86 protein-coding genes, 2 tRNA genes and 4 pseudogenes are annotated in these 95758 nt (G+C 42.4%); 76 read left to right on the plus strand and 16 right to left on the minus strand.

Annotated features, from left to right (window positions below; all coding sequences use genetic code 11):
- Window positions 1–434: 434 nt before the first annotated feature.
- Window positions 435–2156, minus strand: a complete 1722-nt coding sequence (gene pabB, locus SSIN_RS03795; protein ID WP_037616007.1) for an aminodeoxychorismate synthase component I — start codon at window positions 2154–2156, stop codon at window positions 435–437.
- A 131-nt stretch (window positions 2157–2287) separates the two neighbouring features.
- Between pabB and SSIN_RS03800 the strand changes: the two genes are divergently transcribed.
- The 16 genes and pseudogenes from SSIN_RS03800 to SSIN_RS03875 all read left to right on the plus strand — a co-directional run bounded on the left by SSIN_RS03800 (window position 2288) and on the right by SSIN_RS03875 (window position 21570).
- Window positions 2288–2629 (plus strand): hypothetical protein, encoded by a 342-nt coding sequence (locus SSIN_RS03800; protein WP_037616166.1) that lies wholly within the window; start codon window positions 2288–2290, stop codon window positions 2627–2629.
- A gap of 107 nt (window positions 2630–2736) precedes the next feature.
- Window positions 2737–3831 carry an AI-2E family transporter gene (locus SSIN_RS03805; protein WP_037616009.1) on the plus strand — a complete coding sequence of 365 codons (1095 nt, stop codon included), beginning with the start codon at window positions 2737–2739 and terminating at the stop codon, window positions 3829–3831.
- A gap of 79 nt (window positions 3832–3910) precedes the next feature.
- Window positions 3911–4150: pseudogene (locus SSIN_RS03810) on the plus strand (DUF6261 family protein); the annotation flags it as partial.
- Window positions 4151–4322: 172 nt separating this feature from the next.
- On the plus strand, window positions 4323–4997 hold the full coding sequence (locus SSIN_RS03815) for a DNA methyltransferase family protein (protein ID WP_037616013.1): 675 nt from the start codon (window positions 4323–4325) through the stop codon (window positions 4995–4997).
- A 6-nt stretch (window positions 4998–5003) separates the two neighbouring features.
- Window positions 5004–9392 (plus strand): Eco57I restriction-modification methylase domain-containing protein, encoded by a 4389-nt coding sequence (locus SSIN_RS03820; protein WP_037616015.1) that lies wholly within the window; start codon window positions 5004–5006, stop codon window positions 9390–9392.
- Window positions 9393–9458: 66 nt separating this feature from the next.
- Entirely contained in the window at window positions 9459–10511 is a 1053-nt protein-coding gene (locus tag SSIN_RS03825; RefSeq protein WP_052076757.1) for a hypothetical protein, read from the plus strand.
- Entirely contained in the window at window positions 10492–12012 is a 1521-nt protein-coding gene (locus SSIN_RS03830; RefSeq protein ID WP_037616018.1) for a hypothetical protein, read from the plus strand. The genes SSIN_RS03825 and SSIN_RS03830 overlap by 20 nt, the downstream gene beginning before the upstream one ends.
- Window positions 12013–12031: 19 nt before the next feature.
- Window positions 12032–13453, plus strand: a complete 1422-nt coding sequence (locus SSIN_RS10905; protein WP_037616020.1) for a DivIVA domain-containing protein — start codon at window positions 12032–12034, stop codon at window positions 13451–13453.
- Window positions 13454–13635: 182 nt separating this feature from the next.
- A pseudogene (locus SSIN_RS03840) lies at window positions 13636–14040 on the plus strand (DUF1722 domain-containing protein).
- Window positions 14024–14383 (plus strand): annotated as a pseudogene (locus tag SSIN_RS03845) (TIGR02328 family protein). Before SSIN_RS03840 ends, SSIN_RS03845 begins: the two co-directional pseudogenes overlap by 17 nt.
- A 243-nt stretch (window positions 14384–14626) precedes the next feature.
- Window positions 14627–16879 carry a 5-methyltetrahydropteroyltriglutamate--homocysteine S-methyltransferase gene (gene metE / locus SSIN_RS03850; protein ID WP_037616022.1) on the plus strand — a complete coding sequence of 751 codons (2253 nt, stop codon included), beginning with the start codon at window positions 14627–14629 and terminating at the stop codon, window positions 16877–16879.
- A gap of 139 nt (window positions 16880–17018) precedes the next feature.
- Entirely contained in the window at window positions 17019–17897 is an 879-nt protein-coding gene (gene metF, locus SSIN_RS03855) for a methylenetetrahydrofolate reductase [NAD(P)H] (RefSeq protein ID WP_037616024.1), read from the plus strand.
- A 141-nt stretch (window positions 17898–18038) separates the two neighbouring features.
- A complete protein-coding gene (locus tag SSIN_RS03860; RefSeq protein WP_037616171.1) occupies window positions 18039–19505 on the plus strand; it encodes a glycoside hydrolase family 1 protein in 1467 nt (488 codons plus the stop codon).
- 15 nt (window positions 19506–19520) lie between these two features.
- Window positions 19521–20363: an HAD family hydrolase gene (locus SSIN_RS03865; RefSeq protein WP_037616026.1), complete on the plus strand. Its 843-nt coding sequence runs from the start codon at window positions 19521–19523 to the stop codon at window positions 20361–20363.
- Between the two features lie 11 nt (window positions 20364–20374).
- On the plus strand, window positions 20375–20971 hold the full coding sequence (locus tag SSIN_RS03870; RefSeq protein ID WP_084578617.1) for a histidine phosphatase family protein: 597 nt from the start codon (window positions 20375–20377) through the stop codon (window positions 20969–20971).
- Window positions 20968–21570: a histidine phosphatase family protein gene (locus tag SSIN_RS03875; RefSeq protein WP_037616028.1), complete on the plus strand. Its 603-nt coding sequence runs from the start codon at window positions 20968–20970 to the stop codon at window positions 21568–21570. The genes SSIN_RS03870 and SSIN_RS03875 overlap by 4 nt, the downstream gene beginning before the upstream one ends.
- Before the next feature lie 90 nt (window positions 21571–21660).
- On the opposite strand, the gene SSIN_RS03880 is transcribed toward SSIN_RS03875, so the two are convergent.
- The 3 genes from SSIN_RS03880 to SSIN_RS03890 are packed head-to-tail and all read right to left on the minus strand — an operon-like array spanning window position 21661 to window position 24072.
- Window positions 21661–22134 carry a hypothetical protein gene (locus SSIN_RS03880; protein WP_037616030.1) on the minus strand — a complete coding sequence of 158 codons (474 nt, stop codon included), beginning with the start codon at window positions 22132–22134 and terminating at the stop codon, window positions 21661–21663.
- Complete coding sequence (locus SSIN_RS03885) at window positions 22115–23026, minus strand: phosphodiester glycosidase family protein (protein WP_037616032.1); 912 nt, start codon at window positions 23024–23026, stop codon at window positions 22115–22117. Before SSIN_RS03885 ends, SSIN_RS03880 begins: the two co-directional genes overlap by 20 nt.
- Entirely contained in the window at window positions 23023–24072 is a 1050-nt protein-coding gene (locus SSIN_RS03890) for a bifunctional glycosyltransferase family 2/GtrA family protein (protein WP_037616034.1), read from the minus strand. Before SSIN_RS03890 ends, SSIN_RS03885 begins: the two co-directional genes overlap by 4 nt.
- 726 nt (window positions 24073–24798) lie before the next feature.
- Here SSIN_RS03890 and SSIN_RS03895 point away from each other — a divergent pair.
- Window positions 24799–27852, plus strand: coding sequence for an ATP-binding protein (locus SSIN_RS03895; RefSeq protein WP_037616037.1), 3054 nt, complete (start codon window positions 24799–24801; stop codon window positions 27850–27852).
- Window positions 27853–27936: 84 nt separating this feature from the next.
- Here the strand turns inward: SSIN_RS03895 and hutG are convergent, their stop codons facing one another.
- The 8 genes from hutG to SSIN_RS03935 form a co-directional block, all read right to left on the minus strand.
- Complete coding sequence (gene hutG / locus SSIN_RS03900; RefSeq protein ID WP_156956284.1) at window positions 27937–28926, minus strand: formimidoylglutamase; 990 nt, start codon at window positions 28924–28926, stop codon at window positions 27937–27939.
- A gap of 142 nt (window positions 28927–29068) precedes the next feature.
- The gene (gene hutH, locus SSIN_RS03905; protein ID WP_037616042.1) at window positions 29069–30610 is read right to left on the minus strand and encodes a histidine ammonia-lyase; all 1542 of its coding nucleotides are present in this window, start codon (window positions 30608–30610) and stop codon (window positions 29069–29071) included.
- 35 nt (window positions 30611–30645) lie between these two features.
- On the minus strand, window positions 30646–31980 hold the full coding sequence (locus tag SSIN_RS03910; protein WP_037616044.1) for an APC family permease: 1335 nt from the start codon (window positions 31978–31980) through the stop codon (window positions 30646–30648).
- Window positions 31981–32068: 88 nt separating this feature from the next.
- The gene (locus SSIN_RS03915; RefSeq protein ID WP_037616046.1) at window positions 32069–32668 is read right to left on the minus strand and encodes a HutD/Ves family protein; all 600 of its coding nucleotides are present in this window, start codon (window positions 32666–32668) and stop codon (window positions 32069–32071) included.
- 12 nt (window positions 32669–32680) lie between these two features.
- Entirely contained in the window at window positions 32681–34354 is a 1674-nt protein-coding gene (locus SSIN_RS03920) for a formate--tetrahydrofolate ligase (protein ID WP_037616048.1), read from the minus strand.
- Window positions 34355–34420: 66 nt separating this feature from the next.
- Window positions 34421–35047, minus strand: a complete 627-nt coding sequence (locus SSIN_RS03925) for a cyclodeaminase/cyclohydrolase family protein (protein ID WP_037616051.1) — start codon at window positions 35045–35047, stop codon at window positions 34421–34423.
- 14 nt (window positions 35048–35061) lie between these two features.
- Complete coding sequence (ftcD, locus tag SSIN_RS03930) at window positions 35062–35961, minus strand: glutamate formimidoyltransferase (protein WP_037616053.1); 900 nt, start codon at window positions 35959–35961, stop codon at window positions 35062–35064.
- A 122-nt stretch (window positions 35962–36083) separates the two neighbouring features.
- Window positions 36084–38114: a urocanate hydratase gene (locus SSIN_RS03935; protein ID WP_037616054.1), complete on the minus strand. Its 2031-nt coding sequence runs from the start codon at window positions 38112–38114 to the stop codon at window positions 36084–36086.
- Between the two features lie 201 nt (window positions 38115–38315).
- Here SSIN_RS03935 and hutI point away from each other — a divergent pair, with 201 nt between their 5' ends.
- The 6 genes from hutI (at window position 38316) to SSIN_RS03965 (ending at window position 42976) form a co-directional block, all read left to right on the plus strand.
- Window positions 38316–39581 carry an imidazolonepropionase gene (gene hutI, locus SSIN_RS03940; protein ID WP_037616057.1) on the plus strand — a complete coding sequence of 422 codons (1266 nt, stop codon included), beginning with the start codon at window positions 38316–38318 and terminating at the stop codon, window positions 39579–39581.
- A gap of 178 nt (window positions 39582–39759) precedes the next feature.
- Window positions 39760–40050 (plus strand): 30S ribosomal protein S6, encoded by a 291-nt coding sequence (rpsF, locus tag SSIN_RS03945; protein ID WP_037616059.1) that lies wholly within the window; start codon window positions 39760–39762, stop codon window positions 40048–40050.
- Window positions 40051–40062: 12 nt separating this feature from the next.
- Window positions 40063–40560 (plus strand): single-stranded DNA-binding protein, encoded by a 498-nt coding sequence (locus SSIN_RS03950; RefSeq protein WP_037616061.1) that lies wholly within the window; start codon window positions 40063–40065, stop codon window positions 40558–40560.
- A gap of 32 nt (window positions 40561–40592) precedes the next feature.
- Window positions 40593–40832 (plus strand): 30S ribosomal protein S18, encoded by a 240-nt coding sequence (gene rpsR, locus SSIN_RS03955; protein WP_000068664.1) that lies wholly within the window; start codon window positions 40593–40595, stop codon window positions 40830–40832.
- Between the two features lie 305 nt (window positions 40833–41137).
- Window positions 41138–41977 carry a class I SAM-dependent methyltransferase gene (locus SSIN_RS03960; RefSeq protein ID WP_037616062.1) on the plus strand — a complete coding sequence of 280 codons (840 nt, stop codon included), beginning with the start codon at window positions 41138–41140 and terminating at the stop codon, window positions 41975–41977.
- A gap of 87 nt (window positions 41978–42064) precedes the next feature.
- Window positions 42065–42976 (plus strand): DMT family transporter, encoded by a 912-nt coding sequence (locus SSIN_RS03965; protein ID WP_037616066.1) that lies wholly within the window; start codon window positions 42065–42067, stop codon window positions 42974–42976.
- A gap of 112 nt (window positions 42977–43088) precedes the next feature.
- On the opposite strand, the gene SSIN_RS03970 is transcribed toward SSIN_RS03965, so the two are convergent.
- Window positions 43089–43715 (minus strand): TVP38/TMEM64 family protein, encoded by a 627-nt coding sequence (locus SSIN_RS03970; RefSeq protein ID WP_037616068.1) that lies wholly within the window; start codon window positions 43713–43715, stop codon window positions 43089–43091.
- 414 nt (window positions 43716–44129) lie between these two features.
- On the opposite strand from SSIN_RS03970, the gene SSIN_RS03975 reads away from it, so the two are divergent.
- The 35 genes from SSIN_RS03975 (at window position 44130) to SSIN_RS04145 (ending at window position 70704) form a co-directional block, all read left to right on the plus strand.
- Window positions 44130–45260, plus strand: a complete 1131-nt coding sequence (locus tag SSIN_RS03975; protein ID WP_037616069.1) for an ABC transporter ATP-binding protein — start codon at window positions 44130–44132, stop codon at window positions 45258–45260.
- Window positions 45261–45415: 155 nt separating this feature from the next.
- On the plus strand, window positions 45416–45943 hold the full coding sequence (locus SSIN_RS03980; RefSeq protein ID WP_037616070.1) for a YqeG family HAD IIIA-type phosphatase: 528 nt from the start codon (window positions 45416–45418) through the stop codon (window positions 45941–45943).
- A gap of 6 nt (window positions 45944–45949) precedes the next feature.
- Entirely contained in the window at window positions 45950–47056 is a 1107-nt protein-coding gene (gene yqeH, locus SSIN_RS03985) for a ribosome biogenesis GTPase YqeH (protein ID WP_037616071.1), read from the plus strand.
- Between the two features lie 107 nt (window positions 47057–47163).
- Window positions 47164–47475 (plus strand): ribosome assembly RNA-binding protein YhbY, encoded by a 312-nt coding sequence (gene yhbY, locus SSIN_RS03990; RefSeq protein WP_002896287.1) that lies wholly within the window; start codon window positions 47164–47166, stop codon window positions 47473–47475.
- Between the two features lie 28 nt (window positions 47476–47503).
- Window positions 47504–48136 carry a nicotinate-nucleotide adenylyltransferase gene (locus SSIN_RS03995; protein ID WP_037616072.1) on the plus strand — a complete coding sequence of 211 codons (633 nt, stop codon included), beginning with the start codon at window positions 47504–47506 and terminating at the stop codon, window positions 48134–48136.
- Complete coding sequence (gene yqeK / locus SSIN_RS04000) at window positions 48133–48735, plus strand: bis(5'-nucleosyl)-tetraphosphatase (symmetrical) YqeK (RefSeq protein WP_037616074.1); 603 nt, start codon at window positions 48133–48135, stop codon at window positions 48733–48735. Before SSIN_RS03995 ends, yqeK begins: the two co-directional genes overlap by 4 nt.
- A 9-nt stretch (window positions 48736–48744) precedes the next feature.
- A complete protein-coding gene (rsfS, locus tag SSIN_RS04005; RefSeq protein WP_002915774.1) occupies window positions 48745–49110 on the plus strand; it encodes a ribosome silencing factor in 366 nt (121 codons plus the stop codon).
- Window positions 49111–49182: 72 nt separating this feature from the next.
- A complete protein-coding gene (locus SSIN_RS04010) occupies window positions 49183–49917 on the plus strand; it encodes a class I SAM-dependent DNA methyltransferase (RefSeq protein ID WP_037616077.1) in 735 nt (244 codons plus the stop codon).
- Between the two features lie 15 nt (window positions 49918–49932).
- Window positions 49933–50196 (plus strand): hypothetical protein, encoded by a 264-nt coding sequence (locus SSIN_RS10675; protein WP_037616080.1) that lies wholly within the window; start codon window positions 49933–49935, stop codon window positions 50194–50196.
- A gap of 7 nt (window positions 50197–50203) precedes the next feature.
- Window positions 50204–50707 carry a hypothetical protein gene (locus SSIN_RS04020; protein ID WP_037616082.1) on the plus strand — a complete coding sequence of 168 codons (504 nt, stop codon included), beginning with the start codon at window positions 50204–50206 and terminating at the stop codon, window positions 50705–50707.
- On the plus strand, window positions 50704–51795 hold the full coding sequence (locus SSIN_RS04025) for a nucleotidyltransferase (RefSeq protein ID WP_037616084.1): 1092 nt from the start codon (window positions 50704–50706) through the stop codon (window positions 51793–51795). The genes SSIN_RS04020 and SSIN_RS04025 overlap by 4 nt, the downstream gene beginning before the upstream one ends.
- A 138-nt stretch (window positions 51796–51933) precedes the next feature.
- Window positions 51934–52815: a class II fructose-bisphosphate aldolase gene (locus tag SSIN_RS04030; RefSeq protein ID WP_037616086.1), complete on the plus strand. Its 882-nt coding sequence runs from the start codon at window positions 51934–51936 to the stop codon at window positions 52813–52815.
- A 201-nt stretch (window positions 52816–53016) separates the two neighbouring features.
- Window positions 53017–54009: an ABC transporter ATP-binding protein gene (locus tag SSIN_RS04035; protein WP_037616087.1), complete on the plus strand. Its 993-nt coding sequence runs from the start codon at window positions 53017–53019 to the stop codon at window positions 54007–54009.
- A 1-nt stretch (window position 54010) separates the two neighbouring features.
- Window positions 54011–54829 (plus strand): ABC transporter permease, encoded by an 819-nt coding sequence (locus SSIN_RS04040; RefSeq protein ID WP_037616089.1) that lies wholly within the window; start codon window positions 54011–54013, stop codon window positions 54827–54829.
- Window position 54830: 1 nt separating this feature from the next.
- Window positions 54831–55616 carry an ABC transporter permease gene (locus tag SSIN_RS04045; protein WP_037616091.1) on the plus strand — a complete coding sequence of 262 codons (786 nt, stop codon included), beginning with the start codon at window positions 54831–54833 and terminating at the stop codon, window positions 55614–55616.
- 50 nt (window positions 55617–55666) lie between these two features.
- The gene (locus SSIN_RS04050; RefSeq protein WP_037616093.1) at window positions 55667–56125 is read left to right on the plus strand and encodes a GNAT family N-acetyltransferase; all 459 of its coding nucleotides are present in this window, start codon (window positions 55667–55669) and stop codon (window positions 56123–56125) included.
- Between the two features lie 50 nt (window positions 56126–56175).
- Window positions 56176–56248 (plus strand) — tRNA-Thr (locus tag SSIN_RS04055).
- A gap of 177 nt (window positions 56249–56425) precedes the next feature.
- Window positions 56426–56872 (plus strand): LytTR family DNA-binding domain-containing protein, encoded by a 447-nt coding sequence (locus SSIN_RS04060; protein WP_037616095.1) that lies wholly within the window; start codon window positions 56426–56428, stop codon window positions 56870–56872.
- A 5-nt stretch (window positions 56873–56877) separates the two neighbouring features.
- The gene (locus SSIN_RS04065) at window positions 56878–57543 is read left to right on the plus strand and encodes a LiaF transmembrane domain-containing protein (protein WP_037616096.1); all 666 of its coding nucleotides are present in this window, start codon (window positions 56878–56880) and stop codon (window positions 57541–57543) included.
- Between the two features lie 132 nt (window positions 57544–57675).
- The gene (rpmB, locus tag SSIN_RS04070) at window positions 57676–57864 is read left to right on the plus strand and encodes a 50S ribosomal protein L28 (RefSeq protein WP_001140948.1); all 189 of its coding nucleotides are present in this window, start codon (window positions 57676–57678) and stop codon (window positions 57862–57864) included.
- A gap of 147 nt (window positions 57865–58011) precedes the next feature.
- The gene (locus tag SSIN_RS04075) at window positions 58012–58377 is read left to right on the plus strand and encodes an Asp23/Gls24 family envelope stress response protein (protein ID WP_037616174.1); all 366 of its coding nucleotides are present in this window, start codon (window positions 58012–58014) and stop codon (window positions 58375–58377) included.
- 2 nt (window positions 58378–58379) lie between these two features.
- Entirely contained in the window at window positions 58380–60044 is a 1665-nt protein-coding gene (locus tag SSIN_RS04080) for a DAK2 domain-containing protein (protein ID WP_037616099.1), read from the plus strand.
- Window positions 60045–60148: 104 nt separating this feature from the next.
- The gene (locus SSIN_RS04085; protein WP_037616101.1) at window positions 60149–60700 is read left to right on the plus strand and encodes an SP0191 family lipoprotein; all 552 of its coding nucleotides are present in this window, start codon (window positions 60149–60151) and stop codon (window positions 60698–60700) included.
- 148 nt (window positions 60701–60848) lie between these two features.
- Complete coding sequence (locus tag SSIN_RS04090; protein ID WP_037616103.1) at window positions 60849–61031, plus strand: hypothetical protein; 183 nt, start codon at window positions 60849–60851, stop codon at window positions 61029–61031.
- The gene (locus SSIN_RS04095) at window positions 61028–61222 is read left to right on the plus strand and encodes a hypothetical protein (RefSeq protein ID WP_037616105.1); all 195 of its coding nucleotides are present in this window, start codon (window positions 61028–61030) and stop codon (window positions 61220–61222) included. Before SSIN_RS04090 ends, SSIN_RS04095 begins: the two co-directional genes overlap by 4 nt.
- Window positions 61209–62084 carry an ABC transporter ATP-binding protein gene (locus SSIN_RS04100; RefSeq protein WP_037616107.1) on the plus strand — a complete coding sequence of 292 codons (876 nt, stop codon included), beginning with the start codon at window positions 61209–61211 and terminating at the stop codon, window positions 62082–62084. Before SSIN_RS04095 ends, SSIN_RS04100 begins: the two co-directional genes overlap by 14 nt.
- A gap of 12 nt (window positions 62085–62096) precedes the next feature.
- Entirely contained in the window at window positions 62097–62831 is a 735-nt protein-coding gene (locus SSIN_RS04105; RefSeq protein ID WP_037616110.1) for an ABC transporter permease, read from the plus strand.
- Window positions 62832–62835: 4 nt separating this feature from the next.
- Window positions 62836–63942: a sensor histidine kinase gene (locus tag SSIN_RS04110; RefSeq protein WP_037616112.1), complete on the plus strand. Its 1107-nt coding sequence runs from the start codon at window positions 62836–62838 to the stop codon at window positions 63940–63942.
- The gene (locus tag SSIN_RS04115) at window positions 63939–64538 is read left to right on the plus strand and encodes a response regulator transcription factor (RefSeq protein ID WP_037616114.1); all 600 of its coding nucleotides are present in this window, start codon (window positions 63939–63941) and stop codon (window positions 64536–64538) included. The genes SSIN_RS04110 and SSIN_RS04115 overlap by 4 nt, the downstream gene beginning before the upstream one ends.
- Before the next feature lie 277 nt (window positions 64539–64815).
- Window positions 64816–66516 carry an acetolactate synthase large subunit gene (locus SSIN_RS04120; protein ID WP_037616117.1) on the plus strand — a complete coding sequence of 567 codons (1701 nt, stop codon included), beginning with the start codon at window positions 64816–64818 and terminating at the stop codon, window positions 66514–66516.
- Complete coding sequence (ilvN, locus tag SSIN_RS04125) at window positions 66509–66985, plus strand: acetolactate synthase small subunit (protein ID WP_037616118.1); 477 nt, start codon at window positions 66509–66511, stop codon at window positions 66983–66985. The genes SSIN_RS04120 and ilvN overlap by 8 nt, the downstream gene beginning before the upstream one ends.
- Window positions 66986–67050: 65 nt before the next feature.
- Window positions 67051–68073 carry a ketol-acid reductoisomerase gene (gene ilvC / locus SSIN_RS04130; RefSeq protein ID WP_037616121.1) on the plus strand — a complete coding sequence of 341 codons (1023 nt, stop codon included), beginning with the start codon at window positions 67051–67053 and terminating at the stop codon, window positions 68071–68073.
- Between the two features lie 66 nt (window positions 68074–68139).
- On the plus strand, window positions 68140–69390 hold the full coding sequence (gene ilvA, locus SSIN_RS04135; RefSeq protein ID WP_037616123.1) for a threonine ammonia-lyase IlvA: 1251 nt from the start codon (window positions 68140–68142) through the stop codon (window positions 69388–69390).
- A 93-nt stretch (window positions 69391–69483) separates the two neighbouring features.
- Window positions 69484–70383 (plus strand): SPFH domain-containing protein, encoded by a 900-nt coding sequence (locus tag SSIN_RS04140; protein ID WP_037616125.1) that lies wholly within the window; start codon window positions 69484–69486, stop codon window positions 70381–70383.
- Between the two features lie 105 nt (window positions 70384–70488).
- A complete protein-coding gene (locus tag SSIN_RS04145) occupies window positions 70489–70704 on the plus strand; it encodes a capsule biosynthesis transcriptional regulator (RefSeq protein WP_001130035.1) in 216 nt (71 codons plus the stop codon).
- 92 nt (window positions 70705–70796) lie between these two features.
- Here SSIN_RS04145 and SSIN_RS04150 read toward each other — a convergent pair whose 3' ends face one another.
- Window positions 70797–71537: an amino acid ABC transporter ATP-binding protein gene (locus tag SSIN_RS04150; protein ID WP_037616127.1), complete on the minus strand. Its 741-nt coding sequence runs from the start codon at window positions 71535–71537 to the stop codon at window positions 70797–70799.
- The gene (locus SSIN_RS04155) at window positions 71534–73099 is read right to left on the minus strand and encodes an ABC transporter substrate-binding protein/permease (RefSeq protein ID WP_037616129.1); all 1566 of its coding nucleotides are present in this window, start codon (window positions 73097–73099) and stop codon (window positions 71534–71536) included. Before SSIN_RS04155 ends, SSIN_RS04150 begins: the two co-directional genes overlap by 4 nt.
- A gap of 127 nt (window positions 73100–73226) precedes the next feature.
- Here SSIN_RS04155 and SSIN_RS04160 point away from each other — a divergent pair, with 127 nt between their 5' ends.
- The 9 genes from SSIN_RS04160 (at window position 73227) to sufB (ending at window position 83498) form a co-directional block, all read left to right on the plus strand.
- The gene (locus SSIN_RS04160) at window positions 73227–75122 is read left to right on the plus strand and encodes a DUF2207 domain-containing protein (protein WP_037616131.1); all 1896 of its coding nucleotides are present in this window, start codon (window positions 73227–73229) and stop codon (window positions 75120–75122) included.
- Window positions 75123–75210: 88 nt separating this feature from the next.
- A complete protein-coding gene (locus SSIN_RS04165) occupies window positions 75211–76053 on the plus strand; it encodes an undecaprenyl-diphosphate phosphatase (RefSeq protein WP_037616134.1) in 843 nt (280 codons plus the stop codon).
- A gap of 113 nt (window positions 76054–76166) precedes the next feature.
- Window positions 76167–76916 (plus strand): adaptor protein MecA, encoded by a 750-nt coding sequence (gene mecA / locus SSIN_RS04170; RefSeq protein ID WP_037616136.1) that lies wholly within the window; start codon window positions 76167–76169, stop codon window positions 76914–76916.
- Entirely contained in the window at window positions 76907–78073 is a 1167-nt protein-coding gene (locus tag SSIN_RS04175) for a glycosyltransferase family 4 protein (protein ID WP_037616137.1), read from the plus strand. The genes mecA and SSIN_RS04175 overlap by 10 nt, the downstream gene beginning before the upstream one ends.
- Before the next feature lie 223 nt (window positions 78074–78296).
- A complete protein-coding gene (sufC, locus tag SSIN_RS04180; protein WP_037616139.1) occupies window positions 78297–79067 on the plus strand; it encodes a Fe-S cluster assembly ATPase SufC in 771 nt (256 codons plus the stop codon).
- A gap of 41 nt (window positions 79068–79108) precedes the next feature.
- Window positions 79109–80371 (plus strand): Fe-S cluster assembly protein SufD, encoded by a 1263-nt coding sequence (sufD, locus tag SSIN_RS04185; RefSeq protein ID WP_037616141.1) that lies wholly within the window; start codon window positions 79109–79111, stop codon window positions 80369–80371.
- 40 nt (window positions 80372–80411) lie between these two features.
- The gene (locus tag SSIN_RS04190; protein ID WP_037616143.1) at window positions 80412–81644 is read left to right on the plus strand and encodes a cysteine desulfurase; all 1233 of its coding nucleotides are present in this window, start codon (window positions 80412–80414) and stop codon (window positions 81642–81644) included.
- Window positions 81631–82068, plus strand: a complete 438-nt coding sequence (sufU, locus tag SSIN_RS04195) for a Fe-S cluster assembly sulfur transfer protein SufU (RefSeq protein ID WP_037616145.1) — start codon at window positions 81631–81633, stop codon at window positions 82066–82068. The genes SSIN_RS04190 and sufU overlap by 14 nt, the downstream gene beginning before the upstream one ends.
- A 17-nt stretch (window positions 82069–82085) precedes the next feature.
- Window positions 82086–83498, plus strand: a complete 1413-nt coding sequence (gene sufB / locus SSIN_RS04200; protein ID WP_037616147.1) for a Fe-S cluster assembly protein SufB — start codon at window positions 82086–82088, stop codon at window positions 83496–83498.
- Between the two features lie 135 nt (window positions 83499–83633).
- Here sufB and SSIN_RS04205 read toward each other — a convergent pair.
- Window positions 83634–84896: pseudogene (locus tag SSIN_RS04205) on the minus strand (D-alanyl-D-alanine carboxypeptidase).
- 279 nt (window positions 84897–85175) lie between these two features.
- On the opposite strand from SSIN_RS04205, the gene SSIN_RS04210 reads away from it, so the two are divergent.
- The 9 genes from SSIN_RS04210 to SSIN_RS04250 all read left to right on the plus strand — a co-directional run bounded on the left by SSIN_RS04210 (window position 85176) and on the right by SSIN_RS04250 (window position 95630).
- Window positions 85176–87134 (plus strand): peptide ABC transporter substrate-binding protein, encoded by a 1959-nt coding sequence (locus SSIN_RS04210; RefSeq protein WP_037616149.1) that lies wholly within the window; start codon window positions 85176–85178, stop codon window positions 87132–87134.
- A gap of 173 nt (window positions 87135–87307) precedes the next feature.
- The gene (locus SSIN_RS04215) at window positions 87308–89284 is read left to right on the plus strand and encodes a peptide ABC transporter substrate-binding protein (protein WP_037616151.1); all 1977 of its coding nucleotides are present in this window, start codon (window positions 87308–87310) and stop codon (window positions 89282–89284) included.
- Window positions 89285–89349: 65 nt separating this feature from the next.
- Window positions 89350–90846 (plus strand): ABC transporter permease, encoded by a 1497-nt coding sequence (locus SSIN_RS04220; protein WP_037616153.1) that lies wholly within the window; start codon window positions 89350–89352, stop codon window positions 90844–90846.
- Entirely contained in the window at window positions 90846–91772 is a 927-nt protein-coding gene (oppC, locus tag SSIN_RS04225) for an oligopeptide ABC transporter permease OppC (protein ID WP_037616155.1), read from the plus strand. The genes SSIN_RS04220 and oppC overlap by 1 nt, the downstream gene beginning before the upstream one ends.
- A gap of 8 nt (window positions 91773–91780) precedes the next feature.
- A complete protein-coding gene (locus SSIN_RS04230) occupies window positions 91781–92848 on the plus strand; it encodes an ABC transporter ATP-binding protein (RefSeq protein WP_037616157.1) in 1068 nt (355 codons plus the stop codon).
- A gap of 10 nt (window positions 92849–92858) precedes the next feature.
- Window positions 92859–93785 carry an ATP-binding cassette domain-containing protein gene (locus SSIN_RS04235; RefSeq protein ID WP_037616160.1) on the plus strand — a complete coding sequence of 309 codons (927 nt, stop codon included), beginning with the start codon at window positions 92859–92861 and terminating at the stop codon, window positions 93783–93785.
- 240 nt (window positions 93786–94025) lie between these two features.
- Window positions 94026–94511 carry a hypothetical protein gene (locus tag SSIN_RS04240; RefSeq protein WP_037616162.1) on the plus strand — a complete coding sequence of 162 codons (486 nt, stop codon included), beginning with the start codon at window positions 94026–94028 and terminating at the stop codon, window positions 94509–94511.
- A 145-nt stretch (window positions 94512–94656) separates the two neighbouring features.
- Window positions 94657–94742 (plus strand) — tRNA-Leu (locus tag SSIN_RS04245).
- A gap of 171 nt (window positions 94743–94913) precedes the next feature.
- Window positions 94914–95630, plus strand: a complete 717-nt coding sequence (locus SSIN_RS04250; RefSeq protein WP_037616164.1) for a YebC/PmpR family DNA-binding transcriptional regulator — start codon at window positions 94914–94916, stop codon at window positions 95628–95630.
- Window positions 95631–95758 lie beyond the last annotated feature (128 nt).

A 95758-nucleotide genomic window follows, 5' to 3' on the forward strand; every position in this document is an offset into this window, starting at 1 on the left:
TATTTTCGTGTTTCTGTGGGTGACGGCTATGTCGTCATGGCTGTCTGTCCCACTCTCTTTCTTTTGTATCGTTTATATTTGATTGACTTGCTGGCTGAACTTTTTACTGACCTCTTTTTTAGTTTATCGTTGGAAATACTTTCCTCACTATCTAGTATATCGGACACTTATTAAGTATTCATCAAGCATTTCTAAAATATTTCTAAAATCTTGAAATAGAAATGATAATTCTTGTTTAAGAGGACTGAGGCCTATAGAAAAGAGAGTGGGACAGAAATCGGTAATTCGTTAGAATTCGATTTCGTCGTCCCGCCTCCGCACAGTTGAGTAGGGCTGTAAAAGCTGATGAAATCAGCGTAGTAGAGCCCACTCAACCACTGCGTCTTGCTCGACAATCCAAAGACAATTGAGAGGCTAGGACTTTTGTCCCAGCCTCAATCATCTATTTCCAATTCATAAAGGCCTCGTAGCGCGTTGCAGGCGTAGATTTTTTCTGCTGATTTTAAGTCGTCTAGGTTGAGAATTTTTTCTGTGGCCTGACCTGTTGCCGAGAGATGCTGGCGGTAGATACCGTCCAAAAGCCCTAGCTCGACGGGTGGCGTGTAGAGGTGACCATCCAATTGGAGGACTAGGTTACCGATGGAGCTTTCTAGTAGCTGGCCTTGGGCATTGTAGTAAATCTGCTCCTGCTGGCCTAAGGATAAATGCGGCCGATAGCTGGTTTTAAAGTAGGTAAAAGGCCGTTGCAGGTTGGTGTTTTGTGGGACTAGGATTGCCTTGCAGAAAGCTTCTGGGAGTGCTTGTAGCTTTTCTAGATGGCAGGTCACTTTTCCAGATTTGGCGATGGAAATCCGCAGGCGGTAGTCCGTTCGTGGATCTAGTTCTGCTAGGGTTTGGTTCAACTCTACCTTCAGTTTTTCCTCATCAAATGGATAAGCAAAGTAACGAGCGGCTTCCCGTAGACGCTTCAGATGTTGGTCTTGAAAGGTCAGGCTGCCTTTCTCAATCTTTCCTGTCGTAACTAGGTCAAACTGCGGATTTTTCCGATAGAGGACGGCAGATTTTTGCTGGGTTTCGATGTACTCGGATTCCCATGTGCTATCCCAAGTGATGCCGCCGCCGACACCATAGATAGCCTTGCCATCTTCTAGCTGAATGGTGCGGATGGCCACGTTGAAAATCCGTCTCTGGTTTGGCAGGCAGATACCAACAGTGCCGCAGTAGACACCGCGAGCTGCTTTTTCGGTCGCCTTGATGATAGCCATGGTCGAAATCTTTGGAGCGCCTGTGATAGAGCCGCACGGAAAGAGCGCATCAAAAATTTCTCCTAGGCCAATCTCAGGTCGCAGCTGGCTCTTGATGGTGGAGGTCATTTGCCAGACAGTGGAATACTGCTCTACGCTGCAGAGATGCTCGACTCGCTCGCTGCCAATTTCTGAGATGCGGTTCATGTCGTTGCGCAGCAAGTCAACGATCATCATATTTTCCGCTCGATTTTTAGGATCCTGACGCAGCCATGCAGCCTGTTCTAAGTCTACAATGACCGTCAGACCGCGATTGGTAGTGCCCTTCATAGGCCGTGTTGTTAGCTCGCCTCGGTGCTCCTCGAAAAAGAGCTCAGGACTGATGGACAAGATTGCCTGTTCGTCATGCTCTACGTAGGCATTGTAAGCGGCATTTTGCTCGACGACCAGACGGTTGTAAATAGCCCAGCTGTCCTGTAGATTAAGCTCTGCGCTCAGCTGCACCGTGTAGTTGACCTGATAAGTATCGCCTTGACGGATATGGTGGTGAATGGTTCCGATTGCCTTTTCGTACTCTTGCTCAGTCGTCAGGCTCTGCCATTGCGCCGGCATCTCCACCTCGTCGTAAGCCAAAGGGAATGGGGCTTCCTCAGCCCTGTCATGAATGGTAAAGTAAATCAAGTATTCGCCTAGTAGAGGGGCTTCGTGAACTTGCAGTTTTTCCTCAAAAGCGGGGGCAGCTTCGTAGCTGACATAGCCCACTACATAAAATCCCTTTTTCTGCCAGTCCTCTATCTCGTGCAGAATCGCTCTGACCTCAGTCAGCTTGCGCGTTTTGAGTTCTTTAATGGGCTGGCTGAAAATCAAACGCCGACCCAGTTCTTTAAAATCAATAACTGTTTTCTTGTGCATGAGTTTATTGTATCATAAGATAATTTGAATGAAAACGGATTTATCGGATGAGACACTCATTCTTTTGTAATAGTTGACAGATTAGAGAGTGGCTCGGTATACTATTTTAAAAAAGAAAGAGTGAGATGCTTATGAAATCAAATAAATTGCTATGGATAAATGGAATGGCTGCTATTGTAGGGGGTCTGATAATCTTTTACGCTTCTTTAAATAGATGGCACTGGGAAATTATTTATTCGGTTCCCACACTGGTTGAAAACCCTGGCTGGGGCGATAGGGTTATATTGACCAGCTGGCTGTTTTTGGGACTTTCTATAGTCGGAATGTATCATTATAGCAACGACCCAAGAGTCAATAAGACGAGTCATGAGCTTCTATTCTGCGCCTCTATCATGGGCTTTATTCCTTTTCTAGCTATATTTGCAGGCCTTCTATCCATAGGAGCTGGGGTTCTCTATCTTCAAGATTTTTAAAAATTTAAGAGTGATGGCAAAGTTGACTGACCCATGTTTCCTCCTACTCGAAAGGCCTTGAAATTTATGATAAAATAAGGAAATGACAAAACTGTAAAGGAAGCCTTATGAAAAAAATCAATGAATCCTATAAACTCATCGTTTTTGCGGCGCTTGCTCTGGCTCTGGTTCTCTATATAGGAAATATCTGGTCTGGCCTGCAAAGTCTGACGTCGGTATTTTCACCCATTATACTGGGTGGAGTCCTGGCCTTTATCTTTAACGTTCCGATGAAGAAGCTGGAAGACCTCCTAGACAAATGCCGAGTACCCCAGAAGCTACAGCGCAGTTTGGCCTTGGTTTTGGAGGTGCTGATTTTAGCTCTCATCATGACGGAGATTGTCTCTATCGTCGTACCGACCCTGACCACAGCTGTCAATCAGCTGAGCGCGACCATCGGAAAGGTAGCACCTCAGTTAGCCAAGTGGCTGCAGCAGTCTGGCTTGCTTTCCTCTAGCCAGCTGCAAGATTTGACCAAGCAACTGCAAAACAGCGGCATTGTCAACAGAGCCATCTCTCTTCTAGGCAGTCTGACAGGCAATATCTCTGCTATCTTTGGTAATTTCTTCTCTGTCATCATGTCTATCTTTCTTATGTTTGCCTTCTTGAGCAGCAAGGAGCATTTGCAGACGATTACGAGCCGTCTTTTGCAGGTTTTACTTCCTGAGAAGGCTGTGAAGCGCCTATCCTATGTGGGCTCTGTCATTGTTGAGACCTATGATAAGTTTCTGATGGGGCAGATGATAGAGGCAGTCATTGTCGGTGTTTTGGTCTTTATCGCCTACTCTCTGACAGGCCTGCCTTATGCTGCCCTGACAGGTGTTTTGGCTGGAGTGCTCTCTTTCATTCCCTATATTGGGCCATTCTCGGCTTGTGCTCTGGGTGCCATCTTTATCTTTACCGATAGCCCTTGGAAAGCCCTTCTTTCTATCGCAGTCTTTCAGCTGGTGCAGCTGATTGAGGGCAATATCATCTATCCGTGCGTGGTCGGTCAGTCCGTCGGTCTCCCAACTCTCTTTACCCTAGCTGCAGCCCTAATTGGGGGTAATCTCTTTGGCTTGGTCGGCATGATCTTCTTCACGCCTATATTCGCAGTTATCTACCGCTTGGTCAGAGAGTTTGTTGCGGAGAAGGAGGAAGCCGAAGAGGACACAAGTAGGTGAAAAAATGAAGTTTAGTGGCTTCATTCTGACGGCTGTTCTGATCCTGCCAAAAGCTCCTCTCAAAGGAAGTGCATAGAAAACGGTAGTAGTAAATGCTCAAGTGGAAAGTCAGGCGCATGCTTATAAGTCTGCCAAGGAAGTCCGCACTGAACTCGCCAGCATCTACTACCTCTTTATTCGCTATACCTCAGCCAGTGCAGAAGCTTATCCTGAAAAAGAACACCTAACCAAACTCCTCAAAGACCTAAAGACAATCCGAGATAGCAAGAGACGATTGAGTGGTTCAAGTAAGAAAGATAAAAAAGTAAAAATAGAATAAGCAACACAAGTAGCAGTATAGAAATAAACGCCTTTGGATATATTATTATCTAAAGGTGTTTTTAGTGGTTTCGTGGTATAATATTAGAAAATAGTAGATGAGATGTAATTCACTTTATATGTGAAAACTCAAATGTATTTAACAACTAGTTGATTAAAGATTGGGGATACTTATGGAAGAAAATATTATCAAATCTAAGGATAGAGTACAGAAACACGGAGAGGTTTTTACGCCATCATGGATGGTCCAAAAAATGCTGTATACCCCAGGAATAAGAGAAGCGACAGAAGATGTTTATACTACTTTTCTAGAGCCATCAGCAGGTGATGGTAATTTTTTAGAGGCAATACTTGAAAGGAAACTCTCAGCTTTAACTCAAAAGTATGACAAGAAAAACTGGAAGACTAAATCTTTGTTTGCTTTATCGTCAATTTATGGAATTGAATATCTTGAAGATAATCTTGAAGTTGCTAGAGCAAGAATGTTTTTACATTATCTTGATTGGATTGAGGAAACATTTGGAGAAAGATTGAGTAGCAGAAGTGATTTATATAAATCAGCCCGTTACTTAATTACTAAAAATATTGTAAGAGGGAATACATTGACAAAGAGACATCCTGATACAGACGAACCTATCAGATTTAATGAGTGGAAACGTATAAAGGGTTATCCTAGTTTGGTTGAAAAAGTTCCTTTTACATTTGCTGAATTATTTGATGAAGATATAGCTGATAACGGAAAAGTAGATGAAGAACAACTAAGCTTATTTGAAATCACCGAAGAAAACATGCAAACTAAAGAAATCCGTCAAGTAAGGATTAAAAAAGTTTATACCTTGGGAGAATAGAATTTTATGATGTCAAATTTTAATTTTTTAAAAGTAGATTTAGATACAGCGGAACTTTTTTCAACTATCAATATGGCGGAACGAAATTATACTCAAGGAGACTATGAAGGTGTACTAACTAAAGTCCGCAAAGTTGCTGAGAATACAGCAACTCTGTATGCTGACCGAGTATATATTGAGTTACCTAAACATTCAACATTTCATGAGAAATTACAAATTATAAAACAACATATTGAGAAGAAGATAATTGTTGATGCTTTTTTTGAGATTAAAGGTCACGGTAATAATTCTGCTCACAAATTAAATCCGAAAGATGCTACCAAAAAAAATGCATTAAAATCATTAGAGCTAGTTTATATGATTTTAGTGTGGTTTGTAACAGAACATGTTGATAATGAGATTAAAGTCTCACTGTATGATAAGTTTTTAGAGCCAAAAGCTCAAGAAAGATACAAGACTGCGGAGCGTAAATTCATTTACGTACAAACTGTAGATAATAAATCTGGGTTATTTCCAGCTTATGAAGGTGCTCAAAAAGTTGGCGAGGGAACAGTGTCATCCGATGATGTTGAAGCAGACTGGACTCCAAATAGCGAATTTTTACGTGCGACTGCACCCAAACGAATCAGACAATATATGACAACTTCTGGTCTTCCTTTTGAGCTTGGCTGGGTTGAACTAGCTTATAAAAAATCAACAAAATCATGGTTTCATGATCACGAAGTTCACGAAGTGCTGAGACGTTCTGGTATTGCTCATCCAAAGGGCTTAGAAGGAAATGAGTGGTTTGAAACTGATTTAGATACAGCTAAAAAAGCTATCAAGGCAGTCAAGGACGGGCGGTCGTTTATTAGTGATACTCAAGCTGAATATAAAGCTGAAAAAATTAAAATTACACTTCGTCCCGAACAGGATGCAGCCGTTAAGCAAACACAAAAAACTTATAAGAAAAAAGACCGTATGCTTTGGAATGCCAAAATGCGTTTTGGTAAAACCTTAACCTCTTTGGAGCTTATTAAACAAGAAGGATTTCAACGTGTCCTAATCATAACTCATAGACCAGTCGTTAATAAATCGTGGTTCGATGATTTTAAAAAGATGGGGTTAGCTGAAGATGGTTATTTGTACGGTTCGGTTGATAGGGGAGAAAAACTTTCAACTCTAAAAAAAGGAGACAATCCATTTATCTATTTCGCCTCTATTCAGCTCCTTCGTTACAATGGAACTCAAGTAAATCTTCCAGAGTTCGCTGATATAGACTGGGATTTTATCATAATAGATGAAGCACACGAAGGAACACAGACTGAACTTAGCAATATTGTTATGAAAGCTTTGGTAAAAGAAGAACATACCAAAGTTTTAGAACTATCTGGAACTCCTTTTAATATTCTAGATCAGTTTGATCCTGAACAAGTCTATACATGGGACTATGTCATGGAACAACAAGCTAAACTTAAATGGGACTTAGAAAAACCGGATCAACCCAATCCATATGAACAACTTCCAGAGGTACTTATGTATACCTTTGATATGAAACAAAAAGAAAAATTCATAGATGAAAATAAAGCTTTTAATTTCCGAGAATTTTTTAGAGTTGATGATAAGGGAGAATTAGTTTATAAAGCAGATATCCGACGATTTTTGGATAATATTACTAACCCAAAAAGTGACACTAATTACCCATTTTCGACAAAAGAGTATCGTGAAGAACTGCGTCATACCCTCTGGCTCATGCCAGGTGTTAAAGAAGCTAACGCATTTGAAAATCTTTTAAAGGAACATCCAGTATTTGGAATGGACTATGAGATCGTAAATATAGTCAGAAATGATAAAAGTGATAATATTTTAGATAGTTCAGATGATGATCTTGAAAAAGTTTATAACGCAATAACAGATGATCCATCTAAGACAAAGACGATTACTCTAACAGTCCGTAAATTAACAACAGGTGTCAATGTTCCAGAATGGACAGCTGTCATGTTTCTTTCCAATACAAGTAGCTCTATGAATTATTTGCAGGCTGCTTTTCGTGCGCAGACGCCCTTCTCACATGAAAAATTAGGGATGAAGAAGCGTTGTTACATCTTTGATTTTGCTCCAGACCGTGCTTTGACAGTAATGGCTGAAAGTGCTCAGATAAATTCTGGTGTAGGGAAGAAAAATACTCAGCAACAGAAACAAGCAATGTCAAATTTGCTGAACTTTTTACCAATATTGGGTAAAGGCGATAATGGCATGCAACCCTTTGATGTTGATCGTATGCTAACGCAGATAAAGAAAGTCTATGCCGAAAAAGCTGTTCGCTCAGGCTTTGAAGATGACAGTCTCTATAATGACCATCTCTTAACACTAACTTCTGATGATGCTGAACGTTTTAATAAATTAAGTGTTATCGTTGGTAAAACTCAAAAACAAAAAACACCAATCAAGGTAACGATAAACGATAATGGTTTGACTGATGAAGAGTATGATAAGGCTGAACGTGCAAAGAAAAAGCGTCCTCGTGAGCGTAGTCAAGAGGAAAAAGCCGCAATGGAGAAACTAAAAGAGGCTCGTAAACAACAAAAGGCTATGATTTCTATCTTACGTGGTGTTTCTATCCGTATTCCTATGATGATTTATGGAATGGATGTTAATTTAAGTAAAGATATCACTATCGAAGACTTTATCAAAGAAGTCGATGACGAATCTTGGAAAGAGTTTATGCCTTCAGGTTTTACTAAAGGAATGTTTAAAGAAATTACTAAGTACTACGATGCAGAGGTCTTTATTGAGGCTGGACGAATTATTCGTCAACGAGCTAAATCGTTTGATAATCTCGATTTTATTGAACGTGCCGAAGAAATTGCAACTTTATTTGGTAGTTTTAAGAATCCAGATAAAGAGACTGTTTTGACTCCTTGGCGTGTTGTAAATATGCAAATTGCTAAAGGATTAGGTGGCTTGAATTTCTATGATGATACCTTTGAATCGATGACCGATGGAGCTACACCAAATCTTCATTGGGTAGATACAGATATTACGGATAGTGTTTATCATCCAGAAACTAAAATCATCGATATCAACGCTAAGACCGGACTTTACCCTTTACATGCCGCTATGAGTCTTTATTATCAATATGTGCAGAATAATGATGATAATCGCTTTGATGCTGATAGTGTTTATCGTGGAATCTTAGAAAATAATATCTATGCCATTGCAAAAACACCAATGGCTAAGACTATCACAGAACGAACTTTGACGGGTTATAAGAAATATAAAACTAATGTAGCCTATATTGAAAACTTTTCAAATACTTTGAAATCAAGTATTGATGAAGGTAAAAAACAGGTAGAGGAGGCTTTTGAAAAAGTGAAATTTGATGTAGTGATTGGGAATCCTCCTTATCAGGAATCAGATAATAAATCTGGTAATGGAAGTGCCACGCCGTTGTACGATAAATTTATAGAACTTTCTGTTAGTATTAAACCTAAGTATATTTCGTTAATTACGCCTAGTGTTTGGTTCTTGGGAGGGAAGGGTTTAGATAATTTTAGAAGGAAAATGCTGGAAGATATTCATATTAAATCTTTTCATAATTATGTCACACCAAATGATGTTTTTCAAAATGTAAGTTTAAGAGGAGGAGTTAATTTCTTTGTTTGGGATGCTAATTTTAATAATACGAAATGCTTCATACATACGGAGACTATAAAAAACTCTAAGATAGTAGATAATTCGGATAGACCTTATCGCTTACTAGATTTAGATTTATTTATTTCTGATAGTAGAGCATATACACTTCTCCGGAACATGTTGGAAAGAAACTATATTAGTTTGGATTTTGAAGATAAGAAATTAATGTTATATGGATTTGTTTCAGAGAGAAATCCTTTTGGTATTGCTACAACTATGAAGGATTTTGGAGAAGAAAATGATGATAATGATGTAAAAATCTTTGCAAGTAAAGGGCGTGTAGGATTTTTACCTAGGTCCACAATTAAACGAAATCTGGAATTAGTTGATTCTTATAAAGTTTTAACTGCATTTGCAAATAATATTGGGACAGATTTGCCAGATGATAATTTGAATACTATTGTTTCGGAACCCAAAAGTGCTTGTACAGAAACGTATCTGGTTATTGGTGGGAATCTTAAGTTGACCAGAGATACTGCTAATAATTTATCAAAATATCTAAAAACAAAATTTGTTCGCATGTTGATTATGTTAGCAAAGGCAAATCAAAATGGTACAAGAAAAACCTATAGATTTGTACCTCTTCAAAATTTTTCAAAGAACCCAGATATTGATTGGTCACAATCAATTGCAGAAATTGATCAGCAATTGTATCGAAAATATGAGCTAAGTGCAGAAGAAATTATATTCATTGAAGAAAATGTAAAAGCAATGGGGTAAGATTATTGATTATGTCAGTAATTAGATAGTTGGTTTGTTAACCCCAAAAAAATATTAGGAGTAGTGATGGAACTTATTTTATGTGATATTCAGGTGATTAATCGAGATAAAAAGCTTACTCAATCAAAAGAAATTCCAGCTGAATTTGAGGATTATTTGCAGCAAATTTTTAATACAATAACTGGTAATAAAGTAGTAAAAGAGTATGAACCACGAAGTGAGAATTCATTCGTTTTAAAAAAGATAAAGCAGATTCTTTCTAGTCAAGTTGTTGAAGAAAAAACAAAAAAATATTTTACGGATATTGCTCAAAGGCTACTAAGCAAGGAGATAGAAGCGCAACAAAAAGTCAATAAATTGAATATTGAAGTGCAAGTAGGTTCATTAATTCAGGCTATTTTTTATGATGATGAATTAGAGCAATATTTATATCTACTAGCAAAAGTTGAGCATACTAGTTTTGTGAACGATGAAGATTATTCTTTTCAAACTGGTTTTCAAAAAGAACTAAAGAAAGTTTTTAAGTCATGTATCTACCTAATTGATGGCTCAACATATGATGTTGAGGGTGTGAAAATTTATCTTGATAATGTAGCCAAATATTGGTTTGATGATTTTTTAGAACTTCAAGAAAAAACATCTGATGAAATAAATACAGGTCGAGCTTTTAAATCGATTGATTCATACTTAAATAGAACAATGAAAAAAAAGCACCCTGAAGATAGAAGTATTATCCGCAATGCATTTATTAGTTATTTTAGGACTAACAAATTAATCAATTTTGAAGAGATGATTTCTACAATCTTTGATGATTATAAATCAGTTTCTCTTAAGAATGATGAACAAGAACGAATTCGCAAATATCTATTAACCTTGCCCTCTCAAAAAGGTTTTGACAGTTTGTTTACGGTGTCTTTATCTGCTTTGAAAGCTAGAATTAGATCAACCTACGATCTTTATCCTGGAATAAAATTAAGAGTAGAAGATAACATAGAAAAGATTAAGGCATTTGAAAACGAAGAAGGTATACATTATATTATGGTAGAGACTACCAATAATGATGTATACGATTCTTTTGATAAATATAAAGGACGGATAGATGAATCCAGAATTACTTAGCATTTTTAATTGTAGGGATCATAGGAGTAGATTTGAGGCAAGTATAACCTTATCTGATAAGAAGGAATTCAAAAAATTTCCATTTTTTTCTCAAATTTTGGATAATATATCTCCCCGAGATGAAGGAAAATTTACTTTTGAAAATGAGAATGATGATATTTTTGTTTTTAAAAAAGAGACCAAGGAATATGAGTTTGATGAGTATATTAATTCATCTGAAACTCTTAATATCTCTCTTATAATTGATAAAAAAATTATTGATAGTAAACAATCTATTTATTACTGGGATTCTTTTCTAGAACATTTAATAGAAAAACCATTAGCGGAAACGCTTTCTTATTTCCATAAATTATTTTCAAGTGGTGATAAAATAATTCAATTTGAAATCTTAGATCCCAATATAAAAGAATTTTATTTACATACAAAATCTATTTACTTTCGATCTTTTTATAATGAATCTTTCGAAATTTTTAATAGAGCGGATCGACTATTTAAAGTAAAGAACACGACTTCATTTTATAATCAAGATAAATTTGAACTTTTACCAGATGATTTTCATGTTATTGAAACAAATTTAGCTGAAGAGAGTATTGGCCGTCTGAAAGAATATTTTAGTAGGATAGAGATGATTTTAGGAGCAATTTATATTGCGGCTTCGTCAGAAATAAAAAAAGATATCCTATGTTACCAATTAAATGATATTGGTCAAACACTAAAAGTGAATTTAAATGATAAGCTAGAATACAACCCTACAATTTTCGAGATTTATAATTGGATTTATAATGTTGATAACTATATTGATAAATCATCTATTGCTCGTTCTGTTTTTGAATATTTATGTATGGATATTTTTGATTCTAATAACAATAATAATAAAAATGTGATTCGAGATCTTCAAAAATCTTATAATATCTATATTAAAGAAAAAGTGAATATTTATTTGGATGCTAAGAAAGACTTGTCAGAGTATATTATTGAATCTATTTCTAAATTAAAAAGTTATACAAATACCATATTGGAAACTTTTCTTAAAAATCTGTATGCAATAATAGGTTTCTTTTTTTCAGTTATTTTGGCAAATGCAATATCAGATAGAGAATTAGATAAAATTTTTACAAAAGATATCCTAATAATAATTGTTATTGCTTTGATTGGTTCAATTATTTTTTGCCTTATATCAAATTTGAGATTTAGAAACGATTTGAAAAATTTTAAAGAACTATTTGATATTTTGAAAGAAAATTATGAGGATGTCTTGATTGAGAGAGAAATAGAAAATATCTTTAATAGTATTCAACTTGATTATGAAATTGAGAAAGTTAAAAAGTTTAAAAAAATAATAAATTGGATATGGGGAGTTCTGTTGGGAGTTTCTCTATTAATTACTACTATTGCATTATTAAATAGTTTTGTTCCTGATAGCAAGTTTATAGACTTTTATCAGATTGCTAAACAACAATCCTGGAAAATTCTTATTCATTCATTTACGTTTTTTATATAGTCCATAGAAAGGAATAGAAATGTTACTTTTTTCTACAATTTTAAATATTGATGATTCGTTGACTAAAGATGTTTTTTTAAGTCTAGTGATTGAATGGAATCAAGGAAGTCCACATGAAGATAACGTTATACGTAATTTGAAGTGGGATGGATCCTACAACCAAAAATTTGGTGATGAAACAATTTCTCTTGAATTTAAAGAATACAGAAATGAAGAAATCGTAGCTGTAAGATATGTAAAAAAATTAGATGATGGTATCATTTGGAAAACAGATTATATCATGAACTTTAAAGACTATAAAATGTCAATCATGTTAGATCGTAGTTTTACCGAAGATGCTATTGGTGTTGATCCTTCATTCACAACTCCGCTATTTATTAAATTATTGATTGAAAAAGGTTATGTTGTAAATGACAATGACCTTCCTGTACTAATGACTCCCCATCGTATTGACCGTGAAAATGTCAGTATTTTGGCTACTGTCATAAATGGTATAAAGACCTATAATTTACCTGTAGTTTATGTATCAAAAACATTTTCAAACAATATCCCTATTGAGGTCGATAAATTAGCTTATGCTCTTAAAGGAGTAGCACATATTTTTGTACAAGGTGATCTTAGAACAAATATTTTAATTCGGGAGCAATGTGAGGGTGCTAACGAGTACAATGGAGCAATTGGGATCTATTATCAATCAGATGTAGTGAAACATAAGAGACTTTTAAATTATGAATATTTTGATCCCACTATAACTAGACAAAACATTGTAAAAGACATTATTAATTTTACAAATCAACAAAGCATTGATCCTTTATACACGTGGGATGGAGTGACAACCTTCCTACTAAATGATAGGTTTGAAAGTCAAAAGGAAAAAAGAACAAAAGCAGAAAGAACTAAGGAGGAAACGGACGAACTCCTTGATAGTTTTAGTAGTGATTTCGATGACCTTACGGAAGAGAATAGTCGTCTAAGAAGTAGTATTTCGGAATTGGAAGCTGAATTAGCCTATTATAAAAGTGTTTTTTATAGTGGACAGAATAATGGAAATAGCTTCCTATCTAGTGGAAGTGAGAAAGAATTTTTCAAAGGGGAGAAGAAAGAATTTATTTTATCTGTATTATCTGATAGTTTAGCAAGTATTAAAGATGATACTCGTAGAAAACATATTGTTCAAGATATCATCCAGCAAAATGCTATTGAAGACGTTCTGAGTAAGAAGAGAGAAGAAATTAAACGTCTCATAACAGACTATAGTGGCTTAAATGGAAAGTTAAAGCAAGATTTGAAACAATTGGGTTTTTCTGTTTCAGATGAGGGAAAACATTATAAACTAACTTATTTTGATGATAACCGTTATACTATTACCATGGCAAAAACACCAAGTGATGGACGAGCTGGGAAAAATAATGTTTCAAATATAAATAACAAAGTCTTTTAGATTTTTTGAAGATTGAGATAGTTTAACATTATCGAACCACACCAGAAGCCGATACTGAACTCCCATAGTTCTTGAAGGATTTTAAAGGGTAAGATGTGGTTGATTTATTCGTTCATTTTTGAAAGTGAGATGGGATAAAGCTTTGTTTTCGTATTTCTCGGAAATGATAAAAAAGGAGAAAAATGGAAACTAGCAACCAACGCGCTCAATGTCAGCAACTTTGGGCTCAAAACAAATACTTGGTCTTGAGCCGTTCCAGCAACATTTACCAAGAGATTCGTCAGTATCTCAAGAATGAAGAGGTGGAGCTGAGTCATGTTCAAGAACTGATCGACCGTGCTTGCTAAATCTCTGAGCATAGAGGTCAAGTCCACTATGCCTTTCAACATATTTTGGGCTATTTCAAAAAGAAAGCGACAGATGCTGAGTGCAAGGACTATATGTTCTTGCTGGATCGCTACCGCTTTGGTCAGGATTCTAAGGAAGACTTAATCGCTGAGACTAGAGATTTGCTTGATCAATATCCAAATGATTACTTGCAAAATTCAATCCTGCTGAAAGGAGATGATCCTGATACTTTGGCATGAGGACTTGTCTCTCAACTTCCACGACCGCAGCTCTTGGGGAACACCGTGAATGTTGTGCCCTGCGTGGCAATAGTTGGGGAAAAAGCATATGACCGTGAACTATGTCTTAATCCACTCGCCTGATCATCTCTCTGCCTACCATCAGTTGATTATGGAGGAGATGAGTTGCCGTGGCTATAAAGTTAGTCCAGAATGGTTGGATAAAAACTATCGTGGTAAGACTTGTCCTGCTTATGAGGATTTGACTGAGGAGACCTTGACTAGTCCTATTTACAAAGAGCACGATGTAACCTACTACGAGGAGTATCTGGCCAATCTTCGAGAGAAAGGGATAGAGCTATAGTCTTTTCTAATAACAATCCATAGTTGCTTATAAAAATAGGTAACGACCTGTTTGAAGCTGCAAATTAGTATGTGACTGAAAAACAAGCAACACAAGGGATTTGGGATACTGGTCTCAAATCTTTTTCTTTTGTCCATAATAGAGATATAGTTTAAAACTATACCAAAGCTTAATTTTTTACAATTATACAGGCGCTTTCTTTTCTGTTAAGATAGTTTCAACAATAAATTTTGGAGGACGTTTATGTCAACGACTATCATTGGTTTCCCACGTTTGGGTGAATTCCGCGAATTAAAATTTACAACTGAAAAATACTTTAGAAATGAAATCTCAGCAGAAGAACTTTTGGCAGCAGCGAAAGAATTGCGTGCGAAACACTGGAACATTGTCAAAGAAAAAGGGATCACTGAAATTCCATCAAATGACTTTTCTCATTATGACAATGTGCTAGATGCGGCCTTTCTCTTTAACGTGGTGCCTGCCTCTGTTCAAAACTTGGACTTGACTGATCTTGAGCGCTACTTTGCCTTGGCGCGTGGTTACCAAGGAGAAAAAGGGGATGTGCGTGCCCTTCCGATGAAGAAGTGGTTCAACACTAACTATCACTACATCGTTCCTAAATTTGAAAAAGACACTCAAGTCAAGCTGGCTGGGCACAAGATTTTTGATGAATTTGCTGAAGCGAAAGAGTTGGGACTAGTAACCCGTCCAGTCCTTGTAGGACCATTCACTTTCCTTCAATTGTCAGACTTCGAAGAAGGTGTCAAAGCAGAAGATTTCGTAGACAGCTTTGTGGCTGCTTACCAAGAAGTTTTTGCAAAATTGGCAGCCCTTGGTGCGACTCGTATCCAATTGGATGAAGCTGCTCTTGTAAAAGATTTGACAGCAGAAGAAAAAGCTCTCTTCTTGGACCTTTATAAGAAGCTTTTGGCAGACAAGAAAGGCTTGGAAGTCTTGGTTCAAACCTACTTTGGCGATGTTCGTGACATCTATGCAGACCTTGTAGAGTTGCCAGTAGATGCGATTGGTCTGGACTTTGTAGAAGGCAAGAAAACTCTTGAATTGGTTAAAGGTGGTTTCCCAGCTGACAAAACTCTCTATGCAGGTATTGTCAATGGTAAGAACATTTGGCGCAACAACTACGAAAAGAGCTTGGCTATTCTTGAGCAAATCCCAGCTGAAAACATTGTCTTGACAAGCTCATGCTCACTTCTTCATGTGCCATTTACAACTGCTAATGAAGAATTTGAACCAGCTATCTTGAACCACTTTGCTTTTGCAGTTGAAAAATTGGATGAACTTCGTGACTTGGATGCTATCCGCAAGGGTCAAGGTGAAGAAGTTCTTGCAGCCAACAAAGAACTCTTTGCGACGGAGCGTGTTGGGCAAAATGCAGAGCTGGCTACTCGGATTGCTGGCTTGACAGACGCAGACTACACTCGTTTGCCACTCTTTGCAGAACGTGAAGCGATCCAAGAAGAAGCCTTCAAACTTCCAGCTCTTCCAACAACAACCATCGGTTCCTTCCCTCAAACCAAGGAAGTTCGTGCCAAACGTTTGGCCTTCCGTAAGGGTGAATTGTCACAAGAAGAATACGATGCCTTTCTTGCTGAAACCATCGACGAATGGATTAAATGGCAAGAAGAAGTTGGATTTGACGTGCTGGTGCATGGTGAGTTCGAGCGTAATGACATGGTGGAGTACTTCGGTCAAAACCTGTCCGGCTACCTCTTCTCTAAAAACGGTTGGGTACAGTCTTACGGTATGCGTGGGGTTAAACCACCAATCATTTGGGGTGATGTCACTCGTCTCAACCCAATCACTGTCAAATGGTCTAGCTACGCACAAAGCCGTACTGACAAACCTGTTAAAGGCATGTTGACTGGACCGGTTACCATCCTTAACTGGTCATTCCCACGTGAAGACATTTCGATCAAGGATTCAACTCTTCAAATCGCTCTTGCTATCAAGGATGAAGTTCTTGACCTTGAAGCTGCAGGCGTGAAGATTATCCAAATCGACGAGGCTGCTCTTCGTGAGAAATTGCCGCTCCGTCGCAGCGACTGGTATGAAGACTATCTGGACTGGGCTATTCCTGCTTTCCGTCTGGTACACTCTACTGTCGCGCCAGATACGCAAATCCACACTCACATGTGTTACTCAGAATTTACAGATATCATTCCTGCTATCGACAATATGGATGCGGACGTGATTTCCTTTGAAGCGAGTCGTTCTAACTTGGAAATCCTAGACGAGCTCAAAGCTAAGAACTTCCAGACAGAAGTAGGGCCTGGAGTTTACGATATCCACTCACCGCGCGTGCCTAACGAAGGCGAAATTGACCATACGATCGAAGCTATCTTGGCTAAGGTGCCAAGTAGCAAGGTCTGGATCAATCCTGACTGTGGTCTTAAAACTCGTGGTATCCCAGAAACCAAGGCTAGCTTGGTGCGCTTAGTAGAAGCAGCCAAGGCAGCTAGACAACACTTGAAATAATCCTCTTCGAACATCAAATGGCGATTTTCATAGAGGATAACTGAAACAGTTGAATCGATACTGGCAATCCTGCCAAAACGAATCTTGTAGGATTGTCTCCAGTTTATCGCTAGCATCATTGAAAGGAATTTTTAGTTTTATGGTTCGTCATCATACACCCAGTCTCTCATTTGAAGTATTTCCTCCTAATCCAGCAGTAGGCAATGAAAAAATTATACAGGCTCTTCGGGAAATGCAGGATATTGCGCCCCACTTTATCAGTGTGACCGCTAGTAATAATAAGTTTAATATTGAGGAGACGACGGTTCGGTTGGCTGACTTCATCTATAACGACTTGAAGATTCCGACCATTGCCCACCTGCCTGCGGTCTATCTGACCAAGGAAATGGTGTCAGATACGCTCCAGGCTCTGGATAAGGTTGGTGTACACAATATATTGGCTCTGCGGGGGGATATTTTCCCAGATGTAGCGCCTAAGAATGATTTTACCTACGCGACTGATTTGATTGAATACATCAAGGCAGAAGCGCCGCACTTTGACATCATCGGAGCCTGCTATCCAGAGGGCCATCCAGATTCGCCTAATCAGATTTCGGATATTCAACACCTGAAAAGGAAGGTAGATGCTGGCTGTTCTAGTCTGGTGACCCAGCTTTTCTTTGACAATGAGCGCTTTTATGATTTTCAGGACAAGTGTATTTTAGCGGGTATTGAAGTGCCCATCCACGCTGGGATTATGCCCATTCTCAACCGAAATCAGGCTCTGCGCCTGCTTAAGACATGTGAGAATATCAAGCTACCAAGGAAATTTAAGGCTATTTTGGATAAGTATGAACATGATCCAGAATCGTTGCGGGCAGCAGGCCTAGCCTATGCAGTGGATCAAATTGTGGATCTGGTCACTCAGGATGTAGCTGGTGTCCATCTTTATACGATGAATAACGCAGAAACTGCCAAATATATCCATCAAGCGACCCATGCCCTTTTTAATCACCAGCCTTCTATCGAGCTGGCTTAATCCAATCGTAGAACCACCAATCAGCAGTCAGCTGGTTGGTGGTTTTTGTAGTAGAATAGTATCAGTATTTCCGATAATCCTATAAGAAAAGGCTTCCAAATAGTAATATAATAGAACAAAAAGAAGATAGAGGTAATCATGATGACAGAAAAACAGTTTCCAGAAGGATTTCTCTGGGGCGGCGCTACAGCGGCTAATCAGTATGAAGGTGGCTGGAATCTAGGAGGCCGTGGACCTGCAACATCTGATACGGCCAAGGCAGTTCGGCCTGAGGAGCGTCAGAGTTTTGAAGATTTTGCGTCTCCGATGACTAAGGCCAAGGTAATGGCGGCTTTGGCAGACAAGGAAGGCCTTTATCCTAAGCGCTGGGGTTCTGATTTTTACCACCGTTACAAGGAAGACATTGCTCTCTTTGCAGAAATGGGCTTCAAAACTTTCCGCCTGTCTATTGCTTGGAGCCGGATTTTTCCCAAGGGGGATGAAACCCAGCCCAATGAAGAAGGTTTGGCTTTCTATGACGCAGTTTTTGATGAACTCAATAAATATGGCATTGAACCTTTGGTGACCCTTTCCCACTATGAAACGCCCCTTCATCTAGCTTTGGAATACGGCGGCTGGAAGGACCGCCGAGTGATTGCCTTCTTTGAGCGTTATGTGCGGACCGTTTTTGAACGTTATAAAGACAAGGTTAAATACTGGCTGACTTTTAATGAAATCAATATCATGGGCTTGTCTGGCTATGTCGGAGGTGGTCTTCTCTTTGAAAATGGACAGCAAAATGCCCAAGACCTTTATCAGGCGGCTCACCATCAGTTTGTAGCCTCCAGTCTGGCTGTCAAGGCTGCGCGGGAAATCAACTCTGACTTCCAAGTCGGCATGATGCTGGCTCAAATGCAGGCCTATGCAGCGACTTGCAATCCGCTGGATGTCATGGAAGAAATCCGAAAAGACCATGAAAATCTTTTCTTCTCTGATGTTCAGGTTCGTGGCAAGTACCCAAGCTATGCCAAACGGTTCTTTAAAGAAAATGGCATTACATTAGAGATAGCGGATGGGGATTTGGAGCTCTTAGCCCGCTACCCAGTAGACTTCATGTCCTTTAGCTATTACATGTCTTCAGTAGCACGGGCGACAGAAGGAGAAGGGGAAAAGACCGCTGGGAATTTCTCACTGGGTGAAAAGAATCCTTACCTAGAAGCTTCTGATTGGGGCTGGCAGATTGATCCAGTTGGCTTGCGCATTACCTTAAATAAACTATATAACCGCTATCAAGTGCCTCTCTTCATCGTAGAAAATGGCTTGGGAGCGCTGGATCAGGTAGAAGCAGATGGCTCTATTCATGACAGTTACCGGATTGATTACCTGAAGGCTCATATTGAGCAAATGTATGAAGCGATTGAGGACGGAGTGGAGCTCATGGGTTACACGCCTTGGGGCTGTATTGATCTGGTATCCGCTTCTACTTCAGAAATGAGCAAACGCTATGGCTTTATCTATGTTGATGCAGACGATGAGGGGAATGGGAGCTATGATCGCTCCCGCAAGGACTCTTTCTTCTGGTATCAGAAAGTCATTGAGACCAATGGCGCGTCTATCTTGAATGATTAGGAAGCAGAGGGCTTTATGACGAGAAAAATCATCTTTCTGGATGTGGATGGGACCCTCATCGACTACGATAATCATATACCGGATTCAGCTGTGCTTGCCATTCGGAAGGCACGGGAAAAGGGCCATCTGGTTTATGTCTGCACAGGTCGCAGCAAGGCTGAGATGTCGCCGGAAATTTGGGATATTGGCTTTGATGGCATGATTGGTGGCAACGGCTCTTATGTGGAGCATGAGGGGCAGGTTATCCTACACCAGCTGATTCCGCGAGATGTCGCGAAAAGGCTAGTCGACTGGCTTCAGGAGCGGGGGCTAGAGTTTTACCTAGAGAGTAATAACGGTCTATTTGCAAGCAGGGGCTTCCGCGAAGCAGCGCGACCGGTGCTTCGAACCTACGTTCTTGGAAAAGGTGCCAAGCCAGAAGAAGTTGTAAATATGGAGGCAGAAGAAGCTCTTCACGGTCTGGTTTATGGTGGGGAGCTCTACCGGGACGACCTGAACAAAGTCAGCTTTATCCTAAAGAGCTACCAAGACCATCTGGACTCTAAGGTAGCTTTTCCTGAGCTCAAGGCAGGTACTTGGGGAGGCAAGGAGGAGCATGCTCTATTTGGTGATTTGGGTGTCAAAGACATTACCAAGGCGCATGCTATTGAGGTTCTGCTGAAGCATCTGGATGCTGACAGGGCGGATACTCTGGCTTTTGGCGATGCTAAGGTTGATATTCCTATGCTGGACTATTGTCAGGTCGGGGTCGCTATGGGAAATGGCGGAGCGGAAATCAAGGCCATGGCCGATCTGGTGACAGACTCGGTCAGCCAAGACGGTCTCTACAAGGCCTTTGAAAAGTTAGAACTCATCTAAAGGAGAGATGAATGATGGCAAAAATTCTTTATCTGATGCGGCATGGCCAGACTCTTTTTAACCTACGCCATAAGGTACAAGGCTGGTGTGATGCTCCTCTGACTGATTTTGGTATTTATCAGGCCAAGGTGGCAGGGCAATATTTTAAGGATGCCGGAATTACTTTTGACGATGCTTATAGCTCTACACAAGAGCGGGCCTGTGATACCTTAGAGCTTGTGACAGAGGGCAGGGTCCCCTATCAACGTGTCAAAGGCCTTAAGGAGTGGAACTTCGGTACCTTTGAAGGGGAAAGCGAAGACCTCAATCCACCCCTGCCTTATAAAGATTTCTTTGTGACCTATGGCGGTGAATCGCAGGAACAGGTACAAGCGCGTATGGCATCGACCATTCTTCATCTCATGCAAGAGACAGACGGTCAGTCTGTGCTCATGGTCTCCCATGGCGGGGCCATGGCCAATTTTGCTAGAGTTTGGCGGAAAAACTGGCGTCTGGATGACCTAGGTCACATGACCAACTGCGGGATTTTGAAGTTTACCTTTGAGAATGATCAATTCTACCTTGAAGAAGTGATTGGTCACGATTTTAGCGATTGGGAGGGAAAATGAAAGATTTATATTTGATGCGGCACGGCCAGACTTTTTTCAATCAAGAAGGCTTGGTGCAGGGAGCTTGCGACTCTCCTTTGACAGAACTGGGGCAGGAACAGGCCCGGCAGGCAGGAGCTTATTTGAAAGAGCGGGGCATTCGTTTTGGTCCTCTCTACTCGTCCACCCAGGAGAGAGCTTCCGATACCTTAGAACTCGTCTCCGGCCGAACCGACTATACTCGCCTTAAGGGTATTAAAGAATGGAACTTTGGTCTTTTTGAGGCCCAGCCTGAACGTTTGCAGCCGAAATTTCGACCAGGAGCTACGTCATTTGAAGATCTTTTCGTTCCTTATGGCGGAGAAGGTGTGAACCAAGTCGGTAAGCGCGTGCTGGTCACTCTGACTGAGGTCATGGAGCAGGCAGGAGCAGAGCCAGTCTTGGCTGTTAGCCACGGCGGTGCCATGTGGGCCTTCTATCTCAAGATTGCAGCCCAAGCTCTGGATCCCAAGGTGCGCTTTGGCAACTGCACTATCTGCCATTACCATTATGAGCAGGGACATTTTAAGCTGGCAGAAGTCATTGACCCACTGACGGGTGATGTGTATGAGTGTGAATGAAGAAGCAAATTTTTTTAACGGTTCATAGTAATGAAGAATCAGAAAGATTATCACTAGAATAAAAACCTCATTTTTCTGAGGTTTTTTGGTTTATACTTGGCTGTAGGTTTCACAACGACTTAGTTTTAGGTCTTCCTGGTCACTGGGCATTGGCTGTACTTCCCCTTCTTCCTCCCACACACTTCGAGTAAAGACCATGGAGAGTAGTGCCAGAGCTGCAAAGGCTACTCCTACGTACCAGTAGGGCATATCCAGTGTCGTGGAGCGGCCAGACAGATTGACGATGCCACGAAAGAGCATGCCTGCTGCTATGATGGCTACAGCTGAGTTCCAGAGGTTGAGGCTGAGCCGAGAGAGATTAGGGATGACCTTCATGAAGAGCAGAAGGAGGATGCCGCCTGCTAGAGGAATGGCAAAGAGATAGTGCATGTGGCTAGATGTTTCGCCGAAACTGAAGGATTCATAGATTCTGCTAAATGCAAAGAAGAAAATAGTTAACAGTGTGTAGATAAGGGCTGTTTTTCTAAAACGTTTTTTGATGGGATTAGTAACCGATGTAGACAATATCACTCACCGACCTTTCTGAGATAGTATTTCCGTTGGTTGTAGGTTTGTTAATGACCTGACCGTTAAAGTAAAGTGTAGAGGAGCCGCCGCCATCAAGGTTGTAGGCGGTCTTGACACCGTAAGATTTCATGATTTCTGCCATCTGGTAGAGGGAAAGTCCCTCGCTTTCTGAGGTGCGTCCGTCTGAAACGATGATGATATAGTGGTTTTCATCAATGATACCGATGGCTGTCCGTGGATTTGAAGACATGGACTGGCCGACTTCGGACTTGGTATTAACGACAATCTCACCATTTTCTACAAGAGCTGGGCCGAAGGCCAAGAGATTGACCACACCGTCTTTGACCAGTTGATCGGCAGAGACTTGGTCTTCATAGACAATCTTAAAGGAGCCGTCTTTGTAAATAGCCAAATCCCCATTGCTGGAGTCTTCTCGGACGGTATCGCGGTAGACAACGCCATTGCGGATGACATAGCCAGTTGTGTTGGCTCCGTAGTAGTCGCCGTTAACCGCTAGGATAGCATTGTTGTTGGCAGCCGTTTCCGAGGTTTTTGCTGTGACATTGTTTCCGTAAGTGTTTTGGGCAAAGGCCGTTTTCAGGTATTCTGATGAGCTGATAGTCACGTCAGCGATGTAGACTTGGGTGTTGCTGACGGTCTTTTCAGTCAATGTGACCGAGATGTTGTCGTCTGAATAGCTGGTATCCGTCACAGTCGCTGTTTCCGCAGCCTTGCTGGCAGCCTCGGCATTGGACGACGAACTTGCGCTTGAAACCGTGGAAATGGTCTCTGCGATGACGAAAGTTTTCAGCATGGAGTAGCTGAAGGAAGCTGTCAGAAGCAGCCCGAAAATGGAGGCGTAGGCATAGCCTTTCTTTAAAAATTTCATGATGCGGTGTGTGTCCTTTCCTTAAAAATAAATCTCTTTTGCACCATCCAGGAGACGGTGAAGAGCAGCAGTCCGACGATGATTTTGACAATCAGAAGATTGAGACCAAAGACAGCGTAGAAGAGGCGAATCAGCAGTGTATCTAGGATAAAGAGCACTACAGCTAGGCTGAAATAGCCGGTTCCTGTCTTGAGTATACTGTCGTCGTTCTTAAAGACCAGCTTTTTATTGGTCGAATAGTTAAAGATTGAGCTGGTCACGCGGGCAATCCCATTTGCGAGAAGAATTCTCAGGCTGGTCGGCGCAGCAGTTAAAAACAAGAGAGCCAGTGCGTAGACGATGTAGTCCACGATGAAGCTGCTGAGAGAGGTTAGGGCAAACTTAAAAATATTTTTATAAATCATGAGCCCATCTCTAACAGGTCGGAAGTGCGAGCCTTGATTGTCATTGATATAGACCGTCTCAATGGGAACTTCCAAAATGGGATATTCCTTGCTGGCTGCTAAGAGCATGTTCATTTCATACTCATAGCGCTGACCCTCTACCTTTAGCATAAATGGAATCATGTTGGTCGTAAAGGCTCGCAAGCCTGTCTGAGTATCGGAAACATCCACGCCAGTTTGGGCTTTGAAGAGAGCTCGAGTTAGGCTGTTGCCGAAGCGGCTGCGCAGAGGGACTTTGCCAGTAAAGGCACGTGCGCCCAGAATCAGCTGATTGGGATTTTCGGCAGCCTTGGTTGCCACGCGGAAAATATCCCAGACCTTGTGCTGGCCATCCGCATCTGCTGTGATAACCGTTCCGTATTGACCCATAGACTGGATATAGGTGAAGGCAGTTTTTAGTGCTTGTCCCTTGCCTTGATTGTTCTCGTGATGGAGGACAGTTGCATATTGTTCAGCCTGTTCAAAGACTATCTGGCATTTAGATGAGCTACCGTCATCGATCACAATGATATGAAAATCACTCTTATGGTGAATTTTTTTTATCAGCTTAATAAGATTATAATCAGGCTCATAGGCCGGAATCACTAGATAATCCATATCCATACCTCTTTCTTAGATGATTTGTAGAAAGTATACAGACTGCGGCTTAAAGCTAGCTGATATCAGTTAGCTTTAAGAAAAAGTTAAATTTTTTTTAAGGAAAGAACGTGGAATGGATAAGATCGAAATACTTTTGAAAAGGAAATATAGAGACGATTTTGAGGAATGAGGCATAAATTAGAGTAGAGATTACCTAACTGGAAAATTCCTTATGAAGTATTTTATGGTAAAATTGTGCACTTAATTTGACAATTCAAACCTAAGAAAAGAGCCTCCTTATAAGAACAGTATATAACTTTTTTACACTATCCGTTATAAGTAGCTCTGTTCATCCCAGTCGTTTTTTTATACGTTCTACTTTTTCTATTCGAGTAGATAAGTTTTTGACTGGGGCTAGGTATACAGCAAAACCGATTGTCAACAGTTATCAAACTAACGATGAAGTGGCTGCTTAACAAGGCCGATAGGCCAACAATATAGGTAGCTTCCTACATACTACCTTGGGTCTAGGATTGCGTTTCATATTCCCAACCAATCATGCTTAGAAGAAAAGGAGGCCCCCTTTCTTTATAAGTTACTTTCTAAAATTATATTTTCATCTTATTAAGGGCAGCCACCTAACGATAAGTAATTTAAAAACTGCAAATTAGGGTTTGGTATAATAATTTACTTGCTAAACTGTCTTTTTTTGTTTATATTAGTTTTATAAGCTTTTTTGGAGGCGTTTTCATGGACAAAGCTCTTTTAAGGTTGAAATTACTAGGAAATCCGAGTGTCTTTCTTAATCAAGAGGAAGTCTTTTTCCCTTTTGCAAAAATCAACGCCCTGCTTTACTATCTTCATATCAATGGAACAGTCAATCGGGAGGAGATTGCAGGAATTCTCTGGGAAAATAAGAACAATCAGACTGCCAAAAAAAATCTGCGCAATACCATCTATCAAGCCAATAAACTGCTGGGCGGGGACTGGATTATCGCTCCCAACCGGACGGTTCTGTCGCTCAATCCTAAGTGTAGAATTGAAAGTGATGTGGAGCTCTTTTCAGACAATCCTGCGGAGCATCTGTCGCTCTATCAGGGGGCTTTTCTGCAGGGCTTTTATCTCAAGGATAGTGAGGCCTTTGATTATTGGGTTTCCAAGATGCGAACCCGATATGAGCAACTGTATATCCAAGCCTGCTACCAACAGCTCGAAAAGGGAAACAACCAGCTGGATTTGGAAGAAACAGAGCAAAATTTACACCGTTTGATTAGTATTGATGAGTTTGATGAAAAGAACTATCACCTGCTGATGAAGTTCTATCAGGAGAATGAACGGCCCGGCAAGGTAATTGAGACCTATTATAAATTGGTGAACCTTTTGGACAAGGAGCTGGGCATCAGTCCTAATGAGGCTATCCAGCAACTTTACCACGAAGTGCTTGCCAAGGATCGTAGCGAGCGCAAGACCAAGCAGTTTCTGCGCAATACGGACCACTTTTTCGGTCGGGTAGATGAAATCAAGCGCTTGGAGTCTTACTTTTCTAAGATTTTAGAGGACCAAGAGGCGCGTGCTTTGGTCCTAGTCGGAGGGACTGGTATTGGTAAGCGGACGGTGACTCGCCAAGTGCTGGCCAATCAGACCAAGGATTTCCAGATTGTCATGGCTGAGTGCTTCAAGGATGAGATAAAGATAGCTCTGCAGCCTTGGCGTGACTTGCTAGATGGTCTGGGTGACTTAGTCATTCAGCACCAGATCCTCTCTCTTAGCCAGTGGCAGGTCATTTTAGAAAGTTATTTCCCGATTTTGATAGGGGGTGCCTCTGGTGTTCAGCTAGATGCGGATAAGCTGGCTCAGTTTGTAGTGGATATCTTGCAGAAGATTTCCAAGAAAAAGGCCTTGGTCATTTTGATAGAGGACTGCCATTGGATGGATGCGGCTAGTGCTGCGGTCCTGGAGCAGGTCATGAATCATCTGAGTGACTATCCTGTGGCCTTTGTTTTGACCAAGCATCTGAGTACGCCACCTTATCTAGAACATTTTTTCAATCACTTGCTGGTTCGTAATAAGTTAGATTTTATTCAACTGCAGCCGCTGAAGTTTCAGGATAGTGTGGCTTATTTACGGGCCCAGACAGGTCAGGTGGCTATGTCTGAGCAGCAGCTTGAGGATATTTATCGGGTTAGTCAGGGCATTCCCTTCTTTCTGACGGAGTATGCTAAGCAGTTCTTGCGAGGAGAAAAGTTTCATCCGCTGACTCCTGCTATCAAGGCTAAGCTGTCTTTGAAGCTGGACTACTTGAGCAGCGGGGAGGAGGAACTGGTAGACTATCTTGCTTGCTTCAGCATTTCTGCTTCGCTTTCGCTCTTGGGTAAGCTGCTGGCTTTACCTATGGAAGAGGTGGTTGAAATCACTGAGGAGCTGAGACAGAAGCAGCTGTTGATAGAGGAGGAGCAAGAAGAGAAGTTGATGCTGCGGTTCAGTCAGGAGCTTCTGCAGATCTATGCCTATGAACGCTTGTCACTTGCCAAGAAGCGAATGCTGCATCACCAGATTGCCCAAGGTATGGAAGACCAGCTGGGAGACTCTCTCTATCATGCCCAGCTGCTCAATGAAATCGCCTATCACTACAAGATGTCCAAGCAGCCGATTAAGTCTCTAGAGTACGAGCTGCATTATCTTGAGGCTACTCTGCAGTTTCATCACGAGCTCTTTCCGATTTATTCACGGGAGTTTGGCTTTATCGAAAAGACGGACGATGCCAATCAATCGGCGGTTCTGGACCAGTTTGACCGCATCCGTCGGCAAATACAAGAGTTGGAAAGAAAACATCAGAATCACAAGGATTTCCAACTGCTAGTTCTCCGCTTTCTCTATCTGGAAGGACGCTATGCCATCCGGACAGGAAATTATCAGCAGGGGATGGACAATATTCAGCAGGTGCTTGCCTCGGCCAAAGAGCTGCAGCAGATGGACTTTCTTCTAGAAGGTTATCGGCAGATGATCTACTACTGTATCCAGACAGAAAATATCCCAGAGATGCGCTATTATACAGATTTGGCTCTAGATGCTTCGGTGCAGGCCAATAATCACGAGGCCATCGCTATCAACCTCCGGCTTAAGGGGCTTTACCATCTCATAATTGGAGACGAGGAGCAGTCACTTCATCACCTTTACCGGTCTATCGACTGTTTCAGTCTGACGGCCTCGCTTCGCTCCAAGTATTCGATTCAGATTGCAGCAGCCTTGGATTATCTAGCGGAAATTGAGCAGATCCGTGGGAATTTCACGACAGCATTGGTCCATCAAAAGGAGGCGATTGAGCTAACAGAAAATAAAACATCAGAGCCTTCGATTTTTGCCTTTTACATTAGCTTGGGTATGACCTATTACTGGTTGGGGGATCATGAGCAGGCGGAGAAGATTTTTCTTAAGGCTAAAAAAGCGCTGGAAACCCTCAGCTTTCCATGGAAAGAGGCTCAGCTGGAAGTCTATCTGGCTCTGATTGGCTGTGAGAAGGGAGATTACCAGCCGGTGCTTGATCTTCTGCGGAAAAAGGATAGCCTCATCAGTCGCTATGGCAATCCGCGGGACAAGGGGCTGATCTACTATCTGATGGCTGTGATTAAGTATCGCCTGCTGACTGGGAGTTTGCAGGAAGCAGGCTTTGAAGATTTGCTAGTTCAGGACTTTGAAACCTATTATGAAACGGCTAAAAGCCAGCTCAATCCTTATCGTGATCGGCACCAACTCAAGGAATTAGAAAACTTACGCCTGAGATTGTCTCAGGAAGCAAATAGATAGTAAAAGAGGATGAAACTATTTTCATCCTCTTTTATGTTTCTAAAATATAATAGCAAAATTGTTAAAAGTCCCATCGAAAGACGATCAGTCATGTACCTGAGCCCAAACCTGGGTCAGGTAAAAGACGAAGCTAGCGGCTAGGTTAGCCGTGTGATTGTCAATATCGTGAGGTGGAGAGACCTCCACGATGTCAAAGCCAATTAGCTTGCCTGAAGCAGCGATGTGCTGGAAGACTAAAACTGCGAGATTGGGGTCGACCCCCAGCGACTGGATAGCACTGACACCGGGAGCAGCACCGGCAGCAAAGCAGTCAATATCAATGGTCAGATAGACGTGCTCCTTGTCGGCCAGATAGGCATCAACAATCTTGCAGACCTCCTTGTACCCCATCTTGTAGATATCCAGCCCAGTCAGAAACTGGATGGCTTTGGATCTGGCTACAAAGTCAAAGAGAAAGAGATTGTTATTGTGCTCCTGAATCCCTAAGATGAGGTAGTTAAAGACTTGCTTCTGAGCCAGGGTTTCATCAAACATCTGGCGAAAACCAGTACCGGAATTAGGACCAGTCTGGTCATAGGGGCGCAAGTCAAAATGGGCATCCATATTGATGACGGCCAAGTCTTGGTCAGGAGCTAGCGAAGACTTGAGGCCTAGATAGTGACCATAGGCTGTTTCGTGGCCACCGCCTAGAACGATAGGCCGAAGATTGAGCTCCCGCAGTCGTTTAACTGCCCGAGCCAGACTCTGCTGTAATTGCTCCAGAGAGCGGTTAGGACCATCAATATCGCCAACATCAAAGACTCGGACATTTCTGCCTAGGTGCCAAGGGAGTTTGGCCAGCTGGGTTCGGACAGCCTGAGGGCCTTCGACTGCTCCCACTCGGCCGTGGTTGATATAGACTCCTTTGTCACTCTTGAAGCCAATCAGGGCAAAGTTGATGCCGTCAAAAGGTGTCAACTTCGGGTCGTTCAAGTCCAAAAATTCAATAACCATCCCCCATTTGGCAGCATATAAATTATCCTCTAGTCCCCGATGATAGTAGCTGTTATCTAGCTGATAGTAATCTTCTAACATGATTTTATCCTTTTCCATAACGATACTTGCGATTTTATTATAAGAGTTTCCACCAAGCCTGTCAATGACTTTTGGCAGAAAAAGGAAGCCCAGCTGAACGGGAGCGGGCTTCTTAGGTTAGCTTTTTTCAGAGGCATCAGCTTTAGAACTGAATGCTCAAGTCCACAGCTTCTTCAACTGCTGCTAGGAATTCTTCGTTTTCAATCAGCTCAGAAGCTTTGTTGAGTTCTTCGTAGATTTCGATATCCTTGTCAAACTCGATAAAGCGGACATGCTGACGGAAAAGGTCATAGGCCGGCTTAGTTCCCTTGCCCAGTTCATGATTTTCAGGTTTCAGATCCAGAGCTTGGCAGGCTGCCATGATTTCTGTTGCCACGATGCGGCGAGAATTCTTGAGAATCTCAGCTGCCTTGCGTGCTGCAGTAGTTCCCATGCTGACAAAGTCTTCTTGATTTTCACAAGATGGGATAGAGTCTACGCTGGCTGGATGAGACAGAACCTTGTTCTCAGAAGCGAGTGAAGCACAAGCATACTGGGTAATCATAAAGCCAGAGTTGAGGCCTGGGTGTTTCACCAAGAAGGATGGGAGCTTGCTCAGTTGGCTGTTGACCAGGCGTTCCACGCGACGCTCAGATACATTACCGATTTCAGAAATGGCAATGCCGAGGAAGTCGAATGGCTGAGCCATTGGTTCTCCGTGGAAATTACCGCCTGAGATAACATGGCCTTCCTTGGTGATGATAGGATTGTCTGTAACGGAGTTGATTTCAATCTCAACCTTGGTCTTGACATAAGCGATAGAGTCCTTGCTGGCACCATGAATCTGTGGAATACAACGCAGGGTGTAAGGGTCTTGGACCCGTTGTTGGGTAGCCACGGTCGTATTTCCACTGCCTTCCAGAAGGTTGCGGATATTGCGGGCTGTAGCTAGCTGACCGCTCTGAGGTCGAATGGTATGCAGGTCTTCTTCGAAAGGACTGGTAATCCCATTGTGAACTTCCATGGAAAGAGCGCTAGCGACATCTGACAGCTTAAGCAGCTGGATGGCATCGTAGGTAGCCAGAGCTCCGATACCTGTCAGGACAGTCGTACCGTTAATCAGCGCCAGCCCTTCCTTGGCTGCTAGAGCAATTTTCTCGATACCGGCCTTGTCCAAAGCTTCTTGTCCAGAGAGTAATTCACCTTGGTAGTAAGCGCGACCTAGTCCTAGCATAGGCAGAACCATGTGAGCTAGTGGTGCTAAGTCACCGGAAGCTCCCAGAGAGCCTTTTTCTGGAATGTAAGGTGTGACGCCTTTATTGAGCAATTCCAGAAGTTTTTCGACAGTAGAGAGACGGATACCAGAATAGCCCTTGACCAGAGAATTAATCCGAATTAACATAATCGCACGGACGGCATCTTCAGGTAGGGGATCACCAAAGCCTGAAGAGTGCGAACGAATTAGGTTTTCCTGCAGCTGGATCGTATCTTCTGGTGAGATGCTGACATTGCAGAGAGAGCCAAATCCAGTCGTGACACCGTAGACTACCCGTTTTTCGCGAACGATGTCATCCACGATTTTGCGGGAAGCTTCTACAGCTTTTTTAGCATCTTGGTTGATTTCGCAGGTGGCTCCATGTCGGGCTACTGCGATAACATCTTCAAGTGTTAGACTATTTCCGTCTAAATGAATCAATTTTGACATGTAGAATCCTCCATTATGGGATATAATGCTTAGAGTTAGTCAGGGTTAGTAGGAACCTGTTTTCGACCGTGCATGAAGTAGTAGACTAAGCTAGCAACGGCAGCTCCAATGACACCGTAAACCACGTTCATTGGATTGTCAGCCACAATCATAATGAGGCTGACAACAACAGCTAAGACAGGGATGACAGGGCCGAATGGTACACGGAAGACAACCTTCTTTTCTGGATACATTTTTCTGAGTTTCAAGACCGCCAAAGCAGTTGGAATGTATTGGAAGAAACGGAAGACCACGCTGAGGGTTGCTAATTCTTCAAATTTACCAGAGAAGAGTAGGGCGATGGCACATGCTCCAGAAATGATAATTGCAACAACAGGAGCGTTTTTAGAGTTGGTTTCTGAAATTTTCTTAGGGAGCAAGCCTTCATCTGCGATGGCTGCACCATAACGCGGTACCATGATGGATTCCCCGATATTAAGACCGGCGATTGAGATAAGGGCACCAATAGAGACAATCCAAGCTCCAGCAGGGCCAATCATTGCTACGAAAGCATCTTGTACAGAAGCATTTGTTTGCAGGATCTGGTTACCCAGCATAGCAATGGTTCCAGCGATGATGAGCATGTAGAGGACAGAAACAATGCTGATAGAGCCCAAGATAGCCCGAGGTACATTCTTTTCTGGGTTGCGCATCTCACCGGCAACGATAGACATGGTTTCAAAGCCAATGAAGCCATAGAAGATATAGACGGCTGTGTTGGCAATAGCAGTCATGACATTGGTTCCAGGTTCAAGCTGTAGGAAAGGAGTGAAGTTTCCTTTGTCTATTCCACCTTTGATAAAGAAGATGGCACATGCTGCAAAGGCAATGATTGGAATCAACTTAGCTACAGTTGCAGCCAGTGTGAAAAATTTAGAGGTCTTCAAACCAGCAATATTCATCAAGCTAAGCAAGACAATCAAAGTGATACTAAGGACCAATTCGTAAGGAGTAAAAGCCGGGAAGGTAATGACGAAGAGTCGGGCAAAGCCAGCAGCCATAGCAGCCCAAGCGATGATGGTTACGACCCAGCCCAGAAAACCAACGTTAAATCCAATAAAATCTCCAAAGGCAGCTTTGGAATATTGAAAGGCTCCGCCGTTTTTATTAAAATAACCTGCAGTTTCTGCTAAACAGACTGCTAGCAGAATAACGAGGAGGGCTGTTCCAAGCATGACAGCTAGAGAGGCAGGACCAAGTCCTTTATAAATCTTTTGCGGTAGGAGGAAAATCCCTGAACCGATAACGGCGTTGATACCGTAGAGAGTTGCACCGGAAAAACTGAATTTCGCTTTTTCCTGTTCCTGTGCATTGAGTTTATGTGCATTCATAATAATGTTTCTCCTTTAGAGATATGGGATAGCCCTTCCAAGTAAAGATAGGGCGGTGACAAGCCAAGCTTACATCATCGCTGTATCTTTACTTAGCGGGGATGTGTTTTAAACCAGCCCAAATAGCAAGAGGAACACCTTTTGGTTGGTTGCTTGAAAACATTATTTGCAGCTCAGTTGCCTGAGTCTCTTGTTCCACTATCAGAAGCTGCTCTGCCTCTAGATTAAGTGCTGGCAGGTCGGTTCCTGTCACTGTTAAATCACCCAAGGCATAGATAAATTGAATCTCTTCATCTCGGCTAAGCTCTTGCCCATCGGAGATGGCGATCATCTGTCCCTGATAATGGTCGCTGTAGATTAAGTTAAAGTCGGTACAAGTCCCCCGACTTGTGATAGAATCACTCCCTTCAAAGATATAGGGAGTAAAGGGAGCTAGAACCGTTTTCTCCTGCCGGCTGGCATTGTGGAGATAAAGTGTGTGGTCCAGGCTCATGAGAATGCGGTGAAAGCCGCTGAGGTCAGAAAACTGACTTTCAGTCAACTCCACAGTTGCTGTTGAGAGCCGATAGTCAAAGTCCCGCTTACCATAGTGGCCAGTTGGCGGGGAAAGATAAAGCTGTTTTGTCTTTCCCCCCGACCAATCGGAAACTTGAAAATCCTTTGCTCTTAGAAGGGTTACATTTGTCATTTTTGGTATTTATTAGAACAAACCGCTGATATTGCCGTCTTTGTCAACATCAATCTTTTCGCTGGCTGGCACTTTAGGCAGTCCTGGCATGGTCATGATCGCACCAGTCAGAGCAACGATGAAGCCTGCACCAGCAGAAACTTTGAGCTGGCTGATAGTCACAACAAAGTCTTTAGGTGCGCCCAGTTTCTTAGCATCGTCTGAGAAAGAGTACTGAGTCTTGGCCATACAGATAGGATAGTTGGAGAAGCCCAGTTCTTCCAGTTGTTTGAGCTCACGTTTAGCGGCAGGAGTCAGGCGAACGCCTTTGCCTCCATAGACCTTAGTAACAATTTTGTTGAGCTTGGTCTCAATGGAGTCCTCTTCATTATATACAAATTGGAAGTGATTGTCTCCTTCGGCCAATTCAACAACTTTTTCAGCTAATTCTTTACCGCCGGCTCCGCCATTTGCCCAAACGTCAGAAATAACGACATCAACTCCGCGTTTTTGACAAGCATCATAAACTGCTTGCAATTCTGCTTCGGTATCCAGCGGGAATTTATTGATAGCAACGACAGCTGGCAATCCATAAACATCTTGAATGTTTTCCAGATGTTTTTCTAAGTTTGGCAGTCCGTCTACAACAGCTTGGACATTTTCTTCAGCCAAATCACTCTTAGCCACACCACCGTGCATCTTGAGAGCGCGGATAGTAGCAACCAGAACGACAGCCGATGGACGAAGACCAGATATACGACACTTGATGTCAATGAATTTTTCAGCACCGAGGTCAGCACCGAAACCAGCTTCTGTAACTGTATAGTCGGCATATTTGAGAGCCAGCTTGGTAGCTAGGACACTATTACAGCCATGAGCAATGTTGGCGAATGGTCCGCCGTGAATCAAGGCTGGTGTGTGTTCCAGAGTTTGAACCAAGTTTGGATGGATGGCGTCTTTGAGCACAGCAGCCATAGCGCCACCAGCTTTTAGATCCTTGGCAGTTACTGGCTTACCGTCAAAGCTGTAGCCAATGATAATCTTTTCCAAACGGTTCTTGAGGTCAGTGATATTTTCTGACAGACAGAGAATAGCCATAACCTCAGAAGCAACTGTAATGTCGAAACCATCTTCACGTGGAACACCGTTGACCTTGCCTTGTAAGCCATTTACAATGTGGCGCAGCTGCCGGTCATTCATATCCACTGCCCGCTTCCAAGTGATGCGGCGTGAATCAATGCCTAAGGCATTGCCATGGTGGATGTGGTTATCGATGAGGGCTGCCAGCAGATTGTTGGCAACACCGATGGCATGAAAGTCACCAGTGAAGTGGAGGTTGATGTCCTCCATGGGTACAACTTGAGCGTGACCACCGCCAGCAGCTCCGCCCTTGATACCAAAGACAGGTCCGAGTGAAGGCTCCCGCAGAGCGATAACGGCTTTTTTACCGATAGCAGCCAGAGCATCGACCAGTCCGACAGAAGTCGTGGTCTTACCTTCTCCAGCTGGTGTCGGAGAAATAGCTGTCACGAGAATCAGTTTGCCGTCTGGCTTGTCTTTTAAGGCTTCCAGTTGGCCGGCGCTGATTTTTGCCTTGTAATTTCCATAAAGAGACAGGGCATCTTCAGCAATTCCTAGCTTTTCTGCTACCTCTTTGATGGGCTTCATTTGAACCGAATTCGCAATTTCAATATCTGATAAAACCATATTGTTACCTCTTGAGAAAAGGAAGTCCATTCATGGAAAAAAATGGACTTCTCTTCCGTTTATCTATTAGACAACTTTCAAAATTTCTTGATAAATTTCATCTGCTAGAGTGCAGCCTTTTTGTAGGAGCTCTTCACCCTTGCTGCGGTAGTCTGCGACGAATGCTTCATCCTTGACACCTGATAGGTTGATGAGGACATTGAGCCAAGCCCCTTGCAGGCCAGCCTTAAGGTTGAGAGCTGCTACTCCCAGGTCGCTGGCAGCATTGGTATTGGACTTGCCGACAGCCTTTTGAGTTGTTTGCAGGGCAGCCAGGATATCTTCCATCATACCATAAGGTGACTTAGTCGCTTCCTTGAGGGCTTGTTGCATAGCTTCTCGACGGGCAGCCTTATCTTCCTCTGTTTCCTTAGGCATATCAAAGACGGCGGAGACCAGATTGAAGGCTTCGGTGTCCTTATCAATAGCTGCGAGCAAGCTTTCTTGCAGGCGGGCACTTTCTGCGTGCACTTGAGCAATTTCTGCTTCAAATTCTGCGTATTTTTTCTTGCCAAGGGTTAATTCGCAAACCATCTTAGTCAGGGAAATACCGTTCGCTGCTGAAAGAGCAGCGGCAGAGCCGCCTCCTGGTGCAGGAGCATCTGAGCCGAGTACTTGGGCAAATTCTGTCAAGCTTAAATCTACTAATTTCATAGGTTTCTGTCCTCCTAGCCCAGCAAATGGTTTTCCAGAACTTGCTTGCCGTAGTCAAAGTCTTCGATTTGCAGATAGTATTCTGCTGCGTCAATCAAAGCCTTAGCTGGTGCCAAACCGATGACTTCTGAGCCGAGGATGCCAACTCCGTAACGCTTAGCTTCAAAGCGAACAGTTTCAAAGACACGATAGAGTGGGAATTTTTCCAGATTGACCATGTTGATGGAGACTTGAGCAATGTTGCGGTCTTCCAGCATAACACCGATAGCTTTACAGTACTTGTAGCCACCGCTTGATCCACGGATGATTTTGGCAATATTATTGGCAATTTCCAAATCGTCTGTATCCAAATTGATGTTGTAGGCAACGAGTGGCATTCTAGCACCAACAGCAGTGACACCAGCAGTTGGGTGAATCTTTCTTTCGCCGTAGTCAGGAGCCCAGTCAGCTTCCAAGAGTTTTTCTGGCATGCCTTCAAACTGCCCTTTACGAACCTTAGCCAAGTTCTTACGTTCTGGACGAGTCGCTGCATCTTCATAGAGGAAGATAGGAATACCGAGCTCGCGGTTGATGCGCTCAGACACTGTCTTCGCAATTTCTACGCATTCCTCACTTGTGATGTCCTTAATCGGTACAAAAGGCAGGACATCAGTTGCGCCCATACGAGGGTGTTCGCCCTGGTGCTTGGTTAAGTCAATGTTTTCAGAAGCATATTTGACCAGACGGAAGGCAACTTCCTGAATGTTTTGATCGTCACCGACCAAGGTAAAGACGCTGCGGTTGTGGCTGGCATCAGAAGAGTGGTCCAAAAGTGTTACGCCTGGCACGCTCTTAGCTGTTTCCACTAAACCGTCAATGACCGCTTGGTTGCGGCCTTCAGAAAAGTTAGGAATACATTCAACAATTTTTGCCATAAGATATTACCTCGTGATATCAATAATTTTAATTTATAATATGAACTTAATGAAGCAGAACCTCCTCCTGAGCCAGATTTGATATCCAGCTCAGGTCGAAAGTAGGAGGAAAGGATATCCGTCTATTTAAACAATTTCTTAACAGATTCTTTGACCAAATCTTCGTCAGTCAAGTATGGAATCGTGATGTGGTCTGTTCCTTGGTTGAGACGGTTGTACTCGATAGCTGTTTCGATAGCATGTTCATTACGAGCCCAGTTACGACGTGCAACTCCACCGATGGTATCCCAAGCGATAGCAGACTTGATGATTTCATCGATGCGTTCGCTGCCGTCCAGAACCAAGCCAAAGCCGCCGTTGATAGACTTACCGATACCAGTTCCACCACCGTTGTGAAGAGCCACCAAGCTCATACCGCGGGCTGCGTTACCAGCGTAACATTGAACCGCCATGTCGCAAGTAACATTAGAACCGTCCTTAATATTTGAAGTTTCACGGAATGGAGAGTCCGTACCAGATACGTCGTGGTGGTCACGGCCGATCATGACAGGCCCAATCTTGCCTTCACGGACTAATTCATTGAACTTGAGGGCGATATTGACACGGCCCATACAGTCTTGGTAGAGAATCCGAGCCTGAGTTCCAACAACCAGCTGGTTCTTTTCTGCATCGCGAATCCAGTTGTAGTTGTCGCGGTCTTGGTAGCGGCGATTAGGGTCAATGACTTCCATAGCTGCATGGTCAGTAGCGACTAGGTCTTCGTGCTTACCGCTCAGACATACCCAACGGAAAGGACCATAACCATAGTCAAAGAGCATTGGGCCCATGATATCTTCTACATAAGATGGCCAGATAAAGCCGTCTTTGTCATCAAAACCATTCTTAGAAATTTCTTTGATACCAGAGTCATAGACTGCCTTCATAAAGGCATTACCATAGTCAAAGAAGTAAGTTCCGTTATTCGTCAAGGTCTTGATAGCCTTGAAGTGGCGAGCCAACGTCTTATCAACTAGCTTAGCAAAGGTTTCCTTGTCCTCAGCCAAGAGGCGAGTCCGTTCTTCAAAGCTGATGCCAGCTGGACAGTAGCCACCGTCATAGACGTTGTGGCAAGAAGTTTGGTCAGACAGCAAATCAACATGAATCTTATGTTCATTGACATATTCTAAGAGGTCTACGATGTTACCATGATAGGCAATGGAAGTTGATTCGCCAGCTTCCAGAGCTTTCTGAGCTAAGTCGATTGCTTCTTTTGGACTTTCGGCTAATTGGCTAATCCAGCCTTGTGAGTGGCGGGTTTCAATCCGAGAATAGTCTACTTCAGCCACGATTGCTACAGCTTTAGCAATTTCTGCGGCTTTACCTTGAGCTCCACTCATACCACCCAGACCAGAGGAAATGAAGAGCTTGCTGGTCAGATCCCCATCATCAGGCACGCCCAGTTTCAAGCGTCCGGCATTGAGGAGAGTGTTGAAAGTACCATGGACAATACCTTGAGGGCCGATGTACATCCAGCCGCCGGCAGTCATTTGGCCGTAGTTGGTCACACCCATTTCCTCAGCAATTTCCCAGTCCTTCATATTGTCGTATTCACCGACCAGAAGGCCATTGGTGATGATGACGCGTGGAGCTTCTGGTTTGGATTTGAAGAGTCCGACTGGGTGGCCGGATTCCACAACCAAGGTTTGGTGGTCGGTCATGACTTCTAAGTATTTCATGATTAGATTGTACTGCATCCAGTTGGCGCAGACAGAACCAGTTTCTCCATAAGTGACTAATTCATAAGGATAAAGAGCGATTTCAAAGCTCAGGTTATTGTCAATCATGACTTGCATAGCTTTGGCTGCGGTACAGTTCCCTTTGTACTCGTCAATCGGTTTACCGTAGATGCGTTCTTTTGGACGCCAGCGGTAGCCGTAAATCCGTCCGCGAGTCTTCAATTCTTCCAAAAATTCTGGAATCACTTCCTCGTGGAATTTTTTAGGAATATAGCGAAGGGCATTTTTAAGAGCAATTTCGGTTTGAGCTTGGGTCAAACGGAAGCCCCGGTCTGGTGCTCGACGGATACCTTCTTGGAAAACCGTTTTTTCAGGTAGAACATCGTCTAATTTGACGGTCATAGCTGCTGCAATTTCATTTTCACTAAAGTATGACATGAAAAAATCCTCCTTTAAATTTCGGTATAAAACATGTTTCGAGCTTATTATACAAGAGGCTCGTCCATAAAGAGTCAAGAAAATGATAAAATCAGTAAAAAAATATAGTCTACCGCCTTTTAGAAACTTTTGACTATAATTTGACGATAGTGTATTATGATGAAAAGCAAGTATGTTGGAAAATGAAACGGAGGAACAAGCATGACTGCTGATTTACTATTAACTCACTTTAATCAAGTCTTCTGTCCCAAGGATCTCGGACATCCCCTTTTTGGTGCAGAGATGAAAGAAGCTCAGGTCTTAGAAGACGGCTATATTGCAGTCAAAGACGGCAAAATCCTAGCCGTCGGCAGCGGTGAGCCGGATGCCAGCTTGGTTGGACCAGAGACTAAGATTCAGTCTTATGAGGGCAAGATTGCTACGCCTGGCTTGATCGACTGCCATACTCACTTGGTCTACGGCGGCAGCCGGGAGCACGAGTTTGCTAAGAAGCTAGCTGGTGTTTCTTATTTGGATATTCTTGCCCAAGGTGGCGGTATCCTCAGTACAGTCCGGGCGACTAGAGAAGCTTCTTTTGACGATCTTTATGATAAATCTAAGAAGCTATTGGACTATATGCTTTTGCATGGGGTGACAACCGTTGAGGCTAAGAGTGGCTATGGTCTGGACTGGGAAACAGAGAAGCGTCAGCTGGATGTTGTTGGGGCTCTAGACCGCGACCATGATATTGATTTAGTTTCGACCTTTATGGCTGCCCACGCCGTTCCACCAGAATATAAAGGTCGCTCTCAAGAATATCTGGAGCTAATTGTCGAAGAAATGCTGCCACGGGTAAAAGAAGAAAATCTAGCTGAGTTCTGCGATATTTTTTGTGAAAAAGGTGTCTTTACAGCTGATGAGTCACGTTACCTGCTTTCGAAAGCTAAGGAAATGGGCTTCAAGCTCCGCATCCATGCTGATGAAATCGAGTCTATCGGAGGAGTGGATGTAGCAGCTGAACTGGGGGCAACTAGTGCAGAGCATCTGATGATGGCGACTGATGATGGCATTCGCAAGATGGCAGAAGCCAAGGTTATCGGGAATCTTCTGCCAGCAACGACCTTCAGTCTGATGGAAGATACTTATGCGCCAGCTCGCAAGATGCTGGAGGCTGGCATGGCTATTACCTTGACCACCGACAGTAATCCGGGCTCCTGCCCAACGGCTAACCTGCAGTTTGTGATGCAGCTAGGGTGCTTTATGATGCGCCTGACACCGGTGGAAGTTCTAAATGCTGTAACCATCAATGCTGCATACTCAGTCAACCGCCAAGATAAGATTGGTAGCTTTGACACTGGCAAGCAGGCCGACATCACTATCTTGGATGCAAAGAATATCGACTACCCACTCTACTTCTTTGCTACCAACCTGACCCATCAGGTCTACAAGGCTGGAAAACTAGTCGTTGACCAAGGTCGGATTGTCTAATCACTATACAATCGAATCGTATTTTTCGGACTCTCTCTGGTGACAGGGAGAGTTTTATCAATCTCAAAAATTTCTCTTGCTATTCCTCTGAAAGTCTGTTATAATTATTATTTGTGAGCAAACCTCACTTACCCCTTGCAAAGTCTTGGGGTCATTAGACCAAAAGGAGGAAAAATCAATGGCTAAATACGAAATTCTTTATATTATTCGTCCAAACATTGAAGAAGAAGCTAAAAACGCTTTGGTAGCACGCTTTGACTCTATCTTGACTGACAACGGTGCAACTGTTGTTGAATCAAAAGACTGGGAAAAACGTCGTCTTGCATACGAAATCCAAGATTTCCGTGAAGGACTTTACCACATCGTAAACGTTGAAACAAACGAAGACCTAGCTCTTAAAGAGTTTGACCGTCTTTCAAAAATCAACACTGACATTCTTCGTCACATGATCGTCAAACTTGACGCTTAAGAAGGTAGACTCATGATTAATAACGTTGTACTTGTGGGTCGGATGACCCGAGATGCCGAGCTTCGCTATACTCCGCAAAATCAAGCGGTCGCAACCTTTACTCTGGCTGTCAATCGCAACTTTAAGAACCAAAGTGGTGAGCGCGAAGCGGATTTTATCAATGTTGTCATCTGGCGTCAGCAGGCAGAAAATCTTGCAAATTGGGCTAAAAAAGGCGCCCTGATTGGAATTACAGGTCGCATTCAGACCCGTAATTACGAAAATCAGCAAGGTCAGCGTGTTTATGTTACAGAAGTCGTAGCGGACAATTTCCAGCTTCTGGAAAGCCGAGCTAGCCGCGAAGGTCAGTCTTCAGGTGGGTATGGCAGCAATAGCTTCGGTGGGAATTCTGCACCAAACTATGGTAACGCTGGTTCGTTGTCTAACCAAGTACCAAACTTTTCTCGTGATGAGAGTCCTTTTGGTAACTCAAATCCAATGGACATCTCAGATGATGATCTGCCTTTCTAAGGGAAAAACTAGAATAATAAAGGAGAAAGAATATGGCTCAACAACGTCGTGGCGGATTCAAACGCCGTAAAAAAGTTGATTACATCGCAGCAAATAAGATTGAATATGTTGATTACAAAGATACTGAGCTTCTTAGCCGTTTCGTTTCAGAACGTGGGAAAATCCTTCCTCGTCGTGTAACTGGAACTTCAGCTAAAAACCAACGTAAAGTAACAACAGCGATCAAACGCGCTCGCGTAATGGCTTTGATGCCTTTCGTAAATGAAGATTAATTATATTGTGAAGTCGCAAGAATTTATCTTGCGGCTTTTTTGCTACAAAGAAATGAGTATAAGAGTATAAATTGAGGCTTGTGATCCTCGGAGTATCATGGAAAGTAGAAAAGGCTGCTTAGAAGTGGTATAATAATTTCCGACGAATCCTACTTATATAAGGGAGAGAGAAGGGAAATGTGGAAACTTTGAAGCCAATGTCTTGTCATGAAGCTTCTGAGGATAGCATGAACCTCTGCCATCACTTTCGAACAATAACTAAATGTAGAGTAGCATTAGTCTAAATAAGTGCGATTGGTATTTATATGACAGTAGAAAAGATAGTTATCGAGAAAAATACAGTTCAAGAAACGTTGATTATTCCTTTGTATGGAAGAAAAATGTGTTCTGAAAAATTTCCTGCCCTTTATAGAGATGAATTTGCGCAGACATTATGCCAGAGATTAGACTATGATTTTTCTCAACTGGAGAAAAAAAGAAATTCCTTCTTTTATGAATTTGGTGCTCTAGAAGCTGCTATGCGGCAATTAGACATGATGTGGGAGATTCAGCATTACTTGGAAAAGCATCCAGAAGCGACGGTAGTAAACCTTGGTTGTGGTCTGGATGATACGGGCAAAGCATGTGATAATGGCTTGTGCCACATCGTAAATATTGATCTTCCAGATGTTATATCTGTTCGCAAGGAGCTAATGAAAGAGCATGAGCGCGAAACGACGATTTCTTGTGACTTAAAAGATTATTCCTGGATGGATAGGATTGATGCTTCTAAAGGAATTATTTTGCTGGCTGCTGGCGTTTTTCACTATTTTACCAAAAATGAAGTCAAGCAGCTGGCTATTGAACTTTCCGAAAGGTATTCGGGTGGCTGTTTAGTGTTTGATAGTGTAGGGAAGCTAGGCTTAAAGTTAATGATGTCAAAAATATTAAAAAATATGGCTATGCCGCATGTCAGTGGGCTTTTCTATGTCAACAATCCGCAGAAAGAGTTGAACTGGTCGGACAGAATAAAAGTGACTTCAAAAGCGTATATGCTGGGATATTACAATATGAAAACTCCAGGTATTCATTTTTTGTATCGCTTACTGGCAAAGCTGGTTGATCAAGGACTGCAATTGTCTATTAATCGCATGGATTTCGACTAGAGAAATAGCTCCTCAAAATATAGTCAATTCGGTCGTTTGGGCCGAATTTTTGTGTTATAATTTTAGGATGAAGAGGAGATGTTTGGGATGTCAAATACAACAAAAGGAACGATTTTGACCTTGATTGCCGGAATTGCTTGGGGGCTGTCGGGAACCAGCGGTCAATATTTAATGGAACAGGGATTTCCAGTCTTAGTCCTGACTAATATTCGTCTCTTGCTAGTTGGAGGGCTTTTATTGGGGTATTTGCTTTTGACAGACAGGAAGAAGCTAAAGGCCATGCTGAGGGACAGACAGACGCTGGGCTCCATTCTGCTTTTTGCCTTGTTCGGCCTTCTGCTGAATCAGTTTTCTTATTTAAAGTCTATTTACGAAAGCAATGCTGGAACGGCTACAGTTTTGCAGTATGTCTGTCCAGTAGGGATTTTGGCTTATACTTGTATCAAAGACCGAGTGGCTCCAACTCTGACAGAACTTTTATCCATCATTTTAGCAATCGGCGGAACATTCTTGATAGCGACACATGGCCAGTTAAATCAGCTGACAGTTACGCCGGCAGGCCTTTTCTGGGGGCTTTTTGCAGCTTTTACCTATGCTTTGTATATTCTAATTCCAATTCAGCTAATCAAGTCTTGGGGCAGCATTCCAGTCATCGGAATTGGGATGATGATGGCAGGAAGTGCGCTGACACCCTTTAGCGGTTTGCTGCATTTTCATTGGAAATTATCAATGGAAGTCTATCTATCTTTAGCGGGGATTATCTTGATTGGTACGATTCTTGCTTATACTTTATTTCTTAAAGGGGCTAGTTTGGTTGGTCCGGTAAAATCCAGTCTGCTGGCAGCTGTTGAGCCGATATCAGCGGTTTTCTTTGCTTTTGCGATTATGCATGAGCGTTTTTATCTGATTGATTTTGCAGGTATGGCCATGATATTAATTGCTGTTCTATTGATTTCTCTTAAAGATCTGGTTTTAGAAAAGAAAAAAGGTCTCTTATAAAGCAAATAACGAACAAATTCGAATGGGTTTTCATCCCCAAACAGAATTTGCTCGTTTTTTAGTGCTCTTTGAAAAGTTTTCCTAAATTATTCTAGAAATTCTTTGGCTGGGTTTATTTTGATAGCAACTGCCAAAAAAAGTCAATGATATAGGTCAGCCCGTAGGTATAAATGACAAGGGTGAAGGGCTTGCAGATGAGAATAATAGTTATATAGCGCTTGAAACTCATCTTGGTCAGAGCCGCCAGCATACAGAGGAAATCTGCGGGACTGATGGGCCAAATCATCATGAAAATAAAGAAGCGGTCAAAGCGATTGCCCTTATCTAGCCAGCCAATGTATTTGTCGTAGGTGCGCTTGCTGACGACAGATTGGACAAAGGCGGGGCCATAGGTGCGGGCTAGATAGAAGATAATTGCGCAGCCGATGACAATGCCAACATAATTATAAATGGTTCCTACGATATGACCGTAGATAAAGACACCGGCAACTGAGGTCAGCGCTCCGGGAATAACAGGCACAACTGTCTGCAGAATCTGCAAGAAAATAAAGAGGGGCGGCCCCCAGACTCCAGCCTGCTGGATAAAGGCAGACAGGGTTTCTTTGGATTCCAGAATACCAGCAAAATATGCCCAAATGCAGAAAACAAGGGTGCCAGCAGCACCGATAATAGATGACCAGTTGATGATTTTTTGCAAACAAGGAGAGACCGTCGCCATCCTTTTGTTCTTCCCTGACATAAATTCCTCCGGGACTGTTTTTAAAGTAGGTTATCCAGTATTTATCATGAAATAAATATAATTTACTTTCTAATCATATTTTATCATATTTTAAAAGAATGTAAATTTCAGAAATTCTTAAAAAGAGTTGTAAAGATACTTTTTTAAACTAGATTTAAATGCTACAAAGTTATTTTCGCTTTGTTAGCTGAAGGTGCATATATTTTTATGTCGAAAGTGGGTTGGATGAGGAGTAGGCAGGCATTTTTTTCTTCCTTTAAGCTGGCTTTAAAAATTATTTTAAAAAATTGTGCAAACGTTTGAATAAATACTTGAAATAATCTTTAAAAAAGGATATAATGTCATTATGAAAGCGCTTTGAAACGCTTGGATGTTTCAGAGGCAATTATTTTTATATAAAATAAAGGGGAACTTATGGTTGAATTAAATCTGAAAAACATTTATAAGAAGTATCCAAACAGTGAGCACTATTCTGTTGAAGACTTTAATTTGGACATCAAGGACAAGGAATTTATAGTCTTTGTCGGTCCGTCAGGATGCGGGAAATCCACAACGTTGCGCATGATTGCAGGTCTTGAGGACATCACAGAAGGAACAGCTTCGATTGATGGCAAGGTTGTCAACGATGTCGCACCGAAAGACCGCGATATTGCTATGGTCTTCCAGAACTACGCCCTCTATCCGCACATGACGGTGTATGACAATATGGCTTTCGGACTGAAACTGCGCAAGTACAGCAAAGAAGATATTGATAGACGTGTGCAAGAAGCGGCTGAAATCCTTGGTTTGAAGGAATTCTTGGAGCGTAAACCAGCAGACCTTTCTGGTGGTCAACGTCAGCGTGTTGCCATGGGTCGTGCCATCGTGCGTGATGCAAAGGTTTTCCTAATGGACGAGCCTTTGTCAAACTTGGATGCTAAATTGCGGGTATCTATGCGAGCTGAGATTGCCAAGATTCACCGCCGTATCGGAGCAACCACCATCTACGTTACCCACGACCAAACAGAAGCTATGACGCTTGCGGATCGCATTGTTATCATGTCTGCAACCAAGAACCCTGCTGGAACTGGAACGATTGGTCGAGTGGAGCAAATCGGTAGCCCACAGGAAGTTTACAACAATCCAGTCAACAAGTTTGTGGCCGGTTTCATCGGTAGCCCAGCTATGAACTTCATCACGGTTACACTCAATGGCGATGAAATTACTGCTGATGGTTTGTGCTTGAAAGTGCCAGAAGGAACTCTGAAAGTTCTGCGTGAGAAGGGCTATGACGGCAAGAAATTAATCTTCGGTATTCGTCCAGAAGACATCAATACCGAACCTGCCTTCTTAGAGACTTTCCCAGACTCTGTCGTACATGCGACAATTTCTGTTTCTGAGCTCTTAGGTTCTGAGTCTCACCTTTACTGCCAAGTTGGCGACAGCGAGTTTATCGCGCGTGTAGATGCTCGTGATTACCTGCAGACAGGTGCGGGTATTGACCTTGGCTTTGACCTGAACAAGGCGCATTTCTTCGATTTCGAAACAGAGAAGACAGTTTATTAAAACACGCTAAAACAGCTACTGGAAAGTGGCTGTTTTTTTGGATTGGTAGAGCAAAGTAAGGCAAATGCTGATTTTTCATAAATGGATAAACTCAGTGGTGCAAAAAACAGTTATTTTTGCTATAATAATGAGAATACGAATTTTTGGAGAGAGATGTGGCGATTGAAGATTATATGCCAGACTTTGCGGTCGAGGCAGTTTACGATTTGACAGTAGAGAGTTTGAAAAGACAGGGTATCAAAGCGGTTTTGGTGGATTTGGATAACACCTTGATTGCTTGGAATAATCCTGACGGGACCCCAGAGATGAAGAAGTGGCTCCATGATCTGCGGGATGCAGGTATTCGTATTATCGTAGTGTCCAATAATAACCAAAAACGGGTTAAGCGGGCTGTCGAAAAGTTTGATATTGATTATATCTACTGGGCCATGAAGCCTTTCACTTGGGGCATTGACCGAGCGCTCAAGCTTTTTCATTTTGAAAAAAATGAAGTGGTCATGGTGGGTGATCAGCTCATGACAGATATCCGGGCGGCTCATCGGGCTGGGATTCGCTCGATTTTGGTCAAGCCACTGGTCAAGCATGACTCCATCAAGACCCAGATCAATCGGGCGCGTGAACGCCGTGTGCTCAAGAAAATTACTGAAAAATACGGCCCAATTCAATACAAAAAAGGAATTTAAGAAAGAATGGAAGAACTTCTCTGTATCGGCTGTGGAGCCACTATTCAGACAGAAGACAAGAGCAAGCTAGGCTACACGCCCCAGTCGGCTCTAGAAAAAGGCTTGGAGACAGGCGAACTCTATTGCCAGCGCTGTTTCCGCCTGCGCCATTATAATGAAATCAGCGATGTCCAGCTGACGGATGATGACTTTCTACGGCTTCTCCACGACGTTGGAGATAGCGATGCTTTGGTCGTCAATGTTGTCGATATTTTTGACTTTAATGGCTCGGTCATTCCTGGACTGCCTCGTTTTGTCGCAGGAAATGATGTGCTCTTGGTCGGGAATAAAAAGGACATTTTACCTAAGTCAGTCAAGGATAGCAAGGTGACCCAATGGCTGACGGAGCGAGCTCACGAAGAAGGTCTGCGTCCAGTTGATGTCATTCTGACCTCTGCTCAAAACAAGCAGGCCATTAAGGACTTGATTGACAAAATCGAGCATTGTCGCAAGGGACGTGATGTGTATGTGGTCGGCGTGACCAATGTGGGCAAGTCCACTTTGATTAACGCCATTATTCAAGAAATCACGGGCGATAAGGATGTCATTACGACTTCGCGCTTCCCAGGCACGACTCTGGATAAAATCGAGATTCCTTTGGCGGATGGCAGTCATATCTATGATACACCGGGTATTATCCATCGTCACCAGATGGCTCACTATCTTTCTGCTAAGAATCTCAAATATGTCAGCCCCAAAAAGGAAATCAAACCCAAAACCTATCAGCTTAATCCAAATCAAACCCTCTTTTTGGGTGGTTTAGGCCGTTTTGACTTTGTGGCAGGTGACAAGCAAGGCTTCACGGCTTATTTTGACAATGAGCTCAAGCTCCACCGGACTAAGTTGGAAGGTGCTAGCGATTTTTATGACAAGCATGTCGGCAGTCTTTTAGTGCCGCCAGTTGGCAAGGAAAGGGAAGAATTTCCAGCCTTGGTCAAGCATGAATTTACCATCAAGGACAAGACAGATATCGTCTTCTCTGGTCTGGGGTGGATTCGCGTCAGCGGTCCTGCCCGAGTAGCTGGCTGGGCGCCAGAGGGTGTGGCGGTTGTCACTCGGAAAGCTATTATATAATACTCAAGAAACCAAGGGGAACAAATCCCCTTAAAATAAGGAAGGAAGAGGCCATGAATGGTTGGGACTAAAGTGAATCCTGACTGTATCAAGCCTTATAGAAGAACATGACACTAACATCAAAACAACGGGCCTTTCTCAACAGTCAGGCGCATAGTCTCAAACCTATCATTCAGATAGGGAAAAATGGACTCAACGACCAAATCAAAACCAGCGTCCGTCAGGCACTGGATGCGCGAGAACTGATCAAGGTTACGCTCTTACAGAATACAGATGAGAATATCCATGAGGTTGCGGAGATTTTGGAAGAAGAAATCGGAGTGGATACGGTGCAGAAAATCGGCCGTATCTTGATTCTCTACAAGCAGTCCAGCAAGAAAGAAAATCGCAAACTCTCTGTTAAAGTCAAGCAAATTTAAGGAAAAATTTCTGTGGAGATATCAGCCTATGGCTATTGAATTACTGACCCCCTTTACCAAGGTGGAATTAGAACCAGAAGTTAAAGATAAAAAACGCAAGCAGATTGGCATTTTAGGTGGGAATTTCAACCCTGTCCACCATGCTCATTTGGTTGTGGCGGATCAGGTCCGGCAACAGTTAGGCTTGGATCAGGTCCTGCTCATGCCAGAGTACGAGCCGCCTCATGTGGATAAGAAAGAGACCATTGAGGAAAAGCATCGGCTGAAGATGCTGGAGCTGGCTATCGAGGGTATTGAAGGCCTAGGGATTGAAACCATTGAGCTGGAGCGCAAGGGAATTTCCTACACCTACGACACTATGAAGCTACTGACAGAGCAACATCCAGATACGGACTATTACTTTATCATCGGTGCGGATATGGTAGACTATCTGCCTAAGTGGTACCGCATTGATGAGCTGGTTGAGCTGGTTCAGTTTGTCGGTGTTCAGCGGCCGCGCTACAAGGCGGGGACTTCTTACCCTGTCATCTGGGTGGATGTCCCCCTTATGGATATTTCCTCCAGTATGGTACGGGATTTTCTGGCTCAGGGACGAACTCCTAATTTTCTGCTACCTCAGCCAGTTTTAGACTATATCGAGAAAGAAGGGCTTTACCTATGACCTATGAAAGCTATATCAGTATGAGCCGTGAGGCCTTGCTGGCTAAGATGGAAACAGTCATGCCCGAGAAACGCCTGCGGCATTGTCTGGGTGTGGAAAAAGCTGCCCGTGAATTAGCGGAGCGCTTCGGTCTTGACGTCGAAAAAGCGGGTCTGGCAGGACTCCTGCACGACTATGCGAAAAAGGTCTCGGATGAGGAATTTCTGGCCTTGATTGACAAATACCAGCTGGATCCTGACCTGAAAAATTGGGGTAATAATGTCTGGCATGGCATGGTGGGTATTTACAAGATTCAGGAAGACCTAGGGATGAAAGATGCAGAGATTCTGCGAGCTATCGAGATTCATACAGTGGGCAGTGGCACCATGTCTGAGCTGGACAAGGTCGTCTATGTCGCCGACTACATTGAGTACAACCGAGATTTTCCGGGAGTAGACAAGGCCAGAGAGTTAGCCCAGCAGTCGCTCAATCAAGCTGTGGCCTACGAAACAGCTCGGACCGTGGAGCATTTGGCTCACAAAGGAATCCCTATCTACCCGCAGACCCTGGAGACCTACAATGCTTTTGTAGGATATTTGAAGGAAATAAAAGAAAATTAAAGAGGAACTATGAAAGAACAAGAATTATTGGAACTGGTCGTGAAGGCCGCCGATGAAAAGCGTGCAGAAGATATTGTGGCTTTGGACTTGCAAGGTCTGACTACTGTGACAGATTACTTTGTCATCGTCAGCTCGATGAATAGTCGTCAGCTGGATGCGGTCGCTGAAAATATCCGCGAGAAAGCTGCTGCGGCTGGAGTTTCTGCTGGCCATGTTGAGGGTGACGCAGCTGGTGGCTGGGTGCTCTTAGATTTGGGTGGCATCGTTGTCCATGTCTTTTCTGAGGAAATGCGGGCGCACTACAACCTAGAAAAACTCTGGCACGAAGCAACTGGTGTGGATGTTGCAGCCTTATTGGAAGAAAAAAACAAGTGATTTTGCCCTTAGGCAGAAAGCAGAATTTAGCTCAGTCAGCCTGCTGGCTGGGCTATTTTTGAAAGGAAAAGTATGGCAACTTATGAAACCTTCGCGTCGGTTTACGATGCGATTATGGATGATTCTTTGTATGAGAAGTGGACGGATTTCAGCCTGCGTCATTTTCCCAAAGATAAGAAAAAGCTGCTGGAGCTGGCCTGTGGTACGGGCATTCAGTCTATCTATTTTAAGCAGGCTGGTTTTGAGGTGACGGGGCTGGATCTGAGTCAGGAAATGCTGGATTTGGCAGAGAAGCGCAGCAGAGAGGCTGGGTTGGACATTCCCTTTATCCAGGGCAATATGCTGGATTTGAGTGACATTGGTCAGTTTGATTTGGTGACTTGCTATTCAGACTCGATTTGCTATATGGAGGATGAAGTGGATGTCGGTCAGGTCTTCGCAGAAGTTTACCAGCATCTAAATGAGGGCGGTCGCTTTATCTTTGACGTGCACTCGATTTACCAGATTGATGAGGTTTTTCCCGGCTATTCCTATCATGAAAATGCTGAAAATTTTGCCATGGTGTGGGATTCCTATGTGGACGAACCGCCTCATTCCATCGTGCATGAGCTGACCTTCTTTGTCCAAGATGAGGATGGGCGATTCACGCGCCATGATGAAGTACACGAGGAGCGGACCTATGAGATTCTGACCTATGATATTTTGTTGGAGCAGGCTGGCTTTAAGAATGTCAAGGTGTACGCGGACTTTGAGGACAAGGAGCCAACCGACAAGAGCGCTCGCTGGTTCTTTGTCGTGGAGAAATAGAAGGAGCTTTTTATTATGGCAAATAATGATAGGATTTTATTTTGCCTAGTCATTTTGTATTTTCTGTTCTATTTAGTGAGATTTTATGTTAAAAACTGGAACAGAAAAAAAATAGAGAATTTTTTAAATTCACTGATAGATAAGTTGAAAGAAATATATTCAAGTGACTGGGATCTTATCAAGAATAAATTACTTTCTGCAAAAGTAGTAAAAAAAAATTTTAGGGGTTATGCTGGGAGTAAGTATTCTAATAGCATTACTCTGTTTATATTTAGTTAGGTTGATATTGAAATATCCAATTTCATTTTTTAATAAGATATTAGACGTAGAGAAAGAAAATGGCTTTGAGTTGTTAAAATATATAATATTCCCTATTTTTTCAGCTTTTTGTTTTGTTAAATACTTAAAATCAGTAAAAATTCATAGCAAAGTGTTGGAATTAATTATAAAATTTTATGATGAAATTTTGATACAATTGTCAAATAATATGTTATTGATATTCCTTATTATCGTTCTATTTTTAATACCTCATCTACTTAAGTTCTTCGTAAGAAAGGAATCACCGATAATAAAAGAGATTGCTATTTATTTTTCTAAATGGATTCAAATTGTTACAATTATACTATTATTTATTTTAATTGTCGGGACTTATGTTCTTTTATTGGATGATTTAAATAATAATCAGGTTGATTCGTATACAATTATCCCTTTGTTTATTGCGGGTTGTATGATTTGTTCAAATATTATTATTAAATTATTAGCTACTATACATGATGGTGAGACAGAATGACAGTGACTGGTATTATCGCAGAGTTTAATCCTTTCCATAAGGGACACAAATATCTGCTGGATCAAGCTTCTGGTCTGAAAATCATCGCCATGAGTGGTAATTTCGTCCAGCGAGGCGAGCCGGCTATCGTGGACAAGTGGACTCGGGCCCAGATGGCTTTAGAAGCCGGAGCGGATCTGGTCGTTGAGTTGCCTTTCTTGGTCAGCGTTCAGGCGGCGGATTTTTTCGCTAAGGGAGCGGTAGACATCTTAGAGAGGCTGGGCATTGATTATCTGACTTTTGGGACTGAGGAAGTGCTGGACTACGAGAGTATTTCTAGGGTCTATGGTGAAAAGGCAGAGCAGATGGAGGCTTATCTGGCTGGCTTGCCTGATTCTCTATCCTATCCTCAAAAGACTCAGGCCATGTGGCAGGAGTTTGCAGGGCTCAATTTCTCAGGCTCTACTCCCAATCATATCTTGGGCTTGGCCTATGCCAAAGCTGTGGCGGGAAAGGCTATAAAACTGTGTCCGATTCAACGTCAGGGGGCTGGCTATCATTCCTTGTCAGCTAAGCAGGAATTTGCGTCCGCAACTGCCCTTCGCCAGAATCTGGATCAGCCAGCCTTTCTCAAAAAATTCACTCCAAGCTATAAGCTGCTTGAGACGGCACCCAAGGTGACCTGGTCGGACCTCTTTCCTTATCTCCGTTACCAGATAGTGACCTGTCCAGATTTGACAGACTTTTATCAGGTCAATCAGGAATTGGCTGTTCGGATTAGGGAGGTCTTGAAAAGCAGTGAGACTATAGAAGAGCTAGTTGATCAAGTGGCGACCAAGCGCTATACCAAGGCTCGGGTTCGGCGTCTGCTGACCTATATCCTAGTCGGAGCTAGACAAGAAGAGCTTCCACCAGGCATTCATATTTTAGGCTTTTCCGAGCAGGGACGCCAGCATTTGTCCCAGCTTAAAGGAAAGGTTGAATTCGTCAGCCGTATCGGCAAGGAGCCATGGGACAGTCTGACCCAGCAGGCAGACAAGGTCTATCAGCTGGGCAATCCCGCATTTATGGAACAGAATTTTGGGCGAATTCCAATACAGGTTGATTGATAAAATGTTTATATGAAATGGCGTCCCTTTTATATTTACTTAAAATTTCAGGAAAAACTAGCATTTTCCTTGAAAAAGTGATAAAATAAACAATGTAAGTGGTTTAATCCACAAAAAATAAGAGGAGGCCTGATAACAATGGCAATCGTTTCAGCAGAAAAATTTGTCCAAGCAGCTCGTGACAATGGTTACGCAGTTGGTGGATTCAACACAAACAACCTTGAGTGGACTCAAGCTATCCTGCGTGCGGCAGAAGCTAAAAAAGCTCCAGTTTTGATCCAAACTTCTATGGGTGCTGCTAAGTACATGGGTGGATACAAGGTATGTAAATCTCTCATTGAAAACCTTGTAGAATCAATGGGTATTACTGTACCAGTAGCTATCCACCTTGACCACGGTCACTACGAAGATGCACTTGAGTGTATTCGAGTTGGTTATACTTCAGTTATGTTTGACGGTTCACACCTTCCAGTTGAAGAAAACCTTGAAAAAGCTCGTAAAGTTGTAGAATTTGCTCATGCAAACGGCGTGTCAGTAGAAGCTGAAGTTGGTACTATCGGTGGTGAAGAAGACGGAATCATTGGTGATGGCGAATTGGCTCCAATTGAAGATGCTAAAGCAATGGTTGCAACTGGTATTGACTTCTTGGCAGCTGGTATCGGTAACATCCACGGTCCTTACCCAGCAAACTGGAAAGGTCTTCACCTTGATCACTTGCAAAAATTGACAGAAGCAGTTCCAGGATTCCCAATCGTATTGCATGGTGGTTCAGGTATTCCTGATGACCAAATCCAAGCAGCTATCAAACTTGGTGTTGCGAAAGTTAACGTTAACACTGAATGCCAAATCGCATTCGCTAACGCAACTCGCAAATTTGCTCGTGACTACGAAGCAAATGAAGCAGAATACGACAAGAAGAAACTCTTCGACCCACGTAAATTCTTGGCTGAAGGTGTCAAAGCTATCCAAGCATCTGTTGAAGAACGTATCGACGTCTTCGGTTCAGAAGGTAAAGCTTAATTAGGCTATATACAAAACGGAAACCTGCCCGTAAGGGTAGGTTTTTTGGTGTGTGATAAAATATAATAATTATTTTTAAATTACCTATGTTCGTTTGGAAGTAAAAGTGGTAGCATAGTGAGGAGATAAGATTCTATTTTTCTGAGTTAGATAGGAAAAAGGTCTGTAACATGAATTGAATGATAGGATATTGAGAAACGTATGGCAATGATAGAAGTGGAACATCTTCAGAAAAATTTTGTGAAGACAGTTAAGGAACCAGGGTTAAAGGGGGCTTTACGCTCCTTTATTCATCCTGAAAAGCAGACCTTTGAAGCGGTTAGGGATTTGACTTTTGAGGTGCCTAAGGGGCAGATTTTAGGCTTTATCGGGGCAAATGGTGCTGGGAAGTCGACAACCATCAAAATGTTGACAGGGATTTTAAAGCCGACATCGGGCTATTGTCGGATCAATGGCAAGATTCCTCAGGATAATCGCCAAGATTATGTCAAGGATATTGGAGTTGTTTTTGGACAACGCACCCAGCTATGGTGGGATTTGGCTTTGCAAGAGACCTACACGGTCTTGAAAGAGATTTACGATGTGCCAGACTCGCTCTTCCATAAGCGAATGGATTTTTTGAATGAAGTCTTGGATTTGAAGGAATTTATCAAAGACCCCGTGCGAACTCTTTCACTGGGACAACGGATGCGGGCTGATATCGCAGCTTCCTTGCTTCACAATCCCAAGGTTCTCTTTTTAGATGAGCCGACCATTGGTTTGGACGTTTCGGTCAAGGACAACATTCGTCGGGCTATCACCCAGATAAATCAAGAGGAAGAAACAACCATTCTCTTGACCACTCACGACCTGAGTGATATTGAGCAACTTTGTGATCGGATTTTTATGATTGACAAGGGGCAGGAGATTTTTGATGGAACGGTGAGCCAGCTCAAGGCCACTTTTGGCAAGATGAAGACTCTCTCCTTTGAACTGGTGCCAGGTCAAAATCATCTCGTCTCTCACTATGAAGGCTTACCTGATATGACCATTGATAGACAAGGAAACAGCCTCAATATTGAATTTGATAGTTCATGCTATCAGTCTGCTGATATTATCAAACAAACCCTGTCTGATTTTGAAATCCGCGATTTGAAGATGATGGATACGGATATTGAGGATATTATCCGTCGCTTCTATCGAAAGGAGCTCTAAGATGGTCAAATTGTGGAGACGTTATAAACCCTTTATCAATGCAGGGATTCAGGAGTTGATTACCTATCGAGTCAACTTTATTCTCTATCGGATTGGCGATGTCATGGGGGCTTTTGTGGCTTTTTATCTCTGGAAGGCTGTCTTTGATTCCTCGCAGGAATCCTTGATTCAGGGTTTCAGCATGGCAGATATCACCCTCTACATCATCATGAGTTTTGTGACCAATCTTTTGACCAGGTCGGATAGCTCTTTTATGATTGGTGAGGAGGTCAAGGATGGTTCTATTATCATGCGCTTGTTGCGACCGGTGCATTTTGCGGCCTCTTATCTCTTCACCGAACTTGGTTCCAAGTGGTTGATTTTTATCAGTGTAGGGCTGCCATTTTTAACTGTCATTGTTTTGATGAAAATCTTATCTGGGCAAGGGATTTTGGAAGTGCTGGGATTAACTGTCCTTTATCTCTTTAGCTTAACGCTAGCCTACCTGATTAACTTTTTCTTTAATATCTGCTTTGGATTTTCAGCCTTTGTGTTTAAAAATCTATGGGGTTCCAATTTACTCAAGACTTCAATAGTGGCCTTTATGTCTGGAAGTTTGATTCCCTTGGCTTTCTTTCCTAAAATCGTTTCAGATATTCTGTCCTTTTTGCCTTTTTCATCCTTGATTTACACTCCGGTTATGATTATCGTTGGGAAATACGATACTAGTCAGATTCTTCAAGCACTTTTGCTCCAGTTCTTCTGGCTCTTAGTGATGGCGGGCTTGTCTCAGTTGATTTGGAAACGAGTCCAGTCATTTATCACCATTCAAGGAGGTTAGTATGAAAAAATATCAACGCATGCATCTGATTTTTATCAGACAATACATCAAGCAAATCATGGAATACAAGGTTGATTTTGTGGTTGGTGTTTTAGGTGTCTTCTTGACCCAAGGCTTGAACCTCTTATTTCTCAACGTGCTCTTCCAACACATCCCTTCCTTGGAAGGCTGGACATTCCAAGAGATTGCCTTTATCTATGGCTTTTCCTTGATTCCCAAGGGACTGGACCATCTCTTTTTTGACAATCTCTGGGCACTAGGCCAACGCCTAGTCCGAAAAGGGGAGTTTGACAAGTATCTGACGCGTCCTATCAATCCTCTCTTCCACATCCTAGTTGAGACCTTTCAGATTGATGCCTTGGGCGAACTTTTGGTCGGTGGCATTCTGCTAGCGACAACGGTGACCAGTATTGCCTGGACTCTTCCCAAATTCTTGCTTTTCCTAGTTTGTATTCCTTTTGCGACCTTGATTTATACTTCCTTAAAAATAGCGACTGCTAGTATCGCTTTTTGGACCAAGCAGTCAGGTGCCATGATTTACATTTTCTATATGTTTAATGACTTTGCCAAGTATCCGATTTCCATTTACAATTCGCTCCTTCGTTGGTTGATCAGCTTTATCGTGCCTTTCGCCTTTACAGCCTACTATCCTGCCAGCTATTTCTTGCAGGATAAGGATGGACTCTTTAATATCGGTGGTTTGATTCTGATTTCTCTTATCTTCTTTGTCATTTCCTTGAAACTATGGGACAGGGGCTTAGACGCCTACGAAAGTGCAGGATCGTAAGATAGAAAATATGATTAGCCCTAAAGCTTAAATCAAGAAAGGATTTTAAGATGATAGTAATTGAAGAAGTGAAGGAAGAAAAACAAAAGATGCTAGTGGTTAGCGAAGTTTTGAAGGATCTGCCAGAGTGGTTTGGAATACCTGAAAGCACACAAGCTTACATTGAAGGAGCCGCGGATTTGCAAGTTTGGGCTGCCTATCAGGAGAGTGATTTGGCTGGCTTTATCAGCTTATCTTACTCTAGCGAAGATTGTGCTGAGATTGACTGCTTGGCTGTTAAGAAATGCTATCATAGAGCGGGAATTGGCAGTCAACTTCTAGGAGCTTTGGAAAGTACTGCTCGTCAAAAAGCATCCTACCTGCAAGTCAAAACGGTAGCACCAGGTCATTATTCTACTTACGACAAGACGAACGCTTTCTATCAGGCTCAGGGCTTTAAAAAGTTAGAAATCTTTCCTGAACTTTGGGATAAGAGCAACCCTTGTTTGATTTGGGTTAAAAAGTTGTGAAATTTCCCTTGACAAAAAAACTCAAGATGCTAAAATAAAAGGGAAAAGGCGCCGATTTAGCTCAGTTGGTAGAGCAACGCACTCGTAACGCGTAGGTCACAGGTTCGATCCCTGCAATCGGCATGTTTATAAAGGGAAATCTTGTTAAACCAAGGTTTCTTTTTTTTTACTTGTGAAGAAACGGAATGTTCACCTAGTCGATTTAACCACTTACCAGTCGATATTGACCACTTACTGAAAATCCCTTGTTTCTTTTCAAGGAATTGTTATAATAAAAATAGGAAGAGGGGAGAAGTGCATATGAAAGTTCGGATTGAGCTAGATGACAGTTTAGCTGATACAGAATTAGTGATTCGAGTATCTCGGATTGATGAACGAATTCAAAAAATTCAAGATGTCCTAGAAGAATCTGCTGCTCCCACCATCCTCTTTTATAAGGAAAGTAGTGAGTATTTTGTGGAGTTAGCGGAGATTCTCTTTTTTGAGACCGATGGAGCTAAAATATTTGCCCATGCTTGCAACGATGCTTATGAAGTCAAGTTGAAACTCTACGAATTGGAGGAATTACTTCCCCGCTATTTTTGCAGGATTTCCAAATCAACCATTGTGAATGCTAAGGCAATCTATTCTTTAGAAAAGTCTTTCTCAGGCACCAGTTCTGTACAGTTTTCTAAAACGCATAAGAAAGTGCATGTTTCAAGGCACTATTATCAGTTGTTAAAAGAAAAGTTAAGTGAAGTGAGGTAATCATCATGAAAAAAACAATTTTGGGAATCGGTTTTTTGGTCCTGGCGGGCTGGGTTCTGCTACAGGGAAATTTTGGCATTCCTATATTCAATTTTAATATCTGGCCCCTGCTTTTGGTCGGCATGTTTGCGTATTTTGCTTTGGAAAATTTCTTGGAGCGAGATTTTGGCACTGGTCTCGTCATGTCGATGATTGCCCTGATTATTGCCAATTCTGTCTACCACTTTTTGGCCATTTCTACAGGAACCTTGGTTTTGGGCGGTATTCTGGCTTGCATTGGTTTAAATATGATTTTTAAGCCTCGAAAGATTTGGTGCTATCGTCATTTTTCTAGAAAAGGCCTATCCACGACTGAGGGGGAAATTTCCTTTGGTAGCGGCACTCGCTATATCAACTCAGCTAACTTCACCTACGAGAAGTTAGACTGTACTTTTGGCAGTGCATCAGTTTACTTTGATAATGCAACCATCGTAGAGGAGTCAGCAACTTTTGAAGTAGATCTGTCTTTCGGTAGTGCGACGCTATACATTCCGAGCAACTGGCGAGTAGAGCTAAATGTGGATAATGCTTTCGGTACAGTCGTTAATCCGCATAATGTCAATGAAAAGGATAAAACCTTGTATATACGCGGCGATATTGCCTTTGGAACTTTGAAGATTGTTTATATTTGAAAACGGATTATTGTCACATTTTACAAAGTTTGGGAAAATTTACTTGCCAAATAGTGAGTTTTTTGGTAATATAGTACGGTATGTGGTGCTAGCACATCCGTAATATTAGATCTAATAGGAGGAAACACGATAATGGCTAAAGTATGTTACTTTACAGGTCGTAAGACTGTATCTGGAAACAACCGCTCTCACGCGATGAACCAAACAAAACGCGCTGTTAAACCAAATCTTCAAAAAGTTACTGTTTTGATTGACGGAAAACCTAAAAAAGTTTGGGCTTCAGCTCGCGCGCTTAAGTCAGGTAAAGTTGAACGCGTTTAATGTATAAAAGGGATTGGAAAGATTTCTTTCTTTCCTTTTTTTGTTGGTTAAATTTTCAGGCTAGACAGTTTATTTCTATCCTTCCTCTTTTACACCCTGTCTAAAATATGGTAAAATAAACTATAAAATACTTTTGAGGTACAAATGATGACTGTAAAGATCAATACAAAAGATGGTCAAATCGAACTGACTGATGATGTGATTGCGACAATCGTTGGCGGTGCAGCGACTGAAATTTTTGGTGTGGTTGGTATGGCCAGCAAGAAGGCAATTAAAGACAACTTTCAAGCACTTTTGGGTAAAGAAAACTATGCCAAGGGTGTGGTAGTGAAAACGACTGAAGATGGTGGCATTGCAGTTGATGTTTATACCGTTTTGAGTTACGGCGTTAAAATCAGTGAAGTTTCCAAAAACATCCAAGAACGGGTCAAGTTTAGTTTGGAAAATCAACTCGGAATCACTGCCCACACAGTGAATGTTTATATCCAAAATATTAAAGTTGTAGGAGAATAATCGTGTCAAATATTACTACTAGTTTATTTCAAGAAATGGTGCAGGCAGCATCAACTCGTTTAAATAAACAGGCTGAATATGTCAATTCGTTAAATGTTTTTCCAGTTCCAGATGGGGACACAGGTACCAATATGGGCATGACCATTGAAAATGGTGCTAAAGAAGTAGCGGACAAGTCAACTTCTACGGTCGGTGAAGTGGCTGCTATCTTTGCCAAGGGACTCTTGATGGGTGCGCGTGGAAATTCTGGAGTTATCACTTCTCAACTCTTCCGTGGTTTTTCGCAAAGTGTGAAAGGGAAAGATGAGTTAGATGGGAAAGAGTTGGCTCGTGCCTTCCAATCAGGTGTAGAAGTGGCCTATAAGGCTGTTATGAAGCCAGTTGAGGGAACGATTTTGACCGTTTCCCGCGGTGCGGCTATCGGTGCCAAGAAGAAAGCTGAAGCGACAAATGATGCTGTTGAAGTCATGAAAGCTGCCCTAGAGGGAGCAAAGACTGCCCTTGCTAAAACGCCGGATATGCTGCCAGTTCTTAAGGAAGTCGGCGTTGTGGACTCTGGTGGTCAAGGTCTGGTCTTTATCTATGAAGGCTTCCTGTCTGCCTTGACTGGCGAGTATATTGCATCAGAAGATTTCCAAGCGACTCCAGCTACGATGAGCCAGATGATCAATGCTGAACACCACAAGTCTGTAGCAGGGCATGTGGCGACAGAAGACATCACTTTTGGTTATTGTACAGAAATCATGGTGGCTTTGAAGCAAGGTCCAACCTATGTCAAGGACTTTGACTATGATGAATTCCGCAATTATTTAAATGATTTAGGGGATTCTCTCTTGGTGGTCAATGACGATGAGATTGTTAAGGTCCATGTCCATACAGAAGATCCAGGTCTTGTCATGCAAGAAGGACTTAAGTACGGTAGTCTGGTCAAGGTAAAAGTGGACAACATGCGTAACCAGCACGAAGCCCAGCTTGAAAAGGAAGAAAAAACTGCCAAACCAGCTGAAGAAAAAGAATATGCCATTATTGCAGTAGTAGCTGGTGAAGGTCTTGCTGAAATCTTCAAAGCTCAGGGAGTGGACTATGTCATTTCTGGCGGTCAGACCATGAACCCTTCTACGGAGGACTTTATCAAGGCTGTTGAGCAGGTCAATGCGCGCAATATCATCATCCTACCAAACAATAAAAACATCTTTATGGCGGCACAGTCTGCTGCAGAGGTGCTTGAGCAACCAACGACAGTGATTGAGACGCGTACGCTTCCTCAAGGTTTGACGAGTCTCTTGGCCTTTGATGGTGGAAAAACAATCGAAGAGAACCATGAGCGGATGACGGCTGCGTTGAGTGATGTGGTCAGCGGTAGCATTACGACTGCAGTTCGCGATACGACGATTGATGGCTTGGAAATCCATGAAAATGATAACTTGGGTATGGTCGATGGCAAAATCGTTGTGTCAAATCCAGATATGCTGGCAACTTTGAAAGCAACCTTTGCTAAGATGTTGGATGAAGACAGTGAAATTGTTTCCATTTATATCGGAGAAGACGGCAATGAGGAATTGGCGAACGGTCTGGCTCAAGATCTGATGGAAGAGTATGAAGATGTAGAAGTCGAAATCCACCAAGGAAATCAGCCGGTCTATCCATACATTTTTAGTGTAGAATAATTTATGTAGGCAATCGTTGGATTGCCTTTTTGCTTTGCGGCAGAAAATACTTAGACAGGAAAAGGATATTATGTTATACTAAAAATAAAAAGGAGTAATGAAATATGAAAAGATTAGCCTTTCTTTTGGCTGTAGTTTCAGTTTTATTGTCGGGCTGTGCTTTATTGAATAGGCATTCAAATCGACCGAATCAAACATCAAGCAGCACCTCCTCTGTAGAATCACCCACTAATCAGAAAATCATCAGCAAGGTTCTTGTTGGGAAGATTGATGGCATAGAACACCGAGATACAATTACCTACCAAGGGAAAAAGTTGCTGCGTCTCCGCATGGAATTGATTAGCGAGCTTCCTCAGGAAATAACAGATGTCGCTGCTACGATGAGCCCAAATGAACTGACCAAACTGATTCGCGAAGCCATGCAGGAAGACCCGGATTTTGTAGAAGCTCAACGGTTAGATGGTTTTTCCGCTGATTATTCGGTAACGGCTGATAAAAAATTGCAGGTTGTGATTGATCTGGATTTACAAAAAATTAATGTGGATAAGGTAGAAGACTTATCTTACTTCGAAGACTTTGGCATAAGTGATATAAAAGATGCGACTCCGGAAATGTTTATTTTAGGGATGAAATTGGGCGGCTTGAAAGAAGAATAAGAATATTTAAAAGGCGAGTCATCTCGTCTTTTTTTGCTGTCTAGAAACCATGACATTTGTCATATCAGGCAGTGACAAAATCATCTAGTCGGAAGAGGGGGGAAGTTCTATAATACAAGTAAGAAATGAAGAAATTAGGAGTGGTTACATGAAAATGTGGTTGATAAAAGTAACAGTCTTGAGTCTTGTTGGGATGATGTTTTACCAGTTGGCAAGAATGAGCGGAGCAGGTCTTTACCGCTTTCCTTGGGAGATTTTTGCTGGCTTGGGAATGGCTAGCTACGTCCTAAAGGAAGTGACCAAGTTAGGCAAGAGGGGAGAGAAGAAATGAAAAAATGCTTATCTATCTTATTCATTGGTTTTTCAATTGCTTTATGGTATTTTCAGATGACGACAGGTCTCTTATTGGAATTTCTACCCCGGCAGTTCTATCTAGGTATCTGGGGGCTGATTCTAGCTATCTTTGTCATCTGGCCGTTCATCGATGATTTTATTAAGGAGGCAAATCATGAAATTGATTGAAGTGAAAAAGCTATCTAAAAGCATTCGTGGGAAGGAGATTTTGCGTCACATTTCCTTTGATATTGAGGAAGGGGATTGTGTGGCTCTGATTGGCCCCAACGGAGCTGGTAAAACAACCCTGATGGACTGTCTCCTAGGCGACAAGTTTCTAACTTCTGGTCAAGCGCTGGTTAATGGGCTAAAGCCGACGGATAATCGTTTGAAAGAGATGGTTGCCATTTTGCCTCAGGAAAATACAGTGGTGGGGGATTTGAAAGTCAAGGAACTCCTCGCTTTCTTTAGGTCAGTCTATCCTAATAGCTTATCCGAAGAAGAAATCGATACCTTGTTGGGCTTTTCTGACAAGCAAAAGAACCAGCTGGCTTCCAAGCTCTCTGGTGGTCAAAAACGTCTCTTCTCCTTTATCTTAGCCTTGATTGGTCGTCCAAAGATTCTTTTCTTGGATGAACCGACTTCGGCCATGGACACCTCGACCCGCCAGCATTTCTGGGAAATAGTGGACCAGCTCAAGAAGCAAGGCGTAACCATTGTTTATTCTTCTCACTATATTGAAGAAGTGGAGCATACGGCTGACAGGATTTTGGTGCTTCATAAGGGAGAACTCATCCGCGACACCACGCCTTATGCCATGCGCAAGGAAGAGCAGGAAAAACACTTCACCCTGCCACTTTCCTATAAAGAAATCGTGGAAAAGATAGCTGGTGTGGCAGAGATTGAAATCAAGCAAAAGGCTCTATCTTTTGCGACCAAGGATGCCAGTCAAGTCTGGCAAATTCTGCAGGAGCATGGCTGTACGATTGAAGAAATCGAAGTCCGCAATCGCACCCTGCTGGATAGTATTTTTGAGACGACACAAGAGTAAAGGAGCAGCATCATGAAAAATATGGTAAGTTTAATGAAAATGGAGCTGATTTTGATGAAGCGGCAGGCGGCCTACTACCTGCTCTCTATCGGGCTGCCCAGCGTTTTCTATCTGATCTTTTCAGGAATAATGTCAGGTTCTGATGTACCGGTGCTTGTGCTCCAAACCTATCTCTTTTCTATGACACTTTTTAGTATCATGTCTAGTGCCTTTTTCAGCATTCCCAGCACCTTGCAGTCGGACAAGACCAATAACTGGCAAAAATTGATTCAGCATTCGCCCGTTTCTATGGTAGAATATTATGTATCAAAGCTTTTTAGTACTTTACTGACCTTTCTGCTTTCCATCATCGTGGTCTTCTCTGTCGGCCATTTCGTTCGTGGAGTCAATGTGCCCATGATGGACTGGCTAATGATTGCACTGATTCTTTTGATCGGTAGTCTGGTCTTTATCGCAATGGGCGTCTTGGTCAGTCTCCTGCCCAGTGCCCAGCTCATGTCGGTCGTAGGCAATATCGTTTATATGGCTTTAGCGGTCTTGGGTGGCCTTTGGTTTCCTCTGACTATGTTTCCAGACTGGCTACGATCCATCGGCAAGCTAACACCAAGTTATCAGCTCATGCAGGTGGTCTCTTCCTATTTGGAACACCATAACTGGAATGTGTCTGCTATGCTAATCGTTCTAGCCTATACCATTTTCTTTAGTATTTTAGTCCTTCAGCTCAAAAAACGGATTGAGGTTAAATAATTATATGTGGGAAAAGTTCAAAAACATACATCATATGTTTCATATTTCTCTGGTCTTTATCATCTTTCCAATAGCGGGTGTCATCAGTGGTGAGTACCCGCTTTTGACTTTGCTTTGGACAGCATTGTTTATAGGGGCCTATTACACCATCCTCACGGAGAAAAAGCCTTTCTACCAGGCTCTGTCCTGGTGGGGCATGCTTGCTTACATTTTTTATACTTCCATTTGGCTGAATGGGGGCTTTGTGTGGTATATTTTTTATTTATCAAATCTTCTAATTTATCATTATAAGGAAATTTCCTTTACATCTTGGCGCTTCTGGAGTTTCTTAGCTATCCAACCGGCTATTTTGTTTGGGGTTTATATTCAAAATCAAATAAGTATAGGTGATTTGATTCTTTTCTCAACGACCTTTCTCTTTTCGGATTTCTTGACCCTAGGTCTGCATCGGATCCAAGTCGCTGAACAGCTCAAGGAAGAAAAAAGCAAGCAGAATGCTCAGCTCAATCTTTTCTTAGCGGAAAATGAGCGCAATCGAATCGGACGGGATTTACATGATAGTTTAGGACATACCTTTGCTATGCTCAGTGTCAAGACGGAGCTGGCCCAGCAATTCCTACAAATGAAGGCTTATGAGCAGGCGGAGAAAGAGATGGAGGAAGTGCGACGGATTAGTAAGCAGGCCATGGCTGATGTACGACGGATTGTAGACAATCTCAAGACGCGGACGCTAGATGAAGAATTAAATACAATCCGAACCATGCTGGAGATGAGCGATATTGACCTAGAGCTTCATAATCAGCTTAATGTTGCTAGTATTCCTACGGAAATCCAGTTTACCATTAGTATGATTTTGTTGGAATTAGCAACCAATATTATCAAGCATGCAGAGGCCAAGAAGTCCAAGATTGATTTGCATAGTCAGGATCAAGATTTGATCTTAGATGTTGAAGATGATGGCCGAGGCTTTAAGCGAGTCACTGGCCAAGAGTTGCATTCGGTTCGAGAGCGCTTGGAGGGGATTGACGGTAGGGTGGAGGTCATCAACAGCCAGAAGCCGACCATTATTCGCGTGTGCTTGCCGTATCGGATTAAAGGAGATGAGCGATGAAGTTATTATTAGCAGAAGACCAGAGTATGCTGCGGGATGCACTCTGCCAGCTCTTGCAGTTGCAGCCGGATGTTGAAGTAGTTTATCAGGCGGCTAATGGACGTGAGGCGGTGGCATTGCTCAGCACTGAGCAGGTAGATGTGACCATCTTGGATGTGGAAATGCCCTATCAGACGGGACTAGATGTTCTAGAATGGATTAAGGAGTATCAGCCAGCTGTCAAGGTCATCATTGTGACGACTTTTAAGCGGCCAGGCTATTTTGAGCGGGCGGTCAAGGCGGATGTTGATGCCTACGTACTCAAGGAGCGTAGTATTGCTGACCTGATGAAGACCATCCACACTGTCTTGGCTGGGCAAAAAGAATACTCGCCTGAACTTATGGAAGTGCTGATGACCCATAAAAATCCCCTCTCCCATCAAGAGCTTCTAGTCCTAGAGGCAGCAGCAACTGGGCTTTCTAATAAAGAAATTGCTGAAAAGCTCTATTTATCAAATGGGACCATTCGCAACTATATGTCGGCCATCCTGACCAAGCTGGCAGCCGACAATCGCACAGAAGCGGTTCGGATTGCACAAGATCAAGGATGGATATAAAGAACTTATCTCGCTAAATTCGGATTTAGCGAGATTTTGTTGCATATTTTGTTCAAAATTTAAAAAATTTCACGCAATACTTGCAATTTTTTTCAAAAATGTTATCATAGTAGAAAGCTTTTTGAATTTTTAGAAAATTGTAAATTAATAATTGAGATTAGACTGATTGTCCAAAATCAATCGGCAGCATTTCATTTTCAGGAATAGGGCTTTGCTGGCTGATGATATAAAAGTAGACACTTAGTTTTGAACATTCTCGATTTTAGAAAGGGGAATTATGGAGAAAATCAAACTGGAAACTCCGAAGACAGGTTCGGAACTTCTTTTAGAAACCTTAGAAAACTTAGGTGTTGATACCATTTTTGGTTATCCAGGCGGAGCGGTCCTGCCCCTTTATGACGCTATCTATAGTTTTAAAGGCATTCGTCATATTCTAGGTCGGCATGAGCAAGGTTGTGTCCATGAAGCTGAAGGTTACGCTAAGTCAACGGGTAAAATCGGTGTTGCTGTTGTGACTAGTGGACCGGGAGCGACCAACGCTATTACTGGCATCGCAGATGCTATGAGTGACAGTGTTCCCCTTTTGGTTTTCACTGGTCAGGTTGCCAAATCTGGAATTGGGAAAGATGCCTTCCAAGAAGCAGATATTGTTGGCATTACAACTCCTATCACTAAATATAATTATCAGGTTCGTGAAACTGCGGATATTCCGCGGATTATCACAGAGGCAATTCATATTGCGACGACAGGCCGTCCAGGTCCGGTTGTCATTGATCTTCCAAAAGATGTCTCTGCTTTGGAAACTGATTTTATTTATGATCCGGCTGTTCATTTGCCAAGTTACCAACCAACAATTGTTCCAAACGAATTGCAAATCAAGAAGATTTTGAAGCAATTGTCCAAAGCTAAGAAACCTGTTCTTGTATCAGGAGGTGGAGTTAGCTATGCGGAAGCAGCGACAGAATTAGTAGCTTTTGCGGAGCGTTATCAAATTCCGGTTGTGACGAGTCTGTTAGGACAGGGAACGATTGCGACAGATCATCCGCTTTTTCTAGGAATGGGCGGCATGCATGGTTCATTTGCTGCAAACATTGCTATGACAGAAGCTGATTTTATGATTAGCATAGGCTGCCGTTTTGATGACCGTTTAACGGGTAATCCCAAGACCTTTGCTAAGAATGCAAAGGTTGTGCATATTGATATTGATCCGGCAGAAATTGGAAAGATTATCAATGTCGACATTCCGGTTGTTGGAGATGCCAAGAAAGCTTTGACGATGCTTTTGGCAGAAGAGCCCGTTCACAATAATACAGAAAAGTGGATTGACAAAGTAACCGAAGATAAAAATAGGGTCCGTTCTTATGATAAAAAAGAACGTGTAGTGCAGCCGCAGGCTGTCATTGAGTGTGTGGGCGAGCTAACCAAAGGAGAGGCTATTGTCGTTACAGATGTTGGGCAACATCAGATGTGGACAGCTCAGTATTATCCCTATAAAAATGAACGTCAACTAGTCACTTCTGGTGGACTTGGAACCATGGGCTTCGGTGTCCCAGCTGCAATCGGTGCTAAAATTGCTAATCCAGATAAAGAAGTTGTTCTTTTTGTCGGGGATGGTGGCTATCAGATGACCAATCAGGAAATGGCCATCCTAAACATTTATAAAGTACCGATTAAGGTAATTATGCTGAACAATCATTCGTTAGGAATGGTTAGGCAATGGCAGGAAGCCTTTTATGAAGGCAGAACGTCGGAATCAGTTTTTGACAGCCTTCCAGACTTTCAATTAATGGCTCAGGCTTATGGTGTTAAATCTTATAAGTTTAACAATCCAGAAACCATTACTCAAGATTTGGAAGTCATCCGAGAAGATGTGCCGATGTTTATCGAAGTAGATATTTCCCGCAAAGAGCACGTGCTTCCAATGGTGCCGGCTGGCAAGAGCAATCATGAAATGTTGGGGGTGAAGTTTAATGCGTAGAATGTTAACAGCTAAACTCCAAAACCGTTCAGGCGTTTTGAATCGATTCACAGGTGTCCTTTCTCGGCGTCAGGTTAATATTGAAAGTATCTCAGTCGGTCCGACAGAGACTCCAGATGTTTCTCGGATTACCATCATAATTGATGTGGCTTCTCTGGCTGAGGTGGAGCAGATTATCAAGCAGCTTAACCGTCAAATTGATGTGATTCGTGTTCGAGACATCACCGACCATCCACATTTAGAGCGCGAAGTGATTCTCGTTAAGGTCTCGGCTCCTGCAGATAAACGGGCAGAGCTGTTAGCGATTATTCAGCCTTTCCGTGCAACAGTCGTGGATGTCGCACCGAGTTCCATCACTATTCAAATGACAGGGGATGCTGAAAAAAGCGAGGCCTTGCTTCGTGTTATTCGTCCTTATGGTATCCGCAACATTGCTCGGACTGGAGCAATCGGTTTTACGAGAGACTAACCCTACTAATGACTCCGTTATAACAGCCTAAAAAGGCAAATAAAAGATAGAAAAGAGTGTAAAAGATGGCAGTAACAATGGAATATGAAAAAGATGTAAAAGTAGCAGCACTTGACGGTAAGAAAATTGCCGTGATTGGCTATGGTTCACAAGGTCATGCCCATGCGCAAAACTTGCGTGATACTGGCCATGATGTGATTATCGGTGTGCGTCCAGGTAAGTCATTTGACAAGGCTAAAGAAGATGGCTTTGAGACTTATACAGTAGCAGAAGCGGCTAAATTGGCTGATGTCATCATGATCTTGGCGCCAGACGAAATCCAACAAGAACTTTATGAAGCGGAAATCGCTCCAAACTTGGAAGCTGGTAATGCTGTTGGTTTTGCACATGGCTTCAATATCCATTTTGAATTTATCAAGGTTCCTGCTGATGTAGATGTCTTCATGTGTGCTCCTAAGGGACCTGGCCACCTGGTGCGCCGTACCTTTGAAGAGGGCTTTGGTGTGCCAGCTCTCTATGCAGTTTACCAAGATGCGACTGGAAATGCTAAAGACATCGCCATGGATTGGTGTAAGGGTGTTGGTTGTGCCCGTGTTGGACTTCTTGAAACAACTTATAAAGAAGAAACAGAAGAAGATCTCTTTGGTGAACAAGCCGTTCTCTGCGGTGGTTTAACTGCCCTGATTGAAGCTGGATTTGAAGTCTTGACCGAAGCTGGCTATGCACCAGAATTGGCTTACTTTGAAGTTCTTCACGAAATGAAACTCATCGTTGACTTGATCTACGAAGGTGGTTTCAAGAAGATGCGCCAATCCATCTCAAACACAGCTGAATATGGTGATTATGTATCTGGTCCGCGCGTGATTACAGAGCAAGTTAAAGAAAACATGAAGGCTGTTCTTGCTGACATCCAAAATGGTAAATTCGCAAACGACTTTGTAAACGACTACAAGGCAGGTCGTCCGAAATTGACTGCTTATCGCGAACAAGCGGCTAACCTTGAAATTGAAAAAGTCGGTGCTGAATTGCGTAAAGCGATGCCATTCGTTGGTAAAAACGATGACGATGCTTTCAAAATCTACAACTAAGATCGTGTGGGAAACTCAGCTGGCAAGCCAGCTGAGTTTGTTTAACCTATTTGGAAAGGAAAAGGAATGTTAACAGCAAAAGATATCATCCGTGCCCATAAGGTACTAAAAGATGTCGTTGTCAATACGCCGCTTGATTATGACCATTATTTGTCGGAGAAGTATGGAGCCAAGATTTATCTAAAAAAAGAAAATTCTCAACGTGTGCGCTCCTTCAAAATCCGTGGAGCCTATTATGCCATTTCTCAGTTGAGCAAGGAGGAACGCGAACGTGGAGTTGTTTGTGCTTCTGCGGGTAATCATGCTCAGGGAGTAGCTTATACTTGTAATGAAATGAAAATTCCAGCGACAATTTTTATGCCCATTACGACTCCCCAGCAGAAAATCAGTCAGGTTCGCTTTTTTGGTGGAGACTTTGTGACTATCAAGCTAGTAGGTGATACTTTTGACGCTTCTGCTCGTGCAGCCATGGAATTTACCCGAATAGAGAATCGAACCTTTATCGATCCTTTTGATAATGTTCATGTTCAGGCTGGTCAGGGAACGGTTGGCTATGAAATCTTAGATGATGCGGCTCGAGAATCTATTGATTTAGACTTGGTCTTGGTGCCAGTAGGTGGTGGCGGTCTCATCGCGGGGGTATCCACTTATATTAAGGAGACCCAGCCACAGATTGAGATTATTGGAGTAGAGGCCAATGGAGCCCGTAGCATGAAGGCTGCTTTCGATGCAGGCGGTCCAGTCAAACTTAAAGAAATTGATAAATTTGCGGATGGCATTGCGGTGCAGAAAGTCGGCTCTTTGACTTACGAAGTAACGCAAAGAAATGTCGAAACCCTTATCGGCGTCGATGAAGGTCTGATTTCAGAAACGCTGATCGACCTTTATTCGAAGCAGGGAATTGTAGCAGAGCCTGCAGGGGCAGCAAGTGTAGCAGCCTTGGAAGTGTTGAGAGAATATATCAAAGGAAAAACGATTTGCTGTATCATTTCGGGCGGTAATAATGACATTAACCGTATGCCGGAGATGGAAGAGCGGGCCCTTATTTATGATGGGATCAAACATTATTTTGTGGTAAACTTCCCGCAGCGACCAGGTGCCTTACGTGAATTTGTAAATGATATTTTAGGGCCAAATGATGATATTACTCGGTTTGAATATATCAAGCGGGCTAGCAAAGGAACTGGTCCAGTCTTGATTGGAATTGCACTGGCAAACAAGTATGACTATGCTGCACTGATTAATCGGATTGAGCAGTTTGACCCATCCTTCATCAATCTGAACGGAAATGAAACTCTTTATAATATGTTGGTCTGAACCTAAAGATATTTTAGCAAAACTCTGCTTTTTAATTGCAAGCGATTGAGGAGTGTGCTAGAATATACTATATTAAATTAAGGAGATGTGATTATGTTTTTAAGTCTATTCTTTTTCTTCTTTCTCATTCTCTTGGTTCTCTTTGGAATACTAGTCCTCAGCTCGCTCTACGTTGTGCGTCAGCAGTCTGTTGCCATCATTGAGCGTTTTGGACGTTACCACAAGACCAGCACAAGTGGGATGAATATCCGTTTGCCTTTGGGAATTGACAAAATTGCCGCTCGTGTCCAGTTGCGTTTGTTGCAGAGTGATATCATTGTTGAGACCAAGACTCAGGACAATGTCTTTGTGACCATGAATGTTGCGACCCAGTATCGGGTAAATGAACACAATGTCACAGATGCTTACTATAAACTCATGCGGCCAGAAGCGCAGATTAAGTCTTACATCGAAGATGCCCTGCGTTCCTCTGTTCCTAAACTGACCTTGGACGAGCTCTTTGAAAAGAAAGACGAGATTGCCTTAGAAGTTCAAAAGCAGGTGGCTGAAGAAATGTCCACTTATGGCTATATCATTGTCAAAACCTTGATTACTAAGGTTGAGCCAGATGCGGAAGTCAAGCAGTCCATGAATGAAATTAACGCGGCGCAGCGCAAGCGTGTTGCTGCTCAGGAATTGGCGGAAGCAGATAAGATCAAAATCGTCACTGCGGCTGAGGCTGAGGCTGAGAAAGACCGTCTGCACGGGGTTGGTATTGCAGAGCAGCGGAAGGCTATTGTGGATGGCTTAGCAGATTCTATTAAAGAGTTGAAAGGCGCAAATATTGAGTTGACAGAAGAGCAGATCATGTCCATTTTGTTGACCAATCAATATCTTGATACACTGAATAATTTTGCAGATAAACCTGGCAATAATACGCTTTTCCTTCCAGCGAATCCAGAAGGGGTAGAAAGTATTAGAACACAGATACTTTCAGCTCTCAAAGCAAAATAAAGAATTTTCAGAAATATTTAATTTGTTAGAATATGGTTTTTTATGTTGACAAACTGTATAAAAACAATTATAGTAGTTATCGAAATAAATAGAGAGGAGTAAGAAATGGCTAAATCGAATTTTGAAAAAGTAGAATCAGTTGTTGGTTGGGTTCGTGACAAAAAAATTACAGGTTACCGTATTAGTAAAGAAACAAACGCGCGTGAAATGTCAATTATTGCTCTTGCTCAAGGACGGGCAAAAGTAAAGAATATTTCTTTTGAAACAGCTCTTGGCTTGATTGATTTCTACGACAAAAATCATGAAAAGTTTGAAGACTAATCTTCAAAAAGTGGGGAAACCCGCTTTTTTTTTGTTTTTGTAAATAAAAACACAAGACGGTTGAGTTTTGACCGTCTTGTGTTGTAAATTGTTTATTTCAAAAAGCGCTGTAGGAATTCTTTTGTCCGTTCTTCTTTAGGATTGGTAAAGAATTCTTGCGGAGTGCCTTCCTCTGCAATGACTCCTTTATCCATGAAAATAACACGGTTGGAAACATCACGGGCGAACTCCATTTCGTGGGTCACGACAATCATGGTCAGGCCTTCCTTAGCCAATTCTTTCATGATTTTCAGGACTTCTCCGACCATTTCTGGATCCAGAGCTGAAGTTGGCTCATCGAAAAGGATAGCATCAGGATTCATGGAAAGCGCACGCGCAATGGCAACCCGCTGTTTTTGTCCGCCGGAGAGCTGTTTAGGCTTGGCTTGCCAGTAGAGCTCTCCCATGCCCACCTTTTCCAGATTTTCTTTGGCAATCTTTTCTGCCTTAGCACGCTCTCTTTTGAGTACGGTTGTCTGAGCTACGATGGTATTTTCCAGCACATTGAGATTTTCAAAAAGATTGAAACTTTGGAACACCATACCTAATTTTTCGCGGTAATGAGTCAGATCATAGTTTTCATCCAAGACGTTTTTGCCACGATAGAGAATTTCGCCAGCAGTAGGTGTTTCGAGGAGGTTGATGGAGCGGAGAAAAGTTGATTTTCCGCTACCAGAACTTCCGATAATGGAGATAACTTCGCCCTTGCGGACAGTCAGAGAAATGTCTTTCAAGACTTCATTCTCTCCATAGTATTTTTTGAGATGTTTGATTTCTAAAATTGTTTCGGTCATTGTTTCAATTCTCCCGTCTGCATTTGATTGGCACCTGTTGTGTAATGATCTGTGTCAAATTTCTGCTCGATGAAACGTAAGATTCGAGTGACGGTAAAGGTCAAGACAAAGTAAATGACTGCGATAATGGTGAAGGTTTGGAAATACTGATAAGTCTGAGTTGCAATCGTATTTCCTGAGAAGTAGAGCTCCACCACGGAGATGACATTCAGGACGGATGTATCCTTGATATTGATGACAAATTCATTACCCGTTGCAGGCAAAATGTTGCGGACCACCTGTGGCAGGACAACCTTACGCATGGTTTGGCCGTGGGTCATTCCTAGCGCAGTAGCTGCTTCAAATTGTCCCTTGTCAACGGCAAAGATACCACCGCGGACAATCTCACTCATATAGGCACCGGTATTGATAGAAACGATAAAGATAGCGGCAGCTGTCCGGTCAATCGAAATGCCAAAAGCCTGGGCTGTTCCATAGTAGATGACCATAGACTGTACAATCATTGGTGTACCGCGGAAAACTTCGATATAGATATTCAAGAACCAACCGAATAGTTTTTGTAGGGAAGCTAAAACTTTATTTTTGGAAACTGGTGCTGTCCGGTAAACTCCAATCAGCAAGCCGATCAGGAGACCAGCAACTGTCCCTGTGATGGAAATGAGCAAGGTCAAGCCAGCTCCGCGTACAAACTGTGGCCAGTTCTCTTTCCAAATCTTCAGTACTTGATTGAAGAAGGTATCATCAGCATCGTCCGTATCGGTGTCCACAGGCTGAGTTTTGATCATCTGATCCATCAGCTTCACTTGGTCATCCATTGAGATTTTAGCGATGGCAGCATTGGCTTGGTCAATTCGACTGTCACCTTTACGCATACCGATGGCAATTGAGGCGTCTTCTTCGCTAACATCAAAACCTTGCTTGAATTGGATCATTTTGAACTTAGAATTAGCAGCTTCGGCTGTCAGGGCTTCAGGGCGCTCGGAGATATAGCCGTCAATGACGCCAGATTCCAAAGCTTGGCGCATTTGCGCGAAGTCACCCATAGCTGTTTCTTGCTTGGCTCCAGGCAGCTGGGAAATCAGATTGTAAAGATAAACTCCTTGTTGGGAAGTGATTTTGGCATCTTTGAAGTCTTCGAGAGTCTTGGCTTTGGCGTAGTCACCGTCTTTTCGGACCAGCACAACAGGCTCACTGGTGTAGTAGCTGTCGGAAAAAGCGATTTCTTTTTTACGTTCAGCCGTTGGGCTCATACCGGCGATAATCATATCGATTTTACCAGATGTCAAGGCTGGAATCAGTCCATTCCAAGAAGTCTTTACAACCAGCGGTTCCTTGCCCATTTCCTGAGCAATTTTCTTAGCAATTTGGACATCATAGCCATTGGCATATTGATTTGTTCCTTCGATTTTGACAGCTCCGTTTGAATCATCATCCTGTGTCCAGTTGAAAGGAGCATAGGCCGCTTCCATCCCAATTCGGAGATAGTCATCTGCCTGAGCCACAGTGAGGGTTCCCAGACAGACGAGGAGGGCTGTAAATAAGGTTAAAATGAACTTTTTCATATTCTCTCCTAGTCCTTCTAAAATTGTTTTCTCTATTCTACCGAAAAATACGGCGCTTTTCAATCCCAGTAAGCCCTTACTTAAGAAAAATGCTATAATAGGATAAGTATAAAAAGGATATTGAGTTATGAAAAAGTATTTGTCTGGAATTTTTGTCCTTCTTTTAAGTTTTTTCTTTGTTGGGACGGTGTCGGCTTTGGACTATCAAATCCAGTCCTATCAAGGGGATTTGGAAATCCAAGCTAATAATACAGCAACCTACATAGAGCAGGTGACTTATCATTTTGATGATGATTACAATGGCCAGATTGTTTCGCTGGGCTCTGCTGGTAAAATGCCAGAAGGATTTTCTATCGCTTCGGATCCGACTGTTTCCGTAAAAACCAATGGAATCACAAAGTCTAACTTTGAGCCACAAATCACAGATTTAGGAGATGGTTATGAGGTCAAGATTTACAATGCGGGCCAAGAAGGGGATACGGTCACTGTAACAGTCACCTGGAAGTTGAGTAATCTTCTTTTTCTTCATAAGGATATTGCTGAGCTAAAGTGGACTCCTATCAGTGATTGGGAAGAGAAGATTAAAAGTGTTAGGATTAAGGTTTGGGGCCTAGGAAGCTGGTCTACAACAGAGATGTATGCTCATACAGGCTATTTTGGGCAGCCGACTGTTGTAGAGAGGAATGGCGCCGACTATTGGATTCAGCTCTCTCATTTACCTAGTGGTAAGAAAGTCGAATTGCATGGATACTGGGATCGGCAGGCCCTACATCAGGTTGCCCAGAATCCGACGGAAACAGACTATCTGAAAAAATTTCAAGAAATTGAAGAGAAGATTGCGGCTCAGACCAAGTTTTATCATCGCTCGGGAGAAGTTTATCTGCCTCTCTTTGCCTTGTTTTTGCTGATAGCTTCGGGGATATGTTATCTGATTTTTCGTTCTAAGATTCGACCTAGAAAGAATTTCCCCAAAAACGCTCGACTTTATGAAGCTCCGCAAAATCTCGCCCCGCTGGTCCTAGCGGCTAATATCTTTGCCGTGGATATGGAGGAAGTCGATCCGACAAATGGCGGACGAGCTTGTTTAAAATTTGAAAATCTGGTACAGGCTAGCCTGCTGGATCTGATGGATCGAGGCCATATCCAGCTTTTGGGAGATGCCGATGAGCCGGTGCTGAAGCTAGTTTCTAAAGAATGGCTGTCAGATTTTGAAGGTCAGTTCCTGAAGATGGCTTTTGGGAAAAATAAACAGGTGGCAGTGGCGGATTTGTTTGAAGATTATCAGATTTCAGAAGATCTTTATAAAAATAAAAAAGCAAAAGATGAGGCACAAATCCGCCAAATTGGAAGTAGCATTAAAAATCGTTTTACGGCTAATCTACAGACCTTGTCTGACCAAGTACGCTTGGAGACTCAACGTCTGAACTTGCTGGACCACTATCGCCCATTAAACCGAGAAGAAAAATTATTATTTAGAACAGCGCTGGCTGCCAGTTTTCTTTCCTTTGGGACATCTCTGCTGACTTTCTTGGTCTTTCTGCTGGCTTTAGATGGCATTATCTGGTCTTCTATTCCACTGGGCGGCCTTGCTTTTCTTACGGGTTCTCTGCTGATAAAAGACCTGCAGATCTATCGGCGTGATGGTATTTTAAGTGAAGAAGGAGCCTACGATTTTTATCTCTGGAAGAGCTTTGCCAATATGCTGCGTGACATTGCTCACCTAGATAAGACAGAGGTGGAGGGAATCATTCTGTGGAACCGTCTCTTGGTCTATGCTACGCTCTTTGGTTATGCGGATCGTGTCAGCCGCGTGATGAAGCTGCGCCAGATTTCCTTGGGAAATGCTTCGATGGATGGCTATGTCCAATATAATCTGCACCCTCTTTTCTATGCAAGTTCCCATAGTTTTTCAAATTATGGTCATGTTGCTTCAACGGCCAGTCATTTCTCTGTTTCATCGGGAGGTAGTGGTGGCGGTGGCTTCTCTGGCGGAGGCGGAGGCGGAGGTGGTGGAGCCTTTTGATAAAAAGCTAGCGAAAGGCCCTGGGAGAACTTCCCCTCTCCCCCAATATATGGTATAATAAGTGCTAAAGTTGTTTTAGGAGTTAGATATGTTTATCGTTGAAATATTGAAATCCATCATTTATGGAATTGTTGAGGGAATTACGGAGTGGCTGCCGATTTCGAGCACTGGCCACTTGATTCTGATTCAAGATTTTATCAAGTATAAAAATGAAAATCCAGCCTTCATGGAGATGTTCAATGTGGTTATCCAGCTGGGAGCTATTTTGGCTGTTGTTGTGATTTATTTTGATAAGCTGAATCCTTTTAAGCCTGGTAAAACTGCGCGGGAAATTCGTCGCACGTGGCAGTTGTGGGCTAAGGTAGTGGTAGCAGCTTTCCCTGCAGCTTTTATTGGCCTTTTCCTAGATGACTGGTTTGAAGCGCATTTTTATAATCTAGTATCCGTTGCGATTATGCTGATTGTCTATGGAGCAGCCTTTATCTATCTGGAGCGGCGGGAGCAAGAAGCACCAACTGTGACAGAGTTGAGTAAGCTTCCCTATCAAACAGCCCTTTATATCGGCCTTTTCCAAGTTTTATCCCTCTTTCCAGGGACGAGCCGCTCAGGTGCGACGATTGTCGGCGGTCTTTTAAATGGTGTCAGCCGGCCCGTTGTGACAGAGTTTACCTTCTATCTGGGAATTCCGATTATGTTTGGTGCCAGCGGCCTGAAAATCCTTAAATTCATCATCAAGGGTAATGCTTTAGGCTGGGATCAGTTCTTCCTTTTGCTAGTAGCGATGGGAGTGGCTTTCGGAGTCAGTTTAGTCGTGATTCGTTTTCTGACAGACTATGTCAAGAAGCATGATTTTACTATTTTTGGTAAATATCGGATTGGATTAGGAGCTTTGTTGATAGTTTATGCTCTTATCAAGGCGATTATTGGATAATCATGGGTTGGGATATTTCCCGACCTTTTCTTTGTGAAGTTTGCTAGCTATTTTTTGAAATAAGTGCGAAATTTTAGTATAATAGAAAGACTATGAAAGTATGAGGTAGCGACATGGAAATGAAACAGATTAGTGATTCGACGATTAAAATCACCATCCAATTAGAAGACTTAGAAGAACGTGGTATGGAAATGGCGGATTTTCTAGTCCCTCAAGAAAAAACAGAGGAATTTTTCTATACCATCTTAGATGAGCTAGAAATGCCTGAAAGTTTCCTTGACAGTGGTATGTTGAGTTTTCGGGTGACGCCTAAGCCAGATAAGGTAGATGTTTTTGTCACCAAGTCTAAATTGGATAAAAACTTGAATTTTGAAGACTTGACCGATTTGCCTGACATGGCGGAATTATCCCAGATGTCTCCGGATGAATTTTTAAAGACCTTAGAAAAAAGCATTTTTGATAAGAGTAAGGAAGACTTAGAAGCGATTAAATCCTTGGAGGCTGTAGAGACTGAGCAAGAGACGGTTTCTGACGATGTAAGAGAGGAATCTCAATCGGAAAATACTGACCGGTATATCTATTACATCTTGCGTTTTGCAGACTTAAACGGTGCTGTCTCTTTTGCTAAAACAGTAGATTATCAAATAGACCTCTCAGAATTGTATAAATATGATTCAGCATACTATTTAACGATTTTGGTAGATGTGGAAGGTTTCCCAGAGCGCTATCCAGCTTGGCTTTTGGCCAAGATGCGTGAATTTGCGGAAGACTCAGCTATCACGCGTGCGGTCTTACAAGAGCATGGCTATCTGTTATTAGTGACAGATGCGATTTCCAGTCTGCAAAAGGTTGAATGCCTATGATTACTTTTCCCTTAAAGTTTATTTTGGTTTTGCTGGGAACCTTCTTTATTGGAGTCATTCTGACTCCGTTAGTTCGGCTGTTAGCCTTCAAGATAGGAGCGGTGGATTATCCAAATGCCCGGCGGATTAACAAAAAACCCATGCCTAGTAGTGGCGGCCTAGCCATCGTTATTGCTTTTACTGTCTCCACCCTTGTTTTTATGCCTCAGATTGTTCAAGTTCAGCTTTTGGCACAAAGTTACCTTGAATATGTTTGGCCGGTTGTTTTAGGCGGACTGATTATTGCTGCTACGGGCTTGATTGATGATGTTAGAGAGCTATCTCCAGCCCTAAAAATGAGTGGTATTGTTTTAGCGGCTAGTTTAATATGGTTCCTGACAGACTTTCGCTTGGATGATTTCAAGATTCCTTTTGGAGGACCTTTCCTTCATTTTGCTCCTTGGTTGTCTTATATTTTGACAGTGATTTGGATTATTTCCATTACCAATGCAGTCAATCTGATTGATGGTTTGGATGGTTTAGTCAGCGGAGTTTCCATTATTTCTTTGGTGACCATGGGAATTGTTTCCTATTTCTTTCTTCCTGGCCACCATCTCTTTCTAACTTTGACAATTTTTGTTTTGGTGATGTCTATCGCTGGATTCTTTCCTTACAACTACCACCCAGCTATTATTTACTTAGGTGATACGGGTGCCCTTTTTATAGGATTTATGATAGCTGTCTTGTCCTTACAGGGGCTGAAAAATGCGACAGCTGTTGCGGTAGTAACTCCCATGATTATTTTAGGAGTGCCGATTACCGATACTTTTTTAGCGATCATTCGCCGAACTCTATCGGGACAAAAGTTTTATACTCCGGATAAGCATCACCTTCATCACAGACTTTTATCACTAGGATTGACTCATAGAGGAACTGTTTTAGTCATTTATGGCATTTCAATGATTTTTGCTATGATTTCTCTCTTGCTCAATGTATCGAGCCGTATTGGTGGAGTTTTACTCATACTTGGCTTGTTTTGGGGTGTAGAATTGCTAGCAGAATTGGTTGGTGTTTTAGGGCCAAACCGTACCCCTCTCCTAAACATTATGCGTTTTATAGGTAATTCTTCCTACCGTGAAGAGGTTCGTCGCAAGTGGCAGGAAAAACATCGCCAATAAGAGCTGCTCTAAACAAAATAAAAGCCTTTCAGGCTTTTTTTTGGTATACTAAAAAGAGTATAAAACAGCATGCTTAATGAAAATCAGCGTTGAGGATCTTCATCTTAAAAAATGCCGAAAATTAGCTTTTCTGATGAAATTTGGAGTTGGAAAATCAAATATCTGAAAGAAAGTATTGAACAGCTGGTCTTCAAAAAGTATGAAAAAGGAAAGGAAAACAATCATGTCTGTATTGGAAATCAAAGACCTTCATGTTGAAATTGAAGGGAAGAAAATTCTTAAGGGAGTCAACTTGACCCTGAAAACAGGAGAAGTTGCAGCCATCATGGGACCAAATGGAACAGGGAAGTCTACACTGTCTGCAGCCATCATGGGCAACCCTAACTATGAAGTGACTCAAGGAGAGGTGCTTTTTGATGGGGTCAATATCTTGGAACTGGAAGTAGACGAGCGTGCTCGTATGGGACTCTTCCTCGCTATGCAGTACCCTAGTGAGATTCCTGGTATTACCAATGCAGAGTTTCTCCGTGCAGCTATGAATGCGAGCAAGGAAGACGATGAAAAAATCTCTGTCCGTGATTTCATCACGAAACTAGATGAAAAGATGGAACTGCTCAACATGAAAGAAGAAATGGCTGAGCGCTACCTCAATGAAGGTTTTTCAGGCGGGGAAAAGAAACGCAATGAAATTCTGCAGTTGCTCATGCTAGAGCCAACTTTTGCACTCTTGGATGAGATTGACTCGGGTCTAGATATTGATGCCCTCAAGGTCGTTTCTAAAGGGGTCAACGCTATGCGCGGTAAAGGTTTTGGGGCTATGATTATCACCCACTACCAACGCCTGCTCAACTATATCACTCCAGATGTAGTTCATGTCATGATGGATGGTAGAGTCGTTCTTTCTGGCGGTCCAGAATTGGCAATCCGCTTGGAGAAAGAAGGCTATGCTAAGTTGGCTGAAGAGTTGGGCTTCAACTACACTGAGGAAGCTTAGTCAAACATTCTTTTGACTTTGATAAAAGATAGGAGAATGACATGACGAAAGAATTAATTCACGAATTTTCACAGCTTCACGCAGAACCAGTATGGTTGGCAAATCTCCGTCAGCAGGCTTTTGACAAGATGGACCAACTGGATTTGCCAGTTATTGAGCGGGTTAAATTTCACCGCTGGAATCTGGGAGACGGACGGATTTCTGATAGCGAGCCTTTGACCAGTGTGCCAGATTTTACGGCTCTCGGAGACAATCTCAAGTTTATCCAAATGGGAACTCAAACTGTCCTTGAGCAGCTGCCAGCAGATTTGGCAGAGCAAGGTGTGGTCTTCACTGATTTCCACTCTGCTTTGGAGGAGATTCCACAGCTGGTGGAGAAGCATTTCATGTCCGCAGTCAAGTATGATGAGGACAAATTAGCGGCTTACCATACGGCCTATTTCAACAGCGGTGCGGTGCTTTATGTGCCGGATAATGTTGAGATTGACCAGCCGATTGAAGGAATTTTTTATCAGGACAGCGAAAGCGATGTTCCTTTTAACAAGCATATTTTGATTATCGCGGGCAAGCATGCCAAGGTCAACTATCTGGAACGTTTAGAAACTTATGGCGAAGGGGCTGTTCCAGCAACAGCCAATATCACAGTAGAAGTCATTGCTCAGGCTGGAGCTCAGATTAAGTTTTCAGCCATTGACCGTCTAGGCGAAAATGTAACAGCCTATATCAGCCGCCGTAGCAAGCTGGATAATGATGCCATGATTGACTGGGCCATTGGCGTTATGAACGAAGGCAATGTCGTAGCTGACTTTGATAGCGACCTCTATGGCAAGGGCAGCCATGCGGATATGAAAGTGGTGGCTCTCTCTAGCGGTAAGCAGGTTCAGGGAATTGACACCCGCGTAACTAACTATGGCTGCAACTCCATTGGAAATATCCTACAGCACGGGGTTATTCTGGAAAAAGGAACCTTGACCTTCAATGGTATCGGTCATATTATCAAAGGTGCTAAGGGCGCAGATGCCCAGCAGGAAAGCCGGGTTCTCATGCTGTCTGACCAAGCTCGCTCAGATGCTAATCCCATCCTCTTGATTGATGAGAATGATGTGACAGCTGGTCACGCGGCCTCTATCGGTCAGGTAGATCCAGAAGATATGTACTACCTCATGAGTCGGGGGCTGGATAAGGCGACGGCTGAACGCTTGGTCGTGCGTGGCTTCTTAGGCTCAGTGATTGTAGAAATCCCTGTCAAGGAAGTCCGCGATGAAATGATTGAAAATATCGATATTATTCTCGCAAAAAGATAAAAAGCTGGGCCTTGTCCCATGTAAGTAGATAGGAGTCTTCATGTCTGGATTTAATGCAGAAGCAATCAAGCAAGATTTTCCCATTTTGGACCAAATTGTCAATGATGAGCCTTTGGTTTATTTGGACAATGCGGCGACAACTCAGAAACCCAAGCAGGTGCTGGCGGCTATCGAAAACTACTATCTTAGAGACAATGCCAACGTCCACCGCGGTGTGCATACGCTAGCTGAACGGGCGACGGCGGCTTATGAAGCAGCCAGGGAAAGAGTTCGTTCTTTTATCAATGCAGCTTCTAGCAAAGAAATTCTCTTTACTCGGGGAACCACGACAGGACTCAATTGGGTGGCTCAGTTTGCGGCTGAAAGGCTGCAGCCTGGTGATGAAGTGCTGATTTCTATCATGGAGCACCATTCTAATGTCATTCCCTGGCAGGAAGCTTGTAGGAAGACTGGAGCCAAGTTGGTCTATGTCTATCTCAAGGACGGTGCTCTGGATATGGAAGATTTCTGTGCCAAGCTCAATGAGCGGACCAAGTTTGTCTCTCTGGCTCATGCTTCCAATGTCCTCGGTGTCATCAATCCCATCAAGGAGATTGCCCAGCTGGTTCATCAGCAAGGAGCAATTTTGGTGGTGGATGGGGCTCAATCCATTCCGCACATGAAGATTGATGTGCAGGATTTGGATGTGGACTTCTTCGCCTTTTCGGGGCATAAGATGGCCGGACCTACTGGCATAGGGGTTCTCTATGGCAAGGAAGAGCTGCTGGAGCAGATGTCGCCTGTTGAGTTCGGCGGCGAAATGATTGATTTTGTCTATGAGCAGGAAGCGACTTGGAAGGAGCTGCCTTGGAAGTTTGAGGCGGGAACGCCGAATATGGCAGGAGCAATCGGTCTTGCGGCGGCCATTGATTATTTGGAAGACTTGGGTATGGATGCCATTGCCCAGCATGAGCAGGACCTGATTGCCTACGTATTTCCTAAGTTGCAGGCTGTGGAAGGATTGACCATTTATGGCTCGCAGGATTTGGCTCAGCGTTCAGGCGTGATTGCCTTTAACCTGGATGGTCTTCATCCGCATGATGTCGCTACGGCTCTGGACTACGAAGGAGTAGCTGTTCGGGCGGGTCACCATTGTGCTCAGCCCCTGCTCACCTATCTGCAGGTGCCAGCGACTGTGCGAGCCAGCTTTTATGTCTACAATACCTATGCGGATTGCGATAAGTTGGTAGATGCTTTAGAAAAGACAAAGGAGTTTTTCAATGGCGCTTTCTAAGTTAGACAGTCTTTACAAGGCGGTTGTGACCGACCACTCGGCTAACCCTCATCATCATGGGAAGCTGGAAGATGTGGAGCAGGTAGTCCTCAATAACCCAACCTGTGGTGATGTTATCAGCCTGTCTGTCAAGTTTAATGCTGAAAACCAGATTGAGGATATTGCCTTTGTGAATTCCGGCTGTACCATTTCAACGGCTTCGGCCAGCATGATGACAGATACGGTTCTGGGCAAGACAAAAGAGCAGGCACTGGAATTAGCAGAAGTCTTTTCGCAGATGGTTCAGGGCCAAGAAGACAGTCGCCAGAAAGAATTGGGAGATGGAGCCTTTTTAGCAGGCGTTGCCAAGTTCCCGCAGCGGATTAAGTGTGCGACCTTGGGTTGGAATGCCCTCAAGCGAGCAATTGAAGAAGATAAAAAGTAAGAATGTGAAAGGAAATTATGTCAGAAGAAAGAGTAGAACCAAAACCGATTGATCTCGGTGAGTACAAGTTTGGTTTCCATGACGATGTTGAACCTGTTATCTCGACAGGAAAAGGGCTGAATGAAGCAGTTATACGTGAGCTTTCTGCAGCTAAGGATGAACCAGAATGGATGCTGGATTTCCGCCTCAAATCCTATGAGGCTTTCAAGAAGATGCCTATGCAGTCTTGGGGGCCAGATCTGTCAGAAATTAATTTTGATGACTTGATTTATTATCAAAAGGCCTCTGATAAGCCAGCTAGAAGCTGGGATGAAGTGCCTGAGAAGATTAAGGAAACCTTTGAGCGGATTGGGATTCCAGAAGCAGAGCGAGCTTACCTAGCTGGTGCAGCTGCCCAGTATGAGTCCGAAGTGGTCTACCACAATATGAAGGAAGAGTTCCAAAAGCTAGGAATCGTTTTTACAGATACCGACTCAGCTCTTAAGGAATACCCAGAGCTTTTCAAGCAGTATTTTGCTAAGCTGGTCCCTCCAACAGATAACAAGCTAGCAGCTCTCAACTCCGCTGTCTGGTCTGGTGGTACTTTCATCTATGTGCCAAAAGGTGTCAAGGTAGATGTTCCCTTGCAGACTTATTTCCGGATTAACAATGAAAATTCTGGTCAGTTTGAGCGGACTTTGATTATCGTCGATGAGGGAGCAAGTGTCCATTATGTTGAGGGATGTACAGCTCCGACTTATTCCAGCAATAGCTTGCATGCGGCAATTGTCGAAATTTTTGCCCTTGATGGTGCCTATATGCGCTACACCACTATTCAAAACTGGTCTGACAATGTCTACAATCTTGTGACTAAACGGGCGCGGGCCATGAAAGATGCGACAGTTGAGTGGATTGACGGGAACCTTGGTGCGAAAACAACTATGAAGTATCCATCTGTCTATCTGGACGGACCTGGAGCGCGCGGAACAATGTTGTCTATTGCCTTTGCCAATACCAATCAGCACCAAGATACAGGGGCTAAGATGATTCACAATGCTCCGCATACCAGCTCTTCTATCGTGTCTAAGTCTATTGCTAAGGGCGGAGGTAAAGTGGACTACCGCGGTCAAGTGACCTTTGGAAAGAATTCACAGAAATCCGTCAGCCATATTGAGTGTGATACGATTATCATGGATGATATTTCGGCATCAGATACCATTCCCTTTAATGAAATTCATAACTCTCAAGTGGCTCTGGAGCATGAGGCCAAGGTTTCTAAGATTTCAGAAGAGCAGCTTTATTATCTTATGAGTCGTGGTCTGTCTGAATCTGAAGCTACCGAAATGATTGTCATGGGCTTTGTCGAGCCATTCACCAAAGAACTGCCTATGGAATACGCTGTTGAGCTTAACCGCCTTATCAGCTATGAAATGGAAGGATCAGTTGGGTAAAAAGGTCGAGGAACCTTTTAAATCGATAGCCGGATACTCGTATTGCGAGTTAATCTTCAAAGATATTTTCTAGTTTGTGTTAAACATCCATAAACTATACAAATAACCGCGAATCATTTGATTCGCGGTTATTCTTTATAATTTTTCGTTTACGAAACGGACAAAGTCATTCCACCAGACTTTAAAAAAGATGGCTTTTTCAACTTTTTTTCCTGTTACCATCGAGATGGAGGGGGGTTATTTTCTAAATAGCCTTGTCCGATAGGCTCAGGGTCTATATAGGTCAATGTACCAATCTCAGTGCCCTTTTTCATAGGTGCTTGAAACTCTGGGTGTTCAGCAGAAAATTTCAGTTTTGCTTCAGCTTGGTTACCGATTCGCTCTATAATAACGAAGTCCTCGCTTGCGACGGCAACTTCAGTATTCTGCTTTCCATCCTTTATGTTTACTTGGGAACTCTTATAAGCTTCTCCCTTTTGCACAAGCACGGTTTGGACGAAATTTTGAGAGACGTAACTCATCAGGCTGGAAGTAAGGCTGAATCGTATATAGGGATCATTGGCTTCCTGTTCAATCCCTAAAACAACTGTAATGAGTCGAACCCCTTTTTCTGTAGTGGTAGCTACAAATGAAGCCCCACCCTTTTTAGAACCTCCTGTTTTTAACCCATCTACTCCAGAGCGAAAACTAGGCAGCCCTTCAAGCATAAGATTATAATTTCCTAGCTCGATTCCTGCAAAATTTCCCTTAGGTTTAGAGGTGATATCAATAATTTGAGGGTAGTCTTTTAGTAGGTGATAGGTAACCACAGCAAGTGCATAAGCGCTGAATTTATTTTCGGTGTCTTTGTCTTTTTTGTCTTTGGATTTTTTTTCACTTGTTTCGGTTGATTCAGCGGATTCAGTTGAATCTTCTGTGTTATTTTCATCAATTGTTCCGTCCAGCAATCGGGTATCGGTGCCTGTCGCATTTAAAATGGTAGCATCGGTGATCTTCCATTCTTTTAGTTTGTCTTTCATCATTTTGACAAAGTTTTCTTCACTTCCAGCAACTTTTTCTGCTAAAGCGATTGTAGCACTGTTGGCACTGACTAGTAGGGATGCTTCCAGCAATTCCTCGACTGTGTAGCGGCGGGCCTCAAGAGGTAGGGTCGTAATATAGGGATTTNTCAAGGCTCAATTTCCCTTCTGAAATCGCTTCGTAAACTAAATAAGCTGTCAAAAGGTGAGTAATTGATCCGACTTCGATTGGAGTTGTCGAGTTTTTTTCGTATAATATTTTTCCAGAGGAAGCATCGACAGCGATGGCACTCTTAGCAGCGAGGTCATATTCATCTGCTTTTACAGTTGCTGCTCCCATACCAATGATTAGGAATAAAATCAATAATAATTTTTTCATTTCTTTCCCCTAACGTAAGATTAATTCCATTGTATCATAAAAAATGCTCTTGTATGAGAAATGATTTTTAAAAAGATTGCGACGATTTATTATTTATGAAACAAATCGTATTTTTATAAAAGAAGACGAGAAATTCAAATTTTTTTCTAACAATCTCTTGATTTCAACTCTAAAAAGGCTTGATAGGAAAAATAAATTTGCTAATTCCCTAGATTACTCTTTGTTTTTGGTTGAAAATAATGTATAATAATACAAAATACTTGAGAAGGAGATTTGCTCATGAAAAAATCTAAATGGTTGGCAATCACTGGCCTAGTTGCTGCATCAGCGCTCTTTTTAGGAGCCTGTGGTAATTCTGGTGCCAGCTCAGCAAAGACATATTCCTATGTCTATAGTACAGATCCAGATACATTGGACTATGTGAACTCCAATCGTGCTTCTACATCTGATATTATTGCCAATTTGGTAGACGGTCTTTTAGAAAACGATCAGTATGGGAATATCGTACCATCGTTGGCTGAGGACTGGACTGTGTCTAAAGACGGCTTGACTTATACTTATAAGTTGCGTAAGGATGCTAAATGGTACACAGCAGATGGTGAAGAATACGCTGATGTCAAAGCTCAGGACTTTGTAACGGGGCTCAAGCACGCTGCAGATGAGAAATCAGAAGCATTGCCAATTGTGCAAACTTCCATCAAGGGCTTAGACGCTTATATCAAAGGGGAAAATAATGACTTCTCTACTGTAGGTGTCAAAGCAATCGATGATCATACCGTAGAATATACCTTGAACCAGCCAGAAAGCTACTGGAATTCTAAGACGACGATGGGGATTCTCTTCCCAATCAACGAAGACTTCCTCAATAAAGAAGGCAAAGACTTTGGTACGGTGCGTCCTTCAGGTATCCTCTACAATGGCCCATATATCTTAAAGGCTTACACTTCCAAGTCTGTTATTGAATATTCTAAAAACCAAAACTATTGGGATAAGGATAACGTGAAGATCGAAGATGTCAAGCTGACTTACTATGATGGTTCTGACCAAGAATCATTGGTGCGCAACTTCACAGACGGTGCCTATACTCAGGCTCGCCTCTATCCAACCAGCTCCAATTATGCCTCAGTAGAAAAGAAATATAAAGACAATATCATCTTTTCTCCACAAAATTCAACTAGCTATTTCTATAGCTTTAACCTAAATCGTCAGGCATATAACCACACTTCTAAGACAGATGCACAAAAAGCTGCCAGCAAAGAAGCGATTCAAAACAAAGATTTCCGTCAGGCAATCAATTTTGCTTTTGACCGTACATCATTTGGCGCACAGATGAATGGAAATGACGGTGCAACTAAGATTATCAGAACACTGCTAGTGCCTCCTGGTTTTGTGCAAGTGGATGGCAAGGACTTCTCAGATGTCGTTGAAGCACAGCTGACTTCTTACGGTGATGAATGGAAAGGGGTCAAACTAGCTGATGGGCAGGATAGTATTTACAATCCAGACAAGGCTAAGGCAGAATTTGCTAAAGCTAAGGAAACCTTGCAAGCCCAAGGAGTTGAATTCCCAATTCACCTAGATGTACCAGTCGACCAGACAGATAAAATCATGGTGCAGCGGACCAATTCCTTCAAACAATCTGTCGAAGCATCTCTTGGCCAAGAAAATGTTGTGATCGATGTGCACCAGATGTCAACAGATGATTTTGATAACTCAACTTATTTCGCTGAAACAGCTGCTCAAAAAGACTACGATCTAAACATGTCTGGCTGGTCAGCAGATTACCAAGATCCATCTACTTATCTCAATATCTTTAACCCAGAAACAGGGGATATCTTGGATAATATTGGTCTGACAAAAGGTCAAAGTCAAGATATTGCTTCTAAAGTTGGCTTGAATGAGTACAAGACCCTTTTGGATCAAGCGGATGCAGAAAAGCAAGATACCAATGCTCGTTACACCAAATATGCAGCTGCTCAAGCTTGGTTGACCGACAGCTCAGTTGTGATTCCATCCATCTCTGGCGGTGGTTCTCCAATGGTTCAAAAAGTTGTGCCGTTTACTAAAGCTTACTCTTATGTAGGTATTAAAGGGGATATCTATGTATTTAAGGGAATGGAGCTTCAAGATAAGATCTTGACGGTAACAGATTATCAAAAAGCTTTGGAAAAATGGGAAAAAGAAAAAGAAGAATCTAATCTTAAAGCCCAAAAAGAATTAGAAAACCATGTGAAATAAAGCCTCCAGAATCTCATCATTCGCAATGCAATGATGAGGTTCTTTTTGTGGCAATAGAGAAAGTGAACTCAACGCATTTGGCATGAATGTTCAGAAAATTAAGTTTACTTTTGAATTTAGATATGATATAATCTTAAATAAATCTAAAAAACACTCACTAAAGGAGAGCGATTATGCGTAAAAGTAGAGTTCTGGCATTAGCTGGAGTAAGTCTTCTTGCAGTAGGAGTCTTGGCTGCTTGTTCAAGTTCAAATTCATCAAAAGGTGCATCAACTGCCTATAACTATGTATATACTGCGGACCCAGAAACACTGGATTATGTGACATCTGGTAAAGCATCTACAGCTGACTTCGTGACAAATGGCGTGGACGGTCTGCTAGAAAATGACCAGTATGGAAACTTTGTTCCTTCTGTTGCTGAATCATGGACTGTGTCTAAAGATGGCTTGACTTATACTTATAAAATCCGTAAAGATGCTAAATGGTATACTTCAGAAGGAGAAGAATACGCAAATGTGACAGCTCAGGACTTTGTGACTGGTTTGAAACACGCTGCTGATAAGAAATCTGAAGCTCTTTATCTCGTTCAACAATCTGTAAAAGGTTTGGATGACTATGTGAATGGCAAAACAACGGACTTCTCTACTGTTGGAGTCAAAGCAGTTGACGATCATACCCTTCAATATACTCTTAATCAACCTGAACCACAGTGGAATTCAAAAACAACGTCACAAATCATGTGGCCAATTAATGAAGAATTCCTGACAAAACAAGGTGATAAATTTGGTCAATCAACTGACCCAACTTCTATTCTCTATAACGGACCATTCTTGATGAAGTCTGTCACGGCTAAGTCAGCAGTTGAGTACCAAAAGAACGAAAACTACTGGGATAAGGAAAATGTCCATATCGATACCATCAAATTGTCTTATTTTGATGGACAGGACCAAGATTCTTTAGCTCGCAGTTTCAAAGACAGTGTCTATACAGTAGCACGTCTCTATCCGACCAGCTCAAACTATGCAGGTGTGGAAAAAGAATTCAAAGACAATATCTTCTTCACGCCACCAAGTGCTGGTGTAGCAGTTATGGGTGTCAATATTGACCGTCAAAGCTACAACCATACTAGCAAGACATCAGATGCGCAGAAAGCTGCTACCAAGAAAGCTATCCTCAATAAAGACTTCCGTCAAGCCTTGAACTTTGCCATCGACCGTACATCATACTCAGCACAAATCAATGGTGAAGAGGGTGCTCCTTATGCCGTCCGCAATACTTATGTACCACCTACATTTGTCCAAGTCGGAGAAAAATCCTTTGGTGATGTTGTTGAAGAAAAAGTTGCAGCCTTGGGGGATGAGTGGAAAGGTGTTAACTTAGACGACGGCCAAGATGGTCTCTTTAATGCTGAGAAGGCAAAAGCAGAGTTTGCAAAAGCAAAAGCTGCCCTGCAAGCAGAGGGAGTAGAATTCCCAATCCATCTGGATCTTCCAGTGGCTCAGACTTCTAAACCAATGGTTAACCGTGCGCAGTCACTCAAACAATCTGTTGAAAAGACTTTGGGAGCTGAGAATGTTGTTGTAGATATTCAACAAATGTCAGAAGATGATCTCTATAACATTACTTACTACGCGCCAAATGCTGCTGGCGAAGACTGGGATATCTCAACGGCAGTTGGTTGGAATCCTGACTATCAAGATCCATCAACTTATTTGGACATTTTGAAAACTACAGCAGCTGAAACGACAAAGACCTACCTTGGTTTTGAAGGAGCTGACAATGCGGCAGCTAAACAAGTCGGTATGGAAGAATTTGACCGCTTGGTGGATGAAGCCGGCAAAGAAACATCAGATGTTGCAACTCGCTACGAAAAATATGCAGCAGCTCAAGCATGGCTGACAGATAATTCTCTGGTTGTTCCGTTGATGGCAAATCCTGGAGCAGCACCATTCCTATCACGTGTTGAGCCATTCTCTGGTGCCTATGCGCAAACTGGTAACAAGACGTCTTCCACATACTTTAAGTATATGAAACTGAAGTCAGATGCTGTTACTAAGAAAGACTATGATTCAGCTCGTGAAAAATGGCTGAAAGAAAAAGAAGAGTCAAATGCGAAAGCACAAAAAGATCTCGAAAGTCATGTAGAATAAATCGTTCACTAGAACTTTCTCTGATAGCGAGAGAAAGTTCTTTTGAAATTTAAAGGAAACGATAAATGAAAAAATACATTTTAATGCGTATTTTACGCTCAATCGTGTCGATTTTCTTGGTAACGACCCTGACCTATACCATCATCTATACCATGGTTCCAAGAAGGTTGATTTTTAGACAAGACCCCAATTATAACAAGATAGCTACCACGAAAGATAAGAAGGCAAACTATGAAAATACCATCTTTGAACGCATGGGCTATGTTGATTATTACGATACTAAGGAATTACAAGAAAAAGCAAGTAAAGAGAATCCAGCAGTTACTACTGAAGGAACAGATGCAAACAAAAAGATTTACGAAGACTATATTGCAAAAATTGGAAATGGTTGGAAACTGTATCAATTCTCTGAAAGTAAGGAATTTTATGCAGTACGTGAAGTTCCAGTTTATGAACGCGTATTTGAATTTTATGCTAATCTGATCCAAATTGATCATCCTAATGTTGTTCAAGATAAAGACAATCCAAATCTAGAACGTTATATTCGCTTTGAAAATGACCCAGCAGTAGGCTGGTCTGTAGTTGGTTCAGGTACGAAACATAAATACCTGCTCTACTTCAACGGACAATTCCCATATATTCACCAGAATTTCATTACTTTTAATTTAGGAAATTCTTATCCTACCTATGCTAATATTCCTGTGCTTCAGGTTATCACACAAGGTCAAGGACAAACAAAATCTTCCGAGGTTCAATTTCCAACAGGTAAGAAAACTTCATCCGTTAATATCTATTCTCGGACGTATAAAACACCGAGCAAAGCGGATTCACAAGATATTGCGAAATACGGTGAAGGTGATGCCTATACAGCGACTCAAAGTAACTATCAAAATCCATCAATGATTGTCAGCTCGGCGATTATCGGTCTGATTGGTGTGGCGATTTCTTATTTGATTGCTGTTCCGCTTGGTTCTTATATGGCGCGCTTGAAAAACACTTGGTTTGACAGTATATCTACTGGGGGCCTGACTTTCATGATGTCACTGCCAACCATCGCGCTTGTTTACATTGTTCGCTTAGCTGGTTCTACGGTCGGTCTTCCTGATTCCTTCCCTATTTTGGGAGCAAGCGATTGGCGCTCTTATGTTCTTCCAGCTGTTATCCTTGGTCTTTTGAGTGCACCATGGACTGCGGTCTGGATCCGTCGCTATATGATTGACTTGCAGTCTCAAGACTTTGTTCGTTTTGCGCGTGCCAAAGGTCTTTCTGAAAAAGAAATTTCTAACAAACATATTTTCAAAAATGCTATGGTACCATTGGTATCTAGTATTCCAGCTTCTATCGTTGGTGTCATTGCAGGTGCTACCCTGACGGAAACAGTCTTTGCCTTTCCTGGTATGGGGAAAATGTTGATTGACTCCGTTAAAGCATCTAATAACTCCATGGTAGTTGGTCTCGTATTTATTTTTACATGTCTTTCAATCTTTGCCCTCTTATTAGGTGATATCTTGATGACAGTACTTGACCCACGTATTAAATTAACATCTAAAGGAGGTAAATAATGGCTACAATTGATAAAAGTAAATTCCAATTTGTCAAACGTGACGATTTTGCCTCTGAAACGATTGATGCACCGGCTTATTCATATTGGCGCTCAGTTATGCGTCAATTCCTTAAGAAGAAATCAACGATTGTGATGCTAGGCATTCTGATAGCCATTGTTCTGATGAGTTTCATTTATCCAATGTTTTCAGATTTCGATTTCAATGATGTGAGCAAGGTAAATGACTTTAGCATGCGTTATATCAAGCCCAGCGGGGAGTACTGGTTCGGTACAGACAGCAATGGTAAATCTTTGTTTGACGGAGTTTGGTTTGGTGCGCGGAATTCCATCCTGATTTCTATTATCGCAACAGTTATCAATTTAATTATCGGAATTATCGTCGGTGCTATCTGGGGAATTTCCAAAGCAGTTGACCGTGTCATGATGGAAGTCTACAATATCATTTCAAATATTCCAGCTCTCCTGATTGTTATCGTCCTGACCTACTCAATTGGTGCCGGTTTCTGGAACTTAATCTTCGCTATGACTATCACTGGTTGGGTAGGGATTGCTTATACAATTCGTATTCAGATTATGCGTTACCGTGATTTGGAGTACAATTTGGCTTCCCGGACTTTGGGAACACCAACTCTTAAAATTGTTACCAAGAATATCATGCCACAGTTGGTGTCTGTTATCGTGACCACGACTTCTCAAATGCTTCCAAGCTTTATCTCTTACGAAGCCTTCTTGTCTTTCTTTGGACTGGGACTTCCTGTAACAGTACCAAGTTTGGGACGCTTGATTTCTGACTATTCACAAAACGTAACCACCAATGCTTACCTTTTCTGGATTCCATTGACAACATTGATTTTGGTATCCCTGACCTTCTTCGTAGTTGGTCAAAACTTAGCCGACGCAAGTGATCCACGGACACATAGATAGGAGTAGACATGACAAAAAATAAAAATGTAATATTGACTGCTCGCGATATTGTCGTGGAATTTGACGTTCGTGACAGAGTATTGACAGCCATTCGAGGCGTTTCCCTTGATTTGGTTGAAGGGGAAGTTCTTGCCCTAGTTGGTGAATCTGGCTCAGGTAAATCTGTTTTGACAAAAACATTTACTGGAATGTTAGAAGAAAACGGCCGTGTAGCACAAGGAACCATTGATTATAGAGGAACCGATTTAACGTCCCTAAAGAGCAATAAAGATTGGGAATCCATCCGTGGTGCTAAAATCGCGACTATTTTCCAAGATCCTATGACTAGTTTGGATCCGATCAATACAATCGGAAGTCAGATCACAGAAGTCATCGTCAAACACCAAGGAAAAACAAGTAAAGAAGCCAAAGAAATGGCTATCGACTACATGACGAAAGTTGGGATTCCGGATGCTGAAAAACGTTTTGAAGAATATCCGTTTCAATATTCTGGCGGGATGCGTCAACGGATTGTTATCGCTATCGCTTTAGCTTGCCGTCCAGATATTCTAATCTGTGATGAGCCTACAACGGCTCTGGACGTGACTATTCAAGCGCAGATCATTGACCTGCTAAAATCACTTCAGCAAGAGTATCATTTTACAACCATCTTTATCACTCACGACCTTGGTGTTGTGGCAAGTATTGCAGATAAAGTTGCGGTTATGTATGCTGGGGAAATCGTTGAGTACGGAATGGTCGAAGAAGTCTTCTATGATCCAAAACATCCTTACACATGGAGCCTGCTCTCAAGCTTACCACAATTAGCTTCAGCAGATGGGGAACTTTATTCCATTCCAGGTACCCCTCCATCTCTTTATTCAACCATTAAAGGTGATGCATTTGCCTTGCGTTCTGATTATGCAATGGAGATTGATTTTGAGGAACAGGCACCTGCGTTCAAAGTATCAGAGACCCACTGGGCCAAGACTTGGCTCTTGCATGAGAATGCACCAAAAGTTGAAAAACCAGAAGTTATCAATAACTTGCATGATAAAATTCGTTCAAAAATGGGCTTCAATCACTTAGAAGCTTAGGAGGAAGGAAATGACTGAAAAATTAGTTGAAATTAAAGATTTAGAAATTTCCTTCGGAGAAGGAAGTAAGAAATTTGTCGCAGTAAAAAATGCAAATTTCTTTATTAACAAGGGAGAAACTTTTTCGCTGGTAGGAGAATCTGGTTCTGGTAAGACAACGATTGGTCGTGCGATTATCGGCTTGAATGATACAAGTGCTGGGGATATTTACTATGAAGGTAAAAAAATCAATGGAAAGAAATCTAAATCAGAAGAAGCAGAACTGATTCGTAAGATTCAGATGATTTTCCAAGACCCAGCTGCTAGTTTGAATGAACGCGCAACTGTTGACTATATCATTTCAGAAGGTCTTTACAATTATCATTTGTTTGAGAATGAAGAAGAACGCCAAAAGAAAGTTAAAGAAATCATTAATGAAGTGGGACTTTTAGCGGAGCATTTGACACGCTATCCCCACGAATTTTCTGGTGGTCAGCGTCAACGGATTGGTATTGCCCGCGCCTTGGTTATGCAACCTGATTTCGTGATTGCAGACGAGCCGATTTCCGCTCTGGATGTTTCTGTACGGGCGCAAGTCTTGAACCTTTTGAAAAAATTCCAAAAAGAACTTGGCTTGACCTATCTATTTATCGCTCACGACTTATCAGTGGTTCGCTTTATTTCAGATAGGATTGCTGTAATCTACAAAGGTGTTATCGTTGAGGTTGCAGAAACAGAAGAACTGTTCAACAATCCAATCCATCCTTATACTCAATCGCTTTTGTCTGCCGTTCCGATTCCAGATCCAATTTTGGAACGTAAAAAGGTATTGAAAGTTTACGATCCAGATCAGCATGATTACTCGGTAGATGCGCCTCAGATGGTTGAGATTCGCCCAGGTCATTATGTATGGGCAAATAAGGCCGAAGCTGAAAAATATAAGAGAGAGTTTAAATAAATCTTTTAACCCACTAAAACCCGTTAGGAAAGACTCCCTGACGGGTTTGTTATTTTTCTAGCTTGCCTTTTAATAATGCAATCTGTCAGATTAGCAGGCTCACATCAGTCCCTTTGATGTCAGAAAGAGAGGATGGCATGACATAAAGAGGATAAAAAGTAGCATTTCAAAATAAGTTCAAGCATTCTCCTAAAATTTGCTATAAACTAGAGTCAACAAAATATAATTTTAGGAGGAGCTATGAAATTTAAAAGTAGCTATGAGAAAGTAAAGTGGATTGTTCGCAAGTGCCAAAAAGAATATTACCTTCATCTCTGGGAATCCAGCGACTGGGAGCAAGAAGGAATGCTGGTCTTGTATGAGTTGCAACTGAGCCAAGAAGGAATTGAGCATGATGAAGAAAAACTTTATCGCTATTTCAAAACTAAATTTCGAAATCATATCCATGATCTTATCCGCAAACAAGAGAGTCAAAAACGCAAACTTGACAAACAGAGTTATGAGGAAGTCAGTGAGATTGGCCATAAACTGAAGGCACGTGAAATGTTCCTGGATGAACTAGTCGCTTTCAGAGAATTAATAGCAGGATTTAAGGCAGGACTAGATCCGTTAGGTTTAAACAATTATCAACGATTAATAGGAAATGAACGCTTTCAAGGAAGAAAAGCTATGCTTCGAGATTTAAAAGAGCATTTGAAAGAGTTCAGAAACAATGCGATTCTCTAGCTCTGTCCAGAGTTAGAGAAGTTATTTTCTAGTTAAACCATTCAAAAATATCAAAAACCCAAGAAAAGATAAAGATTTTTGAAAAATTAAGAAAATTTTCTTGACAAGGGAGAGTCATCCTGTTATACTAGTAAGGTACTCAATCGCGGGGATGGCGGAATTGGCAGACGCGCAGGACTAAGGATCCTGTGACCGCTTTAGGTCGTGAGGGTTCAAGTCCCTCTCTCCGCATCAGATTAGCTGGCTTCGGCTGGCTTTTTGTTTGCTAAAGATTCTACCGGGATAAAAATGTACGATTAAGGATTTTTAACTATAAATTATCTTCCGTTTAGTGAAATTCAATCCGACTTATGTTATAATATGAAAGATTAAAAATGTAATTTATCAAAAGGAGAAACTCCAATGGGACGTAAATGGGCCAATATTGTGGCAAAGAAAACGGCCAAAGACGGTGCAAACTCAAAAGTTTATGCTAAGTTTGGCGTGGAAATCTATGTAGCAGCTAAAAAAGGCGATCCAGATCCCGAGTCAAATACTGCCCTGAAATTTGTTATTGACCGGGCTAAACAAGCGCAAGTACCAAAGCATGTTATTGACAAGGCTATTGATAAGGCGAAAGGAAACACTGACGAAACCTTTACTGAAGGCCGTTACGAAGGCTTTGGACCAAATGGTTCCATGTTGATTGTTGATACTCTAACTTCCAATGTCAATCGGACTGCAGCCAATGTCCGTGCTGCTTTTGGTAAAAATGGCGGCAATATGGGAGCTAGTGGTTCAGTAGCTTATCTTTTTGACAACAAGGGCGTGATTGTCTTTGCTGGTGATGATGCTGACAGCGTCTTTGAACAGCTGCTAGAAGCAGATGTAGATGTAGATGATGTTGAAGCAGAAGAAGGCAGTATCACTGTCTATACAGCGCCAACGGACCTTCACAAGGCTATCGTGGCTCTACGTGAGTCTGGCATCCAGGAGTTCCAAGTGACAGAGTTGGAAATGATTCCTCAGTCTGAAGTTGAGTTGACTGGTGACGATTTGGAAACTTTTGAAAAACTCTATAGCGTTTTAGAAGACGATGAAGATGTCCAAAAAATCTATACTAACGTAGATGGCTTCTAAGGCTAAACCAGAAGAATAGAACGGAAAAAGGTTCAGTCCGATAATAGTTCGGCTGAGTCTTTTTATTTGGCTCTTTTCTACCATTTGTCAAGTCTGTCAAGGCTTTAAGTGAAAAATGAGATAAGACA

It is taken from the genome of Streptococcus sinensis (assembly GCF_000767835.1).
In the GTDB taxonomy this organism is placed as follows: Bacteria; Bacillota; Bacilli; order Lactobacillales; family Streptococcaceae; genus Streptococcus; species Streptococcus sinensis.

Coding starts and splice junctions, on each gene's coding strand:
- SSIN_RS03960 (WP_037616062.1), top strand. CDS start 41,138: ATGACAGTAGAAAAGATAGTTATCGAGAAAAATACAGTTCAAGAAACG.
- SSIN_RS04060 (WP_037616095.1), top strand. CDS start 56,426: ATGAAAGTTCGGATTGAGCTAGATGACAGTTTAGCTGATACAGAATTA.
- SSIN_RS03915 (WP_037616046.1), bottom strand. CDS start 32,668: ATGACAAATGTAACCCTTCTAAGAGCAAAGGATTTTCAAGTTTCCGAT.
- SSIN_RS04025 (WP_037616084.1), top strand. CDS start 50,704: ATGACAGTGACTGGTATTATCGCAGAGTTTAATCCTTTCCATAAGGGA.
- SSIN_RS04155 (WP_037616129.1), bottom strand. CDS start 73,099: ATGAAAAAGTTCATTTTAACCTTATTTACAGCCCTCCTCGTCTGTCTG.
- SSIN_RS04250 (WP_037616164.1), top strand. CDS start 94,914: ATGGGACGTAAATGGGCCAATATTGTGGCAAAGAAAACGGCCAAAGAC.
- rpsF (WP_037616059.1), top strand. CDS start 39,760: ATGGCTAAATACGAAATTCTTTATATTATTCGTCCAAACATTGAAGAA.
- rsfS (WP_002915774.1), top strand. CDS start 48,745: ATGAAAGAACAAGAATTATTGGAACTGGTCGTGAAGGCCGCCGATGAA.
- SSIN_RS04100 (WP_037616107.1), top strand. CDS start 61,209: ATGAAATTGATTGAAGTGAAAAAGCTATCTAAAAGCATTCGTGGGAAG.
- SSIN_RS03995 (WP_037616072.1), top strand. CDS start 47,504: ATGGCTATTGAATTACTGACCCCCTTTACCAAGGTGGAATTAGAACCA.
- yqeK (WP_037616074.1), top strand. CDS start 48,133: ATGACCTATGAAAGCTATATCAGTATGAGCCGTGAGGCCTTGCTGGCT.
- SSIN_RS03890 (WP_037616034.1), bottom strand. CDS start 24,072: ATGGATATGGATTATCTAGTGATTCCGGCCTATGAGCCTGATTATAAT.
- SSIN_RS03970 (WP_037616068.1), bottom strand. CDS start 43,715: ATGTCAGGGAAGAACAAAAGGATGGCGACGGTCTCTCCTTGTTTGCAA.
- SSIN_RS04090 (WP_037616103.1), top strand. CDS start 60,849: ATGAAAATGTGGTTGATAAAAGTAACAGTCTTGAGTCTTGTTGGGATG.
- SSIN_RS04075 (WP_037616174.1), top strand. CDS start 58,012: ATGACTGTAAAGATCAATACAAAAGATGGTCAAATCGAACTGACTGAT.
- SSIN_RS03910 (WP_037616044.1), bottom strand. CDS start 31,980: ATGAATGCACATAAACTCAATGCACAGGAACAGGAAAAAGCGAAATTC.
- SSIN_RS03950 (WP_037616061.1), top strand. CDS start 40,063: ATGATTAATAACGTTGTACTTGTGGGTCGGATGACCCGAGATGCCGAG.
- SSIN_RS03925 (WP_037616051.1), bottom strand. CDS start 35,047: ATGAAATTAGTAGATTTAAGCTTGACAGAATTTGCCCAAGTACTCGGC.
- SSIN_RS04065 (WP_037616096.1), top strand. CDS start 56,878: ATGAAAAAAACAATTTTGGGAATCGGTTTTTTGGTCCTGGCGGGCTGG.
- SSIN_RS03820 (WP_037616015.1), top strand. CDS start 5,004: ATGATGTCAAATTTTAATTTTTTAAAAGTAGATTTAGATACAGCGGAA.
- pabB (WP_037616007.1), bottom strand. CDS start 2,156: ATGCACAAGAAAACAGTTATTGATTTTAAAGAACTGGGTCGGCGTTTG.
- SSIN_RS03870 (WP_084578617.1), top strand. CDS start 20,375: ATGATGGCAAAAATTCTTTATCTGATGCGGCATGGCCAGACTCTTTTT.
- SSIN_RS03825 (WP_052076757.1), top strand. CDS start 9,459: ATGGAACTTATTTTATGTGATATTCAGGTGATTAATCGAGATAAAAAG.
- SSIN_RS03885 (WP_037616032.1), bottom strand. CDS start 23,026: ATGAAATTTTTAAAGAAAGGCTATGCCTACGCCTCCATTTTCGGGCTG.
- SSIN_RS04040 (WP_037616089.1), top strand. CDS start 54,011: ATGGTCAAATTGTGGAGACGTTATAAACCCTTTATCAATGCAGGGATT.
- SSIN_RS04215 (WP_037616151.1), top strand. CDS start 87,308: ATGCGTAAAAGTAGAGTTCTGGCATTAGCTGGAGTAAGTCTTCTTGCA.
- sufD (WP_037616141.1), top strand. CDS start 79,109: ATGACGAAAGAATTAATTCACGAATTTTCACAGCTTCACGCAGAACCA.
- yhbY (WP_002896287.1), top strand. CDS start 47,164: ATGACACTAACATCAAAACAACGGGCCTTTCTCAACAGTCAGGCGCAT.
- sufC (WP_037616139.1), top strand. CDS start 78,297: ATGTCTGTATTGGAAATCAAAGACCTTCATGTTGAAATTGAAGGGAAG.
- SSIN_RS04110 (WP_037616112.1), top strand. CDS start 62,836: ATGTGGGAAAAGTTCAAAAACATACATCATATGTTTCATATTTCTCTG.
- yqeH (WP_037616071.1), top strand. CDS start 45,950: ATGGAAGAACTTCTCTGTATCGGCTGTGGAGCCACTATTCAGACAGAA.
- SSIN_RS04045 (WP_037616091.1), top strand. CDS start 54,831: ATGAAAAAATATCAACGCATGCATCTGATTTTTATCAGACAATACATC.
- SSIN_RS04190 (WP_037616143.1), top strand. CDS start 80,412: ATGTCTGGATTTAATGCAGAAGCAATCAAGCAAGATTTTCCCATTTTG.
- SSIN_RS03805 (WP_037616009.1), top strand. CDS start 2,737: ATGAAAAAAATCAATGAATCCTATAAACTCATCGTTTTTGCGGCGCTT.
- SSIN_RS03830 (WP_037616018.1), top strand. CDS start 10,492: ATGAATCCAGAATTACTTAGCATTTTTAATTGTAGGGATCATAGGAGT.
- SSIN_RS04085 (WP_037616101.1), top strand. CDS start 60,149: ATGAAAAGATTAGCCTTTCTTTTGGCTGTAGTTTCAGTTTTATTGTCG.
- oppC (WP_037616155.1), top strand. CDS start 90,846: ATGGCTACAATTGATAAAAGTAAATTCCAATTTGTCAAACGTGACGAT.
- SSIN_RS04150 (WP_037616127.1), bottom strand. CDS start 71,537: ATGACCGAAACAATTTTAGAAATCAAACATCTCAAAAAATACTATGGA.
- sufB (WP_037616147.1), top strand. CDS start 82,086: ATGTCAGAAGAAAGAGTAGAACCAAAACCGATTGATCTCGGTGAGTAC.
- SSIN_RS03875 (WP_037616028.1), top strand. CDS start 20,968: ATGAAAGATTTATATTTGATGCGGCACGGCCAGACTTTTTTCAATCAA.
- SSIN_RS04165 (WP_037616134.1), top strand. CDS start 75,211: ATGTTTATCGTTGAAATATTGAAATCCATCATTTATGGAATTGTTGAG.
- metE (WP_037616022.1), top strand. CDS start 14,627: ATGTCAACGACTATCATTGGTTTCCCACGTTTGGGTGAATTCCGCGAA.
- SSIN_RS03895 (WP_037616037.1), top strand. CDS start 24,799: ATGGACAAAGCTCTTTTAAGGTTGAAATTACTAGGAAATCCGAGTGTC.
- SSIN_RS10675 (WP_037616080.1), top strand. CDS start 49,933: ATGGCAAATAATGATAGGATTTTATTTTGCCTAGTCATTTTGTATTTT.
- SSIN_RS03800 (WP_037616166.1), top strand. CDS start 2,288: ATGAAATCAAATAAATTGCTATGGATAAATGGAATGGCTGCTATTGTA.
- SSIN_RS04010 (WP_037616077.1), top strand. CDS start 49,183: ATGGCAACTTATGAAACCTTCGCGTCGGTTTACGATGCGATTATGGAT.
- SSIN_RS04230 (WP_037616157.1), top strand. CDS start 91,781: ATGACAAAAAATAAAAATGTAATATTGACTGCTCGCGATATTGTCGTG.
- rpsR (WP_000068664.1), top strand. CDS start 40,593: ATGGCTCAACAACGTCGTGGCGGATTCAAACGCCGTAAAAAAGTTGAT.
- hutG (WP_156956284.1), bottom strand. CDS start 28,926: ATGTTAGAAGATTACTATCAGCTAGATAACAGCTACTATCATCGGGGA.
- SSIN_RS10905 (WP_037616020.1), top strand. CDS start 12,032: ATGTTACTTTTTTCTACAATTTTAAATATTGATGATTCGTTGACTAAA.
- SSIN_RS04035 (WP_037616087.1), top strand. CDS start 53,017: ATGGCAATGATAGAAGTGGAACATCTTCAGAAAAATTTTGTGAAGACA.
- ilvA (WP_037616123.1), top strand. CDS start 68,140: ATGTTAACAGCAAAAGATATCATCCGTGCCCATAAGGTACTAAAAGAT.
- SSIN_RS03865 (WP_037616026.1), top strand. CDS start 19,521: ATGACGAGAAAAATCATCTTTCTGGATGTGGATGGGACCCTCATCGAC.
- SSIN_RS04140 (WP_037616125.1), top strand. CDS start 69,484: ATGTTTTTAAGTCTATTCTTTTTCTTCTTTCTCATTCTCTTGGTTCTC.
- metF (WP_037616024.1), top strand. CDS start 17,019: ATGGTTCGTCATCATACACCCAGTCTCTCATTTGAAGTATTTCCTCCT.
- ftcD (WP_037616053.1), bottom strand. CDS start 35,961: ATGGCAAAAATTGTTGAATGTATTCCTAACTTTTCTGAAGGCCGCAAC.
- SSIN_RS04240 (WP_037616162.1), top strand. CDS start 94,026: ATGAAATTTAAAAGTAGCTATGAGAAAGTAAAGTGGATTGTTCGCAAG.
- SSIN_RS04105 (WP_037616110.1), top strand. CDS start 62,097: ATGAAAAATATGGTAAGTTTAATGAAAATGGAGCTGATTTTGATGAAG.
- SSIN_RS04210 (WP_037616149.1), top strand. CDS start 85,176: ATGAAAAAATCTAAATGGTTGGCAATCACTGGCCTAGTTGCTGCATCA.
- SSIN_RS04095 (WP_037616105.1), top strand. CDS start 61,028: ATGAAAAAATGCTTATCTATCTTATTCATTGGTTTTTCAATTGCTTTA.
- SSIN_RS04120 (WP_037616117.1), top strand. CDS start 64,816: ATGGAGAAAATCAAACTGGAAACTCCGAAGACAGGTTCGGAACTTCTT.
- SSIN_RS04175 (WP_037616137.1), top strand. CDS start 76,907: ATGCCTATGATTACTTTTCCCTTAAAGTTTATTTTGGTTTTGCTGGGA.
- mecA (WP_037616136.1), top strand. CDS start 76,167: ATGGAAATGAAACAGATTAGTGATTCGACGATTAAAATCACCATCCAA.
- rpmB (WP_001140948.1), top strand. CDS start 57,676: ATGGCTAAAGTATGTTACTTTACAGGTCGTAAGACTGTATCTGGAAAC.
- SSIN_RS04145 (WP_001130035.1), top strand. CDS start 70,489: ATGGCTAAATCGAATTTTGAAAAAGTAGAATCAGTTGTTGGTTGGGTT.
- hutH (WP_037616042.1), bottom strand. CDS start 30,610: ATGTCAAAATTGATTCATTTAGACGGAAATAGTCTAACACTTGAAGAT.
- SSIN_RS04235 (WP_037616160.1), top strand. CDS start 92,859: ATGACTGAAAAATTAGTTGAAATTAAAGATTTAGAAATTTCCTTCGGA.
- ilvC (WP_037616121.1), top strand. CDS start 67,051: ATGGCAGTAACAATGGAATATGAAAAAGATGTAAAAGTAGCAGCACTT.
- SSIN_RS04030 (WP_037616086.1), top strand. CDS start 51,934: ATGGCAATCGTTTCAGCAGAAAAATTTGTCCAAGCAGCTCGTGACAAT.
- SSIN_RS04220 (WP_037616153.1), top strand. CDS start 89,350: ATGAAAAAATACATTTTAATGCGTATTTTACGCTCAATCGTGTCGATT.
- SSIN_RS04115 (WP_037616114.1), top strand. CDS start 63,939: ATGAAGTTATTATTAGCAGAAGACCAGAGTATGCTGCGGGATGCACTC.
- sufU (WP_037616145.1), top strand. CDS start 81,631: ATGGCGCTTTCTAAGTTAGACAGTCTTTACAAGGCGGTTGTGACCGAC.
- SSIN_RS03920 (WP_037616048.1), bottom strand. CDS start 34,354: ATGGTTTTATCAGATATTGAAATTGCGAATTCGGTTCAAATGAAGCCC.
- SSIN_RS03975 (WP_037616069.1), top strand. CDS start 44,130: ATGGTTGAATTAAATCTGAAAAACATTTATAAGAAGTATCCAAACAGT.
- hutI (WP_037616057.1), top strand. CDS start 38,316: ATGACTGCTGATTTACTATTAACTCACTTTAATCAAGTCTTCTGTCCC.
- ilvN (WP_037616118.1), top strand. CDS start 66,509: ATGCGTAGAATGTTAACAGCTAAACTCCAAAACCGTTCAGGCGTTTTG.
- SSIN_RS03860 (WP_037616171.1), top strand. CDS start 18,039: ATGACAGAAAAACAGTTTCCAGAAGGATTTCTCTGGGGCGGCGCTACA.
- SSIN_RS03815 (WP_037616013.1), top strand. CDS start 4,323: ATGGAAGAAAATATTATCAAATCTAAGGATAGAGTACAGAAACACGGA.
- SSIN_RS04050 (WP_037616093.1), top strand. CDS start 55,667: ATGATAGTAATTGAAGAAGTGAAGGAAGAAAAACAAAAGATGCTAGTG.
- SSIN_RS03935 (WP_037616054.1), bottom strand. CDS start 38,114: ATGTCATACTTTAGTGAAAATGAAATTGCAGCAGCTATGACCGTCAAA.
- SSIN_RS03965 (WP_037616066.1), top strand. CDS start 42,065: ATGTCAAATACAACAAAAGGAACGATTTTGACCTTGATTGCCGGAATT.
- SSIN_RS04160 (WP_037616131.1), top strand. CDS start 73,227: ATGAAAAAGTATTTGTCTGGAATTTTTGTCCTTCTTTTAAGTTTTTTC.